86 protein-coding genes (2 of these 86 cut by a window edge) are annotated in these 115,343 nt (G+C 42.8%); 44 read left to right on the top strand and 42 right to left on the bottom strand.

What is annotated here, in order from left to right; all coding sequences use genetic code 11:
* The 3 genes from PBT90_RS12145 to PBT90_RS12135 all read left to right on the top strand — a co-directional run.
* Positions 1 to 2,269, top strand: partial view of an MBG domain-containing protein gene (locus tag PBT90_RS12145; RefSeq protein ID WP_270129482.1) — the 3' end only. Its footprint begins 8,393 nt before the window's first position; the window shows 2,269 of its 10,662 coding nt (coding positions 8,394-10,662); the start codon falls outside the window, past its left edge; the stop codon is at positions 2,267 to 2,269.
* An 88-nt stretch (positions 2,270 to 2,357) separates the two neighbouring features.
* On the top strand, positions 2,358 to 3,320 hold the full coding sequence (locus tag PBT90_RS12140; protein ID WP_264810853.1) for a PorP/SprF family type IX secretion system membrane protein: 963 nt from the start codon (positions 2,358 to 2,360) through the stop codon (positions 3,318 to 3,320).
* 564 nt (positions 3,321 to 3,884) lie between these two features.
* Positions 3,885 to 5,450: a tyrosinase family protein gene (locus PBT90_RS12135; protein ID WP_270129480.1), complete on the top strand. Its 1,566-nt coding sequence runs from the start codon at positions 3,885 to 3,887 to the stop codon at positions 5,448 to 5,450.
* 293 nt (positions 5,451 to 5,743) lie between these two features.
* Here the strand turns inward: PBT90_RS12135 and PBT90_RS12130 are convergent, their stop codons facing one another.
* From PBT90_RS12130 to PBT90_RS12105, 6 genes are all read right to left on the bottom strand, one after another.
* The gene (locus PBT90_RS12130) at positions 5,744 to 6,499 is read right to left on the bottom strand and encodes a glycoside hydrolase family 25 protein (RefSeq protein WP_264810851.1); all 756 of its coding nucleotides are present in this window, start codon (positions 6,497 to 6,499) and stop codon (positions 5,744 to 5,746) included.
* 2 nt (positions 6,500 to 6,501) lie between these two features.
* Positions 6,502 to 7,401, bottom strand: a complete 900-nt coding sequence (locus tag PBT90_RS12125; protein ID WP_264810850.1) for a hypothetical protein — start codon at positions 7,399 to 7,401, stop codon at positions 6,502 to 6,504.
* Positions 7,402 to 7,921: 520 nt separating this feature from the next.
* A complete protein-coding gene (locus PBT90_RS12120; protein ID WP_264810849.1) occupies positions 7,922 to 8,509 on the bottom strand; it encodes a hypothetical protein in 588 nt (195 codons plus the stop codon).
* A 258-nt stretch (positions 8,510 to 8,767) separates the two neighbouring features.
* A complete protein-coding gene (locus PBT90_RS12115; protein WP_264810848.1) occupies positions 8,768 to 9,880 on the bottom strand; it encodes a carbon-nitrogen hydrolase family protein in 1,113 nt (370 codons plus the stop codon).
* A 76-nt stretch (positions 9,881 to 9,956) separates the two neighbouring features.
* On the bottom strand, positions 9,957 to 12,293 hold the full coding sequence (locus PBT90_RS12110; protein WP_264810847.1) for a glycoside hydrolase family 95 protein: 2,337 nt from the start codon (positions 12,291 to 12,293) through the stop codon (positions 9,957 to 9,959).
* A gap of 96 nt (positions 12,294 to 12,389) precedes the next feature.
* Complete coding sequence (locus PBT90_RS12105; protein ID WP_396127638.1) at positions 12,390 to 12,968, bottom strand: TlpA family protein disulfide reductase; 579 nt, start codon at positions 12,966 to 12,968, stop codon at positions 12,390 to 12,392.
* 265 nt (positions 12,969 to 13,233) lie between these two features.
* Here PBT90_RS12105 and PBT90_RS12100 point away from each other — a divergent pair, with 265 nt between their 5' ends.
* Both PBT90_RS12100 and PBT90_RS12095 read left to right on the top strand, forming a co-directional pair.
* Positions 13,234 to 15,498 (top strand): Tex family protein, encoded by a 2,265-nt coding sequence (locus PBT90_RS12100; RefSeq protein ID WP_396127637.1) that lies wholly within the window; start codon positions 13,234 to 13,236, stop codon positions 15,496 to 15,498.
* 360 nt (positions 15,499 to 15,858) lie between these two features.
* Positions 15,859 to 18,276: an ABC transporter permease gene (locus tag PBT90_RS12095; protein ID WP_270129476.1), complete on the top strand. Its 2,418-nt coding sequence runs from the start codon at positions 15,859 to 15,861 to the stop codon at positions 18,274 to 18,276.
* Positions 18,277 to 18,434: 158 nt separating this feature from the next.
* Here the strand turns inward: PBT90_RS12095 and PBT90_RS12090 are convergent, their stop codons facing one another.
* Complete coding sequence (locus tag PBT90_RS12090) at positions 18,435 to 19,427, bottom strand: LLM class flavin-dependent oxidoreductase (protein WP_264810845.1); 993 nt, start codon at positions 19,425 to 19,427, stop codon at positions 18,435 to 18,437.
* 404 nt (positions 19,428 to 19,831) lie between these two features.
* Here PBT90_RS12090 and PBT90_RS12085 point away from each other — a divergent pair, with 404 nt between their 5' ends.
* A complete protein-coding gene (locus tag PBT90_RS12085) occupies positions 19,832 to 20,056 on the top strand; it encodes a hypothetical protein (RefSeq protein ID WP_264810844.1) in 225 nt (74 codons plus the stop codon).
* Positions 20,057 to 20,093: 37 nt separating this feature from the next.
* On the opposite strand, the gene PBT90_RS12080 is transcribed toward PBT90_RS12085, so the two are convergent.
* Positions 20,094 to 22,841: an outer membrane beta-barrel protein gene (locus tag PBT90_RS12080; RefSeq protein ID WP_264810843.1), complete on the bottom strand. Its 2,748-nt coding sequence runs from the start codon at positions 22,839 to 22,841 to the stop codon at positions 20,094 to 20,096.
* A gap of 347 nt (positions 22,842 to 23,188) precedes the next feature.
* Here PBT90_RS12080 and PBT90_RS12075 point away from each other — a divergent pair, with 347 nt between their 5' ends.
* Both PBT90_RS12075 and PBT90_RS12070 read left to right on the top strand, forming a co-directional pair.
* Complete coding sequence (locus PBT90_RS12075; RefSeq protein WP_264810842.1) at positions 23,189 to 23,446, top strand: hypothetical protein; 258 nt, start codon at positions 23,189 to 23,191, stop codon at positions 23,444 to 23,446.
* On the top strand, positions 23,443 to 24,216 hold the full coding sequence (locus PBT90_RS12070) for an XRE family transcriptional regulator (RefSeq protein ID WP_264810841.1): 774 nt from the start codon (positions 23,443 to 23,445) through the stop codon (positions 24,214 to 24,216). The genes PBT90_RS12075 and PBT90_RS12070 overlap by 4 nt, the downstream gene beginning before the upstream one ends.
* Here the strand turns inward: PBT90_RS12070 and PBT90_RS12065 are convergent.
* The 4 genes from PBT90_RS12065 to PBT90_RS12050 all read right to left on the bottom strand — a co-directional run bounded on the left by PBT90_RS12065 (position 24,213) and on the right by PBT90_RS12050 (position 27,678).
* The gene (locus PBT90_RS12065) at positions 24,213 to 25,235 is read right to left on the bottom strand and encodes a toll/interleukin-1 receptor domain-containing protein (RefSeq protein ID WP_264810840.1); all 1,023 of its coding nucleotides are present in this window, start codon (positions 25,233 to 25,235) and stop codon (positions 24,213 to 24,215) included. The genes PBT90_RS12070 and PBT90_RS12065 overlap by 4 nt on opposite strands.
* 72 nt (positions 25,236 to 25,307) lie before the next feature.
* Positions 25,308 to 26,066, bottom strand: a complete 759-nt coding sequence (locus PBT90_RS12060; protein WP_264810839.1) for a hypothetical protein — start codon at positions 26,064 to 26,066, stop codon at positions 25,308 to 25,310.
* Between the two features lie 34 nt (positions 26,067 to 26,100).
* Positions 26,101 to 26,526 carry a DUF2141 domain-containing protein gene (locus PBT90_RS12055; RefSeq protein ID WP_270129471.1) on the bottom strand — a complete coding sequence of 142 codons (426 nt, stop codon included), beginning with the start codon at positions 26,524 to 26,526 and terminating at the stop codon, positions 26,101 to 26,103.
* 87 nt (positions 26,527 to 26,613) lie between these two features.
* Entirely contained in the window at positions 26,614 to 27,678 is a 1,065-nt protein-coding gene (locus PBT90_RS12050; protein WP_270129469.1) for an AMP-binding protein, read from the bottom strand.
* A gap of 108 nt (positions 27,679 to 27,786) precedes the next feature.
* Between PBT90_RS12050 and PBT90_RS12045 the strand changes: the two genes are divergently transcribed.
* Entirely contained in the window at positions 27,787 to 28,620 is an 834-nt protein-coding gene (locus tag PBT90_RS12045; RefSeq protein WP_270129467.1) for a 1,4-dihydroxy-2-naphthoyl-CoA synthase, read from the top strand.
* A gap of 143 nt (positions 28,621 to 28,763) precedes the next feature.
* On the opposite strand, the gene PBT90_RS12040 is transcribed toward PBT90_RS12045, so the two are convergent.
* Together PBT90_RS12040 and PBT90_RS12035 are read right to left on the bottom strand one after the other, a co-directional pair.
* The gene (locus PBT90_RS12040; RefSeq protein ID WP_270129464.1) at positions 28,764 to 28,955 is read right to left on the bottom strand and encodes a DUF2442 domain-containing protein; all 192 of its coding nucleotides are present in this window, start codon (positions 28,953 to 28,955) and stop codon (positions 28,764 to 28,766) included.
* Positions 28,956 to 29,054: 99 nt separating this feature from the next.
* Positions 29,055 to 29,630, bottom strand: a complete 576-nt coding sequence (locus PBT90_RS12035) for a DJ-1/PfpI family protein (RefSeq protein WP_264810834.1) — start codon at positions 29,628 to 29,630, stop codon at positions 29,055 to 29,057.
* A gap of 206 nt (positions 29,631 to 29,836) precedes the next feature.
* Between PBT90_RS12035 and PBT90_RS12030 the strand changes: the two genes are divergently transcribed.
* Positions 29,837 to 30,673, top strand: coding sequence for an alpha/beta hydrolase (locus PBT90_RS12030; RefSeq protein WP_270129461.1), 837 nt, complete (start codon positions 29,837 to 29,839; stop codon positions 30,671 to 30,673).
* Here the strand turns inward: PBT90_RS12030 and PBT90_RS12025 are convergent.
* Together PBT90_RS12025 and PBT90_RS12020 are read right to left on the bottom strand one after the other, a co-directional pair.
* Positions 30,670 to 31,155 carry a VOC family protein gene (locus PBT90_RS12025; protein ID WP_270129459.1) on the bottom strand — a complete coding sequence of 162 codons (486 nt, stop codon included), beginning with the start codon at positions 31,153 to 31,155 and terminating at the stop codon, positions 30,670 to 30,672. The genes PBT90_RS12030 and PBT90_RS12025 overlap by 4 nt on opposite strands.
* A 124-nt stretch (positions 31,156 to 31,279) precedes the next feature.
* Positions 31,280 to 33,433, bottom strand: coding sequence for an alpha-glucuronidase family glycosyl hydrolase (locus PBT90_RS12020; RefSeq protein WP_264810831.1), 2,154 nt, complete (start codon positions 33,431 to 33,433; stop codon positions 31,280 to 31,282).
* A gap of 164 nt (positions 33,434 to 33,597) precedes the next feature.
* Between PBT90_RS12020 and PBT90_RS12015 the strand changes: the two genes are divergently transcribed.
* The 8 genes from PBT90_RS12015 to PBT90_RS11980 all read left to right on the top strand — a co-directional run bounded on the left by PBT90_RS12015 (position 33,598) and on the right by PBT90_RS11980 (position 46,122).
* The gene (locus PBT90_RS12015; RefSeq protein WP_264810830.1) at positions 33,598 to 36,807 is read left to right on the top strand and encodes a UvrD-helicase domain-containing protein; all 3,210 of its coding nucleotides are present in this window, start codon (positions 33,598 to 33,600) and stop codon (positions 36,805 to 36,807) included.
* The gene (locus tag PBT90_RS12010) at positions 36,800 to 39,664 is read left to right on the top strand and encodes a PD-(D/E)XK nuclease family protein (RefSeq protein ID WP_264810829.1); all 2,865 of its coding nucleotides are present in this window, start codon (positions 36,800 to 36,802) and stop codon (positions 39,662 to 39,664) included. The genes PBT90_RS12015 and PBT90_RS12010 overlap by 8 nt, the downstream gene beginning before the upstream one ends.
* Before the next feature lie 121 nt (positions 39,665 to 39,785).
* Positions 39,786 to 42,452, top strand: coding sequence for a PQQ-dependent sugar dehydrogenase (locus PBT90_RS12005; RefSeq protein WP_270129455.1), 2,667 nt, complete (start codon positions 39,786 to 39,788; stop codon positions 42,450 to 42,452).
* 64 nt (positions 42,453 to 42,516) lie between these two features.
* Positions 42,517 to 43,371 (top strand): hypothetical protein, encoded by an 855-nt coding sequence (locus PBT90_RS12000; protein WP_264810827.1) that lies wholly within the window; start codon positions 42,517 to 42,519, stop codon positions 43,369 to 43,371.
* Positions 43,372 to 43,463: 92 nt separating this feature from the next.
* Positions 43,464 to 43,832: a hypothetical protein gene (locus tag PBT90_RS11995; RefSeq protein WP_264810826.1), complete on the top strand. Its 369-nt coding sequence runs from the start codon at positions 43,464 to 43,466 to the stop codon at positions 43,830 to 43,832.
* Between the two features lie 52 nt (positions 43,833 to 43,884).
* Entirely contained in the window at positions 43,885 to 45,207 is a 1,323-nt protein-coding gene (locus tag PBT90_RS11990) for a DEAD/DEAH box helicase (RefSeq protein WP_264810825.1), read from the top strand.
* 199 nt (positions 45,208 to 45,406) lie between these two features.
* Positions 45,407 to 45,826, top strand: a complete 420-nt coding sequence (locus PBT90_RS11985) for a VOC family protein (RefSeq protein WP_264810824.1) — start codon at positions 45,407 to 45,409, stop codon at positions 45,824 to 45,826.
* 5 nt (positions 45,827 to 45,831) lie between these two features.
* Positions 45,832 to 46,122 carry a GNAT family N-acetyltransferase gene (locus PBT90_RS11980; protein ID WP_264810823.1) on the top strand — a complete coding sequence of 97 codons (291 nt, stop codon included), beginning with the start codon at positions 45,832 to 45,834 and terminating at the stop codon, positions 46,120 to 46,122.
* An 11-nt stretch (positions 46,123 to 46,133) separates the two neighbouring features.
* Here the strand turns inward: PBT90_RS11980 and PBT90_RS11975 are convergent, their stop codons facing one another.
* From PBT90_RS11975 to PBT90_RS11950, 6 genes are all read right to left on the bottom strand, one after another.
* A complete protein-coding gene (locus tag PBT90_RS11975) occupies positions 46,134 to 46,394 on the bottom strand; it encodes a hypothetical protein (protein ID WP_264810822.1) in 261 nt (86 codons plus the stop codon).
* 33 nt (positions 46,395 to 46,427) lie between these two features.
* Positions 46,428 to 47,906: a sulfatase gene (locus PBT90_RS11970; protein ID WP_270129450.1), complete on the bottom strand. Its 1,479-nt coding sequence runs from the start codon at positions 47,904 to 47,906 to the stop codon at positions 46,428 to 46,430.
* A 110-nt stretch (positions 47,907 to 48,016) separates the two neighbouring features.
* A complete protein-coding gene (locus tag PBT90_RS11965) occupies positions 48,017 to 49,495 on the bottom strand; it encodes an alpha-amylase (protein WP_264810820.1) in 1,479 nt (492 codons plus the stop codon).
* 300 nt (positions 49,496 to 49,795) lie between these two features.
* On the bottom strand, positions 49,796 to 50,509 hold the full coding sequence (locus PBT90_RS11960) for a 2-phosphosulfolactate phosphatase (protein ID WP_264810819.1): 714 nt from the start codon (positions 50,507 to 50,509) through the stop codon (positions 49,796 to 49,798).
* Entirely contained in the window at positions 50,510 to 51,604 is a 1,095-nt protein-coding gene (gcvT, locus tag PBT90_RS11955; protein WP_264810818.1) for a glycine cleavage system aminomethyltransferase GcvT, read from the bottom strand. It abuts the gene before it with no gap.
* Between the two features lie 107 nt (positions 51,605 to 51,711).
* Positions 51,712 to 52,038: a HesB/IscA family protein gene (locus PBT90_RS11950; protein ID WP_264810817.1), complete on the bottom strand. Its 327-nt coding sequence runs from the start codon at positions 52,036 to 52,038 to the stop codon at positions 51,712 to 51,714.
* A gap of 89 nt (positions 52,039 to 52,127) precedes the next feature.
* Here PBT90_RS11950 and mce point away from each other — a divergent pair, with 89 nt between their 5' ends.
* Together mce and thiL are read left to right on the top strand one after the other, a co-directional pair.
* The gene (gene mce / locus PBT90_RS11945) at positions 52,128 to 52,526 is read left to right on the top strand and encodes a methylmalonyl-CoA epimerase (RefSeq protein ID WP_264810816.1); all 399 of its coding nucleotides are present in this window, start codon (positions 52,128 to 52,130) and stop codon (positions 52,524 to 52,526) included.
* Between the two features lie 248 nt (positions 52,527 to 52,774).
* Positions 52,775 to 53,803, top strand: coding sequence for a thiamine-phosphate kinase (gene thiL / locus PBT90_RS11940; RefSeq protein ID WP_264810815.1), 1,029 nt, complete (start codon positions 52,775 to 52,777; stop codon positions 53,801 to 53,803).
* A 79-nt stretch (positions 53,804 to 53,882) separates the two neighbouring features.
* Here the strand turns inward: thiL and PBT90_RS11935 are convergent, their stop codons facing one another.
* Entirely contained in the window at positions 53,883 to 54,260 is a 378-nt protein-coding gene (locus tag PBT90_RS11935) for a hypothetical protein (protein WP_264810814.1), read from the bottom strand.
* Positions 54,257 to 55,663 carry a 23S rRNA (uracil(1939)-C(5))-methyltransferase RlmD gene (gene rlmD / locus PBT90_RS11930; protein ID WP_270129445.1) on the bottom strand — a complete coding sequence of 469 codons (1,407 nt, stop codon included), beginning with the start codon at positions 55,661 to 55,663 and terminating at the stop codon, positions 54,257 to 54,259. The genes PBT90_RS11935 and rlmD overlap by 4 nt, the downstream gene beginning before the upstream one ends.
* Before the next feature lie 220 nt (positions 55,664 to 55,883).
* Here rlmD and PBT90_RS11925 point away from each other — a divergent pair, with 220 nt between their 5' ends.
* The 4 genes from PBT90_RS11925 to PBT90_RS11910 all read left to right on the top strand — a co-directional run bounded on the left by PBT90_RS11925 (position 55,884) and on the right by PBT90_RS11910 (position 62,384).
* Positions 55,884 to 56,705, top strand: a complete 822-nt coding sequence (locus PBT90_RS11925) for an SDR family oxidoreductase (protein WP_264810812.1) — start codon at positions 55,884 to 55,886, stop codon at positions 56,703 to 56,705.
* Positions 56,706 to 60,584, top strand: a complete 3,879-nt coding sequence (locus PBT90_RS11920) for an AAA domain-containing protein (RefSeq protein WP_270129442.1) — start codon at positions 56,706 to 56,708, stop codon at positions 60,582 to 60,584.
* A 169-nt stretch (positions 60,585 to 60,753) separates the two neighbouring features.
* On the top strand, positions 60,754 to 61,089 hold the full coding sequence (locus PBT90_RS11915) for a helix-turn-helix domain-containing protein (protein WP_264810810.1): 336 nt from the start codon (positions 60,754 to 60,756) through the stop codon (positions 61,087 to 61,089).
* A complete protein-coding gene (locus PBT90_RS11910; RefSeq protein WP_270129440.1) occupies positions 61,083 to 62,384 on the top strand; it encodes a type II toxin-antitoxin system HipA family toxin in 1,302 nt (433 codons plus the stop codon). The genes PBT90_RS11915 and PBT90_RS11910 overlap by 7 nt, the downstream gene beginning before the upstream one ends.
* A gap of 7 nt (positions 62,385 to 62,391) precedes the next feature.
* Here PBT90_RS11910 and PBT90_RS11905 read toward each other — a convergent pair whose 3' ends face one another.
* Both PBT90_RS11905 and PBT90_RS11900 read right to left on the bottom strand, forming a co-directional pair.
* Complete coding sequence (locus tag PBT90_RS11905) at positions 62,392 to 63,513, bottom strand: AAA family ATPase (RefSeq protein WP_264810808.1); 1,122 nt, start codon at positions 63,511 to 63,513, stop codon at positions 62,392 to 62,394.
* A 131-nt stretch (positions 63,514 to 63,644) separates the two neighbouring features.
* Positions 63,645 to 64,415: a YdcF family protein gene (locus PBT90_RS11900; RefSeq protein WP_270129438.1), complete on the bottom strand. Its 771-nt coding sequence runs from the start codon at positions 64,413 to 64,415 to the stop codon at positions 63,645 to 63,647.
* Between the two features lie 186 nt (positions 64,416 to 64,601).
* Between PBT90_RS11900 and PBT90_RS11895 the strand changes: the two genes are divergently transcribed.
* The 3 genes from PBT90_RS11895 (at position 64,602) to PBT90_RS11885 (ending at position 71,375) form a co-directional block, all read left to right on the top strand.
* Entirely contained in the window at positions 64,602 to 67,547 is a 2,946-nt protein-coding gene (locus tag PBT90_RS11895) for an FAD-binding and (Fe-S)-binding domain-containing protein (RefSeq protein ID WP_264810806.1), read from the top strand.
* Positions 67,548 to 67,841: 294 nt separating this feature from the next.
* Positions 67,842 to 70,085, top strand: a complete 2,244-nt coding sequence (locus tag PBT90_RS11890) for an outer membrane protein assembly factor BamB family protein (protein ID WP_264810805.1) — start codon at positions 67,842 to 67,844, stop codon at positions 70,083 to 70,085.
* A gap of 69 nt (positions 70,086 to 70,154) precedes the next feature.
* A complete protein-coding gene (locus tag PBT90_RS11885) occupies positions 70,155 to 71,375 on the top strand; it encodes a cupin domain-containing protein (protein WP_264810804.1) in 1,221 nt (406 codons plus the stop codon).
* A 75-nt stretch (positions 71,376 to 71,450) separates the two neighbouring features.
* Here the strand turns inward: PBT90_RS11885 and PBT90_RS11880 are convergent, their stop codons facing one another.
* Genes PBT90_RS11880 through hutG form a run of 3 tightly spaced genes read right to left on the bottom strand, consistent with a single transcriptional unit; the run spans position 71,451 to position 74,658 of the window.
* A complete protein-coding gene (locus PBT90_RS11880) occupies positions 71,451 to 72,434 on the bottom strand; it encodes an SMP-30/gluconolactonase/LRE family protein (RefSeq protein ID WP_270129434.1) in 984 nt (327 codons plus the stop codon).
* 36 nt (positions 72,435 to 72,470) lie between these two features.
* Positions 72,471 to 73,661, bottom strand: coding sequence for a 6-bladed beta-propeller (locus PBT90_RS11875; RefSeq protein ID WP_264810801.1), 1,191 nt, complete (start codon positions 73,659 to 73,661; stop codon positions 72,471 to 72,473).
* Positions 73,662 to 73,695: 34 nt separating this feature from the next.
* Positions 73,696 to 74,658 carry a formimidoylglutamase gene (gene hutG / locus PBT90_RS11870; protein WP_264810799.1) on the bottom strand — a complete coding sequence of 321 codons (963 nt, stop codon included), beginning with the start codon at positions 74,656 to 74,658 and terminating at the stop codon, positions 73,696 to 73,698.
* A 126-nt stretch (positions 74,659 to 74,784) separates the two neighbouring features.
* On the opposite strand from hutG, the gene PBT90_RS11865 reads away from it, so the two are divergent.
* Positions 74,785 to 75,420, top strand: coding sequence for a Uma2 family endonuclease (locus tag PBT90_RS11865; protein ID WP_264810797.1), 636 nt, complete (start codon positions 74,785 to 74,787; stop codon positions 75,418 to 75,420).
* Here PBT90_RS11865 and PBT90_RS11860 read toward each other — a convergent pair.
* From PBT90_RS11860 to hutH, 3 genes are all read right to left on the bottom strand, one after another.
* Positions 75,404 to 77,410 carry a urocanate hydratase gene (locus PBT90_RS11860; RefSeq protein ID WP_264810796.1) on the bottom strand — a complete coding sequence of 669 codons (2,007 nt, stop codon included), beginning with the start codon at positions 77,408 to 77,410 and terminating at the stop codon, positions 75,404 to 75,406. The genes PBT90_RS11865 and PBT90_RS11860 overlap by 17 nt on opposite strands.
* Positions 77,411 to 77,539: 129 nt before the next feature.
* Positions 77,540 to 78,772 carry an imidazolonepropionase gene (gene hutI, locus PBT90_RS11855; protein WP_264810795.1) on the bottom strand — a complete coding sequence of 411 codons (1,233 nt, stop codon included), beginning with the start codon at positions 78,770 to 78,772 and terminating at the stop codon, positions 77,540 to 77,542.
* 165 nt (positions 78,773 to 78,937) lie between these two features.
* The gene (hutH, locus tag PBT90_RS11850; RefSeq protein ID WP_264810794.1) at positions 78,938 to 80,503 is read right to left on the bottom strand and encodes a histidine ammonia-lyase; all 1,566 of its coding nucleotides are present in this window, start codon (positions 80,501 to 80,503) and stop codon (positions 78,938 to 78,940) included.
* A 100-nt stretch (positions 80,504 to 80,603) separates the two neighbouring features.
* On the opposite strand from hutH, the gene PBT90_RS11845 reads away from it, so the two are divergent.
* The 3 genes from PBT90_RS11845 to PBT90_RS11835 all read left to right on the top strand — a co-directional run bounded on the left by PBT90_RS11845 (position 80,604) and on the right by PBT90_RS11835 (position 83,655).
* Complete coding sequence (locus tag PBT90_RS11845; protein ID WP_264810793.1) at positions 80,604 to 81,470, top strand: LysR family transcriptional regulator; 867 nt, start codon at positions 80,604 to 80,606, stop codon at positions 81,468 to 81,470.
* 126 nt (positions 81,471 to 81,596) lie between these two features.
* A complete protein-coding gene (locus PBT90_RS11840; protein WP_264810792.1) occupies positions 81,597 to 82,406 on the top strand; it encodes a helix-turn-helix domain-containing protein in 810 nt (269 codons plus the stop codon).
* Between the two features lie 61 nt (positions 82,407 to 82,467).
* Positions 82,468 to 83,655: a serine hydrolase domain-containing protein gene (locus PBT90_RS11835; RefSeq protein WP_264810791.1), complete on the top strand. Its 1,188-nt coding sequence runs from the start codon at positions 82,468 to 82,470 to the stop codon at positions 83,653 to 83,655.
* A 50-nt stretch (positions 83,656 to 83,705) separates the two neighbouring features.
* Here PBT90_RS11835 and menD read toward each other — a convergent pair whose 3' ends face one another.
* From menD to PBT90_RS11820, 3 genes are read right to left on the bottom strand one after another with little or no spacing between them, the layout of a single operon-like run.
* Entirely contained in the window at positions 83,706 to 85,391 is a 1,686-nt protein-coding gene (menD, locus tag PBT90_RS11830) for a 2-succinyl-5-enolpyruvyl-6-hydroxy-3-cyclohexene-1-carboxylic-acid synthase (protein WP_264810790.1), read from the bottom strand.
* Positions 85,388 to 86,605 carry a chorismate-binding protein gene (locus tag PBT90_RS11825; RefSeq protein ID WP_264810789.1) on the bottom strand — a complete coding sequence of 406 codons (1,218 nt, stop codon included), beginning with the start codon at positions 86,603 to 86,605 and terminating at the stop codon, positions 85,388 to 85,390. Before PBT90_RS11825 ends, menD begins: the two co-directional genes overlap by 4 nt.
* On the bottom strand, positions 86,605 to 87,027 hold the full coding sequence (locus tag PBT90_RS11820; RefSeq protein ID WP_264810788.1) for a hotdog fold thioesterase: 423 nt from the start codon (positions 87,025 to 87,027) through the stop codon (positions 86,605 to 86,607). Before PBT90_RS11820 ends, PBT90_RS11825 begins: the two co-directional genes overlap by 1 nt.
* Positions 87,028 to 87,079: 52 nt before the next feature.
* Here PBT90_RS11820 and PBT90_RS11815 point away from each other — a divergent pair, with 52 nt between their 5' ends.
* Positions 87,080 to 87,703 (top strand): histidine phosphatase family protein, encoded by a 624-nt coding sequence (locus PBT90_RS11815; RefSeq protein ID WP_264810787.1) that lies wholly within the window; start codon positions 87,080 to 87,082, stop codon positions 87,701 to 87,703.
* On the opposite strand, the gene PBT90_RS11810 is transcribed toward PBT90_RS11815, so the two are convergent.
* The 3 genes from PBT90_RS11810 to PBT90_RS11800 all read right to left on the bottom strand — a co-directional run bounded on the left by PBT90_RS11810 (position 87,687) and on the right by PBT90_RS11800 (position 90,100).
* Positions 87,687 to 88,100 carry a hypothetical protein gene (locus PBT90_RS11810; protein ID WP_264810786.1) on the bottom strand — a complete coding sequence of 138 codons (414 nt, stop codon included), beginning with the start codon at positions 88,098 to 88,100 and terminating at the stop codon, positions 87,687 to 87,689. The two genes, PBT90_RS11815 and PBT90_RS11810, sit on opposite strands and share 17 nt — an antisense overlap.
* Positions 88,101 to 88,207: 107 nt before the next feature.
* Positions 88,208 to 88,996, bottom strand: coding sequence for a zinc ribbon domain-containing protein (locus PBT90_RS11805; RefSeq protein WP_264810785.1), 789 nt, complete (start codon positions 88,994 to 88,996; stop codon positions 88,208 to 88,210).
* Between the two features lie 3 nt (positions 88,997 to 88,999).
* Positions 89,000 to 90,100: a Nif3-like dinuclear metal center hexameric protein gene (locus tag PBT90_RS11800; protein WP_264810784.1), complete on the bottom strand. Its 1,101-nt coding sequence runs from the start codon at positions 90,098 to 90,100 to the stop codon at positions 89,000 to 89,002.
* A gap of 39 nt (positions 90,101 to 90,139) precedes the next feature.
* Here PBT90_RS11800 and lpxK point away from each other — a divergent pair, with 39 nt between their 5' ends.
* The 5 genes from lpxK to PBT90_RS11775 all read left to right on the top strand — a co-directional run bounded on the left by lpxK (position 90,140) and on the right by PBT90_RS11775 (position 96,919).
* Entirely contained in the window at positions 90,140 to 91,198 is a 1,059-nt protein-coding gene (gene lpxK / locus PBT90_RS11795) for a tetraacyldisaccharide 4'-kinase (protein WP_264810783.1), read from the top strand.
* On the top strand, positions 91,195 to 93,126 hold the full coding sequence (locus PBT90_RS11790) for a putative porin (RefSeq protein ID WP_264810781.1): 1,932 nt from the start codon (positions 91,195 to 91,197) through the stop codon (positions 93,124 to 93,126). The genes lpxK and PBT90_RS11790 overlap by 4 nt, the downstream gene beginning before the upstream one ends.
* Position 93,127: 1 nt before the next feature.
* A complete protein-coding gene (miaE, locus tag PBT90_RS11785; protein ID WP_264810780.1) occupies positions 93,128 to 93,739 on the top strand; it encodes a tRNA-(ms[2]io[6]A)-hydroxylase in 612 nt (203 codons plus the stop codon).
* Positions 93,740 to 93,844: 105 nt separating this feature from the next.
* On the top strand, positions 93,845 to 95,089 hold the full coding sequence (locus PBT90_RS11780) for an ABC transporter permease (protein ID WP_264810778.1): 1,245 nt from the start codon (positions 93,845 to 93,847) through the stop codon (positions 95,087 to 95,089).
* Between the two features lie 138 nt (positions 95,090 to 95,227).
* Positions 95,228 to 96,919, top strand: a complete 1,692-nt coding sequence (locus tag PBT90_RS11775) for a GMC oxidoreductase (protein ID WP_264810777.1) — start codon at positions 95,228 to 95,230, stop codon at positions 96,917 to 96,919.
* Between the two features lie 36 nt (positions 96,920 to 96,955).
* Here the strand turns inward: PBT90_RS11775 and PBT90_RS11770 are convergent, their stop codons facing one another.
* The 3 genes from PBT90_RS11770 to mtaB all read right to left on the bottom strand — a co-directional run bounded on the left by PBT90_RS11770 (position 96,956) and on the right by mtaB (position 101,025).
* Complete coding sequence (locus PBT90_RS11770; protein WP_264810776.1) at positions 96,956 to 98,947, bottom strand: alpha-amylase family glycosyl hydrolase; 1,992 nt, start codon at positions 98,945 to 98,947, stop codon at positions 96,956 to 96,958.
* Positions 98,948 to 99,289: 342 nt separating this feature from the next.
* Positions 99,290 to 99,643, bottom strand: a complete 354-nt coding sequence (locus PBT90_RS11765; protein ID WP_264810775.1) for a DUF805 domain-containing protein — start codon at positions 99,641 to 99,643, stop codon at positions 99,290 to 99,292.
* 62 nt (positions 99,644 to 99,705) lie between these two features.
* Positions 99,706 to 101,025: a tRNA (N(6)-L-threonylcarbamoyladenosine(37)-C(2))-methylthiotransferase MtaB gene (mtaB, locus tag PBT90_RS11760; RefSeq protein ID WP_264810774.1), complete on the bottom strand. Its 1,320-nt coding sequence runs from the start codon at positions 101,023 to 101,025 to the stop codon at positions 99,706 to 99,708.
* Between the two features lie 233 nt (positions 101,026 to 101,258).
* On the opposite strand from mtaB, the gene PBT90_RS11755 reads away from it, so the two are divergent.
* On the top strand, positions 101,259 to 103,421 hold the full coding sequence (locus tag PBT90_RS11755; RefSeq protein ID WP_264810773.1) for a glutamine synthetase III family protein: 2,163 nt from the start codon (positions 101,259 to 101,261) through the stop codon (positions 103,419 to 103,421).
* An 86-nt stretch (positions 103,422 to 103,507) separates the two neighbouring features.
* Here the strand turns inward: PBT90_RS11755 and PBT90_RS11750 are convergent, their stop codons facing one another.
* The gene (locus tag PBT90_RS11750) at positions 103,508 to 103,687 is read right to left on the bottom strand and encodes a hypothetical protein (protein WP_264810772.1); all 180 of its coding nucleotides are present in this window, start codon (positions 103,685 to 103,687) and stop codon (positions 103,508 to 103,510) included.
* Positions 103,688 to 104,062: 375 nt separating this feature from the next.
* On the opposite strand from PBT90_RS11750, the gene PBT90_RS11745 reads away from it, so the two are divergent.
* The 6 genes from PBT90_RS11745 to PBT90_RS11720 all read left to right on the top strand — a co-directional run.
* Positions 104,063 to 107,371: a SusC/RagA family TonB-linked outer membrane protein gene (locus PBT90_RS11745; RefSeq protein WP_264810771.1), complete on the top strand. Its 3,309-nt coding sequence runs from the start codon at positions 104,063 to 104,065 to the stop codon at positions 107,369 to 107,371.
* Between the two features lie 28 nt (positions 107,372 to 107,399).
* Positions 107,400 to 108,986 (top strand): SusD/RagB family nutrient-binding outer membrane lipoprotein, encoded by a 1,587-nt coding sequence (locus tag PBT90_RS11740; RefSeq protein WP_264810770.1) that lies wholly within the window; start codon positions 107,400 to 107,402, stop codon positions 108,984 to 108,986.
* A gap of 520 nt (positions 108,987 to 109,506) precedes the next feature.
* On the top strand, positions 109,507 to 112,572 hold the full coding sequence (locus PBT90_RS11735) for a SusC/RagA family TonB-linked outer membrane protein (protein WP_264810769.1): 3,066 nt from the start codon (positions 109,507 to 109,509) through the stop codon (positions 112,570 to 112,572).
* 1 nt (position 112,573) lies between these two features.
* Entirely contained in the window at positions 112,574 to 114,169 is a 1,596-nt protein-coding gene (locus tag PBT90_RS11730; protein ID WP_264810768.1) for a SusD/RagB family nutrient-binding outer membrane lipoprotein, read from the top strand.
* A gap of 99 nt (positions 114,170 to 114,268) precedes the next feature.
* Positions 114,269 to 115,132 carry an ROK family protein gene (locus PBT90_RS11725; protein ID WP_264810767.1) on the top strand — a complete coding sequence of 288 codons (864 nt, stop codon included), beginning with the start codon at positions 114,269 to 114,271 and terminating at the stop codon, positions 115,130 to 115,132.
* Positions 115,129 to 115,343 carry the 5' portion of an FAD-dependent oxidoreductase gene (locus PBT90_RS11720; RefSeq protein WP_270129419.1) on the top strand. It continues 1,651 nt past the right edge of the window, so 215 of the gene's 1,866 nt are visible here — the first part of the coding sequence; it begins with the start codon at positions 115,129 to 115,131; its stop codon lies beyond the right edge, outside the window. The genes PBT90_RS11725 and PBT90_RS11720 overlap by 4 nt, the downstream gene beginning before the upstream one ends.

The raw sequence follows: 115,343 nt of genomic DNA, 5'->3' as shown, positions 1-115,343 counted from the left end.
AGGAACATTGGACGCTGGAAGCAATTATGCGATCAATTATTCAGGAGCCAACTTTGCCATTAGCAAAGCAACGATAACAGGTCTCACATTCACTGACGAAACCTTCACATACGATGGCACAGAGAAGAGTCTGATGATATCTGGAACTCTACCAGCAGGTACTTCGGTGACCTACACGAACAACGGTAGAACCGAGGTGGGAACCCAGGAAGTGACCGCGACGATCACAGGGTCTAATTACAATACCTTGGTATTGACAGCAGACCTGACTATTACGCCAGCTGAGATCGTAGGTATCACATTCACTGACGAAAGCTTCACGTACGATGGCACAGAGAAGAGTCTGATGATATCTGGAACTCTACCAGCAGGTACTTCGGTGACCTACACGAACAACGGTAGAACCGAGGTAGGAACTCAAGAAGTGACCGCGACGATCACAGGATCTAATTACAATACCTTGGTATTGACAGCAGACCTGTCTATCACGCCAGCTGAGATCGTAGGTATCACATTCACTGACGAAACCTTCACATACGATGGCACAGAGAAGAGTCTGATGATATCTGGAACTCTACCAGCAGGTACTTCGGTGACCTACACGAACAACGGTAGAACCGAGGTAGGAACTCAAGAAGTGACCGCGACTATAACAGGGTCTAACTACAATACCTTGGTATTGACAGCAGACTTGACTATCACGCCAGCTGAGATCGTAGGTATCACATTCACTGACGAAACCTTCACATACGATGGCACAGAGAAGAGTCTGATGATATCTGGAACTCTACCAGCAGGCACTTCGGTGACCTACACGAACAACGGTAGAACCGAGGTAGGAACCCAAGAAGTGACAGCGACGATCAGCGGGGATAACATAACCGAGGTTGTCCTAACTGCTGATTTGAGCATCACCCCAGCCAGCTTGACGGTGGTGGCAGATGAAGGTCAAAGCAAAGAGTTTGGTATGACTGACCCAGTGTTTACTTACAGTGCTTCAGGCTTCCAAGCTACCGATAGCGAGCTGATATTGACAGGAGCTTTGTCTAGAGAAGCTGGAGAGGAAGTAGGGAGCTACTTTATCACACTGGGAAGTTTAAATGCGGGAGGCAATTATACCATAGACTTTACAGGTGCAGACTTTATGATTGTTGAAAGTGAAGATGTGGACAGTGATGGAGATGGGGTGCCAGATGGAGTGGAAGAACTTCAAGGCACCGATCCTACCGATGCTTCAGACTATCAAGATACCGATGAAGATGCTGTTCCAGATTATGTGGAAATTGAGCAAGGTACCCATCCAGAAGACTCTGGTGACTACCTGGATAGCGATAATGATCAAGTTCCAGACTATGTTGAAGAGCAACAGGGTACTGATCTGAATGATGAGGAAGATTTCCTTGATGTAGATGAAGATGGTATTCCTGATTATGTCAATGAGAGATCCATCACGGAGTTTGTACCTCAGAGCTTAGAAGTACTGTGGGGAACCACTACCGAAGAATTGAAATTGCCGACCGAGGTAGTGGTGATCACTGCTCAGGGAGTATTTATCAATGTTCCGGTGGACTGGTGGGATCTGAGCGGCTATGATGCTATGACTGCGGGTACCACAGCATACCAAGGCCAGGCTGAGTTGCCTGCTGGATTATTCAATCCTGATGAATTGCAGCCTGTGCTGGAAATCACCGTACTTGCTAAACCTGAACCTGAGGATGTTTTGTTGAGTGAAAACAGCTTCACTGCCATCCCAGACCAATACTTCCAGGAGATAGGAGCCTTTACGGTGATTGATCCGGCAGGGACTGAACACCAGCTTAGCTTACCTGAAGGAGTAGCGGACAATGACTACTTCGAGGTAATCGATGGTATCCTGTTCTGGAGCAGTGCAGACGAAGCTTCCGGAAGAACTGAGTTTACAGTACATCTTAGAGTAGAAGACCAAGCAGGAAATGTACTGGAAAAAGATTTTGCAATTACCAGATCAAGAACTCCTCTAGAGCAACTGGAGATTCCAAATACATTTACACCAAACGGAGACGGAGTAAATGATGCCTGGGGCGTGTCTGCACTCCGGTATTACTCAGGGGTCAGAATATCAGTTATGGATATAGGAGGAGAGCGACTGTTCTACACTGAGGATGCTGATATGATGTGGGATGGAACCTATAATGGTAAGCAGATGCCAGTTGGTAGTTACCTGTACATTATCGAAGTAGGAGAGACCGGAGAGATACAGCGAGGAATGTTGAACCTGCTGCGAGAATAAATTAAAGTTAAATTTCCATCTAGAGGGGGCGTTGTGACGCCAAATTCCGACGCCTCCTCATTAGATATTTTTACAAACAAGAAGTACTATGAATCGAATTAATTGTATACTGGCCGCATTTTTTTTGATGCTCACAGGAATGACCCAGGTCCAGGGACAGACCCGGAAATATATTTCAAATTTTGACTTTTTCCAGAGTTATTACAACCCTGGATTGACAGGCTATGAAGGATCTGCGGTACGTGGATTTGTTCGCAGCCAGTGGTCTGGAGTGGATGGAGCTCCTAAATCTTACTTCTTCAGTACCGAGTTGGATTTTGGAGAAATGGCAGGAGAGGAAGACCCCGCGTTGATGGGCAAAAATGCCGTTTCCTTAAATCTCATGCATGATACTTACGGAGCCTTCAGGGAAACTGAATTGACCGTAGGGTATGCCAGCCGAATTCGTTTGACAGCAAAACATAACCTGAGACTTGGAGCTGCTGTGAACTACCAGGCTATCCGTTTGGACGGCAATGCTTTGACCACTGAGGAACAAAACGATCCTACGCTGAGCCAATATGCGGGACAGTTTTCTAATATGAATGTGCTGGATTTCAATTTGGGAATAGCTTTGACGCATGACAGTTATTACTTTTCTTATGGAATCAGAAGGGTAAATGGTGGGAACATTACCTCGGGTGAAGAATTTATGGAGGCTTACCCCGCCAGTTCAGTTTTTCAGGCAGGCTATCGCTCCGCAGTAAGTGATAACATTTCGGTGATATTGAACGCCATGTACAGCACCCAGAAGGATCAAGACGAAAATTTCGAGTTTAATTTTAAAACTGTGCTGATGGATAGACTTTGGCTGGGATTGGGACATCGAATTGACTATGCTACCAATGCGCAGCTAGGTGTGATTACCAAGCGGTTTAGAATAGGGTACCTTTATGAGTTTCCGAATGGAAGCAGCTACAATCTTCCAGGCAATACACATGAATTTACGGCGGTTTTCAACCTGTTCCGTGATAATGTGAGAACGGATACACAACAGGTGGTGATGTGGTGATTTGAGCGGTTTTAAAGCGAAAATCGGAGCATTTTTCTTTTAGCAGAGCCAATTGACCGAAAGGGGATTGGTGGATAGATACTTTTTTTAGGAGAAATGAATCAAGATTCGAGTCTAAATTGCTCATGTTCACCGAGTGCAGAAACTGCTTTGCAGGAGAAAAATATTCTGAAGAAAACTCTTAAAACCAGCAGTTCTGTAGTACTAAGTTGTCTGGTGGCGTTTTTTCCAAAATGTCCCATTTGCTGGGCCACTTATATGAGTGTTCTGAGCGGTATAGGATTGTCCCAAATCCCTTATCAAAATTGGTTGCTGCCGCTTTTCGGAGTCCTGCTCGGAGTTCACTTGTATTTACTTTTTAAAAATATGAACCTCAAAGGCCCAGGGCCTATCATACTTACCTGCCTGGGATATCTACTATTGATCATTACCAAAGGGTTTGGGGTAGGAAACGAATTCCTGATCTATGGCGCAGTAGGCTTGATATCAGTGGGGGCCTTTTGGAATAGCTTTAGTTTTTCGAGAACGACATAAAGATTCATTTTAACCATAACCTAGAAAATCATGAACAAATCTTTGAAAATCAGACGCTCCGTCCGAGAGCTTGAGCAAGAGTATGAAGCAGGAAATAAGGAGCCACTTGACAAGTTGTTAACTGCATGGAAAAAAATCAAAAGTCTTCCGCCAGATGATCCGAACTCGTTTTTTAAGATTGGGGGCTATCATGGGGAGCCTTTCAGAGGAGCTGGATGGGGGAATAATGCGTATTGGGGAGGCTACTGCAATCATGGCAATGTGCTATTCCCCACATGGCATCGGGCTTATTTGGTATGTATAGAAAAAGCTTTGCAAAGCATACCCGGATGTGAGGATGTTATGATGCCGTATTGGGATGAGACCAGTCAGGAATCCATTGCTCAGGGCATCCCTTGGTCACTGACCAAAGATCAATTGTTCTTTGATGGAGAAATGCAGGAAAATCCATTAAAAAGTTTTGAATTTCCCCAGGCCATAGTGGATAATATCAATGGAGATAATCCCAATTACAGCAAAGGGAAAAGTTACAAAACTGTCCGGTATCCACTTTCAGGATTAGTAGGAACTGAAGAGGACAGGGCAAATACTGAAAAGCATAATGCCCAGTTTCAAAACTATGATGAGACCGTAGATATTCTAAATAAAAATGTCAAGGACTGGTTGACTTCTTATATTGTAGTTGAGGGTAAAGAGATCCCAACCAATACCGCCAAAAAGTTTAAGGATTGCTTGGATGCCCCGAATTACACCGTCTTTTCCAATACCACCTCAGCGCAGGAATATAACTCACTTTTGGATGCAAATAGTCAAACGGTCACACCGTTGGAAGCGCCCCATAATGATATTCATCTAGCTGTGGGAGGCTGTGAAGTACCGGGGTATAACCGATCTCCTATCCCCGGAGCCAATGGTGATATGGGTGAAAATGATACGGCTGGTTTAGACCCTATCTTCTTTTTTCATCATTGCAATGTAGATCGGGTTTTTTGGCTTTGGCAAAAGAAACATCAAGCTACTGAGCAACTGGAAATTATCCCAGGGTACCCAGGGACAAACTCGGTGGACTCTCAAGGCCCTACACCAGGGGTGATGCCAAATTCATGGCTGGATATCAACTCCCCGTTGGATCCCTTTACCGTCACCGACCAGAATGGAAATGTACGGCCCTGTACCTCTCAGGACATGGTTAATATTGAGACCCAACTAGGCTATACTTATTCTTCAGGTTCTCTTGAAAACATGGTCAGTACGCAGTTGAAAATGGAAAATAAGGCGGCTCCGACCATCAGAGTTTCTAGGATCAATAAAGCTCCGGTCAAAGGGTCGTTCACAGTTTCTGCTTTCGCTACTATCAATGGTGAAAAGCATCACATCGGTACCGAGTCCGTCCTGAGCAGATGGTCAGTGATGGGCTGTGCAAACTGTCAGACTCACCTGGAAGTAAAGGCTTTCTTCCCTCTGGATGGGATAGGTGAAATCACGGAAGAGCAGGTTCACATCGAAATCCACGGTAGAGAAGGAGTTTTGGCTTCGCCAATGCTTTTAGAGGCTGGGGGGCAGCCGAAAGTGGGTTTTCACCTAGAGATAAAATGATTTTAGGCTTAGTTGCAAACTTGCCAATGCCTAAAATTTCTTGGCTCGTCCGGTCAGAAGACCAAAGAAGGAGACCATAGCATGTCAAATTCTTGAGTTTGCCAAAATCTATATCCCATTTGGTTTTTAACTGGCAAAAATGCGGATATAGCTATCCAACCTTACTAAGAAGCTGTCGAAATAGGCTCTGACACCATTTAAGTTTCCACCTTGTAAAAGGCAGGTAATTGATAAACTGCTAAACAAAGATTTGCTTAAAACTGCTCAAAATCGAATTTTCAGACAGCTTCTTCTTATTTCTTAACCAATTCAAATGGCTTAGTAGGATTGAAAAGATCATGGTCTACATTTCCCATAGCGCCTTGAACTTTACCCCGTTCAGATCTTTGCCAAATCAGCCATCCCTTCTCCTCCCAGGTCTTTGGGATTTTGGGGGTGTCTACTTCATATTCAGCAATCCAAAGTCCGTATTCTGAAAATTTCGGATTGTCTAAATATTCGTTTCCAAAGGGATGATTGGTGTAAATGATAGGTTTGATTCCCAGCTTGCGCTCTATTTCTAGTAGAAAACTCAAAACATCGTCTTGAAATTCAGAGGTTTTTACGGTGCCTACTATCCCGCCCTGCTCCAGATCCAGCACAGGAGGCATATCGCCACTGGTATAATCAATCGTAGCAATGAAAAGTGCAGCTTGATCCATAGGGTCCGCATCACTAGTGAAGAAATGATAGGAGCCATGGGCTAAGCCTACTTCATGTGCACCTCTTTTATTCTGGGCATAGTCTGGGTCTTTGAAGCTAGCTCCCTGGGTAGCTTTATCATAGGCAAAAGTAATCTCATCTGCCTTGATTTCCTCCCAGTTGATATTGCCTTGAAAGTGCGAAACATCAATCCCCAATACCGGTTGGTCAGTTTTGCTCTCCATTGGATTTGCTGGGATAGTATCTTTTTCAGGAATAGGGATTTTGGAAGAGATGTCAGAATTGGATTTGCTGGCACATGAGGTCATCATCCAAAAACAAGCCAACATTAAACAGAAAGTTTTCATAATTATTTACTGAGTTTTGATTGATCCGGAAGTAGGCGTTTCAATTCATCAAGCTTGGAACTTAACTCGTCAAATGGCTGGTGATACCCGAAAAACCGCTTGAGGCCTAAGGAAAATAAATACCAATATAAGAAGGGCAGAAGCCCGAATACGACGATTATATTCACCATCAAAGCGACCATCAGCTCCAAGGCATGTTGGCTGGCAAAGCGAAGTATGGCAAGCAGGTCTTTGCCTATTTTTTCCACTTCTTCATCAGCGACATCAGCTACTTTGATCACTTCGTCTTCAGCTTTGTCAAAGAGATTCAACTTTCCTTTATGTTTGGCTTTTTGTCTTATTTCCAAACTGTCTAGCTTTGATTGGTGATAGGCTTTTTTTGTTGAAATGGAGTCTTTAGTAGCAGCAAGATGGGATTTTAAGTCAGTCCCAAGATCAAGACTCATTTGGTGGGTGATACCGGACATGAATTTGGTATAGATTCCAAGCCCTGGAGAAATCATCAAGCTGAGAATAAGCAGTGCAGCGCAAGTTTTTTGGATTTTAGGGATAAATAAACCTAAAAATAAAATGACCATTATAGTCTTAAAGAGCCACCAGTCCGAAATTTTTAGTACGGTGAGTTGGATGACCATCAGCAGATCTGCAAAGGATAGATAGTTTACTAAAGTATGGAAATCTTGCTGATAGGTAGAGGCCCAAGACTTCACGAAAGGAATGCTTTCGGCAAGTGGTATAGTCAATGTTTCGATTTCCTCTATAATAAGGATACTGTCGGTGATTTCCTTAGATGATTTCTCTTCAAACTCCACTGAGCTTTGGTGAAAAAAATCTGTAAATGATAAGGCAATCAAAACTGCGAAAAGGGATAATGCCCCTATTTGTTGTTTAGTTAAACTCATGAGGTAAAAAGTTTTTGTTGAAAAATTAAACCCACCTTCAGGTAAGCATCAATGTATAATTTACAAGATGTATTTGTGCTTTCTTTCCAGTAGGCAGGTTGGCTCAGGTTTGAAGTTCAAAATGACGGGCAGTGAACCCTTGACCCTAGTCTGTAACCAATGATCCTATCAATTTGTTTGTTTTGTTACTGGTAGTATTTCACTTAATTATAATTTACAAAATCAATTTGTATAATTAAAATCATTGATAATCAATTATGTATATCCGGTTTCTTACCAGTAGCGAGAGAAATTATGGGTTAAAGTTTCTTTCTACATGCTGTGGGCAGCGGACTGTCGTTGAAGGACGATTATCCGCTACTATACAGCCAGATTCTTTAACTACTGGCATCATTGCGGATAATCATATAATCAATTATTTGCAATCCCTGTTTTTGCCCGTTCTGAATGTAAAAAAGACGGGTTTTCAATGATGATTTCTCAGAAAAAAACCGGAAAAATTTCCGGTTCTGCTTGCTCATTAATCTCTCGCTGGTGTGATCATGATATGGGCGCGGTGTGTACCGGGATCCATGATCCAGGGCATTCCAGGAGCATCTGGTTTTAAGGGTAGACCTGTAGTCTCAGGCGTAGCCCAAGGCAAATACACCACATAGCGTAGGTAAGTGTCTTCTATCTTTCCGGTATTTGCATCAAAGTTTTCTGCAGACAGGACGAAAAGCGTAGCACCATCCTTAGGCATTTGAAGTTTTCCGCTTTTGGCTTCCTCTTCCCTAATGTCAAAAATCTCCTGGAAGCTCTTGCCTTCTTGCTTCAGTTCCCTTCCCCTCTGCATAAAAGGTTCTAAATCTGATTGGTAGCAGGAAACGCTGAATCCTTTGCCAGTTGGGTTGCTCGCAATGCAAATCATTTCGTTGCTTCCTTTTTTAAGCTCTACTAATTCTCCATTCGAATCATAGCCCAAAACACTCGCATCCTTTTGCTTTTCATGGGGAGCAGCCAAAACGGCAGTTTTGATTTGGATTTCTTTGGAAGGAACTGGGGTTTCCTGGGCATAGGCTGTTGAAAATACCACAGCGAAGATCAAAAGTGACAAGAGATTTTTCATGTGTTTATAATTTGATTTTTAATGGCCACATGGAATCTTCGCAAGCATTATAGTCATCCCACTGTGTGACGATCTTCGACATGCTCGATTTCATGTGTTTATAATTTTATTTTAAGGTCACATGGAATCTTCGCATGAATTATAATCATCCCTCTGTGTGTCGCTTCGGGTCATGCTTGATTTCATATTGGATTACTTTAGGTCTGTGATGGGAATTGCTTTAGCTTAAAGGTAATCAATTCTCTCATTTGTAGGTAATTATAGGTTTAATGCCCATACGCCACCTAGACCGGCAGGAATCAAGGGCAGTTTTTTGCCCTTGTATCGCACGGTAGGCAATCCTTCCGAGTAAAAATCCCACAAATCCCCGTGGAGGTAAACCTCAAAAAATATAGCCGTTTCTGGATAATATTCTTGCTGAGCAAAATTTGTTAACTGCTCGCTTTTGGCCAGTAGAGTGGTATCCATGAACTCGAAATCATTCTCTGAGTTGGTGTCTATACCGGTCAGGCGGCTATATTCCGGATCAAAGAAAGAAGGAGAAATAATCACATCAGCATCTGAGAGCTGCTGGCTGCTGCTGAGGTTCCAGCTATCGTCACCTATGAGAACAGCAGTTTTACCGATCGGTAAATCAAAGACTGGTATGGCTCCAGGATCACCTGCTGTTAGCATTTCCTTTTCGCCTGCGGTCAAAATAGATTTTAAAATCGGATCTCCTACGATTTTACCGTCCGGCCCAAAAACAAATGAGCAGTTGTATAAAGGGGCGTTCAGTTCGATATAAATTTGGCCTTCGACTACTTTGGGACCCGGGAGCACGATGGAGCCAGCCACAATATGCGTTTTGGTTTCCTTTGCCAAAGTGCTGAATGTGCTCTGGTAAGTGTGCAGCATGGCTTTGGCCTTCATCCTGAAAATAGCGGAAGCCTTTTTATCCCTGTCTTTGCCTGTTTTGAAATAGCCCAGCATAAAGTCGAAAATGTTGCTGTACATTAGGAATGACTTTGCGGTTTCGAAGGTCTTATTTCCCATGATTTCATGCTTTTCACCGAGCAAAATCAACCATGTGCCAATATTTTCAGGATATACGATCAGACTGTTTTCTTCCTTTAAAAAGCCCTTGTAATTCGCAGACACCAGGTACTGCCGTACTTTTTCCTGAAAGGCATTCTGATTGAAATAATCAGAGACTTCCATAAATGGCTGAATACCCAGGATATTCTGATTTAGGCTATCTGCAGGGTTGATTTCAGAAATTACGGAGATGTAACTTTTGGGCAGAGGAATAGGGGTATTCCTCCCGGAATAGGACCAGATCAACCATATGAAAACTATAAAAATCAGGAGGGTGATAAATTTCTTGACCATTCCTTCAAATTTACAGAAACTTCGGATGTGATAGCTTAGAAATAGTTAACCTTTAGCTAAGAAGTTTCATTGTTGACTATAGCTCGATTTCAAAACTATGACCTGCCTCTAAGTCCAGCTCCATCTCTGATCCATCGTAATAGACCACAGTTTTTCTGCTTTTTTCAGCGAAGATTTTGCATCGCGTGAGTTTGCCATCAGCCCAGATCATGTCTATGGTAAAGTCTCCTCTCGCTTTCATGCCTTTTACGCTACCGTTTTTCCAAGCCTTCGGCAAAGCCGGGAGCAGGCGAATCATACCGTCTTCATGAGATTGCACGAGCATTTCGGCCACTCCAGCCGTGTACCCAAAATTCCCGTCAATCTGGAAAGGTGGATGTGCATCGAATAGGTTTGGATACAATGATTTAGCAATCAACTTTTGAATATGCTCGTGGGCCATTTCTCCATCATGCAGTCGGGCAGAGAAGTTAATCAGCCAGGCGCGTGACCACCCTGTGCCTGCACCACCGTGTGCAAGTCTGTATTCCAAGGTTTTTCTTACAGCAGCAAATGCTTCTGGAGTTTGACTTTTGGTGATTGCATCTCCAGGGTGAAAGGCATAGAGATGCGACATGTGTCTGTGGCCCGGCTCATTTTCCTCATAAGGCTGATCCCATTCCAGGATTCTTCCGTCTTCTGCTAGCTGCACACCAGGTCTCAGATTGGCCAGTTGTGATTTTATCTTTTCCTGCAAGGGAGAGTTTTTACCTAGAATCTCAGCGGCTTTCAGATAATTATTAAATACATCTGCTATAATCTGCTGATCCATAGCAGCTCCCATTGTAGTGGCGACCTTTTCACCTTTTGCGTTGATAAACTGATTTTCAGGTGATGTGGATGGGGAAGAAACCAAAGTGCCGTCTTCAGGGTACTCTACCAGCCAATCTGAGTAAAATGCAGAAACGGCCTCTAATGCTGGGAATGCACGCTCTTCCAGAAAATTTTTATCCTGAGAAAACAGGAAATGGTCCCAATAATGCCGCGCAATCCATCCTCCTGCACCTATCCATCCACCCCAGTAGGCAGTGGCTGCTCGCAGGAAGGCTACTTGCCAAAGGTCTGTAGTGTGCGGAACCATGGAGCCATTCATGCTAAAGTTCTCCCTTGCGGCATTTTTTCCATTTTCGATCAAACCGTCGATAAACTCAAATAAAGGCTGATTCAGCTCTCCCAAGTTGGTGACATCTGCAGGCCAATAGTTCATCTGCAAGTTGATGTTTACATGGTAATCTGCATTCCAAGGAGCTGCAATGTGCTTGTTCCAAAGCCCTTGCAAATTTGCAGGGTTGGTTCCAGCTCGGCTAGAGGAAATCAACAGATAGCGTCCATAATCGAAAAGCATTTTTTCCAAATGAAGGTCTACAGCTCCTTCCTGCACACGCGCTATCCGGCGGCCAGTAGGAATGCTGTCCGGGGCATCGCCAGCGAGCTGTAAATCTACCCTGTCGTAAAATGAAGCAAAATCCCGCTCATGAGCCACCAGGAGTTCGCCCCAGCTTTTCAGTTGAATGGTTTCCATTTGCCTAGCAGCATTTTCTTCAAAATCTTCTGAATAAAATGACGTTTGAGAAACCAACTTGACCATGAATTCCTGGGCTCCGGAAATATTCAAAACGGAGTCAGCGCTGCTGACTTCTCCGGATTGGTTCTGTACATAAAGTATGGTGCTGAATTTTACGCCGTTCAAAATCTCAACTGGCTTAGAATCTACCTGACCACCTCTCTGGGTGATCATGCCGGACATTTTTAGCTGATGGTCATTTAACACCTCTGTTTTTGCAGTGGCAAAGCCATTGTCCTCAGGCCTGCTCATGCCGATCGAACCGTTAAAGCCTTTGGGATGGTTGGTTTTAAACCTAACGATCAAAGCATCATCTGGCTCCGAGGCGATCACTTCCTGAGTGATTTCAAAGCCCTCACTGGTAAACTGGGTAAGAACTGTCGCCGTCTTTAGGTTGAGGCTTCTTTTATAATTTTTGTATTCGATCCAGTCAAAATTGAACCAGAGGTCTCCCATGGTTTGATGGGATCGCGTCACTCCTTTTCTAGAGAATTTAGCCACTAAAAGGGAATCAGACTTTGTGTTTTCACCCGCCAAAAGGTAGGCACGGATCTGATCTAAATCAGCTCTGTTTCCTTCTGCCAGTCCCCAATCTCCATATCCACCGGGCCAGAGTGAATCCTCATTCAGTTGCAGATGTTCCTGACCGGGGATTCCCATTACCATGGCTCCCAATCTCCCATTCCCTACAGGTAAACCTTCTTCCCATTTTTCAGCGGGAGTATCAAACCAGAGTATGGAAGAGGTTTGGGCAAAAACAAGAGGTTGTATTATAAGCGTGAGCAGAGCGCTCAAGAAGTACTTTTTCATAGGTTATTGGGTCAAAAAATAAGATTACAACAAATCTTTGAAGTCGCCAACCTAATTTCTTCAAAAATCCCAATGGGCAGCTTTGAAGTTAATTTTTCACTGAGAAATCAGAAAATTTTTAAATTCCTCTGTATTGAAATTGCTCATTCCTTCTTGGTAAAAGACGATTTTACCAGCTGGATTTACCACCAAAGTAGTGGGGATGGACTGACTTTGCAGGCTATTGTTCAATCCATAACTCGCATGCGCTGTGGGGAAATTCCAGCTTTTTCCTTCTAGAAAACCAGCACTTTTGTTGATGTCGTTATCGATGCCGATCATCAGGAATTCCAAATCAGGTTCGTTTTGCACAGATTTATACAGCTCCGAGATATGAGGCATCTCCGCCCGGCAAGGTCCACACCAGGAAGCCCAAAGGTTGATGAAGAGGGTTTTGCCCCGGTAGCTTTCCAGATTGATTTGTTCCCCGTCAAAAGTTTGGAACCTTCCGCGATAATCGAACTCCTGATTGGTGAGATCCGGGATTTCGATTTTAGGTTTGATCAGTCCAGTAGATAACAGCACAGACTGCAACCCACCGATGATGACAGGAAGCAATCCTGTGAAATACAAAAATGCCACTATGCTGAGCATGATTCCCCAACTTTTAATTTCTTTTTTCCAATCTATACTCATTTCAGATAGTTGATTTACGATTTACGGGCTTTACTTGAACCTTTGAGGTTTTCCAGAACCTCGAAGGTTTTTACTCTATACTGATTCTTATTGTTTTCAAGATTAGTGAAATCATCAGTGTTTAGAGAGGAAGTGTTGATTCAATCTTCCAATTTTACAATCTTAAAATCAGACCCTTAGTGACAGGCCTCACATTTCATACTTTTTGTCTCCAAAATGACCACTACCTTGCAAGCCAAATTACGCATTGAATTTCCTTATTGATATGAATTACGAAGTACAAATAGCCGCAGAACTCCAAATTAAGCCGCATCAGGTAGATGCCACTGTGAAATTGCTGGATGAGGGAGGGACGGTTCCTTTTATTTCCCGATATAGAAAAGAAGCTACAGGTGAGTTGGATGAGGTGCAGGTTTCCGCCATTCGTGATCGCGTGTTGCAACTTCGCGAGCTAGCGAAGCGAAAGGAAGCTGTGCTGAAATCAATCGAGGAACAAGGAAAATTGACTCCGGAATTGAAAGATAAAGTAAATGCAGCTGAGACGATGTCAAAGTTGGAAGATATCTATTTGCCATACAAGCCTAAGCGGAGAACAAAGGCGACTATCGCCAGAGAGAAAGGCTTGGAGCCACTTGCGGAGCTGGTTTTTGAGCAAAAATCCATTGATCTGGAAGCTGAGGCCGAGAAGTTTGTGGATGCCGAAAAAGAAGTGAATTCTACCGAAGAAGCACTTCAGGGAGCACGCGATATCATGGGAGAGTGGATCAACGAGAAGGCTGAACTCAGAGAGAAGATGCGTAAGCTTTTCTTGGAAGAGGGAGTTTTCTCTTCGAAAGTCCTGCCGGGCAAAGAACAGGAAGCGATTAAATACAAGGACTACTTTGACTGGTCTGAACCTATAAAAACTGCACCTTCTCATCGGGTTTTGGCGATGAGAAGAGGTGAGAAAGAGCTTTTTTTGATGTTGGATTCTGTTCCGGAAGAAGCATCAGCCATCTATCAGATGGAGAAAATGATCCTGGCAGATGCTGCAAATTCTTCTGTGGAGCAAGTGAGGCTGGCGATCAAGGATTGCTACCGCAGACTGCTCAAACCAAGCATGGAAACGGAGGTTCGACTGCTGACCAAGCGCAAAGCGGATGAGGAGGCGATCAAGGTTTTTACAGAGAATTTGAAACAACTTTTACTGGGTGCGCCACTGGGTGAGAAATCTGTGATGGCAATCGACCCAGGATTCCGAACAGGCTGCAAACTGGTTTGTCTCGGGCCACAGGGTCAATTCCTACACTATGAAGCTATTTTCCCTCATGAAGCCAACCGCAGAGGGCAAGAAGCTGCGATGAACGTGAAAGGATTAGTGGAGAAATATGCAATCGAAGCAATTGCGATAGGAAATGGCACAGCAGGGCGCGAGACAGAGGCTTTTGTGAAAGGCTTAGGCTTATCAAAATCAGTCATTATCACCATGGTGAATGAATCCGGAGCTTCCATTTATTCGGCTTCGGATGTGGCAAGGGAGGAATTTCCAGATCTGGATTTGACCGTAAGAGGGGCTGTATCTATTGGTCGTCGATTAATGGATCCGCTGGCTGAACTGGTGAAAATCGATCCCAAATCTATCGGTGTCGGTCAGTACCAACATGACGTGGATCAGAATGCCTTGAAAAATGCGCTGGACGATACCGTGATGTCCGCGGTGAATGGAGTAGGGGTGGAGGTAAATACAGCTTCTAAACAATTACTGACTTATGTGTCAGGTTTGGGGCCAACCTTGGCTCAAAATATCGTGGATTTTCGAAATGAAAATGGTCCTTTCAAAAGCCGCGCACAACTGAAGAAGGTGCCTCGTTTAGGTGATAAAGCATTTGAGCAGGCTGCAGGTTTCTTGAGAATCAGTAAAGCAAAGCATCCATTGGATTCCTCAGCTGTGCATCCTGAGCGCTATGGTTTGGTGGAGCAAATGGCGAAAGATGTGAATGCTTCGGTTTCTGATTTGATGAGTTCGGAGGAGTTGAGAAATCGGATTTCTCTGAAGAATTACGTGTCTGAAACGGTTGGTTTGCCGACGCTTCAGGATATTTTGGAAGAACTGGCCAAGCCGGGTAGAGATCCCCGAGAGAGCTTTGAGGTTTTTGCATTCGAGGAATCAGTAAACAGCATGGCTGATCTGAAAGTTGGAATGAAGTTGCCTGGCGTGGTGACGAATATTACGGCTTTTGGAGCATTTGTGGACGTGGGAGTACATCAGGATGGTTTGGTGCATTTAAGCCATTTGGCTGACCGTTTTGTGAAGGATCCCAATGAGATTGTTTCTGTCAATCAAAAAGTGCAGGTGACAGTCATGGAAGTGGATATTCCGCGTAAGCGAATCGGGCTGAGCATGAAGTCAGATCCTTTTGCGGAGCGAGGTCGAGATTCTAAATCCCGCACAGGAGAGAAAAGACCTGTTGCTAAAAAACCTCAGCATCAAGAATCGGAAGGCTCAATGGCTGATAAGTTAGCTGCACTCAAAGGGAAGTTTGGTGGGTGAGTATTCTTTTAACCGCGGAGTTCGCTAGGGTGGCGCAAAGAAGGCGCAAAGAGGTTTGAAAATGTGATTGGAGACACTCGCATGGGCGATGAATTTTAGAGGAATGGTATTAAACCCTGAGATGAAAATCTTGGGGTTTATGCTTATATATTTTGTCGATTTTAAACGACAATTTCAAGATGGTTTTGTCGATCTAATTCGACATTTTCTAAATGCCCTTCGCCCGAAAGCGAACAAAATTGTTCGGGGAACTCTATACGATTTTAAATAAATCTTCATTCTGAGCCTATATGGGCCTGTTTTTTCTGGTTTGATCTTGGGTTAAATGCTGTAGATCAGAAAAATTTGAATACCATACCTATGTGGAAAATTTACTCTAAAATTGCTTGGCGAAATCTTAAAAAAGGCAAGCGTGTCGCGTTGATTAACATTTTTGGTTTGACGCTTGGGATTACCGCTGCTTTTTTGCTTTTCACAGTAGTAAGCTACGAACTCAGCTACGATAGTTTTCAGTCCAATTCGGATCAAATCTATCGCGTAGTGACTCAGGATGAGTACTCCGATGGAATGAGCTACACGCCGGGCGTATCTCCTCCCATGCCAGAGGCGTTGAAAGCTGATTTATCAGGAATTGAGGCAATCGTTCCCGTTGTGAATTCATCGGTTTTTGTGACGCTTGATGAAGCTGTGACAGGCTCAGGAGAGAATAATTTTGTAATCGAAGATGCCTTCTTTACCACAGCTGATTACCCTTCATTATTTGATGTGAAGGTATTGGCAGGAAACCTAAATTCCTTAAATGATCCTGGCCAAGTGGCGCTTACGGAGACAGAAGCCAAGAAGCTTTTTGGCACGTGGGAAAATGCCTTCGGCAAACCACTGCTTTTGTCCAAACGCATAGAAGCTTCCGTGGGAGCGATCGTTGCGGACCTTCCAGACAACAGTAATTTCCGATTTGACATGCTGGTGTCCTATAAAACCATGGAGAGTAACGAGGAGATTTTTGATACCTATTTTGACGAGTGGGGAAGCTTTAGTAGTAATTTTCAGGTGTATTTGAAGCTTCCTGAAGTAGGGAATCCAGCCCAAATCAATCAGCAATTGCTAGCCTTTGCAGAAAAGACCTACAAGGATAGAGGCACTTCGAAGAAGTCCTTTTTTCTGCAGGAAATGAAGGATATCCACTTTGATACTCGCTTTGATCCGATCAGTGGAAATATGATTCGCAAGGCAACGATTTATACGCTTGCATTGATTGGTGTTTTCATTCTCCTGATGGCTTCGATCAACTTTGTGAATCTTTCCACTGCGCAGGCAATCGGGAAAAGCAAGGAAGTGGGCATTAGAAAAGTGATGGGAGGTAGTAGGGGACAGGTCGTTTTCCAATCTTTTGGGGAGACTTTTATGGTCGTATTTATCTCAGCGACGATTTCTACGCTCGCAGCGACTATTTTACTTCCTTACCTCAGTAAAGTGGCCGAAGTGCCAGAAACCATTCAGTTGATTACCCCTACCTTTCTTTTGTTTTCAGTTGCTATAGTTCTGGGAGTGACTTTGCTGTCGGGGCTTTATCCGGCATTGATTCTTTCGGGATTTCAGCCGATTCAGGCATTGAAAAATAAGATTCAGGTAGCGCAGATCGGTGGAGTTTCTTTGCGAAGAAGTTTGGTCGTGCTGCAGTTTGTGATTGCACAAGTGCTGATGATCGCGACGGTGATTGCGGTAAAGCAGATGACGGAAATCCAAAATGCAGATCTAGGGTTTTCGAAAGAGGCCGTGTACTACTTTGATCTTCCCTCTGACGAACCAAGAGATGGGAGGCTGGATGTACTGAAACAGCGTTTGGAAGCAAATTCTCAAATCAAAAGCGTCAGTATTTCCAGTGATGTGCCCTCTTCCAATAACAATTGGGCTTCGAATTTTTGGTTTGATGACAAAAGAGAAGATGTGCCGTTTATGGCTTCCCTGAAGTACGGAGACGCAGATTACTTTGATAATTATGGGTTGCAGTTTGCTGCAGGAACCGGTTTTTCTGAAAGCGACACGCTCAAAGAAGCGGTAATCAATGAGACCATGGCCAAAAGACTCAATGTTGCTAACCCGGAGGATGCTGTAGGCAAAAGAATTACAATTGGTGGTGGAGAGCCTTGGATGAGGATCACCGGAGTAGTGAAAGATTTTGCGCAAAATTCTTTAAGGGAGGAAGTGAAACCCTTCATCATTGCTACGGAACGGGAGTCTTACTACGTCATGGGAATGAAACTGGATAGTTCGGCAGGTCAGCAGACGCTGACGAGTATTGAGGAGGAATTCAAAAACATCTATCCAGATGCAATCTACTCCGGAGAGTTTTTGGATGAGACGATTGCGAATTTCTACCGTAGAGAAAACCAACTTTCACTGGTTTATAAAGTCTTTGCCGTGCTTTCGATTGTGATTTCTTCGATTGGTTTGTATGGGTTAATTTCTTTCTTGGTGGGGCAAAAGCTCAAGGAAATCGGAATTCGAAAAGTGCTTGGAGCTTCGATATCCCAAATCACATTTTTGCTTTCAAAAGAGTTTATTTATCTGGTGCTGATCGCTTGTGTGATTGCTGTGCCGCTGGGTTATTACCTCACGGATCAATGGTTGCAGAACTTCTCCTACAAGACCACTGTGCCCCTAGGCTTGTATGTATTGGTAATGCTTGTTTCCCTTTTGATCACTGCCGCTACGGTGGGATTTAGAGCGGTGAAGGCTGCTTTGGATAATCCGGTAGATAGTTTGGCGGATGAGTAGTGTAGTAGTTCCCGCAGATGAACAGCTGATAACTGCCGCAGATTTTCGCAGATCTCTTGCTTTATAATTTGACTACAAAACCTAAAAAATCAGCGATTATCAGCGGATTTTTCAGCGCAAATCTGCGGGAAGAAATTTATGGAAAAACAAGCTTCGAATTAACCCAACACCTCAGCCGTGATCTCCAATGATCTCAATCGCTTCTCAGGATCATAGATATTCGTAGATACCATCAGCTCATCCACTTCTACCTGTCGGAAGAAGCTCTCGAATTGTGGTTTTAGACTCTCTTTGGTGCCAATAAATGTACAAGCCATCATATTCTGGATAGCGGCTGCTTCCGGTTCGGTCCAGATTCCTTCCATACTTTTGACCGGTTTTTTCATAGGATAAGATCTGCCACGAATAATTCCCAGGGCGGTTTGGTAAAAAGAGGTAGCCAAATAATGTGCTTCCTCGTCAGAATCAGCAGCGATCACATTCACACAGGAGATGAAGTATGGCTTCTCCAAATGCTCTGAGGGCTGGAAGTTTTCTCTATAATGCCTCGAAGCGTTGATCAAATACCCCGGTGCAAAATGACTTGCGAATGCGTAAGGTAGTCCCTTCTCGGAAGCAAGCATGGCACTGCTCATGCTTGAGCCAAGTAAGTAGATAGGGATATCAAGGCCTTCGGCTGGGAAAGCCCGGACTTTGGAATCAAGATTGTCTTCTGAAAAATATTGCCGTAAATCATCCAGATCGCTCGGGAATTCTTGGACAGATTCGTGTCTTCCTCTCCGAAGTGCGGTCGCTGTAGTTTGATCAGTGCCAGGCGCTCTGCCCAGTCCTAGGTCAATCCGGTTTGGGTAAAGCGTGGCAAGCGTTCCAAACTGCTCTGCGATGATCAGTGGACTGTGATTTGGTAGCATGATTCCTCCTGATCCTAGTCGGATTTTGGAAGTGCCGTTTGCTAGGTAGCCAATTAATATCTGTGGAGAAGAGCTGCCTACATTGGCCATGTTGTGATGCTCGGCAAGCCACATTCTCGTATAGCCCAACTTTTCGGCATGTTGTGCGACTTGTAAGCTTCTTTCGTAGGCATCTTTCGCATCATAGTCTTCACGGATGATGGCTAGATCCAATAATGAGTATGGTTTAGGAGATTTCAAAACAAGGTTGTTTTTAATGTTAGCTAGCAAATGCCATTTGAGCTTGGAAAGTTTCTGATTAGGTTTTTTTTATCAGAATTGACTGAATCATCATTACACAGTTTGAGACTTTTGTTCCACAGAAGACTCTACCGTTCAAAGTTTTATCTCCTATATAATAGGCTTTCTCTTAGCTCTGAGGAGATGCTGCTTTTTGGCTTCGAGTTTGTTTTTAATTGGATATGCAATCAAATGAGTTGTTTTCCTTTTGGTCTAACTTCAGATCCTGAAAGGATAAGAATTAGGAACTAAACCCAATTATTATGAACTCAATAACCAAAATAAAAACAAGTGTGATTGATTCTTGTGAAAAGTGTATAAGAGCATGTGAAGAGTGCATTGAATCCTGCAAAAACCGTCCAGGAATGGGCGATTGCATAAGATTATGTGAACGCTGTATTGATGCCTGCAAGGATTGTATTTCAGTGAATGAAAGCAGTTCTCTGGATAGGGCCATAGCCATGCAGCAGTGTGTGGATGCTTGTTATAATTGTGCCAGAGAGTGCGAAAAGCACGATCATGAAGCTTGTCAGGAATGCGCCCTAGCTTGCCGAGCGTGCATTGCAGAATGCAATGCCATGCTGGCATAAAAAAAGGCTGAGATATTTATTTCTCAGCCTTTTTTCATTAGTTGTAAATCTCGTTGTAGTCATCCATATCAGTACCCTTGCTGAATCTCCTCAGATTGTAGGAGAAGCTGAGCATGAAGTAGCGCTGGAGTACGTTGTTTTGCACATCTTCTATGTAGATGTCGGTGACGTTTCTCCTTACGCTATTGTTTTGCCCTAAGAGGTCATATACATTTAATGATATCTCACCACGCTGATTGTTGAATATTTTTTTACCAAGGCTCATGTTCATCAGTACAAAGTTGATATCAAACCCTTCGGAAAGCCCGGTGTTTAGCTGATGGTTTACATCCAGTCTGTACACAATGCCCTGCCAGATGATCCAGCTGAAGTTTAATCTACTGTACTGGTTGTAATATTTATTGTTCAATGCGGGGTTCAAGGTGTTTTCCACCTTGTTGAAAGATCCTCTGGTGGAAATATTGAAATCAACCTGATCGCTGATGTTACTGGTGAGGGAAATGCCTGTGCTGAAGCGCTGTGAATTATTAAAGCTAAGTTCTCCATTTACCTGTCCTGGTCTTCTATCAAAGCTCAATCCACCATTGATGTTAAAGTTGGATTTGACAAAGCCTAATGGCATTCCGTAGCTCATCCAGGATCTGAAGTTTCTGGCTCCGTCCAGGTTTACCGGTAGGAAAAGCTGAGATCCTTTTTCCAAGATAATTCCATTGGCAAGTTCTGTGGTTTCATCGGCAATAAAGGATGAATTTGAAATGGTGTTTTTCACGATTTGTGCTTGCGCAAATAAGAAGAAGGAGTGATCAGTATCAGGATTGTTAGTTCTGAATCTTCCTCGGATTCGATTAGAGTAGGACTGATCCAGATCGGGATTCCCTGTTCGTAGCTGAAGTGGGTTCGAATTGTCAATGACGCTTTGCAGCTGATCTATTCTCGGCGCATCTGTGTCCGTATCATAGTCTAATTCAAAATTCGTGTTATCGTTGATTTCATAATCAAACCGGATGGTCGGCAAAAATGCATCAAAGGTCCTAGTGAGATCAAAAGGCTGAGGGAAGGTCTGGTCATTTTGGAGTTTGCCCATTTGATATTCCATCTCTACCTGGAAGCGGACTTTTTCCATTTTGTATTGGTAGCCCAATTCCACTTCCTGATTCAGGTATTTGCTCTCAAATGTATTACTCAATGCCGTGTCAAGAGCCAGGTCATAATCTAGTTCTCCTTCATTGAGAATATCGTATGTCAACTGATCGGAATCATCACCTCTGTTTCCGATTTCATATTCAAATTCCATCTGTCCTTTTTCACCTATGGGCTCGGTGTAGGAAACACCCACATCCCAGTTGAAGCCGGTTCGGTCACGGGTGATGTTTTGGTTGATGATTTCGGTGCGTTCTTCGGGTTGGTAGTATTGGTTTTCTGCTCTTCGCAAAGCATCATCCTTATTGGCATGGCTTCCTTGGTTGGCACTGATGGTAAAGCTTCTGCCTTTCTTTGCAAATTTATGACTGAAATACAATCTATTATAAAGGTCGTAATCCTGGTTGTCTGCCGTCCGTACGTTTTCAGTTTGGTTCAAAGGGCCATCTGCATTCATGCTTTGCCCTAGAAATCCTGAATTTTCCTTGTCAAAAGCTGCTGATAGCCTTGGCCTGTACACCAATCTGTTGTTTTCATTGATTTGATATTCAAATCGCATATCAAAGCGGTGATCCTGGTTGGTTCTGGTGTTTCGGCTGTCCTCAGCGTAAGTCTGATCACTATCTGAGCTGGTGACATACTCTCTGAAGAGGGATGAAATCCCTTCGTTTTTACGTTTTCTGTAAAGGTAACTGGCGCTTACTTTTATCTTTTCACCCCAGTTATCTGTGTAGTTCAGGCCAAGAATATTGGTGGTGATAATTCCGTTTTGAGGTCTGCCTCCCCCTCCGTTTTGGCTATTGGCGTCGCTGGAATAGTCCTGCAGGTTGATGTCATTGCTGAGGCCGGTGAAGGTGATTCTTTGGTCTTCATTGAAGGAATTGATGCTGGCGCCTAGTAAGTATCTGTCGTCTGTACCGTATCCGGCGGTAGTCTTGCCAAATTGTCCTTTGCGTCTGTTAGGCTTGGTGACGATATTGATAGTTTTAAGGCGCTCTCCATCGTCAAATCCGCTCAACTGTGCTTTTTCACTTTTTTGGTCATAGATTTCGATTCCCTGAATAACTTCTGCCGGTAGGTTTTGCAGGGCAGTGGTAATGTCTCCTCCGAAAAAAGGTTTACCATCCACCAGGATTTGAGCGATATTTTCTCCCTGGGCCTGCAATGCCCCATCCATCATGACCACTCCCGGTAACTTCTGTACTAAAGTCTGCGCACTGGCATCCCGCATGGTCTTGAAAGCCGCGGCGTTGTATAAGGTAGTGTCCCCTTTTTGTTCTCCTGTGGCTCTTCGGGCATTGATGGTGACTTCGTCCAGTGCAGTAGCTTCTTCGCTTAGCTCCAAGACACCTAGCTGTAGGTTTTGGTTGAGTTGTATGCTTTTGTAAAGCGTTTTAAATCCTAAGTATTGTATTTTGATCAGGTAGTTTCCTTTGGGAATACCAGGGATATTGAAATTTCCGTCAAAGTCAGATATTACTCCGTCTACCTGTGTAGAATCTGGAAGACTTTGAAGCAAAACCGTGGCACTGGGTACTCCATTCTCAGTGCCTTCCTCCATGATTCTCCCAGTAATAGAAAAATTCTGAGCGGATGCTTGAAAGCAGGCAAATAGAATAAAGAATACAGCTGATAGCTTTTTCATAATAGTTGGTTCGTCGGTTATTAGGTTTGATTCTTAATTCATTGAAACATAATCGTTTCTGATTTCATGAATTAAAATTCACTGGCAAGTGCAAAGTAAGTAACAATGTCACAGTAAGCAGAGGGAGAATAGGCTAAGCGGTTATATGCTGTATTGAATAGCATTATTATTTATTAAGGAATTTCTCGTGGGGCATTAAAAGCTTGAGACTTGACTCAGAACGGCAATCCAAGGCATTTTTATTCGTGTCTGACATTTATTGTCAGAACATATTGTTAATTTTATAAACCTTGATATGTTTATTTAAATGACATTATTAACTTAGCTCTTGTTATAAGATAAACATTATGGAAGCAGAACACAAAATCAGTATTACTACCAAGACTTTGGCGTCTGGAAATTGTCAGGTGAAGTTTTTTGTGGAGGATGAACTCAAGCCACAGTATGGATACCTACTCGTGAACGAACCCAAATCAGTGGGAGAGATCATAGAGGAGATCAAGCAAAAAATGGAAAGAAGAAAACATGCGGCGATGAACATGAATCCGTTTTTTCCTGTCAAGCCAATGTCCGAAGATCCTAATTTTTACTTGTATTCAGCATGAAATTTCTAGCCCCCAATCTCAGATTTTTGCGAAAGCAAAAAGGAATCACGCAAAGTGAGCTGGCAGAAAAACTGGCGGTGCAGCGCACTATGATTTCTGCCTATGAAGACGGTCGCTCGGAACCAAAGTTGGGCACGTTGAAATCCCTGTGTGAGATTTTGGAGGTAGGGCTGGAAGAATTTTTAGATCATGACATTGAAAGCAAAGGCAGAAAGGCAATTCAAAACCGTGGAGTGAATATCCTTACGATTTCCTGCGATGAAGAAGACCGGGAAAATATCACCCTGGTAGGTCAGAAAGCATCTGCAGGTTATCTTAACGGTTATGCAGATCCTGAATATATGGAAGGGCTTCCCCAGTTTCGACTTCCAATGCTTTCTACACAGGCTACCTATAGGGCTTTTGAACTCGCTGGAGATTCCATGCTCCCGCTAGTGCCCGGTACCATAGTGATCGGGGCCTATGTGGATCAGCTAAGTGGGATCAAAAGTGGGAAAACCTATGTGCTGGTGACAGAATCCGAGGGAGTTGTTTACAAAAGAGTGTTCAATTACCTCAGTGATAATGGTAAGCTTTTCCTGGTTTCAGATAATGAGCACTACAAGCCTTTCGAGGTGAGAGGGGAGGATGTGCTGGAAGTCTGGGAAGCCAAAGCCTTTATCAGTACCGATTTCCCAAATCCCGGCGATAAGAAAAATCCACTTTCCTTAGAGGATCTGGCAGCTATGATTCAGGATTTGAAAGCCGATTTGAGAAAAATTAAAAATTAATCCCGCCTGAGAGAGATAGGATTGCTGATGCCATTGGCCGGGAAAGTTACAGTGCCCGTCCAGGTAGTTCCATTGTTTGGGGTACTGAGATGAATTTCTCCATTCATATCCATGGCGGAATTATAGTAATCCAAATACATTTCATTGCCTGTGATTTCTCCCGATCCACTTCCAATGTTCAAATCGAACAGATTATACTCGAGAAACTGAATCTCATCCGGGTAATGACTCATGATGAGTGTGCTTACCTGTTCTCCATTTAGATATAAAGCCCAGGATCCTTTTACAGAAATGTCCGAGGAGCTTTCGAGGTCATCTACAGGCATACTGATGTCCGCAGGAGGCTGCTCAATCACTTGCTCTGATACAGGTTCACCATTTACAGCTTCCTGGTATCCTTCTTGAAAACCTTCTTGGAAATCGTCGCTGCTGATTATAATAATGAGCAATACTACAAAGGCACCTAAGAGCCATAAATAATTTTTAGCCAGCCAACTTTTTTTCTGTGTTTGTGCGGGTCGGTGTTTTGGGTTTGGAATGGGCTTAGGCTTGGGCGGTATTACCTTTAGCAATACTTCTGAGAGCTGATCGCAATCATACTTCCACCTGGAATTGCTCAGTTCGTGAGTTTGCCGCCGCAATAGCCCCTGAAGATCTTCAGGTAAGTCGCTTGCACTGGGAAGATCAGCACCATTAACCAAAACCGGAATTACCCTGATATTTCTTTTTAATGCGGCCGATATCTCCAATCTGATAAAATCATTCTCCTCAAAAATCCGAAGATTCCCATTCGAGTCTTTTAACCTTGTCCAATGTGGGCCTATAATCGCCAGAAGTACCTTACATGAGTTAAGTGCCTGATCTATGGCTTGCTCAAAATCCAGCCCGGCCTCTATAGCTTCTACATCCAAGAAAACACTTTCATCCCCAAAAATCTCCTGGAGATGGTCTACAAGACGCCCTGCCTCGCCTGAAGCATCCTGTCTTCTGTAACTAACAAAAATTTTATTGTTCGACATAAAAAAACCTGATTCTAATTAGATAAAGTTAAAAGAATCAGGTTCTTAATTGCAATATTGTAGTCTAATTAATTAGCTCAATAGATTTTCAAATCCAGATTTTATCTTGTCAACAGCATCAAATGAAGTGTCAATGTTGACCACACCTTTGCCTAGCTCATGCCAGTACCCGTCTCCACATTCGATGTAGGAGCCTCGTTTATTGCTTGGGTTTTCCTTTGCCAGTTCGTAATTGTAATCAGGAGTAAATACCATTTTAAGTAATTGTACCGCATACTCCCAATTGATTTCCTTGCTTTCATCTTTGGACTGAAAAATCGCTTGCCTGGAGGAAAACTTCATGGTGATCGCACAGTCTTGGATCTTGTCATTGTCCACTAGTCTGTAGTTTACAGTAAGTGGAGCTTCCTTTTTTGCAGTTTCAAAAATCGCTTGGATGACATCCTGAGCTAGCATTTGCCAGGCTTCTTGATTTTCTGGGGATTTCGCTGTGCCAGCTTTGCCATCAATAAGAGCTGAGATACTTAGACCTCCTTCTTCCGGAGGTCTTCCGCTCCATTTTATTTTCTCAAACTCCTGAGAAAGTACTTTTTTCCAAACATAATCCAGCTCCCCTTTGAAGGAGAAATCATCTTCAGTGGTGAAGCCCTCATCCAGAATTTCTTCCTCTGTCAAGTCCTCCCTATTGGTGTAATGAATTTCAAAATCTGCCGCTAGCGTTCGCTCTCTCCAATCCAAAGCAAGTCTGTAATAATGACTAAAAGGCGGAGGGATAACTCCTGAATCAAATTCAATGATGATTCCTTGGCTGTGTTCTTTACTTTTTTTCATTGCTGCAAAAGTAGGCCTTTTACCTCAAAATACTTCAGCGCAATTCAATTTCAAACTGAGTAGTGGATCCTGATTCGACTTTTTCACTGCATTTTGTAAAAGAGGGAACACCAAAAAGTAAACTGGGATTATTGGAAAATCCAAAATCATCCAGCGGGTAACCGACCTTGTTTTTTCGGATCAAGCCGTCCTCATCTTCATCATGAAAGACTGTTATGGCATAGTTCCCCTCAGGTACATCTGGGATGGTCTTTTTTGCTACACCGTTTTTAATGGGAATTCCAAGAGCCATCCAGGCATCATCTACAGACTCCGGCCAACCTTTTTCCTGATCAAAGACCAGCACCTGTATGATCCCCTTGTCCGAACTGAGATCTTGGATGTTGATTTCTATGGATCCTGTTTTGGGGAGAGTAGGTATATTGAGGAAAAGCAATACGCTCAGAAATGCAAGTTTCATATCTTTTAGATTGGTTTTAGTTATTCAATTAGAACAGCTTGAATAGATTATTCAATGTGTAAAATGGTCCTCTGAAAGTTCCAGTTTTTATAATTTGGTTATGGTTTTCGGGCGATTGACTTTGCCTGATGCCGTTCTAGTAAACTCCTCAAGTGTAAAAATGTTTTTAGGTGATTCGTACTTGCCCATCGCTTTTTTCAACGCTTCTAGAACTTTAAAGCTGTTCTCTGATCCATTTTTTGTCTCGATCACTAGGCATAGCTTTTCTCCAAGAGTTTCATCACCTTGGCCGAAAAAGAAAAAAGCTGAATTCGGATAAAAGCGATGAATAACCGGCTCTGCCTTTGCTTCCAATAGCTCCGGATGAAGCTTGACTCCGCCGGAATTGATCACAAAATCAACTCTTCCCAGCCATTGAAAGGAGTGCTGATCGATTATGTCCACTGCATCGTTGGTTTGAACCAATTCATTGTTACTGGCTGCCGATTTTACCCAAAGCGCATTTCGCTCATCCGTACCAATTTCTACTCCCGGCAGTATCCGATAGATCAATTCTCCAGCTTCAATTTTTGCCAAGGCGAGGTGCGAAACCGTCTCTGTCATCCCATAGGTTTGAAAAGCCTGAATTTTGTTTGTGATTAGCTTTTCTATCAAGCCTGAACTAATCGGCGCTCCACCAATAATGAGATGGTTGATTTTCTTCAACTTCTCAAGGGAAGGTTTAACCTGAATACAAGCTTCAGCCTGAAGCGGAACCATCGCTAAGAAATCGGGAATCTCAACTAACTCCAATAGCGGGTTTGACTTTGGTTCAATTAACTCAGTTTTGGCATTCCAGACCATAGCCCGCACCAGCATCATTTTGCCAGCAATGTAATTCGGATCAAGGCAGCAAAGCAGACTGGTAGTTTTGTCAGTCTTGAAAAAACCTTGTGTAGCCTTTGCGCTGGCGATCATCTGATCCCGGCTGATCTCAATCCTTTGTGGTGTTCCAGTTGATCCCGAAGTTTGCTGTTCAAAGGTCTTTTTGCCCGAAAGCCAATCCCTACAAAATTGAATGGCAGCTTTAGCAAAGTCAGGAAAAGCAGCTGTGTCTAACTCAAAGTCTTCCTTAGTCTGGAATATGTGATTGCCGAAAGTAAGTTGAAACATTGCTGATAGCTTTTTGAAATCCTTTATCGAAGATAACCATCCTCCTTCAAAATTCAGGGAAGGCTGTTATCTTGCAAAAGAATTAGATTTTTACCCAAATCGAAAGATATGAACTGGATCACTGCAAAAGAATACGAAGATATCACCTATAAAAAATGCGATGGAGTGGCAAGAATCGCCTTTAACAGGCCTGAAGTCAGGAATGCCTTCCGCCCAAAAACTACTGCTGAACTCTATGATGCTTTCTACGATGCGCAGGAAGACACTTCCATCGGGGTTGTTTTATTGAGTGGGGAAGGGCCTTCGGCAAAAGACGGAGGCTGGGCGTTTTGCTCGGGCGGAGATCAGAAAGCCAGAGGAAATCAAGGTTACGTGGGAGAGGATGGCTACCACCGACTGAATATTTTGGAAGTGCAGCGTTTGATCCGTTTTATGCCAAAAGTCGTGATAGCCGTGGTTCCTGGCTGGGCAGTAGGAGGAGGACATAGCTTGCATGTGGTCTGCGATCTGACTTTGGCGAGTAAGGAGCATGCGATTTTCAAACAGACAGACGCAGATGTGACCAGCTTCGATGGAGGATATGGTTCTGCGTATTTGGCAAAGATGGTGGGGCAAAAGAAAGCCCGTGAAATCTTCTTTTTAGGTAGAAACTATTCTGCTCAGGAAGCTTACGAAATGGGAATGGTGAATGCTGTGATTCCGCATGCTGAACTTGAGTCAACGGCTTATGAGTGGGCTCAGGAGATATTGGCTAAGTCGCCGACTTCTATCAAGATGCTGAAATTTGCGATGAACCTGACTGATGATGGTATGGTAGGTCAGCAGGTTTTTGCCGGTGAAGCTACTCGTTTAGCTTATGGTACTGAAGAGGCTATAGAAGGGAGAAATGCCTTTTTGGAGAAGCGAAAGCCGGATTTCGGGAAAAATAAGTGGATACCTTGATGAGACTTTAGTAGCAAGACATTAGTATCAAGTACTAAGAGCCAAGAATCAAGATTTGTGAAAGTCTTGGTTCTTGGCTTTTCTATGGGCATTTGATACTAGGAAATCAATTCACTCACTAATAAATCCTCGTCTAGATCTTCCTAGTGAATCCCTTCTCCATCACCTATAAATCTCCAGTTATTTAGTTCTATTTCGGTGGCATTTCTCAAGGATGGAAACCATTCCAATGGAATACTGATCTCCCGACCATCTTCCATGATAATTTTCATTTTGTTATTTGAAAATGAAAGATCACAAGCTTGATTAGATTTGAAATTAGTTAAAGTACTCATCCCATTTTTGATCAAATAGTTGAATGCATTATTTATACAAGATATGGATCCTCGAAGAAATTCGCATCCGGTATCCGACATCCGACACCAAACACTTTATCATATCTCAATTTTCGCTCCCAATACTTTCAAAAACTCCCGAATCCAAGCTGGATGACCAGGCCAAGCTGGGGAAGTTACCAGATTGCCATCCACATAGGCATCTGTAGCTGGGATGTCCTGATATTCACCGCCTGCGATAGTCACTTCCGGGCCCACAGCCGGATATGCGGTTAGCTTTCTTCCTTTTACCACGTCAGCAGCAGTAAGAATCTGAATGCCATGACAAACTGCCGCCACAGGCTTGTTGGTGTCAAAGAAGTACTTCACGATCTCCAATAGTTTTTGATTTAATCTAAGGTACTCCGGTGCTCGCCCCCCAGCGATGGCCAGTCCTAGGTAATCATCCACATCGACTTGATCGAAGGAATAGCTGAGCATAAAATTATGGCCTGGCTTTTCGGTGTAGGTCAGATCTCCTTCAAAATCATGGATGGCAGTTTTAATCGTTTCCCCTTTTTTCTTACCTGGACAAACCGAATGAACTTCATAGCCTACCATTTCCAGCATTTGCACGGGAACCATGGTTTCGTAATCTTCTGCAAAATCTCCGGTTAGAAATAATATCTTTTTCATGATTGTATGATTTATATGTTTGAAAAGTAGGTAGATTTCTACCCTTTATTTTTACTCCTAATTTAAGAAAATCAGCTGCCAATGAGGTTAATCCTTAGTTAAGTTTTCCAAAAGTTCACAGTGCATTTGGATACTTTAGTCTAAAGCAGTTTTTGTAGATTCTTTTTTTCCGTGCATCTTATGTTTTTATACCCAACACTTTCAAAATGAAACACCTAGAAACCAGCTATAAAACGCATGATGGCATAGAATTGTACCTCCAAGCCTGGATGCCTGAATCACCCAAGGCGAGCCTTTTGCTAGTTCATGGTCTTGGCGAGCATAGTTCGAGGTATGCTCATTTGGTAGAAAAGCTGACTGAGATCGGCGTTTCCGTTTTCACATTTGATGGAAGGGGGCATGGGAAATCAGTGAAAGGAAAACCAACGGCTTACTTTAAATCCTACGAGGATTACCTAAAAGACATTGATGCTTTATTTGAGAAGGTAAAAAGCTATGTGCCAGATGTACCGGCTTTCTTGTATGGACACAGCATGGGGGGAGGGTTGGTTGCAGCTTATGTGCTAAAATATCAGCCCAAAGCAGATGGAGTGGTTTTGAGTTCGCCGGCTATTAAAGAAGCAGAAGGAACGTCCCAAATCCTGATTGCACTTTCCAGTGTCATCAGCAAGTATTTGCCAAAGCTGAAAGCTTTAAAATTGGATGCGAACAAAGTTTCAAGGATTCCCGAGGAAGTAGAAAAATATTTGAATGATCCACTGGTTTATACGGAAGCAATTCCTGCCAGGACTGGATACGAGGTATTGCAGGTCATGCGCTTCGTACAGAATTTGGGTAGTTATTTTGAAACTCCTTTACTTTTGATTCATGGTTCTGATGATGGATTGACTAATCCAAAAGGTTCAGAATTGCTCTTCAAAAAGGCTAAAGCAAGTGATAAAACCCTCAAGATTTTCCCAGGCGGATATCATGAGCTGATCAATGACCTAGATCGGGAAGAGGTGATGGACTTGATCGTGAATTGGATCAAGGAAAGAACTTAAATCTCTGCCAAAAGCCCGTTAATGTCCAATTGCCTAGTGTACATATGGATGCTTCCATCAGGATTCTTTGGCCAATCTTCGCGTGGCCTGTCCCAATATAGCTCTACGCCGTTTTCATCCGGGTCATCCAGGTAAATCGCCTCTGAAACCCCATGATCCGCAGCTCCGGTAAGCGGATACTTAGCATCAATCAATCGCTGCAGCAAAACAGCCAAATCACGCCTAGTTGGAAGCAGTATCGCCGTATGAAATAGCCCAGCGTGATTTTTCGGCGCTGGTTTTCCTCCTTTGCTCTGCCAGGTATTCAGGCCGATGTGATGGTGATATCCTCCTGCGGAAATAAATGCGGCGTCTTTTCCATACATGGTCACTAATTCAAAGCCCAGCAAGCCCTGATAGAAATCCAAGGAGCGTTGCAAGTCTGAAACTTTGAGATGAATATGGCCAATTCGTGTGGCTGCAGGGATGGTGTAAGGTTCCATAAGTTAGTCTTAAGTGCTAATTTCACTTCATTATTCGAAATTCATCATTCACCATTCGACATTTTTGAATTATGAATGAAGAACGTTGAATGATGAATTTTGAAGTGATTTCAAATCTCAAATTCTAAATCCCCGGTGCATTCGGAAACCGCAGGCTTTTATAATATTCCAAATCTCCTTCCGGTTGCTCGATATCAGCAGGGAAAGGACGCTTGGAGAAGGTCTGAAAATAGAGTAAACATGAATTTCTCCACCATTCTGCCTCTTCTTCCTGTATTTCCAAAAGCTGTCTGACGTGGTCGAATTCCTCCGGGTCGATTTTGGATTCAAGAGAAGCCCAGGTTTGCTGCATCTGCCTTACTTCTTTCACGCCTCTATCGTAGTGATAAGCAATTCCCTCCCAAAGGGTATTTCCATCTTTTAGCTGGTAATCCCATGGCAAATGGTGAAACCAAAGCAGGAATTTCTCAGGAATCTGATTGGGATCGGACCATTTTTCCACTATCTCTGGGGCATATTGAGTCAGTGCTCCGCTGCCATCGGCTGTACGGTCAAATCCTATTCCTAGACTGTCTGCCTGATGGTAATAGGGAGCAGTCCAATCCGCTCTACCTCCCATCACCCATGGTCCCGGACCGTAATGATGGCTTCTGCCCATGATGTGGTGCAGGCCTAGCGGAGTCATATAGTCAACTGCTGTTTCATGGGATTCTAGTAGGATTTCACCGACTTTGGACACGACTTCCGAGTCTTGACCGAAAGTCAGTTTTGTCCATTCTTCGGCGATTTCCTCTGAAGTTACCTCTGGATTCCAAGCCATTTTTCCAAAGGCAAACCAATTGGACTGGGCGAAGAGATGACCGGTCCAGTTGCGGTCTGTACCGATATTGGAAACTCCTGCGATCAAAGTCATTTTCTGACCCGTTTCCTTTCCTTCCAAAATGCTTCCTACAGTTGAGTTCGCACTTGGCTTGTAGGTTTTGCTTTTCAAAACTTCCTCCCACATCGGAGCGAGGTAAACAAGGTTGGTTGCCTGCCCCAAGTATTCCTGGGTGATCTGAAATTCCATGCCCACGTTTGTTTCGTTGATGGCACCATAAAGCGGGTGAAAAGGTTCGCGTGGCTGAAAGTCTATCGCTCCGTTTTTGATCTGTATGATCACATTGTCTTTGAACTTTCCGTCCAGCGGTTCAAATTCATTATTCGCCTGCATGTGTCGATCCACTTCATCTTCGTGTGAATAGACGAAAGCCCGCCAAATCAAAACTCCTCCGTGAGGAGCTAGAGCATCCGCAAGCATGTTTGCCCCTTCGGCATGATTTCTTCCATATTCGTGAGGCCCCGGCTGTCCTTCGGAATTGGCTTTGACGAGAAATCCTCCAAAATCAGGGATGAAAGAGTAGATCTCATCCGCTTTCTTTTTCCAAAAAGCGATCACTTCCGGGTCTAGAGGATCCGCGGTTTTCAAGCCTTCCAATTGTATGGGAGCGGAGAACCTAGCAGTGAGAAAAACCTTGATTCCATAAGGTCTGAAAACGTCTGCCAAGGCCTTGGCTTTCTTCATAAAATCAGTAGTCATAATCAATGCATTTGCATTCACATTGGTCAGTGAAACAGCATTGATTCCAATGGAGGCATTGGCACGTGCATAGTCGATGTATCGCGGATCTATGTATCCGGGAAGTCTGTGCCAATCCCAAATGGAGAAGCCAGCGTAGCCTCTTTCCACCGTTCTGTCCAGATTGTCCCAATGGTTTAACATTCGGAGTTTAATTTTCGGAGCATCAACTAATTCTGTGGACTTATCGAAAGTGTTACTTTGAATAGAATTAAGCCAATTATACACTCCGTAAAGTGTTCCGACAGGTTGATTTCCTACGATGGCATAGAATGATTTTCCATCTAGTTCCACCGTTCCTCTCCAGTATCCATCTTCACCTAAGGCTTTGATTTCAGCTTGCTGATCCAGGGAAAGCACTTGAGAAAGTTGGTCTCTGGTACCTATCCAGAGTTTGGTGTTTTGAAGTCGCTCTTTCGAGTAAATCGGAGCTTTGCCCAGCATACTTTTGGAGGCAAGATCCAGCTCGTTTTTGATAGCTTCGAACGTAGGGTTTTCTCCAAAGAAATAGACTCCGTCAAGTAGTGATCCCACTTCGGATTTTAACTGAGATTCTTCAATGGGCTGATAGTCCAGCCAAAGTTTGTAGCCATCATTGGCAATTGAATTCAGAGAAATGCAGATCCAGAGTAGGGCTGCTAGAGTGGTTGATTTATACATAGGTTTTGGGTTTGAGCATCAAAATATCGAAAAATCAAAGGGAAATGCAATACAGTGCTGAAAACTTAAGAGCTTGAATTATTCTGACATTTTACGTCAAAATTGATTTTTTACCCGGCTATTTACTTTGCCCTTCCTTATCTTAGTTGCCTTACTTTTTCTCTATGGAACAGAAACCTTTCATCATTTACAAATCCTCCGCAGGCTCTGGGAAAACCTATACCCTGACACTGGAATACCTCAAACTTGCCCTGCAAAGTCCCCATGCTTTCAAGCAGATCTTGGCCGTGACTTTTACCAATAAGGCCACCCAGGAGATGAAGGAGCGGATTATCGGTGAGCTCAAAAGACTTCGGAATCAAGTGAACCCTGATGAAAAAATGGATTCCGAATTGATTAAATCTCTGCAGGTGGATGTGGCTACTCTGAAGGTTTTGGCGCAGCAAACGCTAACGGCAATTCTCCATGATTACGGTAGGTTTTCGGTCAGTACTATAGATAGTTTTTTTCAGAAAGTGGTTCGGGCCTTTGCCAGGGAAATTGATCTGAATGCCAAATTTGATGTGGAATTGGATCAGGATGCAGTGCTGGAGCGGGTAGTGGATCGTGTGGTCATGCTGGTGATGGAGGATGAATTTCTGCACAACTGGCTAGTGGATTACGCCTATGAGCAAATTCAAAATGGAAAATCATGGGATATCCGTAGAAATATCCGCAGTCTTGGAAAACAGATTTTTCAGGAAGATTTCAAAAAGTATTCTCCTGAAATCAAGGAGTTTCTGAAGGATAAGGAAAATATCACTTTGCTACAGTCTTTTGTAAGAGAGCGAAAGAATGAAATTATAGGACTTTCGAATGCGCTAAAACAAGAAGCGAATGACATTCGAATTAAGAATGGATTAGAATGGTCTGATTTTAATAGAGGGTTTATTAAAATACTAGACAAGCTAGGAGATCCAAGCAATCCCTTTCCGGAGCTAACACCCGCGACATTAGCTAAAATAGATAATCCTGAAAGTTGGCATACAAAGTCAAGCAAGCAAATCGATGCAATTTTATCGGCCTATGATCAAGGTCTGAACCAGGTTCTTCACCAGATTCTGGCTTTGACACCTAAATGGAATACGCTGCAGGCCATCGCAAAAAACAGTTATGTCTATGGTGTTTTTAGAAATCTCCTCGATGAGCTCACGCTGATCAAAGACGAGGAAAACATCTTGTTGATCTCGGATGCGAATGAATTTCTCAAGGAAATCACCAAAGGAAATGACACGCCATTTATCTATGAGAAAGTCGGGAATCAATATAAAAATTACCTGATTGATGAGTTTCAAGATACCTCAGGATTTCAGTGGGACAGTTTCAAGCCACTGCTGGAAAACTCACTTGGAAACGGTCAGACCAATTTGCTGGTAGGGGATGTGAAGCAATCCATCTATCGCTGGAGAGGTGGAGAGATGAAACTGTTACTTTCTCAAGTGGAAGATGAAATCGGTGAGGAAAGCATTCAACTGGAGAATTTAGATACCAATTTCCGTAGCCTTCCGAATATCATCAATTTCAACAATGCGGTGTTTAAAGCTTTGCCAAAGGCTATGGAGAGCGTTTTAACCTCAAGCTATGGAGTTGAAAACCCGCAAATACTATCGCAGGCTTACTCCGATTGCTTCCAGAAAATTTCCCCCAGAAAAGCTAAATCCGAATTCAAAGGAAAAGTGAAACTGGAATTCATCGATCCGAAGGAGGCTGAAGATGGGTGTAAATTTGACGAGATGGTACTGGAGAAATTACCAGGTTTGGTTATGGAACTTCAGGATCACGGGTATCACCTGCAGGATATAGCTTTTCTGGTTAGAAATAAAGCGCATGGTGAGGCTATCGCGGATCGTCTGATGGCTTATGCTGCGGAGCATCCAGGCTCTGAATATCGCTTCGATGTACTTTCTGATGAATCCATGTTTTTGGATAAAGCGGCCTCAGTAAAAGCACTCATCTCAGGATTCAATTATTTGCACAATCCTGCGGATAAGGTGCAGTTCAAAACCATGTGGTATTATTTGGCAGTTTTGAAGGAAGCACCTGTTGACCATGAATTGTTTGCGCTAGATCAGATACCGGACTACTTGCAACAGCAGGTTTTGAATTTTCAGGAAAGAGAGATGCTGATGCTTCAGCTTCCGCTGATGGAGGCATTGGAGGAGTTGATCAAGGTGCTAGGCTTAATGGAATTGGGGCTAGAGAAAGCTTATATCTCGGGTTTTAAAGAGGCTGTTTACGACTTTACGGCAAATAATCGAGCGGACCTGAGTAGTTTTTTGGATTGGTGGGAAGCCAATAAAGCCAAGCGAACAGTGAAAATTCCTGAAGGGCATAATGCCATGAGAATTCTGACTATTCATAAGTCCAAAGGCCTGCAGTTTAAGGTGGTGGTCATGCCTTTTCTGAAATGGGATATTTTTGATTTAAGGAAGGATAATGTGGTTTGGTCACCCTTTGAAGACAAGGAAAAGGGCGTTCAGGCAGTTATTCCACTGAGTTTAAGTAAAAATTTGGCTGATTCGGATTTTAGAGAAACTTATGCAGAAGAAGCTACTATGGCTTATCTGGACAGTCTGAACTTGCTATATGTCTCACTCACCCGGGCAGAAGATGTGTTTATAGGCTATATTCCTTATAAGGAGAAGATAGGTTCGCAAAACTACATTGAGGTGCAGCTGCAGCTACTGATCCAATCGTCTTCACATTCGGAAGAAGAGTTGAGCTTAGCTTCCTATTATGACCCTGAGTCAAAAATATTTGAATATGGTGAATGGCCTGATAAACAGGTGAGAATACTCGAACCAAGACAATCACCTGAACTTCGTTGGGCTTATAAAAACTGGTCTCAATTGCTAACCTTGAAAAAATACGCGGTGGATTTTTCACCGGAAGGAATGGAGCAGCGGAAAAAACAAAAGTTTGGTTTGATTGTCCATGAGATTTTGGAATTGTCAGTGGACAAAGCTTCTGCACTTCAGAATCTACAGTCATTTTATTTTGAAGGACGGCTCCATGAAGAGGAAAAGCAACTTGTAGAAAAGCAATTGGATCAGCTATTCAAGGATTCGCTATTTGCGTCATGGTTTGGTGCTGAGGGAGTCTTGCTGGCCGAGCAGGGAATACTTCTTCCTGGAGGTAAGCAGAAAAGGCCAGACCGGATTATACTTAATGAAACTGAGGCGGTGATTGTGGATTTTAAAACCGGCGAGGCTCAAAGTCGCTACGCAAATCAGGTAAGAGAATATATGGAATTGGTTTCAAAACTTTCTCAAAAGCCAGCAAAGGGCTATTTATGTTATTTAGAAACCGGAGTAATCGAGGAAGTATATGCATAGTTTTTTAAGAAATACAGCAAAGGAGATCCTCGAAACTGGAGTTGATCTGCAGAAACAAACCATAGTTTTGCCCAATAGACGAGCGGGGCTGTTTTTTACCCAACATCTGGGAAATCTGATCAGCGAACCTACTTGGATGCCGGAGGTGAAAACTATAGAGGACATTTTCTATGAATTGGCCGGAAATCGCCCTGCGGATGACCTGACCTTGATTTTTGAATTGTACCGTGTGTATCAGGATCTCAACCCAGAGGCGGAAACTTTCGATCGCTTCTATTTCTGGGGTGAGATGATCCTAAAGGATTTCAATGATGTAGATCAGTTCATGGCTGATGCCAGTAAGCTGTACCACCATCTCTCTGAAATCAAGGAATTGGAATCTGATTTAAGTTTCTTGAATGAAAGTCAAGTAGAGTTGATTAAGCAATTCTGGTCATCTTTTGAGCGTCAGGACAGAGGTCATCAGGAGAAGTTTCTGAAATTCTGGAAATTGCTCAGTCCGCTCTATACTAGTTTTCAGGCTTCGCTTGCGGTGTCGGGCTTGGCTTATTCAGGGATGCTTTACAGAAAAGTGATCGAATCTATCGGAGACGCTCCAAAGCCTGAAAAACAGGTTCATTTTATAGGTTTCAATGCCTTTACCGGTACTGAAGAAGCGCTGATCAAGCATTACATCACTGAGTTTGAAGCAAAAATCTACTGGGATGTAGATGCATATTATTTGGATGATAAAGTGCAGGAAGCAGGGCTGTTCTTCAGGGATTACCAAAAAGACAAAGTTTTCGGACCAACTTTCCCAGAAGAGATTCCTACGCAAATTGAAGACAGAAAGGCAAGCATCAAGACCTATGCTACTCCTTTGAAGACCAACCAGGCGAATTTGGTAGGGGCCATTTTGGAGAAAATTCCTAAAGGCGAAGCTTGGGAGGAAACTGTCGTGATTTTGCCCGATGAGCAGATGCTCTTTCCTGTGCTACACACCTTGCCTGAGCAAGTGGATAAGGTGAACGTGACCATGGGCTATCCGGTGAAAAATGCTCCAGTTTATTCCTTTTTGGAGGCTGTGCTGGAAATGCAGCGATTCATCAAAGAAGAAGATGGGAAAGTCTTGTTTTATCATACTGCCGTCAAAAATCTCTTGAGTTCAACTTACCTGAAAAGTGTGAACCCTCACTTTGCTGAGAAAATACTTGAGGATATGCAGCTTTTGAACCAGATTCATGTCTCTGCTGAAAAGCTTCATCAGGGAGGTGATTTGTACCAGCTTATTTTTCAAAAGCTACAGAATGATTCCCTTTTCAGCTATTTGGGAGGGGTGATGGAGGCATTAGCGGGGCGACTGCAAACCGAGCCCATGCAGCGTTCTTACTTGTACCAATGTTTCAAGCAATTGACCCGTTTGAAGGAGATTTTTGCAGGTCAGGATATTTTGAGCATCAACAGGGAGTTTTTCATCCGTTTGTTTCGTCAGATTTTTAGAGAGGTGAAGTTGCCTTTTGAGGGCGAACCTTTACAGGGATTGCAGGTCATGGGTGTGCTAGAGTCTAGAAACCTGGACTTTAAGAGAGTGATCATCTGCAATATGAATGAGGATAGTTTTCCGCCTTCCGCAGGGTTGAATTCCATGATTCCTTTTAATATCCGGAAAGCTTTTAATCTGCCTGTGCAGGAGCAAAATGACTCGATTTATGCCTATACTTTTTACCGACTTTTGCATAGTGCAGAGGAAGTTCATATGATTTATACGACTGCTTCAGACCAAGGAAAAGCCGGGGAAAAGAGCCGATATATTCAGCAGATGGCGGTGGAGCTAGGTCGAGAATTGCAGGAAGAGGTGCTTTTCATCCCTATAGACCAAAAATCGCCCGAAGAGATCAACATTGTTAAAACAGCTGAAGTTTTAGAGTTGCTGGATAAGTACCTGGTGGATGAAAATGGTTTTTCACAAACCTCCTTTTCACCTTCTGCTTTGAGTGTGTTTTTGGATTGCAGACTGAAGTTTTACCTGCAGTATCTGGCCAATATTCAGGAAAAACAGGAAGTAAGCGAGGAGATAGATGCCGCTGTTTTTGGGAATTTGGCCCACCTGAGTATGGAGATTTTGTATCAGGATTTTGCAAAGCGCAAAGGGAGGAGTTTGCTGGAAAAAGAGGATTTCGAGGAGTTGAGTAAATCCTGGGTGTTTCCAGCGATTGAAAAAGCCATTCGGCAATTTTATCATTTAGAAGGCGAAGCAGATACCAAACTGAATGGACAAATGGCGATTGCCAGAGACGTACTTCAGAAGTATTTGAAGCAGATTTTGAAGATCGATGAAGCTTCGGCTCCTTTTAAATTGATTTCTCTCGAAAAGGAGAAAAAGTACAAAGCCAGCATGGAGATCAGTACTGCTAAGGGAGCGCAAAGTGTCAGCTTGAAAGGAATCATAGACCGGGTGGATGAGCATAATAGCTCGGTTCGCCTGATTGATTATAAGTCAGGACAAGATAACAAGGCTTTTCCGGATATTCCCTCACTTTTCGATAGAGAAAATAAGTCACGCAATAAGGCGGCAATGCAGACGATGTTTTATGGATTGATCTATCAAGCTACCAATCCGGAAAACACCTTGCCGCTGAAGCCTGCGATATTCAATCTCCGGGAGATGTTTGAAGCTGACTTCAACCCATATTTACAGCAAAAACTAGGAAAAAAACCTGGTGTAGAAGTGCAGGATTACAGACAATTTGAAGAGGGATATAGCAAGGGTCTTCGGGAGCTCTTGGAAGATATCTACAATCCTGATATACCTTTTAGCCAAACAGATGATCTGAAGAAATGCGAATATTGTCCGTATAAGGAGATTTGCGGCCGATAACATATTCTAGGTTCGGCGAGTTATACAGTCAAACCATTTTCTCGACCTTTAATCATATCCCTGACCGCAGATTTATAGATTTCTTTACCTTCAAGGTCAGAAAAGAATCTAAGCCAATTGTATGAGAAATTTCCTGCTTCTGTTTGCAGTATGTTGTGTAAGTAGTGTGTTGAGTTGTACTCCAAAAGTAGAAGATCCATTTGCAACCGTAAAACCAGATGAATCCAGATTCACTAAGATTCCTTTAGCCGGGAATTTCAATGAACCCATGGAGATTGAGGTGTTGGAGAATGGAGATGTATTGATTATCGAGCGTCATGGCTTACTTAAACTTTATCAAGCAGAGACAGGAGAAACAAGTGTAGTTGGCGAGTTGGAGGTCTTTCCAGAGCGGGAGGACGGCTTGATGGGAATGGCAAAGGATCCCGATTTTGGGAAGAATAATTGGTTGTATCTCTATTATGCTCCTGCAAATGAAGCTGCTTTGAATAGAGTTTCCAGATTTGATTTTGTGGACAATAAGTTGGATTTGGCCTCTGAGGTAAAAATCCTCGATGTGGATATTTTTAGAGGTTGCTGTCATTCTGGAGGTGGCTTGGAGTTTGATTCTGAGGGAAACCTTTATCTGGGCATTGGTGATGATTCTACCCCTTTTGAGTCCAGTAATTTCAATCCTATCGATGAGCGTCCCGATCAACCCAAAAATGTAGATGCGCAGCGAAGTTCTGGAAACACCAATGATTTACGGGGTGCGATTCTTCGGATCAAACCCAATCCAGAAGGCGGTTACTCCATTCCTGAAGGAAATCTATTTCCCGAAGGAACACCCAAAACCCGTCCTGAAATCTATGTCAAAGGCAATAGAAACCCATTTAGATTTTCTATCGACAGTCGTAATGGCAATTTGTTTTGGGGTGAAGTGGGTCCTGACGGATCAGAAGACAAAGAAGGCCGTGGACCTAGAGGCTACGATGAAATCAATGTCGCAACTGAACCTGGATATTACGGCTGGCCCTATTTTGTAGGAAATAATGCTGCGTATTGGAAGTATGATTTTGCTACTGGAGAAAGCTTGTATCAGTTTGATCCGAAAGCTCCCAAAAACACTTCTCCCAATAATACAGGGATGGAGATTTTGCCAGAGGCAAAGCCAGCTTTGATTTACTATCCCTATGCCGAATCTGAGGATTTTCCAATGGTTGGCCAGGGAGGAAGAAATGCCATGGCTGGCCAAGTGTATTATCGCGAAGATTATGAAGCTTCGGAAGTTCGGTTTCCAGGGTATTATAATGAGAAATTGTTTATCTACGACTGGATGAGAAACTGGATTTTCACGGTCAGCCTGACGGAGAATTTCGAATACGATACCATGGAGCGCTTTATGCCGGAAACTCACTTTGAGAAGCCGATGGACATGCAGTTTGCCAAAGACGGTTCCTTGTATGTGTTGGAATATGGTACTTTTTGGAGAGCTAACAATGATGATTCAGGTTTGTATAGAATAGTTTTTTCCGAAGGAAACAGAAAGCCAACGGTTAAGATCTCAGCTGATCAAACCCAAGGTGCAGCACCTTTAAGGGTCGCTTTTTCATCAGAAGGGACAGCGGATCCGGATGAGGGGGATGAAGTGAGTTTTCATTGGAGTTTTGGTAAAAATGGCCCCACATCCTCCGAGCCAAACCCTTCTCACAGTTTTGAAGCTCCAGGGATTTATAAGGTGACACTTACTGCTACTGATCAATCTGGGGAGTCCGCACAATCATTTTTGGAAGTGAAAGTGGGAAATGAGGCGCCTGAAGTTTCCATAGACTGGGAAGGAAATCGGAGTTTCTATTTCGGACAGGAAGCGATCAATTATCAAGTGTCAGCTACCGATAAGGAAGATGGGGAGATAGCCCCATCTCAGATTGATCTGACAATCGACTACTTGGAAGGTGGATACGATATTATTGAAATGGGGCATCAGGAGGAAGTCTTGAGCATAGGGGAAACTTACATCAATGAGGCGGGTTGCAAAGCCTGTCATGGCATCAGCAATGAATCTGTGGGACCTGATTATACTTCAGTTTCTGAGAAATACAAAAACGATCCAAACGCAAAAACCTATCTGATCGATAAAGTAAGAAATGGTGGTGCTGGAGTTTGGGGTGAGCAGATTATGCCTGGGCATACGCATTTGGATGAGAACAAAGTGGCTCAAATGGTTGATTTCATTTTAGGTATTGCCAATCCAAACGCAGTTTCAGGACTGCCAGCTTCTGGTACTTATGAGATTGAAAACACGGAAGATCCCGAAGGCTTTTATTTGATCCAGGCCTCATACACGGATCAGGGAGCAAATGGAATACCTGCGATCAAGACTACGGAGCAGTTGAAGTTGAGGAATACCATTGTTGCTGCGTACAGCGCTGATGGTTTGCAAGGAGCGGCTCGCGCAAATCCTGAAGATGAGTATTATGTACAGTTTACTGAGTCAGGTTCTTGGCTGTTGTTTAGCGCTGTAGATTTGAGCGAGATCAATCAAATTACGCTTTCTATTATGCCTGGAAATACTGTGGGCAAAGTCCAGGTCAGGGCTGGTTCACCTGATGGGGAGCTTCTAGCAGAATCCGATATCCTGACCAAGGACTCGAGGCCTTCCTCAGGTCCTCAAGTGGGGTGGTTTGAAGTTCCATTTGCTGTTCCGAGTTCGGATTATTACGGAGATCTGTACCTGGTTTATGTGACTGAGGAGCCGATTACGATCTGGAATACATTTAACCTGAAAGCCATACAGTTTTTGAAATAAACATAACAATCTTCTTAGTTTATAGTTAATAGAGGTAAGAGTAAACCACTAACCAACTATTAACATGAAATTTCTGAAGATTATACTCCCCCTTTTTTACTTAGCGATTTGTCTTTCGGCTAATGCGCAGGATTCTGATTCTATTGATGAAAAAGAAACAAAAGATTTTGAATTCCGGGCAGTGGCCGAATTAGGTTTTCTGTCTGTATTGGGCCATAAAGTACAGTTTGGAGAAAACGGGACTTATTTTGATTACAAAGAGGATGGAGGGCAAAATGTGCTTTTTCCGGTAGGTCGTGTTTCGCTGGAATTGGATATCAAGGAGCGAAACACGTTTATTTTGCTTTATCAACCCTTGACGATACAGACCCAGGTTCTGCTGAATGAGGATATCGTGGTGGATGATTTGGTTTTTCCGGCAAATACTTCGGTGGATTTGCTTTACAATTTCCCGTTTTATAGAATTAGTTATTTGCGCGAGCTACTTCCAAACAAGCCTAGATTTGCATTGGGAGTGGGAGGTAGCATTCAGCTGAGAAATGCTACGATTACATTCGAATCCACAGATGGTGAGCGATTCCGCACCAATCGGGACGTGGGAGTTGTGCCAGCTTTGAAAGTACGAAGTAGGTATGATTTGTCTGATTTGGTCTATTTGGAATTGGAGGCTGATGGTATTTATGCCCCGATCAGCTACTTGAATGGCAGTGATAATGAGGTCAAAGGAGCAATATTGGATGCGAGTATTAGATCAGGCCTCAAAGTAACTAAGGATGTAAATGCATTTTTGAACCTACGGTACCTGGGCGGAGGGGCAGTCGGCACTTCGGAAAACGAGCCAGGACCGGGAGATGGTTATGTGAAAAACTGGCTTCACTTTATGACAGTCACGGCTGGATTGACTTATACATTTAATTGAGCATAAAAAAGTAGTAGGAGGAGGGGGAGAAATCACCTTCCTTCTATTTTTTTAGAAACTATTTTTTTAAATTACCTCAAACTTTTTAGCGTATGGCAATTGAGAAAAAATACTGTTTGAACTGCAATGCAGTGATCCAAGGGAGAATCGATAAGAAATTCTGTGATGATCAATGTAGGAACACCTACAACAATCAACAGAATGCTTTTTCCACCAACTATATCCGGCGGGTAAATCACAGCCTGAAAAAGAACCGAAACGTTCTGGAAAGAATCATTCCTACTGGTGAGGAAATGGGCAAAACCACCCGGGACCGCTTACTCAGGGATGGCTTTCTCTTCAAATACTTTACCCATATCTACGAAACCAAAAAGGGCAATATTTACCATTATTGCTACGATTACGGGTATTTGGAGCTGGAGGGAGACTGGTTTTTGGTGGTGAAAGGAAAGGAAGTTTAGCGCCAAGCAAGGAATAGAACGCTTACCTCGGAGTTAATTGGTACTTTTGTGCGTGTCAGAAAAACAAGATTCCACCGCCCAGTATCTCAAAAGCCTTTCGATTGATAGTCTCAACGAAATGCAAACCGAGTTTATCTCCAGAGCTGCCAAAAATCCCCATATCGTACTTTTATCGCCGACTGGCTCAGGTAAGACTGTCGCATTTTTGATTCCTCTACTCCATTCACTGAAAGAAAATGTAAGAGAAGTGCAGGCTATGATTATTGTGCCTTCCCGGGAACTGGCCATACAGATCGAGCAGGTTTTCAAAGGAATGAAAACCCCTTTCAGAGTGAGTACAGTTTATGGAGGACATTCCTCCAAATTGGAATCAAACAGCCTTGGAGAAGCACCAGACCTGATTATTGGCACTCCGGGAAGACTAGCTGATCATATCGAAAGGGAATCTTTTGATCCCAAAACAGTACAGACTGTGGTTTTGGATGAGTTTGATAAATCACTTGAAATGGGCTTTCATGAGCAATTGAAAGTGATATTTGGAGCTTTGAACGGAAGCCAGAGGCATATACTTACTTCAGCGACGGTACTGAGACGTTTGCCGGAATTTCTGCCCTTTGTAGATCACCGCACGGTTAACTTTCTCAAAGATGTGGTGGAGTCCAATCTTGAGCTGAAGATCGTTCACAGTTCCAGCAAAGAAAAAGGGGAGACCTTGATGCGTTTGGTAGCAGGGTTTCAGCATGAATCCTGCATTGTTTTTTGCAATCATCGGGATGCGGTGGATAGATTGAGCATTTTGCTAAATGATTACAATTATTTCCACTCTGTACTGCATGGCGGTTTGGAGCAAATAGATCGGGAGAAGAATCTCATCCGCTTTCGAAGCAAAGTCACTAATCTTTTGATAGCGACAGATTTGGCTTCTAGAGGATTGGACATTCCTGAGATCAAGCATGTGGTGCATTATCAGCTTCCTCCAAAGGAAGATGCTTTTATCCATAGAAATGGTCGTACTGCCCGAATGCATGCAGAAGGTTTGTCTTATATGATTTTGGCAAATGATGAATCAAGACCTGAATACATAGATGAATTCATAGCCGAGTATAAAGTTGGGGAAAAGTTGGTGCCACCAATACTTCAGGAATGGACTTGCCTCTACGTCAGTGCAGGAAAGAAGGACAAGGTCAGCAAGGGAGATATCGTAGGCATGCTTACGAAGAAAGGTGGATTGACTAGTGCAGAAATCGGGTTGATCACGATAATGGACTTTGCTTCCTATGTGGCAGTGAAGAGTAATTTGGTTCAGAAGCTTTTGCCAAAACTGAAGAACGAGCGCGTGAAGAAAGTGAAGGTGAAGATTGAAGAAGCGAGTTAGAATTCAGTTTGCAGTCCCTGTGATCAGTATTCAGTCATTTAGCCTAATACATTCATATAAATACTTGGAGTAAAAAGGTGAAGTTCAGATGACTGGTTCTTTACGAAAGGTGCAGTGGAATTGATTAATTTGACTCCGGCTTCTAATCGTTGAACAGTGATTTTTCTTACCTTAATCTTGCAAAAGACTTAGCGATCACATGCAAAAACGTGTCACAGGAATAGGAGGTGTATTTTTCAAAGTAAAAGATCCTTCCAAAACCAAGGCTTGGTATCAAGAGCATCTAGGGCTCCAGACTGATGCTTATGGATCTACTTTCGAATGGAGAAGCTCCGAGAATCCCCAGCAAAAGGGCTTCACCCAATGGTCTCCCATGAAGGATGATACAGAATATTTCAAACCTTCGGAAAAGGAATTTATGATCAATTATCGGGTAGAGAATTTAGTGGCATTGGTGAAGGAGCTGAAAGCTGAAGGGGTTACTATTTTAGATGAAATCGAAGACACGGAATATGGGAAGTTTGTGCATATTCTCGACCCGGACGGTCACAGTATCGAGCTGTGGCAGCCAGTAGATGAGGTATATGATGAAATGGTAGAAGGAAGAACTAAAACCTAATCACTATGAGTAAAGCTGAAATCAAGCATAAATTTGATGGGAAAAGAGGTTCTTTTTTCATAGAAGAAGGTGCCAGGAGATTTGCCGAAATGGTCTATGTAATGGCTGGTCCAAAGAAAATGATCATTGAGCACACCGAAGTAGATGAAAGTCTAAAAGGCCAAGGCATAGGCATGAAGCTATTGCAAGAATTAGTAGCCTACGTGCGTACTGAAGAGATCAAAGTCATCCCACTTTGCCCATTTGCGAAGGCAATGTTTCAGAAAAAGGAAGAGTTAAGAGACGTGCTTAGCTAAAACTAATCGGTTCAGAAAAATAGGATATATAAAATCCAAAGGATAAAAAGTGTGGTAATAGCAACGAAGAAGTAACCGCTTTTCACCAATGAATTTCTCCGGCTCATTCTGAAGCGAACGCCTTCATCTAAACTTTTTAGATCCGTCAATTCCATGTTTTTATCCCGGGAAAGCCCATCTGGTGCAGCTAGTTTTGGACGTATCTTTCCCAGATTTCTATTGTCTTTTCCCGATTTGATCGCGGATATACTGAAACCTGCACCTCTTGCCATAGTATTGGATTAGGAGTTTAAGATACCAAGATTTTAATTTTTATCATACAGCCCGGTATTGCCTTTTTCGAGTAAGGGGAGGAGTCTTGCCACAATTTCAGGGTTTTCAGCAGCGATGTTGACGGATTCCAAAGGATCAGTTTGATGGTTATAAAGTTCTATTACAGGTTCGGTTTTGCGGAAATATTTGGTCAATCGATACTGGGGAGTTCGTATTGAGATACCTCTGTTATAGTAGGAGTAGGCTACTTCTTCTATTTGTTTTTGTTCCCCATGGAGTATGTTCACAAAGCTCTCGCCGTCTAGTCCTTCAGGACTTTCAATAGCCAGTAGTTCCATGAGCGTTGGATAAATGTCCACAGATTCTACAATGGCGTCTTCAATTTTAGCATACTTCCTTCCAGGCACCTTGAAGATCAAAGCACTGTTTAGTGCATTTTCAAATAGCGTATGCTTACCCCAGATTCTTTGTTCCCCTAGATGCCAACCATGATCGCCCCATACTATGACGATGGTATTCTGGTCCAGCCCTAATTTTTCTAATTCATCCAAAACCAAACCGATCTGTGCATCTGAATAGCTGGTGGCAGCATAATATGCATGTTTGATTTTTCGGGCATAGGCATCTGAGAGTTGGTGATCTACACCGGCTTTTTCTTCACCAAGCGCATATTGGTTAAACTCTCCGCTTTCAAGTAAACTTTGATCGGAGACGTTTAGAGGTTTTCCGGGGTTTTTGGCTAAAGGAATCCGGTCTTCCTCGTAAAGGTCCCAGTATTTTTTTGGGGCGGTGAATGGCAAATGAGGTTTGAATAACCCCAGACCTAAAAAAAAGGGTTGATTCAGGTCTTTCAATTCACGAAGTTTTTGGATTGCCAATTGGGTAGATAGTCCATCGGGGTAACCAAAATCATCGACCTTCCCGGCTTCATAGGGCTTCACCTGCCTATTCAAACTTTGACGGTTTTCTCCATCTGCATAGGCAAAAAATGCATTCCAGCCAGTCTGCCATTTACCTGCATCGAAGAGCATTTCATCCCAGCTATAGGGCAGTTCGACTTGATCGGAAACTTCCTCTTCATATCCATAGACATAGCCATCGGCCGAGTGCGAAATCTTGCCTATACCTACAGTGTAATACCCATTTCTTTTTAGATGATGGATAAAAGTCTCCGGTATTTTACCTTCTGGCTTTTCCCGGAATTCATTTGCCATGATGTTGTTATTAAGTTCCGAGGTACGTCGGGGTTTTTTTCCTGTCAGAAAAGCAGCTCTGGAGGCTCCGCAGGTAGGCACTTGAACAAAGTGATTGGTAAAACTGACTCCTCTTGAGGCCAGTTTGTCTAGATTAGGTGTTTGGACAGCACTGTTTTCAAAATGTCCCAATTCAGCTCTGAGGTCATCCACAGCGATCAGCAGTACATTTGGCTTGCTCTTCTGTGCAAGAGCTATGGGGCTTATAGCCAAATTGATAAAAATGGGAAGAATTAACTTAATGAATTTATAGTTCATAGGAGAGGTAGTTTCAGGTTTTAATCTAGGATGTATGAACTAGAATAAAAAGCTGCTATACATATTGCCTACGCTGCTGAAGGGATTTGCTGAATGGTATCCTGTGGATTTTAAACTACTTCGGTATACACCGAAACTGAACCTGGACCGCAATGGAACTCTGCCCAGCCTGATTCGTTGACCCAGATCTCATCTGATATTTTGCCTAAAATATCCTTAAAACTTCGACCTGCATACCTGCTTCCGATTTCCATTGCGATGGTAGCTCCATCACCGTTCGACATCACTACAGCGCAGCCACCATGTTCGTCGTTACCAGCTCTGGTCCAGCCTATTGCATTTGCTGACTCAAAGTAATCCCGCTGAACACCAAATGCAAAGTCCTTGCGCGCATAGAGCATAGGTTCTAATTCATCTACTCGATTGATAAAAATCTCATAATCTTGGCCATCCTCACCCTTGTCCCAATAGCTAGCCCCAAAGAGATCCGGGTGAAAAATACAGGGATATCCATCTTTGCGAAGCAAAATCAAAGCATATGCGAGAGGCTTAAACCAAAATTCCACAGGAGCCTCCAGTGCCTGGAGTGGTTGGGTATCGTGATTATCCACAAGCGTGACGGCTAGTTCTGGGGAGTGCGAAACCAGCGATTTATCAAAAATCTGGCGTAGATCATAGGCACTCCCTGACTTAGAAGCGAGGTGGAAATTGTGTTGCAAAGCTGAATCGTAAAGACTCATCGTGCCATCAGTAGCTTCTATATATCTGGTGAGCAGTTCCAGATGTCCAGGGGCCCAGTATTCCCCTACTGCGAAAATATTTTTACCAATACGCTCCCGTAGCAAATGGAGGAATTCCTTGAAATAGTGCGGGGGGATGTGCTTCACAGCATCTAGTCTTACGCCATCGTAATAGGTCAGTTCATGAAGCCAAGTAGCGTATTTGAGCAGCTCATCACGGACGGCAGGGTTTCTGAATTCTATATCACAAAACATCAGAAAGTCATAATTCCCTTTTTCCTCGTCGATCATTTCTTCCCAGTCATTGCCATATTCGCTCATGAGGTTGAAAATCCCATGCTCCTGGTTTTTGTGATCATAATCCACTCCGGTAAAGCAATGCTTGTCCCAGATGAAATCCGAGTATTGGCCATTTCTGCCTGGAAAAGTGAATCGAGTAAATGCTTCGATGTCGTAAGGTTCTGAGACAGTTTCCAGCCGGTTTGATTCATTAACCTTTACTGCCTGCATGAGTTCAGACTCATCTCCACCGGCTTTATGGTTGAATACAAAATCTACAATCACCTGCACTCCACGATCATGGAGGGCTTGAGTTGCGGCAAGAAATTCATCTTTTGTACCATACTTGGTGCGCACGCTCCCTTTTTGGTCAAATTCTCCCAAATCGAATAAATCATAAGTATCATACCCCACACTCATGCCGCCCAGTTCTCCTTTTGAGGCAGGGGGGAGCCACACGCTGGTGATCCCCAGATACCCCAGGTATTCGGCTTTTTCGTTTACTTCTTTCCAAAGAGTATCTTCAGGGGAATACCAATGGAAAAATTGCATCATTGTTCCGTTTTTCATAGGATTATTATTCATCTAATTAAAGGCTAAAACCTGTCCCGAACTGGATTTGGGAGAATCTCGGACCTAGAACAATCATCCCTCCATGTGACACTTGAGTCGTGGTGGATTTCATCGCTAAAAGTTCGTTGTGTAGTGGCTAAGCTAAACGGTGAAACGCTATTCCTAAACAATGGTTTAAACTATTTTAAAACGGGATTTTGCGATTCAAAATGGGGAAAAAATGACCCCAAAAGCAAGAAAACCCGATAGGATTTCTATCGGGTTTTCTAAGGCTTTACCGAAGTGGAGGAGATGTCCTTACCAGTTTTCCACTGCGATTAATGTTTCATTCTCTACTTTTCCCACTAGGGTGAACAGATCGAGTGTAATGCAAAAATCGATGTCAGAATCTATGTTGTGATTTTGGAGGCGTTTGGCGTGGGAAGCTTGGGATAGAAAGCCCTTGAGGTCATGACCTTCTTTTTCATAGAGCGACTTCATGGCTATCGCCCCATCATCCTCTGCTTCATGGCTTGTCTCTAGGGCTTTGACCAAAGCGCCTGCATACAGTGAATCTTCCAGGTTGAACTTACCTTTCCAGCCGGCGCAATGAATCAGTACATCCTTTTTCCGAGATTGGATATAGCTCACTGTGGCTTGTAAGTTTGGGAAGGCTCCGATCAGAATTTCATCCGCTCCGGAAGATTTTGAAATTGCCAATGTTCCATTGGTAGTGGTCATGGCGAGTTGATTTCCTTCATATTCCCCGGTAAGATATGCCAATGGGGAATTACCCAGCTGAAATCCCTCTGCTTTGATTCCATTTCTTTCACCTGCAATCAGGTATCCTTGGGAAGCCATCGTGCGGCATTCGTCTAGATCCGCACAGGTTTTGATCTCTGTGATGCCATTGGCCAAGGCTGCTACCATCGTAGAAGTGGCCCGGAATATATCTACAACGACCACGATCTTGCCTCGCAAATCATACAGGTGAATCAGTTCTGGACTGAAACAGATTTCTATTTGTTGCATTTATTTTTTCAAAAGTGGAAGTTTTTCCACCTGTGCTTTAAGGTTCTTGTTTCTTACCTGGATGTAGATTTCTGTTCCAGCTTTGCTAAATTCTTTCTTGACATATCCTAAGCCGATTCCCACTTCCATACTCGGTGATTGGGTGCCAGAGGTAACTTCTCCGATTTCATTTCCCTGAGCATCTACAATTTTATAATGTGCCCTTGGAATTCCTCTTTCCTGCATTACAAAACCAACCAGCTTTCGGGTAACTCCGGCTTCCTTTTGTTCCTGCAAGGCATCTGAATTGATAAAGTCCTTCGTGAATTTGGTGATCCAGCCTAGTCCGGCTTCCAATGGAGAAGTGCTGTCGTCTATATCATTTCCGTAAAGGCAATAGCCCATCTCCATTCGGAGTGTGTCTCTGGCTCCTAGTCCTATGGGTTTGATGTCAAAATCTTTTCCAGCTTCGAATACTGCATTCCAAACCTTCTCTGCATTTTCATTTTTCACATAAATCTCAAATCCCCCAGCCCCGGTATAACCTGTGCCTGAGATGATCACGTCTGGCACACCGGCAAATTCTCCCACGGTAAAATGATAGAATTTAACTTCGGAAAGATCCACAGAAGTCAAAGTCTGTACCGCTTCTATGGCTTTGGGGCCTTGGATTGCAAAAAGGGAAATCTCATCTGAAATGTTGGTGAGCTTTGCACCCATAGAATTGTGCTTGTTGATCCAGGCCCAGTCCTTATCAATATTGGAAGCATTGACCACAAGCATGTATTTCTGGTCTTCAAACTTGTATACGATCAAATCATCTACGATTCCTCCCGTTTCATTGGGGAAACAGGAATATTGTGCCTGTCCATTGACGATTTTGGAAGCATCGTTTGAAGTCACCTTTTGGATCAGATTTAGGGCTTCGGCTCCCTCTACCATAAATTCACCCATATGAGATACATCAAATACCCCAACGCCATTTCTTACACATAGGTGTTCTTCTTTATCTGAACTATATCGTACAGGCATGTTATATCCTGCAAATGGCACCATTTTGCCGCCTAGGGCAATGTGCAAGTCGTTTAGTTGGATTTGTTTGATTTGCTCTTCCATAATCTGGGTTAATTTTCTAGTGGGCAAAGGTAAGGATTGAGGGGAAAAATGCACTAAAAAAAGGCAACCTGCGGGGTTGCCTTCTGATGATTGTCAAGATTTAACGCTTAGATGGAGAAGCTTTCGCCACATCCGCAGGTTCTGCTTGCATTAGGATTTACGAATTGAAAGCCTTTGCCATTTAACCCATCGGTAAATTCCAGGGTGGTTCCGGCCAGGTAAAGTAAGCTTTTCCGATCTACCAGTATTTTGACACCTTTGTCTTCAAACACATGGTCGGTTTCCACTTGATTGCTGTCAAAACCCAGATCATACATCAGACCTGAGCAGCCGCCACCTTTCACAGAAACTCGGATATTTTCATTTTCCGTTCTTCCTTCTTCTTTTTTGAGCTCTAGGATTCGCTCTTTGGCTTTGTCAGAAACGATTATCATATCTTTTTGATTACTTTGTCTTAAGTTGAAGTATGGGGAAAACAGACTTTCGCCCGAAATGATTCATTGCAAATATAGCAAATTATAACATGAGGAAAATCGAGCATATTGGGATTGCAGTTAAGGATCTGGAACAGTCCAATGCGCTTTTTGCGAAGCTGCTTGGGAAAAATCACTTTAAAACTGAGGAGGTGGATGGGGAAAAAGTAGCCACATCCTTTTTTCAGGTAGGCGAGACAAAAGTGGAACTGCTGCAGGCTACGGATAATAATAGTCCTATTGCCAAGTACCTGGAGAAAAAGTCTGAAGGAGTTCATCATATCGCATTTGATGTGGAGGATATCCTGGCTGAGGTAGAGCGATTGAAGACAGAAGGTTTCGAAATCCTGAATGAAACCCCAAAACTGGGTGCGGACAATAAATTAGTGGTATTTTTGCATCCTCGGAGTACGAATGGGGTTCTGATTGAGTTGTGTCAGGAGATTTAGATTCTTCATCATTCGATAGTCTTTATTGAAATAACTTGTCTGTCATGGTGGAGTGGAAGTGGGGAAAATTCAGTATAGCGCAGGTTTTGTGATGTAATGTTGTAAAGTGGCAAGGATTGCAAAGAAACCTCAACTCTACTGTCCGATCCGTAATTCGTACGTTGTAAATCAGAAACACTTACAAATAACATTTAGTATAACAATTAAAAAATAGCGCCTTTGCGTCTTGGCGGGAGGTTATCAATATTATGTCAGAAAAGAGAACAGAAATAAGTGATTTGGGGGAGTTTGGTCTGATAGACCACCTCAATGAAAAAGTTAAAATCAAGCAGAATAGTACGCTACAAGGAATAGGTGATGATGCAGCGGTGATTTTGTCCGGAGATCATGTCAAAGTAGTGACTACAGATCTTTTGGTAGAAGGGGTTCATTTTGACCTTTCTTATGCGCCTTTGCCACACCTGGGGTTTAAGGCGGTGGCTGTAAATGTATCGGATGTAGCAGCTATGAATGCTATTCCTAAGCAGATTACAGTCAGTATTGCGCTTTCTAACCGCTTTTCGGTGGAGGCGATAGATGCCTTGTATGAAGGGATTCATGCGGCTTGTGAGCATTATGGAGTGGACCTGATAGGAGGAGATACTACAGCTTCCAGAAGTGGATTAGTCATCTCAGTGACTGCTATAGGAGAAGCTAAACAGGAGCATATTTCCTACAGATCCGGAGCCAAAGAAAATGATATTCTGTGCGTTACAGGTGATCTTGGTGGTGCTTTAGTCGGTTTGCAGATTCTAGAGCGGGAAAAAGAGGTCTTTCTGGCAAATCCAGATATGAAGCCAGATCTAGAAAAGTACACCCTAGTGACGGGACGCCAACTAAAACCTGACGCTAGAGTGGATATCATTCATGAACTGCGGGAGCTGGACGTGATTCCCACCAGTATGATGGATGTTTCTGATGGATTGGCATCCGAGATATTCCATATCTGCAAATCGTCTGGAGTGGGAGCTACCATCTATGAAGATAAGCTGCCGATAGACAAGCAGACCTTCGATACTGCAGTAGAGCTGAATCTTGACCCGATCACCTGTGTTATGAATGGTGGTGAAGATTACGAGTTGCTTTTTACGATCAATCAAAAGGATTTTGCGAAGCTGGAAAAACATCCGGACGTCCATTTTATAGGGCATATCACCAAGTCTGAAGAAGGTAAATTCCTAGTGACCAAAAGTGGAACTGCTGTACAGATCAAGGCTCAGGGTTGGAAGCATTTTTAAGAAAAGCATAATTGACTGTCGCTAATAAAAAAGCTTTACCTGAGGTTCAGGTAAAGCTTTTTTTGGGTAAGTCGTTCAGTTATTCGTTTGGATAGGGGATGTAGACAAAACTCGTAAAAGCACCATCTATCACGAAAAGGCAGCAGAATTCATCTGGATCTTTGTATGCTTTTTGAAACTCAGGTAGGGCTTCTTCAGCGATTAATTTCCGCTGTACAAATTCATCTACATAGGTCATAAAGTAGTTCCAGTCCAGTCCTTTTTCTTCTTTTCCCACAAAGATTTTCCCAATAGGCTGCATGTCTTTTGAGATGGGGAAAATAGGATAATCAGAGAATTTCCGGGTTCGGATTTGGTAGGAAGCTTCTTTTAAAGCATCTGATATTTTTATGAAATCGGCGGTAATGGTACCCAGGTATTTCCCGCTCAACTCGGGGTCGTTGAAATCTGAAATCATGATTTTAGGGTTAAGAGTACTACATTTTCTACGTGGTAGGTCTGTGGAAACATATCCACTGGCTGTACTTTTTCTACCTTATACTTATCACTGAGAAGCGCTACATCTCTGGCCTGAGTGGCCGGATTACAGGAGACATATACGATCTTTGGCGCCGCCAGTCTTAGGAGCATTTCTACTACTTTTTCGTCCATACCGGCTCGTGGAGGGTCGGTGATGATCAGATCCGGAGCTGCGTGGTTAGCGATGAATTCCTCATTGAGCATTTCTTTCATATCACCAGCGTAGAAGAGCGTATTGTCAATTCCGTTGATTTGGGAATTGATTTTGGCATCTTCAATGGCAGCTGGGACGTACTCGATTCCTATGACTTGTTTGGCTTGTTTTGCCACGAAATTAGCAATCGTCCCCGTTCCGGTGTAGAGGTCATAGACCACTTCATTTCCTTGAAGTTCGGCAAAGTCCCGTGCTACTTTATAGAGTTCGTATGCTTGCTCGGAATTTGTCTGGTAGAAAGACTTTGGTCCAATACGGAATTTCAATCCTTCCATTTCTTCCTCGATAAAGTCTTTCCCGGCAAAAGTGACCAGTTCCAGGTCATGGAAAGTCTCATTTCCTTTGGTATTGATCACATACAGGAGCGAAGTGATTTCAGGGAATTTCTCATTTAAGAACTCCATCACTTTCTGGATTCCTTCCGGATCATTTTCGCCAAACTGAACGATTACCATGGATTGGTCAGTGCTCGTGGTGCGTATAATTAGATTTCGGAGAAGTCCAACTTGATTTCTGATGTCATAGAAGCTCAGTTTGTTCGCTAGCGCAAAAGTTCTGAGCTCATTTCTTACATCATTTGAGATATTACCTTGAAGGTAGCAATGATCCACATCGATGATTTTGTCAAACATCTTCGGGATGTGAAAACCAAGTGCGTTTCTGTCAAATTCCTCGCCGGAGCGAATCTGATCTAGGGTCAACCACTTTTTATTAGAAAATGTGAAATCAAGCTTATTTCTATAATATTTAGTTTTCTCAGAACCCAGAGTTGGCCAAACCTCAGGTAGCTCTACTTTGGCGATGCGCTGAAACTGATCCATCACCTGCTGACGCTTGTAGGTTTTTTGCAGGTCGTAATTAATATGTTGCCACTTGCAGCCGCCGCAAGTACCGAAGTGAGAACAGAAAGGCTCAATTCTCTCTTTGGAATACTCATGGAAATTTACCGGCTCGCCTTCCATAAAAGTGCTTTTTCCCTTGGTGATTCTGACATCCACCACATCTCCAGGAGCTACTCCCGTTACAAAAACCACTTTTTCTTCATGATGTCCCAAGCATTTTCCCTCCGAAGCGATACGCTCGATAAGGAGATTGGTAATCACTTTATTTTTCATTTTTCGCGACATGGGCGCAAAATTAGGGAATTTTGTGGGTAATGAGGAACCAAAAGCTAGAGTTGAAATTTTATATACTCAATGGCAAAGACATTAATCTGCTGGGAGAAAACTTTAAATTCAAAAAATGGGTTTACCATCATTAGGAATGCTGTTAAATCATAAGACCAGTTGATAGGAAATGAAGAGGGGATATTCATCAAAAATCCAAATTCCATATCTTTGAATTTCAATGAAACAAGAAACCCTAAAAGATAAGGTAGTAATCATCACCGGGGCTACATCGGGAATAGGTGAGGCTTGTGCAAAAGTTTTTGGTAAAACTGGGGCAATCGTGGTAATCACAGGTAGAAATCCTGAAAAATTAAAGTTTACTTCCGAGCAGCTGCTGAAGCAAGGTGTGAAAGTGACACCGATTCACGCAGATGCCAGCAGTGAAGCAGATACTAAAAGAATGGTGGAGCTGACCCTTGAAAAGCACGGCAGAATTGACATTCTAATCAATAATGCTGGAATTACGATGCGGGCTTTATTCCAAGATCTTGACTTGGAAGTTTTCAAGAAGGTGATGGATACTAATTTTTGGGGAACAGTATATGCAACCAAGCACGCTCTGCCAGAGATCCTCAAAACCAAAGGGACCATAATTGGTATTTCTTCCATCAATGGATTCCGCGGTACTCCGGCCCGGACAGCTTATACAGCGAGTAAGTTTGCAATAAATGGATTTTTCGATGCACTGCGGACTGAAGTGATGAACCAAGGTGTTCATGTACTGGTCGCTAGCCCAGGTTTTACAGCTTCAAACATCCGAAACTCAGCGCTGACCGCAAATGGCAGCACCCAGGGTCAATCACCCCGTGACGAGTCGAAAATGATGACCTCTGAGGAGGTCGCCAAAGAAATCCTCAATGCTACCTTGAAGCATAAGCGAGATTTGATTTTGACCACTCAGGGTAAAATGGCTGTCTTTGTGAATAAGTGGTTTCCAGGCCTGATGGATACTATTGTCTATAATCAGATGGCAAAGGAAAAAGACTCACCTTTCCATTAAATGCTTGAGTCAATCTTTCAGACTTACCGAAATCGCCTCGTCGATCTATCTTCCAAGAATAGGTCGCTTTATTTGCCAAAGGCGGAGGGTTTCGGAGTTGTAGATCTGAAAGAGTTAGATTTTTTGAATGGGGAAAATAGCTTTGAGCTCATCAAAAAAGCCATTGCTTCCAAAAAGCCAATTTCAATCTTAGCTGAATCAGATCCACGGATTGCGGGCGTAAATACGCTGTCCAAAGCATTTTCCAGGCTTTCATTTCGTGATCAATTGACCCAAGAAGAGACAGGAGAGCAATCACTGTTTCTCGGTTGGCCATTTGTGGAGGGAAAGCTGATCAATGGACAGGTTTTGCGTGCGCCTTTACTGCTTTTGGGAGTGAAATTGAGCCTTGAAAAGGGGCAGTGGTTTCTATCCAAAACAGATGAGTGGCAGTGGAACCCTACGTTTTTGTTGGCTTATAGTCATGCCTATGGAAAAACATTGGATGCGGGTCTTTTGAATCAAACGCTGCAAGAATTAACCCCGGATCCGATTGAATTCCGAACTGGCCTTTCTAAAACCCTCAACGATAATTTCTCGATTCAGCTAAGCTCTTCACTTTTCGAAGATCAATTAGCTCAGTTTCCAATTTCGCAACTGAGCGTTGATTCCACTTATTTTCAAGATGGTAAGTTAGCTCTGAGGAGTTATGCGCTCTTAGGGTTATTTGATCAGAAAGGCAGTTTTCTGTTTACTGATTACGAAAATCTCGAAAAAGAATTTGGTGAGCTGAGCCTGGAGGAGTTGTTTACACAGCATTTTGCAAGTGATGAAAGTCAACCTATTCCTAGAGAAGAGCAGCTTTTTCCGGTTTTCCCATTGGATGCTTCTCAGGAAAATGTATTGGTGAAAGTGCGGCAAGGAAGGAGTCTTGTCGTGGAAGGTCCTCCGGGAACCGGCAAGTCCCAATTGATTGCGAATCTGGTTTCGGATTTTTGTTCTAGAGGTAAAAAAGTCTTGGTGGTTTCACAAAAGCGTGCTGCTCTTGATGTGGTTTTTGAGCGATTGAGCAAAGCAGGTTTTGGTGATTTCTTGGGTTTGGTTCATGATTTCCGAGCGGATCAAAAAATCCTGTTTCAAAAGCTAAAAGCTCAAATAGAAGGCATAGAGACCTATCAGGAGCAAAATAGAGGAATTGATTCCATCCAATTAGAGCGAGAGATTTCGCAGTATTCTAAGACGATTTCCAGACTTTCGGAAAAGTTTGAGACGTTTAGAACTGCTCTTTTTGATACCGAAATGGCTGGTATTCCAATAAAAGCGATGTATTTGAATGCTGATCTCCAAAAGCCATTTTTCGAGCATTCGGAGTTAGTAAAGCTGAAGTATGAGCTTGCCCAGGATGTTGAGAAATGGTATAAAATCTACCATTCCTACCGGTCTCAGTTTATGGGTACATTTTGGGAAAGCCGTGTTTCTTTTGCCCATTTTGAGCCAGCAGTTTTCCCTAGAATTACTCAAAGTATAAAGGATGTAGCTGATTTCAGGTCAAATTCAACAACTGATAAACTGCCTGCTTTAGCCCAGTTGATTTTAGAGGAGGGGGATTTTTCGGATAGGTTGGAGGGCTTGAAATCGTCCTTGGATCATCTGGAAAGGTCGGATTTAGCTGTTTCTTCCCTTTTTGATTCAAAACTTTTTTCTAGCATTTCCAAGGTGCAGAAATGGCTGTTGGTGTCGCTTGAAAAGCTTCAGCATCTGCAATTGGGAATTGACGCGAATCCAGAAAATCTATCAAATCTGGAAGCAGAACTAGATTTGTTGAAATTAAAAGCTAGTTCTTGGCTAGGGAAAATTCAGGCAAATCTGAGTAAAAGTAAGTTTCCGCTGACTTTCGGAATCCTGAGTAAATCTAACTTGAAGTTTGATGCAGACTCGATTTCTAGAATTCAGAATGAAGTGGAGGTTTTACAAGTATTGAATGGGGAATTTGCGGGATTTACCCAGAAAGAGAGATTGGATATTTCAGAGCTTTCGGAGGAAGCTATTACTAGGCAACTCGATAGTCTTAATCCGGTTTTGGATTGGGTTTTCCGGTGGAAAAAGCTTGAAGATATTCATGCCCTCGCTGATTGGAATGTGAGTGATTTCAGACATCAGCTCAGCGATATTACTGAGCTTTCCAAATCATTTTCATCCCAAAAGAACAAGTGGAAAGCATATTTGAGTGATGCGCAGATTTTGGAAATTCTCAAAAATGGCTTGGTTGTAGATAAGCTCGATTTGCAGATTAGTCAGACATTTTCGGAATTGGTTGCCTTTGATCGGTTTTTAGATTCAATGAATCCAATTTCCATTTCCATTTTCAAAAAACTGGAAGTTGACTTTTCCAATTTGACTTTGGATGATCAGGTTTCGGCATATTGGAATTCATGGTATTTGGCCTGGATAGCTCATTTGGAAGCTCATAATCCGGTTTTGGCAGAATCCGGTAGTCTGAAAATGCGGCATGAAATGGATGAGTTGAAAACCGCAATTCTGGAAAAACGGAAGATTTCCAGGCATATGGCTTTGCTTAGGCTTCGAGAACAAGTGGTGAGCGACTTGGAGTTTAATCGTCTTGGCAATCGCGTGACGTATCGTGATTTGCTTCATCAGGTGAGTAAAAAGCGTCAGCGCTGGCCGATTAGGAAATTGGTGGAGGAAATGGGGGAGGAAGTTTTTCGTTTGTTGCCTTGCTGGCTGGCTAGTCCAGAGACGGTTTCAGCTTTGTTTCCGCTGGGTCAGGATTTTGATTTGGTGATTTTTGATGAAGCGTCGCAATGCCAGGTGGAGCGGGGATTGCCTGCGATGCTGCGTGGGAAACAGGTGGTGGTTGCAGGAGATTCCAAGCAGTTGAGACCTTCGGATTTCTATCAGGTGAAATGGGAGTCTGACGAGGAAGGCTTGGAATATGAAGCGGAGTCGCTGTTGGAATTGGCTGGGAATTTCTTTGAAAAACATCAGTTGAAAGGTCATTATCGCTCAGCAAATCCGGCTCTGATCCATTTTTCAAATGCTCATTTTTACGACAATCAATTGGAAACGCTACCGGATTATGCGACTTCATTAGCTGGAAAACCTGCTTTCACTTGGCAGAAAGTGGAAGGGATCTGGTCCAATCAGGTGAATAAAATGGAGGCCGATGAAGTCTTGTTGAAAGTTGGTTCTATTTTGAATTCCAGTCCATCAGACAGTATAGGAATCGTGACGGGGAATTATTTCCAGATGGAGTTGATCCGTGAAAAACTTTGGAAAGCTGGTTTTCAGGATGCAGCTATCAAAGTGCGTAATATCGAAAATGTGCAGGGTGATGAGTTTGATCAGGTGATATTATCCCTTGGCTATGCGCCAAATCCCGAAGGGAAGTTGATTACTAATTTTGGGCTTTTGGGTAAGTCTGGGGCAGAAAATAGACTGAATGTGGCGATCAGCAGAGCGCGAAAGTTTATGCATGTGATTTCAAGCATTGAACCAGCAGATTTCCGTCCTAGTCAACTTAAGAACCCAGGCTTAGTTTTGCTGAGAGAATTCTTGGCTTTTGTCAAAGATCAAAGTAATGACCCTTCTATTTCCGTTCCTGTTGGCAAAGTTGAAGGCTATGTGATTGATTGGAGTTTAAAGAATAAACTGCTGAAGTCTGAGGCTTCTTATTCAGGAGAAATTCCATCGGTTGTGATGGATTTGATTTTCAAAGAGTCTAGCGAGATTCAAGAGGCGATTTTGACGGATGATCAGCGATTTTTTAATGCTGCTACAGCCAAGGCTGCTATAGCTTATCATCCTATTTTGCTAGAGCAAAAAGGCTGGAACTGGGTTTGGAAATGGAGTAGGGAGGAGTTTTTGAAGGTGAATAAGTAAAAGATGATGGATCTTTAGGATTAATTATTTTTTTGTATGGTAAGTCATTCATTATAATCCTTAAATTACCATAATGAATGATTAATCATTCATATTTAAGATACATTGAAATGTATGAAAAATCATTCATTAACTTGTAAAACCGATATTAATGTATGATATTTAATGCATGGATTATAGTACATTAAGTGATTTGCAGATTATACGTCAGATTGGTGATTTTGTCAAGGCGGAGCGTGTACAGCAGCAAAAGTCCCAAGAGCAGCTTTCCAAAGAAGCGGGGATCAGCAGGTCCACGCTGAGTCTTTTGGAAAGAGGAGAAAAAGTCAATCTGATCACTTTGATCCAGGTGCTACGCGTGTTGGATCGCCTGCAGTGGTTGGAGGCTTTTGAGGTGAAGAAGACGATTAGTCCCATGGAATACATCAAGCTTCAAAAGAAATATGATCGTCAGCGGGTGCGTAATTCAGACATGGCTGCTGATAATCCACCTTTAGAATGGTAGTGGCTGCTGAAATATGGATCTGGGATCAGTTGGCGGGTGCTGTGCTTTGGGATGAAGCTCAGCAGCTGGGGAGCTTTGAATTCAATCAGGATTTTCTCAGTTCTGGCTTGGACATTTCTCCCGTCAAAATGCCTTTAGTTTCAGGTAATCGAGTTTACAATTTTCCTGAATTGAGAAGATCAAGAGGTGATGCTTTTGATACATTCAAGGGGTTGCCGGGATTGCTGGCGGATATGCTCCCCGATAAATATGGTAATCAGCTCATCAATGCCTGGCTCACCCAAAATGGCAGGGCAACGGATAGTTTGAATCCCGTAGAACAGCTTTGCTTTATCGGAAAACGGGGGGTGGGAGCTCTGGAAATCAGGCCTTCATTTCGCGATGAAGCGATCAAAGCAAGCTCGCTGGAAATAGATAGCTTGGTGAATATCGCCGGAAAAATCCTCAATTCAAGAGCGGATTTTCAGTCCAGTCTCAGTGCAGATGAGCAATCTGCTTTATCAGATATCCTAAAAATAGGTACCTCGGCAGGTGGAGCTAGAGCAAAAGCTGTCATCGCTTATAATCCATCGACAGGTGCAGTAAAAAGCGGGCAAGTAAAAGCCCCGAAAGGATTCTCGTATTGGATTATCAAGTTTGATGGTGTTCACGATTCCCAATTTGGTGCCACTGTAGGCTATGGAAGAGTGGAAATGGCCTATTACCTCATGGCTTTAGAGGCAGGAGTGGAAATGAGCGAATGTAGATTGTTGGAAGAAAATGGGCGTGCTCACTTTATGACCAAGCGATTTGACAGCACCGATGATGGACAGAAAATCCATATGCAGAGTCTTTGTGGTTTACGGCATTTTGATTTCAATCAGGTCGGTTATTACAGTTACGAACAGGTGTTTGAGACCATGCGGATGTTGCGACTATCTTATCCTGAAGCAGAGCAGATGTTTATTAGAATGGTGTTTAATGTACTGGCCAGAAACTGTGATGATCACACGAAGAATTTTGCCTTTTTGATGGAGCGTGATGGTAAGTGGAGGCTATCTCCGGCTTATGATATATGCTATGCTTATAGACCCGGAAGTATATGGGTGAGCGCACAGTCACTGCTGGTGAATGGGAAAAGAGAAGAGATTGTAGATTCTGACTTTTTGGAGGTGGCGAGAAAAATGAATATCAAAAAACCTGAGGAAAAGATCGAACAGGTAAAATCAGCAGTACGTCGCTGGAAGGAATTTGCTGAGGAAGTGAAAGTTGATCCAGATTTAAGGGACAGCATTGCAGCTACGCTTTTGGCTTAAAAGAAGGTTATAGTCTTGCCATCCATCTTGCCAGTTGCACTTCATGAACTAGGTAGTTTCCCTCGTCTTTTACCACCAGTTCCAGTCTTTCCAGGGCTTTTAAAGCCGTGCTTACTGTACTTGCTGCGCCCAGGTTATGCTTTTGGATAAAGTCTTTGCTTAGCGGGTTTTGTAGCGGTTCCTCTTTTGCGATCGCCCGAAAAACATTCCATTGAGCGCGTGTGAGCATCTTTTGGAAATTGGCAAAAACGGCCTGTTGCTGGGTCAGAACCTGATCAAAAACCACATCCACATCTGAAAGACTTACTTTTTTGTAGTTAGCAAAAAGATGATTGCAGGCTAATTGCACGGTATAGGTCTGCCCACGGCTCCATGTATAAATCTTCTCGATTGAATCAGCTTCGATAGTTTTTTTTGAGGCTTGAAAGTGCTCAGTTATAAATTTTGTATACGCTTTCAAAGCGATGGGCTGAAGGGATTCCAACTGCGAACTTTGGTAGAATGGGCGCTTCTTCTCTGTAAACATCGCTTCCATCAGCGTGCGATGACTGCCGCTGAATATAAACCTGACTTCAGGAATCTGCTGTACCCAGGTGCGGAAAATAGCTTCGGCATTTGCCCCTTCGTAATCAGCGATCTGCTGGAACTCATCGATGGCGATGACTAATCTCTTTTTGCGGGAAAGCAGAAAATCTCCTAGTGCTTTTAGTGATTGGCCTGGCTGCTCGGATCTATTGATGCCAATGCTTATTTCCGGCAATCCTGATAAAGCATTGAAACTTATCGTAGCTCCTATAGATGCCAAGAGCTTTTGTATGCTTGCGCTTATTCCAGCAGTGGTCCTGCCATATTTTTCATAGATAGCTGAGGCGATGGATTGTATGGCTTCAGCTATATTTTGAGTTGCAAGCAGATCGATATAGATGGTTTCGCAACCTTTGGAAGTTTCTAATTCCTCAAATAAACGATGGATTAGGGCTGATTTCCCAAGTCTTCTCCATGCATAAAGCACTACATTTCTGTCATTTTCTATATGAGAAATGAGCGTTTTCAGATCATTTTCCCGATCACAGAAATAGTCTTTTCCTTGATAAGTATTGATTACGAAGGGATTGAATGGTTCTTTCATGACTATTTGCTTTTATTTTACGTACTTTGCGTTACGTAAATAACGTAACACAAAGTACGTAATATTATTCAATAGTCTCAAGGGTTTTGCTCCCTTTAAAAACTTTTGGAAAGAGTGAGTGATTGTATGAATCAACTATATCCGACCAACTTATACACTATAATCCCGATCCACTCTTTAAAAAGTTTGTGCCAGTTTTCTATAGATGTCGGGTTGGGATAGAGCAAGGAAGGCAGGTCATAGGTGGTGTCGTGACTGTAGTAGTCTGTGGGGAAAGTTTGTGTTTTCAAGCCGACTTTGTCGAAGCAGCCTTTCGCTCGATACATGTGAAAAGCTGAGGTGATTAATAGAAATTCTTGATTAGTATCGATTCCCTTTTTAGCAAAAAATTCCTTAGTAAATGCTGCGTTTTGCGCAGTGTTTTTCGATTGATCTTCGATCATGATGTCCTCTGCGGGGAGACCGGCCATCAAAAGAAAACGCTGTAATAGCTCAGCTTCTGATTGTGGATTGACAGGATTTAAGCCTTGTCCACCGGTGATGAGGATTTTTTTGATTTTGCCCATGCGATAAAGCTGCAAGGCATGTGTGATCCGATCAGCACCTTTATTGAAGAAAGTGCGGTCATATGCGGTTTTGCTCAGGTTTGTCACGCCTGTAAGGACAATGCCGATTTCATGGTTTTTGATTTCGGAAAATTCCTTGAAATCGGGTTCCCAAGCTAGCATGGCTTGATTGGCAATAAACTGATTGGAGAAAAACCACAATAGAATTATTCCTGCCCAGAGACTTTTTTTCCCCCACTTCTTTTTCACATAAATCGCTCCTATAACAATTAGCAAACTGATAATGGTCAGAGGCATTGCCAGAAAACTCAGGAACTGGGAGAGGTAGAAAAACATGTGGGTGATTTGGTATTTGCTGTAAAGAAAAGAGGGAAATGATCAATAATCAATTTTCAATGAGCAAATTCAATTTACCCGTGGGAAAAGCTTTGATAATTGAATCTTGCACATTGAGCCTTGTCCATTTCCAAATTCTTTTTCCCAACTTTTCCTTAAATCCATCTCATCGGGTTATTTTTGAACATGAGTTCAGACCTACCTAACCTATTGCCTTTGCTTCAGGAGCTTTCCGCCCAACTGGAGGGAACCTTGCAAGTTGATTCTTTGACAAAGACCCTTTATGCCACAGATGCTTCCGTTTACAGGGAGATGCCTTTGGCAGTAGCTTTCCCAAAAACAGAGTCCGATATCCAGAAGCTAATACTTTTTGCTTCCGAAAACGGTACTTCTCTGATCCCAAGAACTGCCGGAACTTCCCTTTCCGGCCAGTGCGTGGGCAACGGAATTGTGGTGGATGTGTCCAAGCATTTCACCCAAATTCTGGAATTGAATGTAGAAGAGCGTTGGGTGCGGGTGCAGCCAGGTGTGGTTCGTAATGAGCTCAACAGCTATTTGAAACCGCACGGGCTCTTCTTCAGTCCGATTACCTCTACGGCGAATCGTGCCATGATTGGCGGGATGGTCGGGAATAATTCTTCTGGAACCACATCGATTGTTTACGGAGTGACACGAGATAAAGTCATTTCATTGGATACGATTTTGAGTGATGGGAATCCGGTGAAGTTCGAGGCACTTACCAAAGATGAGTTTGAGGAGAAGACAAAACTGCAATCATTGGAAGGGGATATTTATAGAAAAGTACTGGAGGAATTAAGTGATGAACAGGCCAGACAAGAGATTCACGCGCAATTTCCCAAAAAGTCAATCCATAGAAGAAATACCGGTTATGCTGTCGATGAATTACTGAAATCTGAGCTTTTCGAAGGAAAGGAAAAATTCAATTTCTGCAATTTGCTTTGTGGTTCTGAGGGGACTTTGGCTTTCACTACTGAAATCAAAATCAGTTTGGATCCATTACCAGATCCTGTAGAAATAGTGGTTGCAGCGCATTTTAGAACCATTCATGAGAGCATGGTAGCTGCACAAACTGCGATGAAGCATCCTGCTACTGCGGTGGAGTTGATGGATAAGATTATTTTGGATTGTACCAAAGAAAGTATTGAGTACAGCAAAAACCGCTATTTCGTAGAAGGAGATCCGGAGGGGATTTTGATGGTGGAGTTCAGAGGTCAAACGTTAGAGGAAGCTATGGCCAAAGGCAAAGCTTTGGTGGATGATTTGAAAGAAACTGGACTTGGCTATGCATATCCTATCATTGAACCTGCGATGGTTTCTACTGCTTGGGCGCTTCGCTCAGCGGGGTTGGGGCTGCTGGCAAATATCCCTGGTGATGCAAAAGCAGTCGCCTGTATTGAAGATACGGCAGTGGATATAGAAGATCTAGCAGACTATATGGATGAGGTGGGGGAAATGATGAATGGGTTTCATCAGAAACCCGTTTATTATGCCCATGCAGGTGCTGGAGAGATACATTTGAGACCGATTCTGGATTTGAAAAAGTCCAAGGATGTGGAGGAGTTTTATCAGATTTCAAAAGCTTCTGCTGAGTTGGTGAAGAAATACCAAGGCTCACTTTCTGGTGAACATGGAGATGGAAGAGTACGGGCTGCTTTTATTCCTCTGATGGTTGGGGAAAAGAACTATGAGCTTTTCCGAAGGATCAAATTCTCATGGGATCCTCAGAATATTTTCAATCCGGGGAAAATCGTGGATGCTGCGCCGATGAACAAGTTTCTGCGTTATGAGCCGGATATGGAGACTCCAGTTCACGATACTTTGATGGATTTTTCTAATGTAGGAGGGATTCTTCGCTTGGCAGAAAAGTGTAACGGATCAGGCGACTGTCGCAAACTTCCAGGCTCTGGTGGTACCATGTGTCCAAGCTACATGGCTACTAGAAATGAAAAGGATACTACTCGAGGTCGAGCCAATACATTACGTGAATTTCTAACTATGGACCAAAAGGAAAACGCCTTCAACCATCCCGAGATTAAGGAGGCGATGGATTTGTGTCTTTCCTGCAAAGGCTGTACAGCCGAATGTCCTTCCAATGTGGACATGTCCAGTATGAAAGCCGAATTCCTGTATCAATATCAAAAAACGAACGGCATTCCGCTTCGCTCACGAGCTTTTGCTTACATCAATGAACTGAATGAATTTGGCTCGAAAACTGGTGGTTTGGCAAATTTCATGTTGAGCAATAGTCTGACTGGCGGGTTGATGAAGTCAATTTTGGGCGTAGCCCCAAAGCGAAATCTGCCTGAAATCAGTAAAGTCAGTCTGCGAAAATGGTATAAGAAGAATTATGAGTCCCTTCCAACAGCAGCAAAGCAGCTCAAATCTGTTTACTTCTTCGTGGATGAGTTCACCAACCACAATGATACTGCGATTGGTATTAAAGCAATTTCACTACTCAAAAAGTTGGGGTACGATGTGAAAGTAGTGGATCATGAGGAAAGCGGTAGATCTGCACTTTCTAAGGGTTTGCTTCCGAAAGCCAAAAAACATGCAGAGGCAAATGTGAAGGTTTTTGATAAGCTGATTGATGGAAATACCCCTCTAATCGGTTTGGAGCCATCGGCTATTTTGAGTTTTCGGGATGAATATCCTCGCATTGTTAAAAAAGAATTGGTGGAAGCTGCCAAGAAGTTGAAGTTTCATGTGAAGTTGATCGATGAGTTTTTGGCTCAGGAAATCGCTGCCGGGAATATTTCTTCGGACTTGTTTACCACGAAAACACAGAAAATCAAGCTCCATGGGCATTGCCATCAAAAGGCGCTTTCTTCCATCACTTGGACTCAGAAATTATTGTCTTTGCCTGCCAATTACTCTGTAGAAACTATCCCGAGCGGATGCTGTGGGATGGCCGGAAGCTTTGGCTATGAAGCGGAGCATTACGAGGTTTCCCAGCAAGTGGGAGAGTTACTGTTATTTCCAACAGTTAGAAATGCTGATGAAGAAACCATTATCGCTGCTCCTGGGACATCATGCCGTCATCAGATTGCTGACGGAACAGGAAGGAAAGCCAAGCATCCAGTAGAGATTTTGTGGGAGGCGATGGATTCGTAAGGAGGGAGACCATAACACAGGGATCTGCTTGGTCTAGCTTTCTGAGAATTAACTCCAAGCTATAAACTGAAACTGTAAAATGGGTTCAGCCACATTCTTTATCGATGCTTCTGCAGCAAATCAAGGTTTTTCTTTGTTCAGGGTCAAGGGCAAGCCTGAATTGGTTTAGAATTATTGGCCTGTTTTTCCAATTCCAACTTAAATTCTAGCAGTCATATAATTAATCTTGGAATTGGTTGTGGCGAAGTATATATTGAAAAGTTAGCTTTATGCAAAATTTATTCATTATATAAGATGAAATCCCAAAAGACCCTAAGCCTATTAACCAGTATCAGTCTCGCGCTACTTCTCGGGACTAACTTTAGTTGTTCTCCTGACGAGGAAAGTGAACACAACACTTGGTCACACTATGGAGGAAGTCCAGACCAATCCAAATATTTTGAGGCTGAGCAGATCACTAAAGAAAATGTGAAACAGTTAGAAATAGCCTGGAATTATCCAACAGAGGACAACAGCTTCTCGAGCTTTAGTCCGATCATAGTGGACACCATCATGTATGTGTATGGTAAAAACAACTCCTTGATTGCCTTGAATGCAGAAACAGGTAGGGAAATTTGGATACATACGGACTTAAGAGGGTTATCCAGAAGGGGGATAAACTACTGGGAAAGTCCAGACAAAAGCGATAAAAGACTTGTATTTACCTTGAATAATTCCCTTCAGGAAATCGATGCGCTCACAGGGCAAAGCATCACTGATTTTGGAACTGGCGGATATGTAGATTTACGTGTAGGATTGGATCGCGACCCGACCAGTATTCGTCGGATGCAATCCATGATGCCGGGAGTGATTTTTGGAGATTTGGTAATTGTAGGTTCTGCCCCTGGGGAATCATTTTTTTCTCCACCAGGCTACGTGCGGGCATATAATGTGCTTACAGGGAAGTTGGAATGGACATTTCATACTATACCGCAACCTGGAGAATTTGGCTATGACACTTGGCCAAAAGATGCTTATAAGTACGTAGGAGCCGTCAATGTTTGGAGTGAAATGACGGTGGATGAAGAACGGGGTATAGTATTTTTACCTGTTGGCTCACCAACCTACGATTTCTATGGTGCAGACCGTGAGGGAGCTGGGCTTTTTGGAAATTCTCTGGTAGCATTAGATGCCAAAACAGGCAAGCGAATATGGCATTACCAAACTGTACACCATGATCTTTGGGACTACGATCTAGCCTCAGCTCCACAATTATTGACTATAAATAAGGATGGAAAAGAGATCGATGTAGTGGCGGTAGCTACCAAGCATGGTTTTGTTTTTGTGTTTGACCGAGACACTGGAGAGCCTGTCTTTCCAATTGAAGAAAGGCCTTTTCCTAAAAGCGAAATGCCAGGTGAAAAATCCTGGGCGACTCAGCCTATTCCCGCAGTGATTCCAGATTTTACTCGACATGAGGTAACCAAGGAAACTTTAAACCCTTATTTCTCTGACGAAGTAAAGGAACAATGGTATCAGCGATTGGATACTGCCAAATCAGGACTATATATTCCTCCTTCCGATAAATACGAAACCATCACTATGCCCGGCGCATTGGGAGGCGCCAGCTATGGGAATACGGGTACTAACCCAGAAAAAGGCATCATGTACATCATGGCTCAGGATTATGCTTCGATTTACAAGCTTTCGAAAGTAGTTCCTGTAGAGCCTGTACTTTCGGATGATGAAAAGAATAAAATAAGTACGCTCTACGAGGGGTCTTGTCAGACTTGCCATGGGGAAGGTATGAAAGGAAGTGGAGCGGGACCATCCCTGATCAATGTAGGTTCCAGGTATTCCTATGATGAATTTAAAACTTTGCTGTCCGAAGGAAGAGGCAGAATGCCTGCTTTTGTTCATATTGAGGAAGCTACTATTTTGGCGATGCACCGCTACCTGGGCGGGTCCCCAAGCCGATTTAGAGGGATGATGAATGCTTCAGAAGCTCCTGAGATCACTGGTCCGGTGGTTGCCTCGGGAGGTGCAAAAATCCCTGAGGATACCACGCGTGCAGCTCCTCTAGAGGATTATCCAGCCGATGTAGTCCATCCAGAGGATAGATACACTACCTCCTACGGTACGGAATGGCAGGCTTTAACAGCTCCTCCTTGGGCATCCATTTTTGCTTATGATCTTAATAATGGAACTGTGAAGTGGCGTCAGCCAATCGGCTTGGATTCTGCTTTTTCCAAAGGAGATAAAACCACAGGTGCTCCAAGTGGAACAATTCGAAAAGGAATGGTTATCACATCTACGGACATCGTTTTTGCTACTGGCAAAGGAGGTATTGTCTATGCATTTGATGCAGACAACGGAAAAATCCTTTGGGAAACTACGCTTGATAACGAATCGACTGGGCAGCCGGGAATGTATGTCGTAAATGGGAAGCAGTATTTAGTTATTAATGCTTCCAATCGATTTGATCCTTCGAGTTACGACTTCTCCAAAAGGCCAGGGGCTTTGCCAAAAGGATATGTGGTTTATTCTCTACCAGATTAAAGCATAACAATTATAGAAAGACGAATAGAATCGTTTCAAATCTATTAAAACTCTTAAACCTAAAATGACATGAAAAGTATTTTAACCTTAGCCATTTCTCTTGCCACGATGGCATCTTGGGCTCAGAAACCTGATGCTGGAGATCGAGTAATTCATAATGACCCCGCAAAATACCGGGAGCTATCTGCAGTACACCAAGGTGCTGGAAAAATGGGCTTTACCCAATTAGTTGGGCGAAATGATCTTTCCACCAACTTTCTTTATCTCCACTCTGGAGAGATACAGGCGAAATCTGGGATAGGTCACCATTTTCACCATTCTATTGAGGAAATGTACATTTTGCTTGAGGGCGAAGCTGAATTCACCGTGAATGGTCGTACTTCTACCCTGAAAGGTCCAGTTGCTGTGCCCTGCAAACTAGGTGATGCCCATGCTATTTATAATTCCGGTGATGAACCTTTGAAATGGTTGAATTATGCTGTTTCGGAAAGAAAAGCTCAGGGAGATGCCTTTGACCTAGGTGATACTCGTGAAGGAGCTGATATTGATGAAATACCTGTTTTTGTTTCCTACCAATTTGATCAAGCTAAACTTCGGGATGAGAATCATCCCTACGTTGGGAATGGAGCATTGGCGCGAAGAGCTTTTGGTCCAGAGGTCTTTAAAACCAATTGGAACAATGTGGATCATCTGGTAATTCCCGTGGGGAAATCAGTTGGTCCTCGGAGATTGGAAGGTGTGGAGGAAGTTTATTATGTCATGAAAGGCAAGGGGAATCTTTCGATTGAAGGGGTGACAAAACCTGTGGTAGCTGATGACGCATTTACAGGCTTATTAGGAGAAACGATCACATTGACTAATACAGGTTCGGATGATCTTGAATTATTGGTAATCGGTGTTGCAGTCTCTGCTGATAAAAACTCTATTTCCCAGAATGCCCTTTCTGAGCCAAAAGCTATGGCTTTACAGATGGACTTTGTGGTGTTGCCGGAAAATGCTGAGGCCTTCGAAAAAATGTATCATTCGATTTACGTTCCGGCGATGACCGTTCAAGACGGATATTTAAGCTCTAAACTCTTGAGGCTTTTTCCAGAAGAGCAAGCAAAAGGCATAGAAGCTGAGCCAACCGCATTCAATTATCAAATCCAAATATCTTTTGATACCGAGGAAAATCGAATGAAATGGGTGGCCAGTCCACAGCATCAAATAGCATGGCCTGCAGCATCGTCTTTAGCAGAGGAATTCAAATGGCGGGGTTATGATGTGATGGGTGAAGATGATCAGCGATAAGGATAACGAAGCTTAGTAGAATAGAATTAAAAAACCCTCCATATATTCATTTCGGAGGGTTTTTCTATTATGACCCTATCGCATTTTCATGCGAAGTAGATGTTTTTCAGCAGTTATAAAAAGAGTTTTTCCGTCAGGAGTAAGCGCACAATTTGCTGCTGTCGCGCCTTCCAGCTTGATCTTTCCCAATATTTCCCCTGATTTATTGAAAATCCAGATTCCCCCGGGACCTGATGCAAATACATTGCCCTTTTTATCAATTTTAAACCCGTCACATAAGCCAGGTTCTGAGGAATTACTGGCATCGTAAAAAATCCTTCCACTGGTGATTGAGCCATCCTTAGCTAAGTCATAAGCATACCATCTTTTTTTCTCTGGGTCAGAATTGGAAACTAGCAGTGTTTTCTGATCTGGGAAAATCGCTATTCCATTTGGTTGATCGATAGAGTCAAGTAGCATGGTGACTTTGCCGGTTGGATCCATTTTGTAAACACCCTGATAGTCAATTTCCTTTTTTGAATCACTTGCCAGTCCATAAGATGGATCAGTAAAGTATAAATTGCCTGCTTTGGACAAAGTCAAATCATTCGGGCTGTTTAGTTTTTTCCCGTCGTATTCCCCCGCTACGGTTGAGTATTCTGGTTTTGGATCGGAGAGCGAAGTGTTCAATTCTGCTATCCTTCTATCTCCATGCTGGCAAATCCACAGTTTTCCGTCTGGAGTGAGTAATAAGCCATTTGATCCCATAAAACCACCTCGCTCTGTTGTGCCGGTGTAGCCGCCAGGTTTTAAAAAAACTTCTTTTCCTTCGGCTTCAGTCCATTTATAGATGGTGTTGGCTGGGACATCGGAAAGTAAAAGCATTTTCTCCTTTGCCACCCAAATTGGTCCTTCGGTAAATTGAAAACCTTCGGCAATGACTTCTACTTTCGCATCTTTTTTTATGATGCCAGAAAGTTCTTCAGACACGTATTCAACGGTGGCAGTAGGCTTGATGTCTTGTGCTCCAGCTGAATAGAGTAGCGCAAAGCCTATCAGGGTTAAAATGGGTTTTTTCATAGGTATAGGTTTATTGTATTTAGGTTAGTTGATCACTTATTCATTCATTTTTACTTGATATTTGATCAGAATGGGGTCTTCAAAGTCTTCCAAATCGTTAATGATTTGTTCAAGTTCTTCGCCATATTTTCCAAGAGATCCTTTCTCAAGTGCATAGATCCAATCCTCAGTCCGAAGAACATCGTAGAAATACCCGTCTGTGGCAAAGCCATTTCCATTGGACCAGCCAGCGAGTGACTGGAAAGCTATAGCTCTTTTGGATTTATGATCTATGAAAACCTCATGAACTGGGAAAGTGCGCATATTCGTAATATCCATTTCAGGGTTTTTGGCAAGAGCAAAGGTTTTAAGGCGTGAAACATCCTCGGTATGCCAGATTTTGCCCATATTTATAACGAAAGGCTGGCTTGTAACTGTGGCCTCAAACTTCTCCCCGTCCATTTTCAGATCTTTCGCACTGGGCTTTCTTGCTCCAAAATCCAGGCTTATCAGTGGGGTTGATTTTTCAATTTCAAATAGGTAAAGAGTATCTGAAAAAGCATAATTGAATAGCAATGAATTCTCTCCCAATCTTGCAAATTCTCCTTCACTAATTTCGGCAGTTATGGGCGTGCCAGTTATGGGCAGCTCTGTGATTTCTCCCGTGGAGCTATCCAGGATTTTAAAAACACTAAACTCACCGTTTTCATCTAAGTTGCCATCAAACATGGGGGAAGTCAGCCACTTGGTTGAAGAAATTTTTGTGAAATAAGGAATGAAAAGGGCGTTTTTATCCAATGTAACAGTGCCAATAAATTCAAAATCAGGAAAGGAATACTGCTTAATTACGCCGCCGCCAACAGTGATACTCAAGGTGTCTTGATTCAGATCAACACCTTGCAAATTTTGATATTCTTCTGGACCATTTCCAATTCTTTGGAAGCTCTTGATGTAATTTCCCCTTAAATCAAATAGATGAATCTTAGCCTCAGGGTTACAAATGGTAGAATAGACTAGGAATTCCTCGGTGACTTTTAGATTCCAAACACTGCAATTCAAGTTTACTGGTGAGTCCTCTTGATTCTTAAGCGGAATAAATTCGATAGAAGAAATGGCCTCATCTATTTCTACGATATTGCTTTCAGTGATTTCAACGCCTGGTAATCCGTCATTATTCTCACTCGGTGAGCAGGCAATAACTGAAAAGGAGAGTAGCCAAAGTATATTTATTCTACTTCGAAGAATCATAAGGTCTAAAGTTTAAATAGTTGATTTGTGTTTATTAAAGTAATCCCAATACCTTTCTTGCCACATATTCAGCACACCTGGCGGCCAGTCTTGCCGTAGCATGATCATGGTCAAAAGCAGGGTTGAGCTCAACCACATCCATGGAAATCAGTTTTTTGCTGGATGCAAGCAACTCAAAAACCTTAAATGCGAACTCAGGTCTGAAACCCATGGGAGATGGTGCAGATACGCCGGGTGCAAAAGCCGAAGAAAAACCATCCATGTCCACGCTGAGGTAGATTTTGTCCACTGAGTCGAGAAACCAAAGGATTTTTTCCTGAATGACTTCCCAGTTATTCAATCTGAAATCTTCCATCACCATCCATTTTGCCCCGACTTCATCGGCCGTTTTAAATAGAGATTTTGGATTGACAGATCGCTGCACGCCTAAGCATAAATATTGAAATGTATCTGGATTCTCCTGAGCGAGCTGAAGAAAGGGAGAACCTGAATGCCCCAGTCCATCGATGGTAGGCCGGAGGTCAAAATGTGCATCCATATTGATGATGCCAAGCTTTTGATTTTTGGAAGCTAAATGCTGATAAATACCTCTACCGTGAGCCAAAGCCAAATCATGCCCGCCTCCTAAAAGAATTGGGAAATGCTTGGTTTCCAATAATTCTATAACGGTTTTTGTAATCAGATCGTGGCTGGATTCTAGGTCAGAATTTTCCGTGTAAATGTCTCCATAATCAAAAATTCTACTTTTCTCAGGAAGGTGAAAAGCTAGCATTCCCAGGCTTTTTCGTATCGCATTTGGACCTTCCGCGGTTCCTAATCTGCCTTGATTTCTTTTCACTCCCTCTTCTCCTGCGTATCCTAAAATGCCAACTTTTGGAGTTTGCTGACCTTCGTCTAGCTTAAGGTCTCTGACCGAAATTGCAGCTTGGTGCCAGTATTCAATAGTTTCCGATTTTCTGCCTGTCCAAAGGGAAGGATTTGGGTTTTGATGAAGCATATTGAGTATTGTGTTAATTTATAGTAACTTAAAAATTGTGCTTTGATATTCTTAATATCAGAAACAATGTATTCTGTTTTTAGGTAATATTCAAAAGATGCGATTTAAAACCCAGTTCCTCTAGCCATGAAAGAATATAGAATTCCTCAGAAAGAGAATATAGATCTGGATGCTTTTGAGGAGCCAAGTAGTTCCTTTGGAGGGTATTCTTATGCTGATTATCTCAAATGGGATTATGAGGAGATTGTTGAGTTGATCAAGGGGAAGGTATTCGCTAAACCACCATTCCCACGACTTCGACATCAAGAGGTTTTAGGTGAAATTATTTGCCAAATTCATACCTTTTTGACCAAAGGAACCGCTCATGTTTATCAAGCACCTTTTGATATAAGGCTCTCAAAAAATCATGATTACTCAATGATTGAGTCAGTAGTTCAGCCAGATATTTACGTGATCTATGATTCTGATAAATTAGATGATTATGGCTGTTTTGGCGCGCCTGATTTAATCGTAGAAATTATATCTAACGGAAATAGCCGAGTGGAACTTCAAGACAAGTATAAATTATATGAAGAATTTGGAGTGCGTGAATATTGGGTGGTTCATCCTAAAGATTGCTCTTTGATGGTTTATACTTTGGTTAATACGAAATTTCAATCGTCACGCCTTTTTACCACAGGTGATGTTTTTCACTCTACGGTGATTGAGGGCTTCTTTCTTGATATGGAAAAGGTTTTTGACAATTCTATTCTTCCCAAATAGAGCTAATAATTTCCTCATCCACCAAATTTGGAATGGTGACCTTCAATCCTGGACTTCTATCCATTTCCCTTTGAATCGCTTCCAAAGACCCTGAATTTCTAGCCCAAGCTCTTCGGGCAATTCCATTATTTACATCGTAAAAAAGCATGGATTTCAGTTTTCTTTCTGCATCCTCTGATCCGTCTAGTACCATCCCGAAACCTCCATTCATCACTTCTCCCCAGCCTACACCGCCACCATTGTGGATCGAAATCCAGGTTGCTCCTCTAAAACTATCTCCAATCACATTATGAATAGCCATATCTGCGGTAAACTTACTGCCATCGTAGATATTGCTTGTTTCACGGTAAGGTGAATCTGTCCCGCTTACATCATGATGATCTCGACCCAGCACAATCGGAGCAGAAATCTCTCCAGATAGAATTGCATCGTTGAATGCTTTGGCGATTTTTGCTCTGCCTTCAGCATCAGCATAAAGGATTCTTGCCTGAGAGCCAACGACCAATTTGTTCTTCTCAGCTTCTTCTATCCAAGTGATATTATCCTGCATTTGCTGTTGGATGGATTCCGGGGAATTCTGCATGATTTCTTTCAAAACTCTTGCGGCAATCTGATCTGATTTTCTCAAATCTTCGGCTTTGCCAGAGGTACAAACCCATCGGAATGGACCGAAACCATAATCGAAACACATAGGTCCCAAAATGTCCTGCACATAGGAAGGATATCGGAAATCGATTCCATTCTCAGCCATCACATCTGCTCCAGCTCTTGAAGCTTCCAGCAAAAAAGCATTCCCGTAATCGAAAAAGTAGGTTCCCTTTGCAACATGCTTGTTGATCGAAGCAGCATGTCTTTGTAGGCTCTCCTGAACTTTACCTTTGAAGGCCTCTGGATCTTTTGCCATTAGTTGATTCGATTCTTCGAAAGAAAGTCCAATAGGATAATAACCTCCAGCCCAAGGATTATGAAGTGATGTCTGGTCAGAACCCAATTCCACGAAAATTTCTTCTTGGTCAAATCGCTCCCAGACATCCACGATATTCCCTATGAAAGCCAGAGAGACGACCTCTTTGTTACGCTTAGCTAGTTGCGTACGGAGAACCAGTTCATCCAAATTTTCAATTAATTCATCCACCCATCCTTGCTCATGTCTTTTCCTCGCTGCGGCAGGATTCACCTCAGCGCAAATAGTGATACAACCTGCGATATTCCCAGCTTTCGGTTGAGCGCCACTCATTCCGCCCAAACCAGCTGTCAAAAATAGTTTTCCTGCTGGCGTTTCTCCTGCTTTCAGTTTTTTGCGAAAAGCATTCATCACGGTGATGGTAGTGCCGTGCACAATTCCTTGTGGACCAATGTACATAAATGAACCAGCAGTCATTTGTCCGTATTGCGTCACACCCAATGCATTGAATTTCTCCCAATCATCCGGCTTGGAGTAATTCGGAATCATCATCCCATTGGTTACGACAACTCTTGGACCCTCTTTGGATGAAGGGAAAAGGCCCATGGGATGGCCTGAATAGATATGCAAAGTCTGCTCATCGCTCATCTCAGATAGATATTTCATCACCAAAAGATATTGAGCCCAGTTTTGGAAAACTGCTCCATTTCCACCGTAAGTGATCAATTCTTCAGGGTGCTGAGCGACCGCCGGATCCAGGTTGTTCTGAATCATTAGCATAATTGCCGCTGCTTGTTTTGACCTGGCTGGATAGTCTTCGATAGGTCTTGCCCGCATTTCGTAATCCGGCATAAATCGGTACATATAGATTCTGCCAAAATCCTTCAATTCTGCTAAAAATTCACTTGCCAATTCCGCATGCCATTCTTTAGGGAAATAGCGCAGTGCATTCCTCAAAGCCAGTTTTTTCTCTTCTATCGAAAGAATATCCTTGCGCTTAGGAGCATGGCTCAAAGTTGTGTTTCGGGATCTTTTTGAAGGAAGTTGAGAAGGAATGCCTTGGGATATTTGCTCTTGGAAATTCATTGTATTTACGATTTGGGATTTACGAATTACGAGCTTTATTTGAACCTCACCCGTACTGATATATTATGGACTCTTATGTCTAAAGTCTATAATCTTGAGTCTAACATCTAATGTCTTAAGTCTATTGTCTTAAATCTTAACACCTTTTTTCCACACCTGTGCAGGTTTCAATTTCCCTTGGTGATAAAGGATTTCTCTATAATCTGAAGTTGGGAAAAGGTTGAAGTCAGCTAAAAGACCAGTTTTCAATACTCCTCTGTCTTCCAATCCTAAAGCCCAAGCTGCACGGGAAGTCAGTGCTGAAAGAACTTCTGCGGAACTGAGTTTCTCGAAAGTTGCTAAAATGGAAGCCTGTGTTAGCAAATCTCCCATGGGAGCGGAACCTGGATTCCAGTCACTTCCAATTGCCAAAGAACCACCTTGATCTAGGATTTTGCGGGCAGGAGTGAAAGCACAGCCTAGTCCAATTGAAGCTCCCGGAAGAGCAACTGCAACGGTTTTTGAATTCGCTAAAAGGGCTATTTCTTTTTCAGTCGAAGCCTCCAAATGGTCTGCGGATTTAGCTTTGAATTTCACGGCAACTGTAGATCCGCCTTTAGTGAATTGATCGGCATGAACAGTAAGATCGAAGCCTAAATCTTTTGCTTTTTGGTAATAGCTGTCTATTTCTTCTGGAGAAAAAGCGCTTTTTTCGACAAATGAATCTATCCTGTCTGCAAGATTCTCTGATTTGAGAATTGGAAAGAGCTCCTCAGAAATCATTTCCAGGTATTCTTGATTTGTGCCCTCAAAATCCCTAGGTTTCACATGAGCTGCCAAGCAAGTTGGGATTAAGTCAGCTTTGGTTTCTTGACACGCTTGTTTGATGGCACGAAGCATTTTGAGTTCTTCGGCTACATTTAGACCATAACCACTCTTGACTTCGATTGTCGTCACTCCTTCGCTTAGATGTCTATTTGCATTTGAAATAGTTCGGTCTGCAAGTTCTGATTGCGTGAGTTTTCTAGTTTGGGTTACTGTATCCCAAATTCCACCTCCAGCTTCAGCGATTTCCAAGTAGGATTTACCAGCATTCCTCATGGCAAAATCTTGCGCCCGTGTCCCTCCAAAACAAATATGCGTGTGACAATCGATCCAACCTGGAAGAGCCACAAAATCTCCTTTTAGCTCAATGATTTCAGCGTTCAGTGAATTAGCTTTCTTCATAAGATCAGAGAAAGTCCCTACTTCCAGAATCTTTTCATCCTCAATCAAAATCCCTGCATTTTCTAAAATCTCCAATTGCTCATCTTTCAACGCACCTTTTAACGGGAGTTTGTCTAGAGTCAATAGTTGTGATATAGGGCCGATTAGTTTTTTCATGATGTGTAGGTTTTTAGAAAGACCACCGTTGTATCTATTAGTTTCCCGCAGATTTACGCTGATAAGGGGCGCAGATAAAAGCGCAGATTTTTACTATTAATCAGCGGAAATCTGGGTCTTTTTCTGCACCAATCTGCGGGCAAAATCACCTTTCCGCTAGCAATTTTATAAGCTAAATAATTCACTCCACTCCGTCTCAAAAGGCAAACCTTCTTCTTTGGCTACCTGATTAGAAATAGCAATCAACTCGCCACTTTGAATCATCTCGATTGCCACTTCCATATCCTCAGTCATCACCCGATCATTAATGACAGGAGTGATTTTGGTTCGGACGTGCTCATGAATCGCGGTCATTACTTTTCCTGATTTCAAAGGAGCGTGAAAGTCCATAGCCTGAGCAGCGTAGAACAACTCAATTCCCAAGATTTTCTCCACATTCTCAATTACTCGCAAAGCTTTTCTAGCACCTATCGAACCCATACTCACATGGTCTTCCTGCCCCAATGAGGTAGGGATACTGTCCGCAGATGCAGGAAAGCAAAGTCCTTTGTTTTCTGATGCCAAAGCCGCTGTTGTGTATTGTGGGATCATCAAACCGGAATTCAAACCGGTTTCTTTCAAAAGCAATTTTGGAACTCCAGGCGTATCTCCTTCTAGGGAAAGATAGATTCTTCGATCTGAAATATTCCCTAATTCGGATGCAGCAAGGCAGGAATAATCCAAGGGCAAAGCGATGGGTTGGCCATGAAAACTACCTCCTGAAATCGTGTGATCTTCACTGAAAACAACAGGATTGTCTGTAACAGAATTTATTTCTGTTTCGATAGCCTCTTTCAAGTGCAACCAAGCATTTCTCGATGCCCCATGGACTTGCGGCATGCATCGCAAAGAATAGGGATCTTGTACTCGGGCGCAATCCAAATGGGAATTAACGATTTCGGACTCATGAAGTAAGTTCAGGATAGTCTGAGCTACATGCTGATTTCCTGCGAAAGGTCTAAGCTGATGCAATTCTGGAGAAAATGGTTTGATCGAACCCATCAATCCCTCAATCATCATTGCTCCGGTAATGTCAGCATGCACAAGCAAATTATGCAGGCGATCTACGATTTTTACTCCGTATGCCGCCATGAATTGCGTTCCGTTGATTAGGGCCAATCCTTCTTTTGGCCCAAGAGAAAGTGCATTCATTTCTAGCTTCTCAAAAACTGCGGATGTTCGTTGTATCTTTCCTTCGAAATGAACCTTGCCAAGTCCAAGCAAAGGCAAAAACAAATGAGAAAGTGGAGCTAAATCACCGGATGCGCCAACTGACCCTTGGATGGGAACGACTGGAATCACCTCATTTTCCAACATCCAAATCATTCGATCCAAGGTTTCCAGTCGAATCCCTGAAAATCCCTGAGCCAAGGCCTGTAGCTTCAACACAAGCATGAGTTTGGAGATTTCGATTGCCACAGGCTCTCCCAAACCTACGGCATGACTTTTTAGGAGATTTTCCTGTAAGGTCTGCGTGTCAGCAGCGGAAATTTTGCTGGTGCAAAGAGGACCGAAACCTGTATTGATACCGTAAACTGCCTTTTCACGGTTAGCAATATTGGCAACTGCTTGGGAAGAAGCTTGAACTTTTTCCCGGGTTTCAGGGCTTAGAATTCCTTTGAGTTCTTTCCTCGCTAGCTTTAAAGCTATGCCGGCAGTCAGTTGGTCTAATCCGTATTTGAAAGTTTCCATTAATAGTTGTGTAAATATTCTAGGGTCTCTACAAAGATACCAAGCCTTAATGATGATTTTTGATATCAATTTTATCATTATGTGATACCTTTGAGGTATCATGGAGTTACGACATCTGAATTATTTTAAGGCTGTAGCAGAAGAGTTGAATTTCCGGAAAGCAGCTGAGCGCTTGTTTATTTCGCAACCTGGATTGAGCCGACAGATTAAGCAGTTGGAAGAAATGCTGGAGGTTCAGTTATTTGAACGAGATCAGAAACATGTGGCATTGACGGTGGCTGGGACTTACCTCAAAGGGGAGGTTGATTTTGTGCTCAATCATCTGGAGATGACCAGAAGCCAGCTGAAGTTGATAGCAGCAGGAAAAATCGGAGAATTAAGAATCGGTTTTTTGGGATCGGCATCCAATCAGGTTTTGCCGGATTTTCTTTCGAAATTGAATTCTCAACAACCCTTGATCAGTACGAGTTTGGAAGAGCTTAGTAACGCTGTTCAGGTGGAAATGATTGAGAAAGATAAGCTGGATCTGGGTTTTGTAAGATTGGCTTCTGTGCCGAGTGATTTGGAAATGAAGGTGGTTTTGCGAGATAGCTTTTCACTGGTGGTGCCAACAGATCATCCGATTACAGCGCAAGATTTTACTTCAGTTAATCAGTTTAAGAACGAATCATTTGTGCTTTTCTCCTCGGACTATAGCAATCTATATTACGAGCAGATCATTGGGATTTGTCGAGATGCAGGTTTTTCTCCCAGAATCAGGCATAAATCCGTGCATGCGTTGACGATTTTCAAGCTAGTGGAAAATGGAATGGGAGTGGCGATTGTGCCTACTTCATTGAAAGAAGGATATGAACTGAATGTACGATTTATGCAGATTCCGAATATTCCGCAATTCACGGAGCTTTCAGCGATTTGGAAGGCTGAAAATAGAAATCCTGCATTAAAGCAAGTTTTGCCTTTGATCTAGCTAAATCCTTAAATTGAGCCTTTAAACCCTAAAGTCGGGTAAATGTCGGGTCAAAACCGAGCCTATTTCGCCTTAAGTCACAATTCAATCTCAGAAATTGCCATGGTAAATCAAACTATACACACGATGAAACAACCAGAATTAGGCAAGAAAATCTCTGAAATGAGAAAAGCAAAAGGATTGACTCAGGAGGAGTTGGTCGAGATGTGCAACCTGAATGTGCGCACGATACAGCGCATCGAAGCAGGGGAGGTGACTCCGAGGAGCTATACGATCAAAGCACTTTTTGAGGCTTTGGGAGCTCAGTTGGAAAATATAGAATCGGAGAAGAAGCCTGTTTATCCAAAGTCATTAGTTCCATGGCTTTACACAGGTTTAGGTGCAGGATTAATCTATTTCTTTTTGAGCTATTTTGATATTAGTATGGAAGTCGAGTGGATGGAAGGAAGTTATACCAATTCTTTAACCTTTGGATTAGTGAAGGTTGGTGTTATGATTACATTTTCTTTATTCCTTTTTGGATTGATCAAAATGACTGGAGCTTTTCCGAACAAGATACTTCAGATAGCACTTTGGGTGATGCTGATTGCAAATGGAATTTGGTATTCAATTGATTTGATTTCCCTTGCTACATCTTCTTTTAGAATGGAAGATTATTATGTCGTTAAGCTAGGGACATTTGGTGTTGCTTATGGATTTATAGGAGCCGGGTTTCTATGCTATAAAAACCTCTGGTCTAATATCCCTCAGATTTTAGGCGGATTAGGAATAGTTTCTGGAATATTGATCTTTTCAGTGGTAGGAGCCCTTTTCGCACTGATTCCTTTGACCATGTTTGAGATTGGAGAACTAGCATTTATGATTTGGGGAATAAATAAAATCGGGAGAACTTCTTCTCCCGATTCTACTTTTTCAGCTGAGTTTCAAAGTCAATAATCCATTCAGCTATTTTTCATCGACTCTTTCTTAATCATTTCATCTTTTGATAATTAATCAAATGAAAAAAATAGTGTTAACTATTAGCTTATTTTCGATTGTAATTCTTGCCTATTTTCTTTTTGAACCAGTCTTTACTTATTATTTCGGCAGATCCATAACGCTAAACCGACAGAGTTTATATCCGGATATAAGCCATCTGGATTCTGTCAGAAATAAAGCAGATGAATTGCTTGCAAGGGAATTCCAAACTATAAATGCACCTTCGCTCTCAGCCTCCATAGGCATGGGTGACTCAGTAATATGGTCAAATTCAATAGGTTATTCTGATTTGGATAACAATCTTTTGGCAGATACCACTACCAAATATAGAATTGGAAGTGTTTCGAAAACCATCGCCTCAGTGGGATTGGGCTTGCTTTTCCAAGACAGAATTCTGAGTCCAAATTCTACTGTAGGAGATTACGTGACCTACGTCTCTGGTGATTTGGCCAACCTAACGGTAAAAGAATTGGCTTCCCATACCTCGGGAATAAGAAACTACGGTATGTGTTTTTGTTTTCCGATTTGGGAGTATTATAACAACGACCAGTTTAATACCACTGAAAAAAGTGTTTCCGTTTTTGCAGATGATAAACTTCTCTTCACTTCTGGACAGGATTTTAGCTATAGTTCTTTTAATTACACTTTACTGACTGCGGTGATGGAAGGTGCATCAAAAACGGGTTATAATCAATTCATACAAAGCAGAGTACTCGAGCCATTAAACCTCCAACATACGATTCCGGACAATGCACTTGATCCAGTTCCTAACACTGCGATTTTCTATGATAGTGAAGAGAGTTATTTCAAGAAATCCTATCCGGTTAATAACAGTAATAAATGGGCCGGAGGTGGCTATCTATCCACGCCGACAGATCTGGTCAAATTTGGCAACGGTATTTTAAACTATAAATTAGTTAATTCGACTACAACAGAATTATTGTTTAACCCTGTAGAATTAAAAAGCGGGGAGGTGAATGTGCAAAACTATGCCTTGGGGTGGCGTAATGACGTTAGCAAAAAGGTGTTTGTTGATGGAAGAGAGGTGATAGTAGTTCATCATGGAGGGACTGCTGTAGGATCCACGGCTATTTTGATGTTGTTACCAGAATATAATGTAAGTATAGCATTGGCAATGAACAGCAGTGGAGAAACCACTGATTTGTTTGCATTAGCCTATAAAATAATAGACTTGTTTTTTGAATAGAAATCTAGGCATAACAAAAATCGGGAGAACTTCTTCTCCCGGTTCTGCTTTTAGCTCTCAAGTGACAGCTTGATCTTTTCTTTTACTGACTTCAAAATCGCTGCATTGCCTTGACTTGAAGTTTCGATTTCCAGAATTTTTGGATGGAGGGAGTCTTCATAAAAGTCCTGAAGAGAAGCTTCCAGTTCCTCCTGATTAACAACTTTGGAGTAGAAGAAGCCAAATTCCGTTGCCAGATGCTCGGCTGTTAATTTTTGTTTGGTTTCAAAGAATTCTTCCAATTCTGGCTGATTTGCAGGTCCATCGATCAGACGGAAAATTCCACCTGCATGATTATTTAGCAGAATAATGCGAAGATTTGGGGTAGCGTAATTGTGCCAAAATGCATTTCGATCATAGAAGAAAGCCATGTCTCCTGTCACTAGCGTTACGATTTCCTTCGTTGTGAGGGTGCAGCCCACTGCGGTGGAGTTGGAGCCATCAATACCGCTGGTACCACGGTTGCAGATGATTTCTTGTTTTCTTTTTCCCAGTAAATTCAAATAACGTACAGCCATGCTGTTGGCTACATGGATTTTGGAAAGAGTAGGTGCTTTTTCCAGACAAAATGCTAAAGCCGAGTACTCTCCAAAGGGTTGTTCTCTTAGTACCTGATGGAGATTTTTTGAGACTGCCTTCTCGAGGAAATGCCAAGCTTGATAGAATTGACTGTTCTGTGCGCCAAGGTTTTGATTTAACCAACTAAGGAAAAATAAAGGAGTAGCAGCGATATTTCTAGTCAATCTCTGGAAAGTGTCCTTAGCTTCTCCATCTTTCTGTATATGCCAGTGTGATGCTTTGGACTTTCGTAAGAAAAGCTTGAGAGACTTTGAGATCACAGATTTACCAAAACTGATGATCAAATCAGGTTTTAGGTTTTCGGAAACTTCAGGATGTCCCAACCAGTGATCATGGAATGAAATTGTTTGATCAGACTGAAAATTGCTGATCGTATCGGTGACGATTACAGCGTTTTGATTTTTACAGAGTTGATCCAGTACACTCTGAATTTGAGCGTCAGGTCGCTGCTGTCCTGGAATGATCAATATTCTCTGGAGTATTTCCAGCCTATTTTTAAGTTTGATGAGCGATTCATCTGTAGGCTGAGTTTTGCTTTTCACTAAATTAAAAACCTTTGGATTGTCTGGAAAAAGCAATTCTTCACCCTTCTCAGGATAGAATGGTTCTCGAAGTGGAATATTGATATGAACTGGCCCAGCAGGAAATTGCTTGGCGAGATTTATTGCTTCGTTTACGATTCGTGAGGATTGCCAAAGTTGATCTGGAAACGTACTGGAATCAGGCAGTTCAAAACTTCCTTTCACATGCTTTCCATAGACATTTGGCTGGAAAATGGTCTGACCGTCGTACTGATCGATCCACTCAGCAGGTCGATCTGCTGTCAAAATCAACAAAGGAATCTGTTGGAAAAATGCTTCAGCCACCGCCGGGTAATAATTCAACGCAGCGGATCCAGAGGTGCAAACCAGTGCCACAGGTTCCTCTAGTTGCTGAGCCATGCCCAAGGCTATAAAAGCCGCAGAACGCTCGTCGGAGATGGTCCTTGTGTGTATTTGAGTATGCCGTGCAAAAGCTATGGTCAAAGGTGCACAGCGTGACCCAGGAGAAAGAATTGCGTTTAGAACGCCCTTCTTGGCACAAATGGCCACTAAATCAACAATTGAAGGAAGTATCAAGTGCTTGGGTTTTGGATGAATTTACCGATGATTTGACACTTTAGCTCCGTTTCTTCCCATTCTTTTTCAGGGTCAGAATCTTCGGTCACACCAGCACCGGCGTATAACGTCGCCTTGTTGTCATGCAAACTAGCTGTCCTTAGATTTACATAGATAGAAGTACTTCCCTGAATGTTCACTGGCCCGATAAATCCCGAGAAGAAGGAACGGTCAAAGCCCTCAAACTCCTGAAGGAAATCGTGTGCTTCTCTTCTAGGCATTCCGCAAACTGCGGAAGTGGGATGGAGCAGACCTAGCATGATGGATCCGAGTTCTGGAAATCCAGTTTCCCTCATGTTGATTCTAAAGTCCGACTTGAGGTGAAGAAGGTTTCCTGCCAATACTGTTTTAGGGCCATGTTCTTCGTATTCGCGAAGTCTTATTTTCTTGAAGCAGGAAACGATATATCTGCTTACTAAAGCTTGCTCTTCAATTTCTTTCTGCGTCCAGGCAACAGATTTAAGCGGATTGTCTCCTGTTGCTTTTTGCGTGCCAGCCAATGACATAGTAGTGAAAATATCACCTTTAGTCTCGATCAAGGTCTCAGGAGAAGCCCCGATCCAAGTGCCCACATGGGGCAAATGAAAGAAGTTGATAAATGCATTGGGATAAGATTCCATCATGCTCATCAGGGTGCAGCTCAAGCTAAAGCTGGAAGGAATGGAAATGGTCTTCGTTCTGGCAGGGACGACTTTTTCCAGATGATTTTCCTGTATGGCTCTTACTCCTTCCTGGACCAAGTGTATGAAATGGGCTTTGTCTTCACTCATTTCGGTCTTTTTTGCTTTGCCTGATAAGGTTTGATTGATCAATATTTCCCGGATTTCTTCAGGGGAAAGCCTTTCCTGATTGCTCAATTGAACTTTGGCCCATTCGGGGAGTTCATCAGAGGAGAGTGGCTTGTCCAGATCAAAGGAAAAGTACTTATTCGCTTTGATAAAAAAGGCCTTTTTATCTGCTTGGTCTGCAAATGGATGTACGATGAATCCAGGTTCTAAATTTTCTAGGTTCAAATCCACTTTTACCGGTTCCGCTGTATCATTCAAGACGATTTCGACGGTATTGGATTTTGGTTTGCGCCAGATAGCGAAGGAACCACCAGATGTAAGCCCTAGCTGGAATAAGAGCTGTAAAACCTCAGATTTAGTATGATTAGTAGCTACGTGTGTATGCATTACTTTTTGTCTAAAATGGCCATGGTGATCCGACTGATACAGCAGAGTTGACCTTGCTCATTGGTGATTTTAATTTCCCAGACCTGAGTACTTTTTCCCAGATGGATGGGTGTGGTTATTCCGGTGACCAGTCCTGACTTAACGCCTTTAAGGTGATTTGCGTTTATTTCCAGGCCAACACAGATTTGTCTATTCAAATCAATCGTAAGGGATGCTGCCACACTTCCCAGCGTCTCTGCCAGTACCACATTGGCTCCTCCGTGCAACAATCCCATCGGCTGTTTTGTTCGCTCATCTACTGGCATAGTTGCCGTGAGGTGACTATCTCCTATATCGGTAAATGATATGCCCAGATGTTCACTCATTGTGTTTCTTCCAGTTTGGTTGATTTGATCCAGTGAAGGCTTTTGGGAGAATACCATGAAAATTAAAGTAAATGAGTTTTCTTTGGGGTGAGGACAAAAATAAAGAATCTTGAATCGAAAAAAAATTTACCTAGTAAGACACGGACAAACAGATTTTAACCTAAAAGGAGTAGTGCAGGGCAGCGGAATTGATGCACCTATCAATGAGAATGGGAGAAGGCAGGCTGCGGCTTTTTTTGAGGCGTACAAGGAGGTGCCATTTGACCAGATTTACTATACGGGTCTGCAACGGACCCGACAATCCATTCAATCTTTTTTGGACTTAGGGATTCCGGCGGTTGCTACGACCGATCTCAATGAGATTTCCTGGGGAGATTATGAAGGTCTGCCGATGTCTCCGGAGGAAAGCCAGTATTACCAGCATATGCTCGATCAGTGGCAGCAGGGGAATCTGGATTATTGCATAGCAGGAGGAGAGAGTCCCAATATTGTGGCCAAGCGTATGCAGCGGGGGATTGATCAGATACTATCCGGTCCTGGTGAAACTATCCTGGTATGTATGCACGGCAGAGCCATGCGGATTTTTCTAAGCCTGATCATGAAGCATGACCTATGCCACATGGACAATTTCGAGCACAGGAACCTGTGTTTGTATTTATTGGAAGAAAAAGAAGATGGGAATTTTGACCTGTTGAAAAGAAACGACACTGCGCATCTTAAAGCACTTGGCTGATTCGCCTGTCGGTTTTCTTTTTCTGTTGGCTGGCCTCGTACTCTGACAGGTGCGATTCAAGCGTTTTCTTCTGTTTGGTCATATCGATAACGCGGAATGCAATGTCCTGAAGGCGAACTTCGCTGCCCTGATCCAGACTTACCAGGAACTGCCCAAGGAAACATGCGTCAAAATCACATTTTGGAATGTCAATAATCAGCGTGAGCTCGGAGTTTCCGGCGTAGGACCTGGTTTTGAATTCAGAAGAAAATTGTCTTTCGATAGCCCTCAAAGAGGTGTTCAAGGATTTTAATTCCTGAGACTTGAATATGACCAAAAAAGTTTTGGATTCATCCTCTTTGGCAAAGACTGAAAGAGAGATAAACAGGGTGATAACTAGGATTCCAATACTTTTCATAGCTCTCAATATAGAAAAATTCCTTTTCCAAAAGCAAGTAATTCTATAAAAAAAGAACCCCGGAATTTAAAATTCCGGGGTTCGAATATATTCAACCAAGTGTCTGCTTATTTACTGGCTTTAGTAGACTTCTTGGTAGCTCTTTTTTTCTTTGGTGCTGGTTCTTCTACGATTTCATCTTCAACTCCAGCTAGTATTCTGCCGCAGTGCTCACAGATGATTAGTTTTTTCTTTTCTCGAATATCAGCCTGTCTCTGAGGAGGTACGGTGTTGAAGCATCCACCACAAGCGCCACGCTTTACCATGACTACAGCCAGACCGTTTTTGGCATTGGCTCTGATTTTGGTGTATGATTTCAATAGTCTATCATCCACTTTCTTAACTGCCTTTTCTCTTTCGGTGTTAAGCTTAGCTTCTTCTGATTCACTTTCAGAGACGATTGATTCCAATTCACTGTTTTTGAGATCCAGGTCCTTCTGACGGTCCTTTTTCACAGCCGATAGCTCTTCCAGATCTACTTTTTTCTGGTCGATTCTAAAACCGGCTTCAGCGATTTTCTTCTTCGCCACCTGAATCTCCAAATCCTGAAGCTCAAGTTCCTTAGTGATCGCATCATATTCGCGGTTGTTGCGAACATTCATCTGCTGCTCCTGATACTTCTTGATCAGTTTTTCAGAATCTTTGATGCTTTCTTTAAGTGCCTTGATTTCGTCGTCAAAGGAGTCAATTTCACTCTGAAATTTCTCTAGGCGTGTTTCATAACCTGCAATTTCATCTTCTAAGTCTTGAACCTCTTCAGGAAGAGCTCCGCGAACTTTTATGATGGAATCCAATCTTGAATCTAAAAGTTGAAGGTTGTGTATAGCTTCGAGTTTCTGTGCTACGGTACTTTCCATGTACTATCGGTAGGATGTGGGATTTGTAACTACTTTTGTCAAATAGAGTGCAATATTAGGAAAATTTCTGGACAATAACTCCCCTAGTAATTCTTTTGTGAAAATTTCGCTCTCATAATGTCCAATGTCACAAAGTATTAATTGCCCATCTGCATCAAAAAACTCGTGGTATTTCACGTCAGAGGTGATAAACACATCTGCACGGGCTCTTTTGGCGGCAGACAAAAGAAAAATCCCTGCGCCTCCACACACGGCAATATTTCTGACTTTCTGTCCGCGAAGGGCAGTGTGTTTGATCACTTGGAGACCCATGGAGGTTTTCAGATAATCCAGAAATTCTTCCTCTTGCATTTCCTGATCTAGGGAGCCTAGCATTCCTGCGCCCACTTCCTGATTTTCATTTTCTAGATTTTGTAGGTAATAAGCTACTTCTTCGTAGGGGTGAGCAGATTTCATTTTCGCTATAATACTTATCTCCAAATGTTTGGGGAGCAAAACCTCCACTCTTATTTCTGATTGTTCTTCTGCTTTTCCCTGCGTCCCGATAGTTGGATTTGCATTTGCTGAGGGAGTGAAAGTACCGGTTCCTTGTACCTGAAAGGAGCAGTCGGAATATTCTCCGATTTGGCCCGCACCAGCAGCGTAAACAGCCTGAAGTACGTTTTCTTTGCTTTCCTCTGGGACAAAAAACACCAGCTTGCTCAGAAGTTGCTTTTTGGGTTGCAAAATTCGGGTGTTCTGCAAGCCCAGTTTATCACAGATCCGCTTATTGACCCCCTGCGACACGTGGTCCAAATTGGTATGGATGGCATAGATTGCAATGTCATTTTTGATGGCTTTGATGACTGTGCGCTCCACATAGTTTTTTCCGGTGAGGCTTTTTAGCCCTTTGAAGACAATAGGGTGATGAGCCACGATCATATTGGCTCCCAGTGCTATCGCTTCCTCCACGGTGTCTTCCACACAGTCCAAGGAACATACAATTCCGGTAACTTCAGCGTTTCTATCCCCAGTGATCAAGGTCGCATTGTCGTAGGACTCCTGATAGGCAGGTGGAGCGATATGTTCCAAGTACGAAATGACTTCACTGATCTTGTATCCCATAATTTTTCTGTTTATTTGATCAAAAATAGTAATTCTCGAATGCGCTGGTACGCTTTTTTGCTTTATCCTTTCTCTCTGATCTATGATTTGATCACCCGGGTACGGAATTGGTGTTTTAATTTAGGCTTGTTGAAAAGCTCCCCATCTCCAATTCCCAGCTTAGTGGTGGGGAATCTCAGTGTAGGAGGGACGGGCAAAACGCCCATGGTTGAATTTCTGATCCAAATGCTGCTGAAAGAGGCAGAGGTGGCCGTTTTGAGCAGGGGGTATGGTAGACAGACCAAAGGCTTTCTACAGGCAACTGCTACAAGTTCACCTGCTCAAATAGGAGATGAGCCTTTTCAGGTCTATAAAAAATTCGGTAAAAATGTAAGCATATATGTGGGTGAGGATAGAGTGAGTGCGCTGGAGCAAATCGCATTAAAAACCAATTGTCCAGAAGTAGTGATTCTGGATGATGCCTTTCAACATCGGTATTTGAATGGGGATTTGAAAATACTGCTCACTACTTACCAGGATCCTTTTTACTCCGATTTTCTACTTCCTATGGGGAGGCTACGCGAAAGCCGAGGGGGAGCGGCCCGGGCAGATGTCATTGTGGTAAGCAAATCCCCAGAGGACTTGGAAGAGGAAGAGAAAGAGATAATCCGTCAAAAGGTTTCTAGGTATGCTTCCGGAGGTGTTCCAGTGCTTTTTTCTACTATTTCTTATGGGCAACCTTTCCCGCTAGGGAGGAATCACAGCTTTACTGAGCGGCTCCTATTGCTTACCGGATTGGCAAATGATACACCTTTGATTGCTTATGTGAAAAAGAAATTTACCCTGCTAGAAGTGATGAGTTACCCGGATCATCATGATTATACCATGTATGATTTTGAAAAGATAAAGGATGTTTTTAGGCAACATGAAAAAGAAAATCCCGTTGTGCTAACCACTGAAAAAGATGCTGTAAAAGTTAAATCCAATGCTCCCACAGGTTTTCTGGAAGAAATTCCGATTTTTGTGCTGCCAATCGCAGTGAAATTTGCCCCTGAGGATGAGCAAACGATAGCGCAACTGATCCAACAAAAGGTCTTCCAAAAGACAATAGCTAAGTGAATAAACGATTACTCTGGTTTCTGTTCCTTTTTTCTATTGCAAGTATGCAATTTGCTTTTGCCCAGCGCACTGGCCAGCAGAACAATCAATCCACTAACCAGCAAGGAGAAGAGGTGCTAGAGGAAGAAGGGGGGCTGAGCCGCAGATCCTTGTTGGATGATAGTACCAAGATGGTTTATGGCCCAAAGACCAGTTTGTATTTTTTTGAAAAGGACATCAAGAGAAATAACCTGATTTTATATCCTCAGGATACTTCCCTGAACAATTTCCATAATTATGATCCGGTAGCCAAGAATAACTGGAAGTACCAGGATTTAGGAAATATCGGGAGTGCAACCAAACCTATGTTTTATGAAATCCCAGATGTGATAGGGACTCGCACGGGCTTTGGGGCCTATGATTTATATTTTCATGCTCCTGAAGACAATAAATATTTTGACACCAAGTCGCCATTCACGGAAATGTCTGCCCTGTTTGGCGGAGGGCATAGAAACATGCTGGATCTGGCTTTTGCGCGAAATGTGAATCCGAGATGGAATGTGGGCTTTGAGTTTCATACCATCCGAGCCAGAAAGACCCTAAATCCTTCAGCCCGGGATGATAACATGGTCATTCAGAACTCCTATTCCCTTCATACCAACTACCGATCTGAAAACGGCAGGTATTGGTTTTTGGGGAATTTCTCCAGAATGCTTCACAAGGTGAACGAAATAGGAGGCATAATACCGCCAGAGGAGGATAGTACCTCAGTATATTTCACTTATGAAGATGCGAAAGTTTGGCTAAGTAACTCGCAAGCCAGGGACCTAAGGCAGGAATACAGATTTTATCATGAGTTCAAACTGCGGGATGAGCTGCAGGTTTATCATATTTTTGATCAGAAGAACAAGGACTTGATTTTTGATGCCGCATTGACCACTTCTGACTCCCTATTTTATCCTAGTGATCGATTGAATGGTCAGCAAGATACTACTCGAAACTTCAGTGATTTCAAGGAATGGGGCAATGAAATGGGATTCAAGGGGAGTTTCAAGGGGTTCTATTACAATACCCATGTGAAGTTCAGAACAGGACGGATGAAGAGTACTTTTTTTCCAGAGAAAAATACCTTTAATGAGGTATATCTTGGTGGGGAGTTGATTGGGAAGATCTCTGAAAAATGGTCCATCAGTGCAGACGGAGAGTACCTGATCCCAGGTGCTTTCAAGTTACATGGATTATTTATATCTCCTTGGCTGGATATTGATTATACCAAGGCCGTTTACAAGCCGACCTCTGTGCAGCAGATTTATTACGGTAATCATTATCAATGGGAAAATGACTTTGATAATACCGGAGTGGATCAGGTCAAGGGGGTGTTTAAACTGGATTTCGAAAAGATTAGATTAAGACCGTCATTGACTATCAACAGAGTGAATAACTATGTGTATTTCAATGAGAAACGTATAGCTGAGCAGGCGAGTGGAGAGGCATTTATGTTGATCCCTGGTGTCAAAGCTGAAGTGCGCATCGGACAGAAATTCCAATGGGATACCGAGCTTATATTCACGGAGATTTCTGGAGAAGCCAGTGATAAATTCCGCATACCGCAATTTTATGGAAACACGAAATTCTACTTTGATAGTCCCATGTTCAATGAGAATGTGTATGTACAGCTAGGGCTGGACATAAGATATCATTCGGATTATTTTGCGGAAGCCTATTTCCCTTCGACCCAGCAGTTTTACCTCCAAAATGATTTCAATGTGTACGGGTATCCTGTGGCAGATGTGTTTTTGGATTTCAGAATAAACCGCACTCGGGTCTTAGTGAAATACCACCACTTAAATAGTGGTCTGATGAACGAGGAAGGCTATTTTGTGACTCCTGATTATACAGGATATAAATCATTTATAGATTTAGGTATTACTTGGTATTTATTTGACTGATATGAGCTGGGAAGAAAGCACCAAACAAAAAATGCTTCACCTCAAACTGCCTACCGACCCTAGATGGGCTGGGGTGGCAGGAATGCAACTGGAGGATATTTTGACTGATCATGCTTACTGCGAGCAGAAAGCGGCTTCATCTTGCATCAGCTTGATTTTGAGGTTCAATGATCTGGATGAAATAGTCGATACATTGACTCCAATCGTGGCAGAAGAATGGGGGCATTTCGAAAGAGTGCTAGAGCAAATTCGGAAAAGAGACTTGAAATTTGGCTTTCCTCGCAAAGATGAATATGTCATAGAACTGACCAACTTCGTAAAAAAAGGGGGGAGTCGAATGCAACAGTTGACAGAACAATTACTGATGAATGCCTTGATCGAGGCCAGAAGTTGCGAACGGTTTAAGTTGCTTTCCAGAGAACTGGAGGATGCAGAACTTAAGTCCTTTTACTATGAGTTGATGGTTTCGGAAGCGGGGCACTATGTGACTTTCATCGAGTTGGCCAAAAAGTATTTTGATCCTGTAAAAGTAAATGAGCGCTGGCAGGAGTGGCTTGAATTTGAGGCTAAAGTGATCAGCAATCTTGGCGTGCGAGGAGATAGAATGCACTGAAAAATCTTAAATAATCTATACGAATAGTCATTTCCGAGGTATTTATTTATTATTGATCTGACTTGAAGAATGTTTAGCCAAAAGCTGTTCTAATACGAACATAATATGAATTTGATCGAAAATATACGCGAAGCCATTCGCTCAGTAAAGGTGAACCTTTTGAGGACCATCTTAACCGGTGCCATCATTGCCATTGGGATTTCTTCTTTGGTAGGTATGCTAACTGCAATTGATGGAATCAAAACCCAAATTGCAGAAAGTTTTTCCGGTTTGGGAGCCAATTCATTTGATATCAGAAATAAGGGGTACAGTGGAGGCAGAGCCATTCAGCAGGGTATGGAAGAGAAATCTTACTCTAAGTTGACTTTCCGTGAAGTGATGGCTTTCAAAGAGGATTATAAAAGTGTAGGGATTTCCACTGTGTTTGTTTCGGTGACCGGATCAGCCGAAGTAAAGCGGGGTTCCAAGACCACCAATCCAAATGTAAGAATCCGTGGAGGTGATGAGAACTACATGAATATCAAGGCGCTGAAGCTGGAAGAAGGGCGGAATTTCAGCAATATGGAGGTTCAGAATGGGCATAGCGTCTGTATAATAGGCAAAGAATTGAAAACCACTCTTTTCGAAGCAAATGAAAATCCCATCAATGAGAAGATCACATTTTTTGGTAAGCCTTATACGATCATTGGCATTCTGGAGGAGCAGGGCGGAGTAGGTCAGGATCAGGGTGCTGATAGGCAGATTTTGATTCCTATCGAAAATGCCAGCCGTTTGGATAAGAATGGGGTTTTCAATTATAACGTAACGGGTGTGGCCTCAGGGCCTGATAAAATCGATTATGAAATGGGTCAAGCCATAGGCATGATGCGTAAGATTCGTCAGGATAGAGTGACTCAGGAGGATTCATTTGATCTGACCAAAAGTGAATCTGTAGCAGAAAGCTTGGAGGAAGTAGCCGGCTACTTACGGATGGGTGGTTTTGGAGTAGGCTTCATTACCCTCTTGGGAGCATCTATAGGTTTGATGAATATCATGTTGGTATCAGTTACCGAGCGGACGCGTGAGATTGGAATCAGAAAAGCATTGGGAGCTACCCCTTTGAGGATCCGACAGCAGTTTTTGCTAGAAGCTATCATGATTTGTGTGCTGGGCGGGATCTTTGGGGTGATACTTGGGATTTCGATTGGGAATTTGATTGCGTTGATTATAGGTGCCGGAGGGTTTTTGATTCCTTGGTTATGGATGTTTGTGGCATTTCTGATCTGTATAGTAGTGGGACTTTTGTCTGGATATTTCCCGGCATTCAAAGCTTCCAAATTGGATCCTATAGAATCTTTGAGATACGAGTAAGTTTCAGTTGAAATTTATATGTTTTGAACCTCCTGCCTATGGGTTGGAGGTTCTTTTTTTTGCCCTCTCCCTGTTAAGTGATTTGGGTTAATTGAGATGAATTTTTCCAACAGGTTTAATTTTCCCTATTTTTCATCAATGAAATCAAATCAGTTTGACGCAATAGTAGTGGGGTCTGGCATTAGTGGTGGATGGGCAGCAAAGGAGTTTTGTGAGAAAGGTTTGAAAACCCTGGTCTTGGAAAGGGGTAGAGATGTACAGCATTTGAAGGACTATCCCACCATGACTTCCTCACCTTGGGATATGCCACATAGAAACCGCATGCCTCTCCAGGATACCAAAGCCAATCCTGTAGTCAATAAGTGCTACGCTTATAAGGAGGATACTCAACATTTTTTTGTCAAAGATTCTGCGCATCCCTATGTTCAGGAGAAACCATTTGATTGGATTCGTGGATATCAGGTTGGAGGTAAATCATTGATTTGGGCACGTCAGACGCAGCGATGGAGTAAGTATGATTTTGAAGGTCCGGGACGGGATGGTTTTGCGGTAGACTGGCCTATTCGATATGAAGATCTGGCACCTTGGTATAGTTATGTGGAGCGATTTGTCGGGATTAGCGGTAGCTATGAAGGGTTAGATACACTTCCGGACGGAGAATTTCTGCAGGCATGGGAGATGAATTGCGTAGAGAAAGAAATCCAGAAAAGGATTACTGCAGCCTATAAGGACCGAGATGTAATCATAGGAAGATGCGCGCATCTCACCGAACCCAAAGAGGTGCATTTAGCGCAAGGAAGGGGGCAGTGCATGGCAAGGAGTCAGTGCTATAGAGGTTGTCCTTTTGGTGCTTATTTTAGTTCAAATTCTTCCACCTTGCCATTCGCCGCGAAGACTGGCAGGCTTACCATGAGACCTGACTCTGTGGTTCATTCGCTGATTTATGACAAGCAAAAGGGAAAAGTCACCGGAGTGCGGGTCATAGACAGAGTGAGTAAGGAATCCATGGAGTTTTTTGCTCAGGTGATTTTTATCAACGCTTCTGCTTTAAATACCAATTTGATTTTATTGAACAGTATTTCGGACCGGTTTCCAGAGGGGCTGGGCAACGATTCCGGGGTGTTGGGTAAGTACATTGCCTTTCATAATTACCGTGGTTCCATCCATGCAAATTACGATGGGTTTGAAGACAGGTATTACTTTGGAAGAAGGCCCACTGCGGTGATGATGCCAAATTTTAGAAATGTGAAAAAGCAGGAGATGGATTTCTTGCGTGGTTACATGACTTTTTATTCTGCGGCTAGGGCTGGTTTTGGTCACGCTGCAGAGGCTCCGTTTGGGGCAGCATTCAAAGCAGAAAATTCCAGGCCAGGCCCATGGTCTGTTTATATGATGATGCAGGGAGAAACTATTCCGAAAGCCTCTAACCAAGTAGCTTTAAGTGAAGATCAACAAGATGAATGGGGAATTCCCTTACTTAAAATAGACGTAGACTATGACGAGAATGATGAGAAAACCCTTCGGGACTTTCATGAGCAAGGGGAAGAAATGCTAGCAAAAGCTGGATGTGTAAATATTAAAAGGTCGGATAGCCAGCAGGCACCTGGATTAGATATTCACGAGATGGGAGGGGTGCGGATGGGACGGGATCCAGCCACTTCTATGTTAAATGCTTTCAATCAGATGCATTCGCTGCCAAATGTTTTTGTGACAGATGGTGCCTGCATGACTTCTACAGGCACTCAAAACCCCTCCATCACCTACATGGCCTTGACCGCAAGAGCGGTGGACTACGCGGTGAAGGAACTGAAAAATGGAAGTATAAAATGACCAAACGCTTTGCAGGAAGTCAACGCAGTTTTCTTTTTAGGGGTCATTTGGTTTTAGCACTATAGCAGTGCGGTTTGGAATATAGATTTTGATGGTGCAATTTTCGTCTGCTGGATAGGAAGTTTTGTCATCTATTCGGCTAAAACCACTGAACTTTTCATCGTCAGAATTTAGGATGATTTTGTAGTATCCACCTTTTTTTACTGGAATGGGAAACCCAAAAAAAGATTCTGTTGGGTGAAAGCAAAAGATGAATATCAAGTTTGCACGCTCATAGGCAATGATTTTTTTGTCAGGATCCAAAAACAGTTGATCAGCCGGAGCAGCAGCTAAGATTTGGAATCGATTTGCCAATTTGATGATTTCTTGGTCCCAACTGTTCAAATGGGCATACCTTAGCAGCGGGTCATCGACCAGTGACCATTGCCTCCTGGCATGCAAATAACTCCAGTGGTTGCCTTCTCGAGGAAAGTCCACCCAGTCAGGATGGCCAAATTCATTCCCTATAAAGTTTAAATAGCCTTCACCACCAAGTGTAAGTGTAATGAGGCGTATAAGCTTATGTAAGGCTATCCCTCGGTCCACCACCAGATTTTGCTGGAGGGATGACATAGAGAAGTACATTTCCTTATCCATAAGTCGGAAAGCCAAAGTTTGGTCCCCCACCAGCGCCTGATCGTGACTTTCCGCATAGCCGATCGACCGCTCTTTGTCCGGTCGGTTCGTTAGTTGGTGCCAAAGTTCAAACATATCCCATTCTTCATCCTGCTTATGTTTGAGGGTTTTAATCCAGTAATCCGGGACACCCATGGCCATACGGAAGTCAAACCCAACTCCGCCCTCTTCGATTGGGCGGGCAATTCCTGGCATTCCGCTCATGTCCTCAGCTATAGATAGGGCATTTGGCTTCAGTGCGTGAATCAAGGTGTTGGCTAGTTGTAAATAAAGTATGGCATCTTGGTCCACATCCTCATTAAAATACAGGTCCGCAGAGACAAAATCCATGTACAAGCCGTGGTGGAAGTACAGTATGGAAGTCACTCCATCAAATCGAAAACCGTCAAAATGGAATTCTTCCAGCCAATACCGAATATTGGAAAGTAAAAATTGCTGGACCTCTGTTTTGCCATAATTAAAGACTTTGGAATCCCAAGCTACATGGTTTCCTTTTTCACCAGGGTGAAAATACTGGTCATCACTTCCATCAAATTCATTCAATCCCTCATTTACATTTTTTATCGCATGAGAATGCACAATGTCCATCACTACCGCGATCCCCAGCTCGTGAGCTTTGTTTATTAAGGATTTCAACTCCTCAGGAGTACCGAATCTGGAGGAGGGTGCAAAAAAATTGGAAACATGGTACCCGAAGGAACCATAGTATGGGTGTTCCATTACGGCCATGAGTTGAATGGTATTGTACCCGGCAGCTTTTATTCTAGGCAGAATGGCAGTTTCAAACTCCTGATACGTACCGACTGCCTCTTTCTCCTGAGCCATCCCAATGTGGCATTCGTAAATCAAAGGTTGCTTTAAGCTTGGCTCTGGGGAATAATTTTCATCAGTCCACTGAAAATCCTCAGAGAACCAAAGTTGTCCGGCCATATCGTGAGTTTCTGGATCTTGAACTACTCGTCTGATGTAAGCGGGAATCCGGTCCAGGGCAGCTTTTGCAGATATAACATGGACTTTTACCCGGCTTCCATGCGTAAATAAGTTTTTGTATTCTGATTCAGGAATAAATATTTCCCAATCTCCTCTCGGCGTTCGCTTCATGGGGTGGGATTCCCGGTTCCAATTATTGAAATCTCCAAAAAAGAATAGTTGCGAAGCTTCGGGAGCCCATTCTCTATAAGCCCATCCTTTACGTTTAGGGAGGTAGTGTACCCCATAATACTCGTGGATGCTGGCGTATTCTATTAGGTTTCCGTGATTGGATTTTATGGCTTTGATTGCAGCTTGAAACCTTTCTTGCCTATGCTGAATGGCTTCAGAATACTGGGTAAGCCAGGGTTCTTCATGGAGCATAGCTTTTTTGGGAGGATGTTTCACGTAGTGATATTTTTCTAAGCTGAATTTAGAAAAATGCAGCAGATTATCATCATTAAGTCAAAGTTTCCGTAAATCCGGCGGTGTGTCAAAAAACAAAGGCAAGAACCTGAATAGCTCTTGCCGGATAATTAGTTTTACGTATTTCCGCTTTTCTGCCAGTAAGGAGGCTAAAGTAATTTAGGATATATTAGAATTGAGGTCGGTCACATGTACTCATCGTAGTCGTAGTATAGGTCTACAGACCAGTAAGCGAAGGCTGAAAGGCGACTGACATCCTAGCGGATAATCAAAATAGTTACAAAACGATTTTGCTTGAATTCAAATCACATCAGTTTTTCTGGGATCGGGGCCATATTCATTGGGGCCAGGCTGTCCTTTTTTGGCTGCAAGCCAGATAAATCCTATAAAATTCACGGGAGGTGGGATCAGCAGGTAAAGCGAGTATTTCCAATCTAACCCTATGTCATGAAGTCTTTTGATGGCTTGGATCATTAAGACTGCTATAGAAGCTATCAAGGCTACTCCGGCGCCGTAAAAAATAGCCCAAGACTCAGATTGAAAACTATCCCAAATCAACATGAGACAAAGGATATTGATAAAGTAAAAGATAACAAACATCACCAAATACATTCTTCTGGTGATTCTTCCGTCTGGTTTAAATATAGAGTTCATACTTAAACAACGAGCTAGCCTGCAAGATGTTTAAGCTCAGGAATGGGGCGGGGTGCTGCTGTCTAGTGCTTTTCGTACACCATCTCAGGTTCGCGTACTTCCACGTTTCCCGCGTCATTGATCTGATCTAAGGCGACTTTTTTCAGTTCATTGACCAGCATGGGGTCAAACTTCGCAGCCACTCGGATGTAATTCTCCGTGAATCCGTGAATCTTGCCATCTGCCACATCCTCTTCGAAAAGCACAGTAAAGTCTTTGCCTAAATTTTCATTATAAAAATTCCTTCTTTTCTTTTCAGAAAGGATTCGGAGCATTTTGGAGCGCTCATTCCTCTTTTTCATAGGAACTACCTCTTCCATTTCTGCTGCCCGGGTATTGGCCCGCTCAGAATAAGTAAATACATGAAGGTAAGAGATGTCAAGTTCGTTAAGGAAATTATAGGTTTCTAAAAACAACTCATCAGTCTCACCCGGGAACCCCACGATTACATCTACTCCTATGCAGGCATGCGGCATGAGGGTTTTGATTTTGGTGACACGGTCCACGTATAGTTCACGTAGGTATCTTCTGCCCATTTTTCTAAGAATAGTATTGGACCCTGACTGTAAGGGAACGTGAAAATGGGGTACAAATCGCTTGGACCGGGCTACAAAACTGATGATCTCATTGGTCAGCAAATTGGGTTCTATAGAGGATATTCGTAAACGGTCTATGCCCTCTACTTCATCCAGTGCATATACCAAATCGGCAAACCGTTCATTTCGCTTGCCGTCCACAATCCCGAAATCCCCGATGTTCACGCCAGTTAGCACGATTTCTTTCACATCGGTAGCGGCGATTTCCCTAGCGGATTCCAATACACTTTGGATGGTATTGCTTCGGCTTTTGCCACGGGCCAGCGGAATGGTGCAGAAGGCACAACCATAGTTGCACCCATCCTGAACTTTGAGGAATGTTCTGGTGCGGTCATTGATAGAATAGGCATTATTAAACGCCGTGGCTTCTTGAATCTCCGAGGCCAGCACTTTTGTTTCTTGAGCTACTGCAAAATCATCTAACAATTCAATTAGCCGAAATTTTTCGGCAGCGCCTAAAACAGCATCCACTCCGGAAATCTCAGAAATCTCCCTGGGTTTGAGCTGAGCATAGCAACCTATGATAGCAATAAAGGAGTTTGGGGAGATTTTCTTAGCCTCACGTACAATTTTTTTACACTTTTTGTCTGCATTTTCGGTAACCGAGCAGGTGTTGATAATGAAAATGTCCGGATTTTCTTGAAAATCGACTTTTAAGAAGCCTTTTTCTTCAAATTGTCTGCTGATGGTGGACGTTTCGGAGAAATTCAGCTTACAGCCCAGTGTATAAAACGCTACTTTTTTCACAATTGCTTGATCTGATCTTGAGATTGCAAAGGTAATTAAACTTAGGCTGTTTTCAATTCTCCAATTTGAGGTCAGATTTGGATGAATTTTCAGAGATTCGGTGGATTTTTGGCTTATTTTATTGAAAAAAGTGTAAATTTTTTGAAAAATGAGGTCAAAAATCGATCAAAAGCTTTTTCGAATCCATATTTTTCTATTTTTGTGTGTATAATTTTAAACCACATATTGTAGAAATGGCAACACTTAGACAACAAGCCTTAGCAATGGTGCAAGCTAGACAGCGCGTAGCTGTGAAAGCACCTTCGAACAAAATCTCGGATTTTTTCGGAACAAATACTTTCGGTACTGCTCAAATGAAAGTGTCTTTGGCACCTTCTTCCTATAAAAGGGTAATGGAAGCCATCGACAAAGGAACTAAAATCGATAGTGCTACAGCCGAGGAAGTAGCTTCAGCAGTGAAAACCTGGGCATTGTCCAAGGGAGTGACCCATTATACGCACTGGTTTCAGCCACTTACAGGTTCTACAGCAGAGAAGCATGATTCCTTTTTTGATGCACTAGGAGGACTGGAAAAATTCAAAGGCAGTGCTCTGGTACAGCAGGAGCCGGATGCGTCTTCTTTCCCGAACGGGGGTATCCGATCTACCTTCGAAGCTAGAGGGTACACTGCTTGGGACCCTACTTCTCCGATCTTTATTTTCGAGAATACACTTTGTATCCCTACAATCTTCGTTTCCTACACTGGGGAAGCCTTGGATTACAAAACTCCATTGTTGAAATCTGTAGAGGCAATCAACGAGGCTTCAGTGGCTATCTGCCAGCTTTTTGATAGAAATGTGAAAAAGGTATTCCCTTCTTTGGGAGTGGAACAAGAATATTTCGTGATTGATAAGGCATTGTTTGCTGCCAGACCAGACTTGGTAATGGGCGGTAGAACTGTCTTTGGTCACAGCCCTGCTAGAGGTCAGCAGCTAGATGATCATTATTTTGGATCTATCCCTACTCGTGTGAAGGACTTCATGGTTGACTTCGAAAACGAAGCACTGAAGCTGGGAATTCCTGTGATGACTCGTCACAATGAGGTGGCTCCAGGTCAGTTTGAAGTAGCTCCGCTTTTTGAAGAAATCAATAAAGCTACCGATCATAACCAGCTCTTGATGGATGTCATGGAGAAGGTGGCTGAGAGACACGACCTGAAAGTTCTTCTTCATGAGAAGCCGTTTGCAGGAGTAAATGGTAGCGGTAAGCATAACAACTGGTCTTTGATTACTGATTCGGGTGTAAACCTGTTCCAGCCTAGCAACTCTGCGCGTGAGAATCTTCAGTTCCTAACCTTCTTGGTAGCGACTATCAAGGCGGTATATGAGCACTCTGATCTGTTGAGAGCAAGTATTGCTTCTGCTGGTAATGACCATAGATTGGGCGCAAACGAAGCTCCTCCGGCAATTATCTCCGTATTCTTGGGAGCTACCCTTACAGAAGTCTTGAACGAGCTGGAGAAAAACGGCAATATCAAGATTGAAAAAGGAGACAACATGTACATGAAGTTGGGGATCTCTAAGATACCTGAAATCATCCTTGACAATACTGACAGAAACAGAACTTCTCCATTTGCATTTACCGGAAACAAATTCGAATTCCGAGCAGTAGGATCTCAGGCTAACGTAGCCGGACCTATGACTACGCTAAACGTGATCGTGGCAGATGTATTGACTAACATGGCCAAGGACATCGAGAAGGAAATGAGCGCTGGTAAGGAGAAAAAGATTGCAATCGTGAATGTACTGAGAAAGTATATCAAGGACAGCAAGAAAGTTCGCTTCGAAGGTGATGGCTACTCTGAAGAGTGGGCAAAAGAAGCCGAAAAGAGAGGGCTTTCCAACTTGAAATCTACTCCATTGGCACTGGATGTATATGCTACAAAAGCCACCAAGGAGCTTTTTGAAAGACACAATGTGATGAATGGGATAGAGGTGCATGCCCGCCATGAGATCATGTTGGAAAACTTCATCAAGAAGATTCAGATAGAAGGACGAGTGATGGGTGACTTGGCATTGAATCATATCATCCCTACTGCGATCCTATATCAGAATAAGATCATTCAGAATGCAAATGGGTTGAAGGGCCTTGGATTGGATCATACCGCAGCTGTAGAAACCATCAAGGAAGTGGCTAAGCATATAGAATCTCTAAAAGCCAATATCACCGCTATGGTGGAGGCTCGCAAGAAACTCAATAAAGAAGAGGATATAGTGAAAATGGCCAAAGGCTATCAGACAGATGTCAAGGAAGCCTATTTCGACAAAATCCGTTATGCAGTAGATAAGCTAGAACTATTGGTGGACGATGAGTCTTGGCCATTAGTGAAGTACAGAGAAATGCTTTTTCTTCGATAAGCTACTCCAAAACTAGAACCAGAAGCCATCCTGAATAGGGTGGCTTTTTTTTTGGTCTTTTTTTACTGGGGAGCTTGAGTGGGTTTTCAGAGTTTAATAGTTATGGATATCCGCTTTTCTGCCAGTAAGGAGGCAAAAGCTTCATAGGATAGGTTAAACTTAAGAATTGAGGCCACTTCGGCCTGTTCCGCTCCTGCGGGAGTCTTCGGCCTTTTGGCCGATTGAGCAGCGAAATATTGGTTACTGGCATCATTCCGTATATCCATGTTAATATTTGACCTAAATCCTGAAAAAAAATTAATAGAAGTAAACTGTTAATCTTGAAAAGTGAGTTAAGAAATACTGGCGATTAAAAAAAGATGTTCATAATCGGATACTTTTGGTAAAAAATAAAGTAAGATCTTCTGTTTTTTGAAAAAAAGTCAAGTAGAACTATTTAATAAACAATTGTTTTTTCTAGATTTATGATGTGCAAAGAAAATCGAGTCAAATAGATTTGGTTTGTCTTGGTTTTTAGCTGGTTACAATTCTCATTTTAAAATTCATTGACCTATGAAAGACGAGCCTCAGGTGGTTTTGTGAAATCAAAATCACACGACTGAGAGAAAAATTAAACTTCATTAAACATCAAATTACCTTCTATGAAACAAATTTTATCAATTGCATTGTCACTCATCTTGATGCTGGGCATAACTGCCTCGGTACAGGCACAAGAGCGAGTAGTGTCAGGTGTAATCACAGCGGATGATGGCTTGCCCATGCCAGGTGTTACAGTCCTGGACAAAACGAACCAGACGGGTACTACTACCAATATAGACGGAGAGTATTCGATCCAGGTAGGTCCAAATTCAGTTTTGGTTTTTTCTTTTATTGGCTATGCCACCCAAGAAGTAACAGTAGGCAATCAGTCTAAAATCGACATTGAGTTGGTGGAAGATACAAATGAGCTTTCCGAGTTTGTAGTGTCTGCTTTTGGTATGGAAAAGGAGCAGAAAAAGCTGGGATACGCTACTACGACTATTCAGGCAGATGAGTTGATTAAAGTAGGGACACCAAACGTAGCAACAGCACTATATGGTAAAGCTCCAGGTGTAAGGATCCAGTCTGGTGCAGGTGGAGCAACCTCAGCGGTGAATATCACTATACGGGGTCTGAATTCAATCACTGGAAATACCCAGCCTTTAATCATTATGGACGGGGTGCCTATCCGAAACGAAAACGTAACCAATAATAATTATTGGGGTGATCAGCGACTAAGAGGGAATGGTCTATTGGATATCAACCCGGAAGATATTGCAAATATTTCCATCTTGAAAGGTGCATCAGCAGCGGCTCTTTATGGCTCTGAAGCGGTAAATGGTGTCGTTTTGATCACGACCAAAAAAGGAAACTCAGGTAAAAAAGGATTTAGTGTAGACTTCAGTGCAAACGTCGCTAGAGACGAAATAGCCTACCTTCCTCGCTATCAAAACGTAAGAGGCCCAGGTGCTCCACTTCATGTATATGATTATGGGCAGGATGATGATGGTTTTTTTACCTATGATGACGGTGTAAGAGGTTTAGCGAGTACAAACAACAACTTCGGTCCTGAGTTTGACGGGAGAATGGTGAGGTCTTGGGATGGAGAAATGAGACCTTATGTAGCTCAGGAAGATAATTACGCAGCATTGTTTAACAATCCTTTGAGTTCTTCTGTGAACGTTGCCGTTGCCAATAATTCTGAGTTTGCAGATTTCAGATTCTCATTGACTCGTCAGGATAACGAAGCCTTGAGTTTGAATTCTAAAAACAACAAGAACATCGCCAACTTGAATGCAACTTTCAGAATCACTGATAGGTGGAAGACTGATGTGATGGTTAACTATATTAACCAGAACACCAAAAACAGACCCTATTCCATCGATCGTATGATCAATAACTTCGGTGGTATGATGACTCGATTTGATAATGGTGATTGGTACTTGGATAATTATCAGACTAGTCGTGGTTACAAATATGTAGTGGGACAAAATACCCAAAGTTTGACTCCGGATGAAAACATCATTTACAATGGCTTCATGGATGCCATCGGTGACTATGTGTGGAGAGTCAATAAGCATAATCTCAATGAGACTTCTAATCGTGTGATCAGTGTATTGACCAATACCTACAAAATCACCGACGATTTGTCCTTGAGGGGTAGAATTTCCACCGACTTCACGAATAGATACTCAGAAGATAAGAGAGCAACTGAAAGACCTTTGGCTTTCGGTAACTCTGGGATGTTCAGCATGAACAATGAGACATTCAATATCCTTTATGGTGATGTGTTTTTGACCTATACCAAGAACTTGGCAGAAGATATTTCTATCAGTGCAATGGCCGGTTATACTGGTACAAAAGAAACTAGAAGAGAACTATTCACTAGAACCAATGGTGGTTTGAGCAGTGAAAATCTATTTGATTTGATTGCCTCTAATCAGCAGGTGGTCAGCAATGCTACCAGATCCAATCGTGTGATAGATGCATTGGTAGGTACGGCAAACTTTGATTACAAAGGTTTCTGGTTCTTGGAAGGGACGATCCGTAGAGACCGTACCTCTACTATGAATCCTGAAAACAATTCTTTTGTCTACCCTTCAGTTAACACCAGTTTGGCAATCTCTGAAATGGTCGAAATGCCTCAATTCATCACCTTCGCTAAATTGAGAGGTTCTTGGGGTATAGTAGGTAACTACCCTGGTCTTTACAGAGCGAATATTGCTTACACACAAAACACTTTGGACGGGGTATTGTACACTGTGATGCCTAGTTCTTTTGGAAATGACGGAATCAGGCCAGAGCAAAAGCATGAATATGAAATAGGATTGGATGCTAGATTCTTTGGTAACCGCCTAGGCATAGATCTATCTTATTATAATGCCCAAATCCGTGATCAGATTCTACCATTGACTTTGCCAAACACCAGTGGTGCTTCATCTGTATTAACCAACATCGGTACCTTGAGAAACAAAGGGGTAGAGATGGCGTTGAATGCTACGATCATGCAGAGCGGAAGTTTCATGTGGGATATGACCTTAAACTTGGCTAGAAACATTAACACTGTAGAGAAATTAGCAAATGATGCTACAGAATTGCTGCATGCTGACTATGATGGAGGTGCTGCACAATTGAGGTCAGTGGTAGGTCGTCCAATGGGAGATTTGTATGCCCATCCGATCGAAACAGATGCCAATGGAGACAACATTGTACAGCCTAATGGTTTGTATAAAATAGATGCAAATAACTGGAAAAGAGTAGGTAATTACAATCCTGATGCTGTAGGTGGTTTGATGAACAACCTTTCCTATAAAAACTTCACATTCTCTGCGATGATGGACTTCCAAATCGGTGGTTCTGTGATGCCAACGGGTATCAACTGGATGAAAAGCCGTGGTTTGACAGAAGAAAGTTTGAAGTTTAGAAATGAAGAGACTGGAGGTCTTGCATACTATCGTGTGACTGGTGAGGACGGTATCACCAGAGGGGTGCAAGTAGATCACTCTACCACTGCTGGACCAAATGGAGAGGCTGTTTTCCATGACGGAATGCTCATGGACGGTGTGACTGCTGATGGTCAACCAAATACGAATGTGATATCTCAGGCATTGTACTACAATGCTACCTATAACTGGGGAGGTCCTCAATACTCTCAGTCTCGATATGAATTATATATCCAAGACAACACTTATTTGAAAATGAGAGAATTGTCATTAGGATATACGCTACCTCAAAGCTTCGCTCAGAGAATCGGTGCTAGCAATGTGAACGTTTCTGTTTTCGGTAGAAACTTGTTCTTCCTTTACAGAAACATCAAAGATCTAGATCCTGAGGTATTGACTGCTGGATCCAACTGGACGCAGACCATTACCAGTGCGGGTACCAACCCGGCTACCAGAACCGTTGGTTTTATGCTAAGAGCTAAATTCTAATTGAGGACCCAACTAATCCAAAAAGAAAATGAAATTTAAAAGTTTATATATAGGTGCAATCGTGGCAGCTTCATTAGCTAGCTGCACCGAATCAGACTTTGCAGATAACTATACAGATCCAGCTAAAGTCTCTGAAACTACAGTCGGGAAGCAGTTCACAGGTATGATCTATTCATTCAGGAATTATGTGCTTCCGACGTACGATGACTACTTTGTCGGGCAAAGAATTACAAGTAACCGATATACTCAAGCGATCGGCTGGGTAAATGGTGAAAACCAATACGTGCCTGGTTCTGAAGCAATAAATAGAAGATGGCGTGCTTTCTATGAGACATTGGCGCAGTACAGAGAGATCGAAAAAATCTATGAAGGTCTAACTGAAGTTGCCGCTGCAGATCAAAGGATCTACATGATCGCTGCGAAAACGTTTCTATACGATCAAGCACAGAAAGAAATAGATTATCATGGCGATATTCCTTTTACTCAGGCGGCTATGCTGAGTCAAAATGGAGGAGATTATCAGAGTTCTTATGCTCCTTATGACGATGCCGAGACACTGTATACCATGATGTTGGACGAGTTGGCTGCAATGGCTGATGAGATGAATACTATGACTGTGAACCCTGGTGTTTTGGCTGAGTTTGAAATCCAAGACGTAATCAATGATGGTGATTTGATGCTTTGGAAAAAGTACATCAACTCTGTGAGACTTCGTATGTTGACTCGAGTAAGTGGTACTAGTACATTCTCTGCAAGAGCTAATGCAGAAATCGGCGATATTCTTTCAAATCCAGCTACTTACCCAGTAGTGACTTCCATCCAGGACTTCATTGCCTGGGATGGTTACACGGCAGGTACTTGGATGCAAGCAAATTCATTTCAGAGCGGTTTGGAAGATTGGGATGGAAATATTGCGGGCAAGGTCATCATAGATCATATGCTAGCTAATGAGGATCCTCGTCTGACGTATGTATTTGAACCAGGGCTAGAGGCAGAGCCGGGTCAATATATGGGCTTGGATCCACTTCTGAATGCTTCTGCTCAGAATGAGTTGGTACTTGCCGGTACATTGAGTATCTACAATAGATCTACTTTGTCTAGGAACCAAAATTTCCCTGGAATTATCATCTCTGCTTCGGAAGTTAACTTCCTTGCTGCTGAATATTATCTGAAAACTGGACAGAATGCCATGGCGCAGGCTGCTTATGAGACTGGGGTTCTCAATTCAATTGATCAATATGTGTATCTGAGAAGCATTTCGAATAATGGAGATTCCCCTGATCCAGTGGAGCCTACTAGTGCTGATAGGGATGCTTACTTGGCGCAAGGGGACGTCTCTTGGACTGCTGCTACTTCTGCTGAGGAAAAGCTGAAGTTGATCGCAGAACAAAAATGGTTACACTTCAATGTGATCCAGCCAAACGAAAACTGGGCTGAATATAGAAGATTGGGGCTAGTCGATCTAGAGTTCTGGACTGATCAGTCCAATCAGCAAAGCCAGCCTCCTTACAGATGGGTGTATCCAAGTTCAGAGCAGACCTATAATGCTGAAAATTATTCCGTGGTTCAGCCTCAGGATAATCTTACCAATGCGCTGTTCTGGGATGTTGAATAATTCAAACAGTAATTAAATTTAAAAAGAGGCTATCCTGAGATAGCCTCTTTTTTTTGCCCTTCCAAACATTGTTTTACCAATCAGATCAAAGCTGTTGGTTTGCTTCAAATTTAAAAGTGGGATAGGTTTTTTCTGATTGCTTAATCCATCGTTGGACTTAGTTCATGTCTTTGAATTGCATTTTTTTCTTTAATCCCGCTTGAATGATTGAAATAACTGTCTTTCAATTAAATGGTTAAGATTATTCGTGGAAAAAAATCTTAAATGAAGTTAGAACTTAACGGAAAATTTATATTAAGACTGCTTTTTTTCAATAAAAAATACAGTTTAATTTTTTGATACAGATTTCTTTTTTCTAGCTTTATAGGGAATTAACCCACTAACCTACTATAGGATCTACATTTTGTAGAAGATTGAATTAATAGTTTGCGTTGAAGCAAATGAAAATTCCGGTAAGGCCTCTGGCCTTTGATAGTTTATTAAAAATTCACCAATTATTTCTAACAATTAAGCAAGTACTATGAGAAAATTGCTACCAATTGCATTTACTCTGGTTTTGATTTTTGGCCTGGCGGCCATTGCTCAAGCCCAGAATAGGGTGCTCAGAGGTACCGTGACTTCATCGTCTGACGGTTTGCCTATGCCAGGAGTTACCATCCTGGATAAAAGTAACCAGACTGGGACCACTACAGATGTAGATGGCCAGTTCTCCCTGTCTGTGAGTTCATCTTCAGTGTTGGTTTTTTCCTTTATCGGTTATGCTCCACAGGAGATAGCGGTAGGAGATAAAACAGAACTGAATGTGGTGCTGGATGAAGATGCCAGCGAACTATCCGAGGTCGTAGTAACGGCCCTGGGTATCAGTAAAGAAAAAGAAACGCTAGGGTATTCTGTAACTGAGGTGGGGAGTGAATCCTTGACTCAAGCCAGAGAAACCAACGTTGCCAATTCACTGGCCGGCCGCGTGGCAGGCTTAGTGGTGAAAGGAACAAATTCCGGCCCTGGAGGAACTTCCAAGATTACCTTGAGAGGTCTGCCAAGTATCAGTGGTACAGGGTCTCCCCTTTATGTAATCAATGGTATCCCTATGGACAATACCCAAAGAGGATCTGCTGGTCAATGGGGAGGAGCTGATAGTGGAGATGGGATAGGAAACCTTAGCCCGGACGATATTGAGACCATGACCGTACTGAAAGGTCAGGCTGCTTCTGCACTTTACGGATCCAGAGCATCTAACGGCGTGATCCTGATCACGACCAAGAAAGGTGCAAAAGGCGGAGATTGGTCCTTGAACTACACCATGAACTATATGGTAGAAGATCCAGTAGACTTTACCGATTTTCAGCAGGTGTATGGGCAAGGTACAGGGGGGGCTAAACCTGCCACAGCTACCGACGCTCAGTCCACAGGAAGGTTGGCCTGGGGAGCTATGATGGACGGAAGTTCAGTCATTGGTTTTGATGGCAATCAGTATCCTTATTCCCCTACCAGTGATGGATACATCAATTTTTATAGAACCGGCACTAACTTTACCAATACAGTTTCACTTTCCAAAGGACTAGGAGAGGATGGTTCTTTTAGAATGTCTGTTTCCAATCTGGATGCAAAGTCTATTGTGCCAAGCAGTGGAGTGGATCGATTGACCATTAACCTAAATGTGGAACAAAACATTACAGACAAGCTGAGTGTCACTGCCATGATCAATTACATTGACCAGAAGTCTACAAATGTCCCTAACCTCAGTGACGGACCTAAAAACCCAAACAACTTCTTGCTATTGGCCCCAAACATCAGCCAGGGAATTTTTGCCCCTGGTTTTGATCCGGAGACTGGTGCAGAAACGGTTTTCAGTGATGATATCTACGTGACGAACCCTTATTTTATCGTTAATCAAGGAATCAATGATTTAGGTAGAAAGCGTACTATCTCAGCGATTTCCACCAAATATAATTTCACAGATGACATCTATGCCATGGTGAGATTAGGAAATGACGCCTCGAATGATGACTTCTTCAGTGTAGACCCATACGGCTTGGCATACACCGGAGACCTAAAGGGAAACCTGAACAGTAGAGGCCAAAGCCAGAGATCAGAGACTAACATTGATGGTATTTTGGGGGCTACATTTGATCTGAATGAAAAATGGAATCTAGACGCCCTGGCCGGTGTCAATATGCGGAATAATAAGTTTGAAACTGTGGGAGTTGGAGGTAGCCGATTTGTGCTTCCATATCTTTACTCACCTTTCAACGTGGAGACTTTCTCCAGATCTTATGATTACGATGAGCGGGAGGTACACTCAGGATATTATTCCTTAGGTATTGGTTACAACAGCATATTAACCTTGACTACCACTGGTAGATACGATGTGTACAGTACCTTGCCTACTGACAATAACAGTATCTTCTCGCCTTCAGTGGCTGCAGCATTTGTGTTTGATCAGTTGATCGATATGCCAGCACTTGATTTTGGTAAATTAAGAGCTTCGTATGCAGTGACCAGTGGAGAGCCTTTTGATGCCTATCAGAGTACCTTTTATTATACCTCTGCAAACTCTTACAACGGCGTACCTGCAGGTTCTTCTCCTACAGCGCTTCCAAATTTGAATCTGAAACCATTTACTACCAGTGAAATTGAGTTCGGTTTGGATTTGAGTTTCTTTAACAATCGCCTGGCGTTTGATGTCGCTTACTATCAGAAAGAGACACACAATGAGATCATGAATGCTAACCTCAGCATCACCTCTGGATTCAACAGCTCAGTAGTGGCTACAGGGTCTACCAGTAACAAAGGTCTTGAGGTTTTGGTGACAGGTACACCTGTACAAACACCGAATTTCATGTGGAGATCTTCCTTCAATATGTCCAGTGTGAAAAATAAAATCCTAAGTACAGATCCGAATAATAATCCTATCAACCTAGGTCAAAATAGAGGTACACTGGGAAATGCGGTGACAGCATTCGTGGTGGGAGAAGCCGGCCCACAAATCAGAGCCTATGATTATGCCTATAATGAGGATGGAACTATACAAGTAGACGAAGCAGGCCTTCCAGTGAGAGGGGAGCTGATCAATATGGGTACGGTTCTGCCTACCCTCTATGGAGGATGGAATAACGAGTTCAATTATAAAGGCATCGCACTATCCTTCCTGATTGATTACAACTTTGGCAATAAAGTCCTTTCGGCAACGGAGTTTTACTCCATCTTTAGAGGTTTGAATCAAGTAACCTTAGAAGGAAGAGAAGGTGGTGTGACCAATGATGGAGTGACTGCTCCAGCAGAGGAATACTACAGAGCTTTAGCCCAAAACGTTACCAGCACCAGTGTAGTAGATGGTGATTTCATCAAATTGAGACAATTAACATTGGGGTATTCCTTCCCGGAAAAATGGTTCGGAAATACACCGGTATTGAAAGGGCTTGATGTATCCTTTGTAGCTAGAAATTTAGCTATTCTGATGCGCAAGGCAGACAATATTGACCCAGAAGCTAGTTTTGGTTCTAACATCAACTATACAGGTATAGAAGGTGGTAACCTACCTAGCACCAGATCTTTTGGGTTTAATCTTAATTTCAAATTGAACTAATATGAAAAAATATATAAGCATAATCCTTACGGGTGTATTATTGGTGGCTTCTAGTTGCGATGGTGACTTTGCAGAGATCAATACTGATCCTAACCGTGCGGATGGGGAAGTTTTCGACCCCAACTTGATTTTGCCTACTGTATCTGCCAACTATAGTAACATGATGACCGGCTATACCGGAGCCATCCTGTTTCAAAGCATGTGGGTACAAGTGATGGCTTCCACCTCTACCGGTGGGGCAAACTATTATTCCAATGCGGATAAGTATGTGGCATCTGGAAGTACCAATAGTTATATACAAAGTGTCTGGAATGACGGGTATTCTTCTGCATCTAGAGTCTATCAAATGCAGAAACTGGCTGAAGAAAAAGGCTATTCTAATTTAGTTGCCGTAGGAGAGATCTGGAAAGTACTTACGCTTTCATTTGTCTCTGATATTTATGGTGATTTGCCATATTCTGAAGCTTTGCTGGCAGAGGAAGGCATTACCCAGCCAAAATATGATCCGCAGTCGGAAGCCTATATGGCAATGCTGTCTGACTTAGAATCAGCCCTAAGCTCAATCAATGAATCTGGTGACCCGATCAGAAATGACGTGCTGTATGATGGAGATTTGACCAAGTGGAAGAAACTAGGTTATTCCATTATGCTGAGAATGGCCATGAGAATGGTAGACGTAGATCCAGCTTCAGCTCAGTCTTATGTTCAAAAAGCAATCGCTGGAGGCGTATTCAGCTCTACCGATGATGAAGCGGTACTGGCTTCCGATCAGGCAAACGGATATGCAAACTCCAGTGCCAATGCGTTGAATGTAACTGATGATGTATATGAGGTTCGCTGGTCTGATAAGTTGATCAATTTCCTAAAAGCAAATGATGATCCTAGGCTTTCGGTTATTGCTGAAGTTCCAGTGGCTGGCTTAGCTGGAAACAGAAGTACGGAGCCGGGTAATAACGCTCCTGAAGATCAGTTGGGGCTTCCTAATGGCTATGACCTAAGAGGCGGTGCCACGGACGTATCTAATGCACCAAACTATCCAGGAGGAACGGGAAGTGGTGATGACTTGGCGCCAATTGGGAATTACTCTAGGCCTACCGCCATCTATAGAGATAGAGATGCACCTGTGTTCATCCTGACTTACGCTGAAATCCAGTTTTTACTAGCAGATGCAGCGGCCAGAGGATACTCGGTGCCTATGTCAGCAGCTGAGCATTATGAAGCGGGCCTTGAAGCTGCGATGGTTACCATCGGCAAATTTGGTGGAGCAAGTGTGTCTGCTTCTGATGCAGCATCTTTTGTAGCTGCCAATCCATTGGATACCAGTAGTGCTGAAGCTTCACTTCAAATGATCAATGAGCAGATTTGGGCTACTACAGGGATTTTAGCTAATTTCGTAGAGTCTTGGAACAATTGGAAAAGATCTGGATACCCAGAACTTACTCCGGTTAATTACACCGGTAATTTCTCCCAGGGCCAAATCCCAAGAAGACAGCTTTACCCTTCATCAGAGAGTACTACCAATCCGGAAAACCTAGCCAATGCGATTTCCAGCATGGGTGGAGATACCTGGACTACTACGGTATGGTGGGATAACTAAAGATTGAGAATCATCCATTTAAAATAGTTGATAGAGGCTTTGGACTGTTCCAAAGCCTCTTTTTTTATGCTAAATTGGAGCTTTTGAAAATTTCACTAAATGATTAAAATAGGAGTTGATATAGGAGGTTCTCATATCTCCGCTGCAAAAGTGCATTTAAAATCTGAATCAGCTTCCTTTTCAGATTTTTGTGAAGCCGCCGTCGATACATTTGGAAGAAAAGAAGATATAATTCGTGAATGGTCAAATGTGATCAAGTCTTCATCTCAAGGTGCTAAAAATGTGTATATCGGAATCGCAATGCCAGGGCCTTTTGACTATGAGAATGGGGTTTCGCTGATCAGGGACCAAGGCAAGATGGCTTCACTCTACCAACTTTCCGTGAGGGAATTGCTCGCTAACAGCCTGGATATCGCAGAAAAACAAATTTGTTTTATCAATGATGCGGAGGCATTTCTTGCAGGTGAAAGCTACGCCGGAGCTGGAAGAAACGTTCATCATTCACTAGGTGTGACTTTAGGGACTGGACTAGGATCAGCCATCAAAGTGCAAGATGTTGTAAAAGATGCGAAGCTGTGGGCTGCGCCATTTCGGGATGGAATAGCAGAAGATTATCTTGGCACAGGATGGTTTGTCAAGGAGGCTTTACATCAGTTTGGGTTGGAGATCAAAGGAGTGAAAGGGCTTTTTTCAGAGTATGTCGAGGCGTCAGTTCGTAAGGCTATTTTCGAAAAATTCGGTCGTGCTTTAGGTGAGTTTTTATTTCCCTATCTCATTAGGCTAAAATCCGAAGGAGTAGTTTTAGGAGGAAAGGTCAGTTTGGCATCCGAGTATTTTTTACCGGCTACTCAGGAGTATTTAGATACCATGGGCTATCCCGTCTCACTTAAAATCTCCGAGCTTGGTGAGAATTCTGCACTACTAGGAGCTTGTTTGAAAATTAATGAAAACCCAGTTACATGAGAATCAAATTGCTGTTCACCTCACTTATTGCGGTCTTTTTACATTTGTCATGGCCTGCTTTTGGCCAAGAAAAATACGATTTGATTATCGTCGGGGGAGGGGCAAGTGGCACTTCGGCCGGGATCGCTGCAGGTAGATTAGGCGTCAAAACTTTGATCCTAGAAGCTACTCCCTGGCTGGGGGGAATGCTGACCTCAGCAGGAGTGTCAGC

The sequence above is a fragment of the Algoriphagus sp. TR-M9 genome (assembly GCF_027594545.1).
In the GTDB taxonomy this organism is placed as follows: domain Bacteria; phylum Bacteroidota; class Bacteroidia; order Cytophagales; family Cyclobacteriaceae; genus Algoriphagus; species Algoriphagus halophytocola.
This window is presented reverse-complemented; position numbering and strand designations above follow the sequence as displayed.

Bases quoted from the DNA above. Each gene is read 5' to 3' on its own strand.
- PBT90_RS12085 (WP_264810844.1), top strand. From the start codon at position 19,832: ATGGGCGATTGCATAAGATTATGTGAACGCTGTATTGATGCCTGCAAG.
- PBT90_RS11985 (WP_264810824.1), top strand. From the start codon at position 45,407: ATGCAAAAACGTGTCACAGGAATAGGAGGTGTATTTTTCAAAGTAAAA.
- PBT90_RS11845 (WP_264810793.1), top strand. From the start codon at position 80,604: ATGGAGTTACGACATCTGAATTATTTTAAGGCTGTAGCAGAAGAGTTG.
- PBT90_RS11980 (WP_264810823.1), top strand. From the start codon at position 45,832: ATGAGTAAAGCTGAAATCAAGCATAAATTTGATGGGAAAAGAGGTTCT.
- thiL (WP_264810815.1), top strand. From the start codon at position 52,775: ATGTCAGAAAAGAGAACAGAAATAAGTGATTTGGGGGAGTTTGGTCTG.
- PBT90_RS11885 (WP_264810804.1), top strand. From the start codon at position 70,155: ATGAAAAGTATTTTAACCTTAGCCATTTCTCTTGCCACGATGGCATCT.
- PBT90_RS12060 (WP_264810839.1), bottom strand. From the start codon at position 26,066: ATGAAAAAAAGTAAAGAACACAGCCAAGGAATCATCATTGAATTTGAT.
- PBT90_RS12040 (WP_270129464.1), bottom strand. From the start codon at position 28,955: ATGAGTACTTTAACTAATTTCAAATCTAATCAAGCTTGTGATCTTTCA.
- PBT90_RS11860 (WP_264810796.1), bottom strand. From the start codon at position 77,410: ATGAATTTCCAAGAGCAAATATCCCAAGGCATTCCTTCTCAACTTCCT.
- PBT90_RS11970 (WP_270129450.1), bottom strand. From the start codon at position 47,906: ATGAACTATAAATTCATTAAGTTAATTCTTCCCATTTTTATCAATTTG.
- PBT90_RS12005 (WP_270129455.1), top strand. From the start codon at position 39,786: ATGAGAAATTTCCTGCTTCTGTTTGCAGTATGTTGTGTAAGTAGTGTG.
- PBT90_RS11840 (WP_264810792.1), top strand. From the start codon at position 81,597: ATGAAACAACCAGAATTAGGCAAGAAAATCTCTGAAATGAGAAAAGCA.
- PBT90_RS11935 (WP_264810814.1), bottom strand. From the start codon at position 54,260: ATGATTTCAGATTTCAACGACCCCGAGTTGAGCGGGAAATACCTGGGT.
- PBT90_RS11900 (WP_270129438.1), bottom strand. From the start codon at position 64,415: ATGTTTTTCTACCTCTCCCAGTTCCTGAGTTTTCTGGCAATGCCTCTG.
- PBT90_RS12070 (WP_264810841.1), top strand. From the start codon at position 23,443: ATGAAATTTCTAGCCCCCAATCTCAGATTTTTGCGAAAGCAAAAAGGA.
- PBT90_RS11770 (WP_264810776.1), bottom strand. From the start codon at position 98,947: ATGCTCCATGAAGAACCCTGGCTTACCCAGTATTCTGAAGCCATTCAG.
- PBT90_RS11880 (WP_270129434.1), bottom strand. From the start codon at position 72,434: ATGAAAAAACCCATTTTAACCCTGATAGGCTTTGCGCTACTCTATTCA.
- PBT90_RS11740 (WP_264810770.1), top strand. From the start codon at position 107,400: ATGAAATTTAAAAGTTTATATATAGGTGCAATCGTGGCAGCTTCATTA.
- PBT90_RS11745 (WP_264810771.1), top strand. From the start codon at position 104,063: ATGAAACAAATTTTATCAATTGCATTGTCACTCATCTTGATGCTGGGC.
- hutI (WP_264810795.1), bottom strand. From the start codon at position 78,772: ATGAAAAAACTAATCGGCCCTATATCACAACTATTGACTCTAGACAAA.
- PBT90_RS11780 (WP_264810778.1), top strand. From the start codon at position 93,845: ATGAATTTGATCGAAAATATACGCGAAGCCATTCGCTCAGTAAAGGTG.
- PBT90_RS11910 (WP_270129440.1), top strand. From the start codon at position 61,083: ATGGTAGTGGCTGCTGAAATATGGATCTGGGATCAGTTGGCGGGTGCT.
- PBT90_RS11825 (WP_264810789.1), bottom strand. From the start codon at position 86,605: ATGCATACACACGTAGCTACTAATCATACTAAATCTGAGGTTTTACAG.
- PBT90_RS11950 (WP_264810817.1), bottom strand. From the start codon at position 52,038: ATGATAATCGTTTCTGACAAAGCCAAAGAGCGAATCCTAGAGCTCAAA.
- PBT90_RS12095 (WP_270129476.1), top strand. From the start codon at position 15,859: ATGTGGAAAATTTACTCTAAAATTGCTTGGCGAAATCTTAAAAAAGGC.
- PBT90_RS11750 (WP_264810772.1), bottom strand. From the start codon at position 103,687: ATGGATATACGGAATGATGCCAGTAACCAATATTTCGCTGCTCAATCG.
- PBT90_RS12110 (WP_264810847.1), bottom strand. From the start codon at position 12,293: ATGAAAAAGTACTTCTTGAGCGCTCTGCTCACGCTTATAATACAACCT.
- PBT90_RS11865 (WP_264810797.1), top strand. From the start codon at position 74,785: ATGAAAGAATATAGAATTCCTCAGAAAGAGAATATAGATCTGGATGCT.
- PBT90_RS12120 (WP_264810849.1), bottom strand. From the start codon at position 8,509: ATGAAAAATCTCTTGTCACTTTTGATCTTCGCTGTGGTATTTTCAACA.
- PBT90_RS12020 (WP_264810831.1), bottom strand. From the start codon at position 33,433: ATGTATAAATCAACCACTCTAGCAGCCCTACTCTGGATCTGCATTTCT.
- PBT90_RS12065 (WP_264810840.1), bottom strand. From the start codon at position 25,235: ATGTCGAACAATAAAATTTTTGTTAGTTACAGAAGACAGGATGCTTCA.
- PBT90_RS11975 (WP_264810822.1), bottom strand. From the start codon at position 46,394: ATGGCAAGAGGTGCAGGTTTCAGTATATCCGCGATCAAATCGGGAAAA.
- PBT90_RS12105 (WP_396127638.1), bottom strand. From the start codon at position 12,968: ATGAGTATAGATTGGAAAAAAGAAATTAAAAGTTGGGGAATCATGCTC.
- PBT90_RS12030 (WP_270129461.1), top strand. From the start codon at position 29,837: ATGAAACACCTAGAAACCAGCTATAAAACGCATGATGGCATAGAATTG.
- PBT90_RS12140 (WP_264810853.1), top strand. From the start codon at position 2,358: ATGAATCGAATTAATTGTATACTGGCCGCATTTTTTTTGATGCTCACA.
- mce (WP_264810816.1), top strand. From the start codon at position 52,128: ATGAGGAAAATCGAGCATATTGGGATTGCAGTTAAGGATCTGGAACAG.
- hutG (WP_264810799.1), bottom strand. From the start codon at position 74,658: ATGCTTCATCAAAACCCAAATCCTTCCCTTTGGACAGGCAGAAAATCG.
- PBT90_RS11895 (WP_264810806.1), top strand. From the start codon at position 64,602: ATGAGTTCAGACCTACCTAACCTATTGCCTTTGCTTCAGGAGCTTTCC.
- PBT90_RS11820 (WP_264810788.1), bottom strand. From the start codon at position 87,027: ATGGTATTCTCCCAAAAGCCTTCACTGGATCAAATCAACCAAACTGGA.
- PBT90_RS12035 (WP_264810834.1), bottom strand. From the start codon at position 29,630: ATGAAAAAGATATTATTTCTAACCGGAGATTTTGCAGAAGATTACGAA.
- PBT90_RS12080 (WP_264810843.1), bottom strand. From the start codon at position 22,841: ATGAAAAAGCTATCAGCTGTATTCTTTATTCTATTTGCCTGCTTTCAA.
- PBT90_RS12135 (WP_270129480.1), top strand. From the start codon at position 3,885: ATGAACAAATCTTTGAAAATCAGACGCTCCGTCCGAGAGCTTGAGCAA.
- PBT90_RS11960 (WP_264810819.1), bottom strand. From the start codon at position 50,509: ATGCAACAAATAGAAATCTGTTTCAGTCCAGAACTGATTCACCTGTAT.
- miaE (WP_264810780.1), top strand. From the start codon at position 93,128: ATGAGCTGGGAAGAAAGCACCAAACAAAAAATGCTTCACCTCAAACTG.
- PBT90_RS11890 (WP_264810805.1), top strand. From the start codon at position 67,842: ATGAAATCCCAAAAGACCCTAAGCCTATTAACCAGTATCAGTCTCGCG.
- PBT90_RS11920 (WP_270129442.1), top strand. From the start codon at position 56,706: ATGCTTGAGTCAATCTTTCAGACTTACCGAAATCGCCTCGTCGATCTA.
- PBT90_RS12075 (WP_264810842.1), top strand. From the start codon at position 23,189: ATGGAAGCAGAACACAAAATCAGTATTACTACCAAGACTTTGGCGTCT.
- PBT90_RS11810 (WP_264810786.1), bottom strand. From the start codon at position 88,100: ATGAAAAGTATTGGAATCCTAGTTATCACCCTGTTTATCTCTCTTTCA.
- PBT90_RS11875 (WP_264810801.1), bottom strand. From the start codon at position 73,661: ATGATTCTTCGAAGTAGAATAAATATACTTTGGCTACTCTCCTTTTCA.
- PBT90_RS11735 (WP_264810769.1), top strand. From the start codon at position 109,507: ATGAGAAAATTGCTACCAATTGCATTTACTCTGGTTTTGATTTTTGGC.
- PBT90_RS11765 (WP_264810775.1), bottom strand. From the start codon at position 99,643: ATGAACTCTATATTTAAACCAGACGGAAGAATCACCAGAAGAATGTAT.
- PBT90_RS11775 (WP_264810777.1), top strand. From the start codon at position 95,228: ATGAAATCAAATCAGTTTGACGCAATAGTAGTGGGGTCTGGCATTAGT.
- PBT90_RS12015 (WP_264810830.1), top strand. From the start codon at position 33,598: ATGGAACAGAAACCTTTCATCATTTACAAATCCTCCGCAGGCTCTGGG.
- PBT90_RS12045 (WP_270129467.1), top strand. From the start codon at position 27,787: ATGAACTGGATCACTGCAAAAGAATACGAAGATATCACCTATAAAAAA.
- PBT90_RS11755 (WP_264810773.1), top strand. From the start codon at position 101,259: ATGGCAACACTTAGACAACAAGCCTTAGCAATGGTGCAAGCTAGACAG.
- lpxK (WP_264810783.1), top strand. From the start codon at position 90,140: ATGCGCTGGTACGCTTTTTTGCTTTATCCTTTCTCTCTGATCTATGAT.
- PBT90_RS11725 (WP_264810767.1), top strand. From the start codon at position 114,269: ATGATTAAAATAGGAGTTGATATAGGAGGTTCTCATATCTCCGCTGCA.
- PBT90_RS11805 (WP_264810785.1), bottom strand. From the start codon at position 88,996: ATGGAAAGTACCGTAGCACAGAAACTCGAAGCTATACACAACCTTCAA.
- PBT90_RS12115 (WP_264810848.1), bottom strand. From the start codon at position 9,880: ATGGTCAAGAAATTTATCACCCTCCTGATTTTTATAGTTTTCATATGG.
- PBT90_RS11995 (WP_264810826.1), top strand. From the start codon at position 43,464: ATGGCAATTGAGAAAAAATACTGTTTGAACTGCAATGCAGTGATCCAA.
- PBT90_RS12055 (WP_270129471.1), bottom strand. From the start codon at position 26,526: ATGAAACTTGCATTTCTGAGCGTATTGCTTTTCCTCAATATACCTACT.
- PBT90_RS11835 (WP_264810791.1), top strand. From the start codon at position 82,468: ATGAAAAAAATAGTGTTAACTATTAGCTTATTTTCGATTGTAATTCTT.
- PBT90_RS12010 (WP_264810829.1), top strand. From the start codon at position 36,800: ATGCATAGTTTTTTAAGAAATACAGCAAAGGAGATCCTCGAAACTGGA.
- rlmD (WP_270129445.1), bottom strand. From the start codon at position 55,663: ATGTCGCGAAAAATGAAAAATAAAGTGATTACCAATCTCCTTATCGAG.
- PBT90_RS11730 (WP_264810768.1), top strand. From the start codon at position 112,574: ATGAAAAAATATATAAGCATAATCCTTACGGGTGTATTATTGGTGGCT.
- PBT90_RS11925 (WP_264810812.1), top strand. From the start codon at position 55,884: ATGAAACAAGAAACCCTAAAAGATAAGGTAGTAATCATCACCGGGGCT.
- PBT90_RS12130 (WP_264810851.1), bottom strand. From the start codon at position 6,499: ATGAAAACTTTCTGTTTAATGTTGGCTTGTTTTTGGATGATGACCTCA.
- PBT90_RS12125 (WP_264810850.1), bottom strand. From the start codon at position 7,401: ATGAGTTTAACTAAACAACAAATAGGGGCATTATCCCTTTTCGCAGTT.
- PBT90_RS11905 (WP_264810808.1), bottom strand. From the start codon at position 63,513: ATGAAAGAACCATTCAATCCCTTCGTAATCAATACTTATCAAGGAAAA.
- PBT90_RS11915 (WP_264810810.1), top strand. From the start codon at position 60,754: ATGGATTATAGTACATTAAGTGATTTGCAGATTATACGTCAGATTGGT.
- gcvT (WP_264810818.1), bottom strand. From the start codon at position 51,604: ATGGAAGAGCAAATCAAACAAATCCAACTAAACGACTTGCACATTGCC.
- hutH (WP_264810794.1), bottom strand. From the start codon at position 80,503: ATGGAAACTTTCAAATACGGATTAGACCAACTGACTGCCGGCATAGCT.
- PBT90_RS12100 (WP_396127637.1), top strand. From the start codon at position 13,234: ATGAATTACGAAGTACAAATAGCCGCAGAACTCCAAATTAAGCCGCAT.
- PBT90_RS12050 (WP_270129469.1), bottom strand. From the start codon at position 27,678: ATGTTTCAACTTACTTTCGGCAATCACATATTCCAGACTAAGGAAGAC.
- PBT90_RS12025 (WP_270129459.1), bottom strand. From the start codon at position 31,155: ATGGAACCTTACACCATCCCTGCAGCCACACGAATTGGCCATATTCAT.
- PBT90_RS11965 (WP_264810820.1), bottom strand. From the start codon at position 49,495: ATGAAAAACGGAACAATGATGCAATTTTTCCATTGGTATTCCCCTGAA.
- PBT90_RS11800 (WP_264810784.1), bottom strand. From the start codon at position 90,100: ATGGGATACAAGATCAGTGAAGTCATTTCGTACTTGGAACATATCGCT.
- PBT90_RS12000 (WP_264810827.1), top strand. From the start codon at position 42,517: ATGAAATTTCTGAAGATTATACTCCCCCTTTTTTACTTAGCGATTTGT.